Origin of the sequence: Fusibacillus kribbianus (assembly GCF_030053595.1) — a bacterium.
GTDB lineage: Bacteria > Bacillota > Clostridia > Lachnospirales > Lachnospiraceae > Lientehia > Lientehia kribbiana.
This window is the reverse complement of the sequence record NZ_JASGBQ010000001.1, coordinates 226392-341734: the sequence shown is the minus strand read 5'-3', so window position 1 is coordinate 341734 and position 115343 is coordinate 226392. Positions and strand designations below refer to the sequence as shown.

The 115343-nt window shown below is 49.8% G+C and carries 97 protein-coding genes and 1 pseudogene; 84 read left to right on the top strand and 14 right to left on the bottom strand.

Annotated elements, in window-relative coordinates:
- The first annotated feature begins 113 nt into the window (after positions 1–113).
- A complete protein-coding gene (putP, locus tag QJ036_RS01620) occupies positions 114–1679 on the top strand; it encodes a sodium/proline symporter PutP (protein ID WP_283229680.1) in 1566 nt (521 codons plus the stop codon).
- Between the two features lie 5 nt (positions 1680–1684).
- On the opposite strand, the gene QJ036_RS01615 is transcribed toward putP, so the two are convergent.
- Positions 1685–2116, bottom strand: coding sequence for a CYTH domain-containing protein (locus tag QJ036_RS01615; RefSeq protein ID WP_283229679.1), 432 nt, complete (start codon positions 2114–2116; stop codon positions 1685–1687).
- A gap of 128 nt (positions 2117–2244) precedes the next feature.
- Here QJ036_RS01615 and QJ036_RS01610 point away from each other — a divergent pair, with 128 nt between their 5' ends.
- The 11 genes from QJ036_RS01610 to QJ036_RS01560 all read left to right on the top strand — a co-directional run bounded on the left by QJ036_RS01610 (position 2245) and on the right by QJ036_RS01560 (position 15656).
- Complete coding sequence (locus QJ036_RS01610; RefSeq protein WP_283229678.1) at positions 2245–2799, top strand: DJ-1 family glyoxalase III; 555 nt, start codon at positions 2245–2247, stop codon at positions 2797–2799.
- Positions 2800–2964: 165 nt separating this feature from the next.
- Positions 2965–4251: a trigger factor gene (tig, locus tag QJ036_RS01605; protein ID WP_283229677.1), complete on the top strand. Its 1287-nt coding sequence runs from the start codon at positions 2965–2967 to the stop codon at positions 4249–4251.
- A 22-nt stretch (positions 4252–4273) separates the two neighbouring features.
- Positions 4274–4861, top strand: coding sequence for an ATP-dependent Clp endopeptidase proteolytic subunit ClpP (gene clpP / locus QJ036_RS01600; protein WP_283229676.1), 588 nt, complete (start codon positions 4274–4276; stop codon positions 4859–4861).
- A gap of 4 nt (positions 4862–4865) precedes the next feature.
- Entirely contained in the window at positions 4866–6125 is a 1260-nt protein-coding gene (clpX, locus tag QJ036_RS01595; protein ID WP_283229675.1) for an ATP-dependent Clp protease ATP-binding subunit ClpX, read from the top strand.
- A gap of 62 nt (positions 6126–6187) precedes the next feature.
- Positions 6188–8488: an endopeptidase La gene (gene lon / locus QJ036_RS01590; protein WP_283229674.1), complete on the top strand. Its 2301-nt coding sequence runs from the start codon at positions 6188–6190 to the stop codon at positions 8486–8488.
- Positions 8485–9081, top strand: coding sequence for a ribosome biogenesis GTP-binding protein YihA/YsxC (gene yihA, locus QJ036_RS01585; RefSeq protein WP_283229673.1), 597 nt, complete (start codon positions 8485–8487; stop codon positions 9079–9081). The genes lon and yihA overlap by 4 nt, the downstream gene beginning before the upstream one ends.
- Before the next feature lie 245 nt (positions 9082–9326).
- Complete coding sequence (locus tag QJ036_RS01580) at positions 9327–10556, top strand: 5-bromo-4-chloroindolyl phosphate hydrolysis family protein (RefSeq protein WP_283229672.1); 1230 nt, start codon at positions 9327–9329, stop codon at positions 10554–10556.
- Between the two features lie 31 nt (positions 10557–10587).
- Positions 10588–11730 carry a toxic anion resistance protein gene (locus tag QJ036_RS01575; protein WP_283229671.1) on the top strand — a complete coding sequence of 381 codons (1143 nt, stop codon included), beginning with the start codon at positions 10588–10590 and terminating at the stop codon, positions 11728–11730.
- 17 nt (positions 11731–11747) lie between these two features.
- Entirely contained in the window at positions 11748–12779 is a 1032-nt protein-coding gene (locus QJ036_RS01570; protein ID WP_283229670.1) for a sugar ABC transporter substrate-binding protein, read from the top strand.
- A 193-nt stretch (positions 12780–12972) separates the two neighbouring features.
- On the top strand, positions 12973–13671 hold the full coding sequence (locus QJ036_RS01565; RefSeq protein ID WP_283229669.1) for a response regulator transcription factor: 699 nt from the start codon (positions 12973–12975) through the stop codon (positions 13669–13671).
- Positions 13668–15656, top strand: coding sequence for a sensor histidine kinase (locus QJ036_RS01560; RefSeq protein WP_283229668.1), 1989 nt, complete (start codon positions 13668–13670; stop codon positions 15654–15656). The genes QJ036_RS01565 and QJ036_RS01560 overlap by 4 nt, the downstream gene beginning before the upstream one ends.
- A gap of 85 nt (positions 15657–15741) precedes the next feature.
- Here the strand turns inward: QJ036_RS01560 and QJ036_RS01555 are convergent, their stop codons facing one another.
- A complete protein-coding gene (locus QJ036_RS01555) occupies positions 15742–16260 on the bottom strand; it encodes a DUF4364 family protein (RefSeq protein ID WP_283229667.1) in 519 nt (172 codons plus the stop codon).
- A 222-nt stretch (positions 16261–16482) separates the two neighbouring features.
- Here QJ036_RS01555 and rho point away from each other — a divergent pair, with 222 nt between their 5' ends.
- From rho to QJ036_RS01505, 10 genes are all read left to right on the top strand, one after another.
- Positions 16483–18153, top strand: coding sequence for a transcription termination factor Rho (rho, locus tag QJ036_RS01550; RefSeq protein ID WP_283229666.1), 1671 nt, complete (start codon positions 16483–16485; stop codon positions 18151–18153).
- A gap of 168 nt (positions 18154–18321) precedes the next feature.
- A complete protein-coding gene (gene rpmE / locus QJ036_RS01545; protein WP_283229665.1) occupies positions 18322–18531 on the top strand; it encodes a 50S ribosomal protein L31 in 210 nt (69 codons plus the stop codon).
- 79 nt (positions 18532–18610) lie between these two features.
- Positions 18611–19594 (top strand): DUF1385 domain-containing protein, encoded by a 984-nt coding sequence (locus tag QJ036_RS01540; RefSeq protein WP_283229664.1) that lies wholly within the window; start codon positions 18611–18613, stop codon positions 19592–19594.
- Positions 19591–20490 carry a peptide chain release factor N(5)-glutamine methyltransferase gene (gene prmC, locus QJ036_RS01535; protein ID WP_283229663.1) on the top strand — a complete coding sequence of 300 codons (900 nt, stop codon included), beginning with the start codon at positions 19591–19593 and terminating at the stop codon, positions 20488–20490. The genes QJ036_RS01540 and prmC overlap by 4 nt, the downstream gene beginning before the upstream one ends.
- Positions 20483–21553, top strand: coding sequence for a peptide chain release factor 1 (gene prfA, locus QJ036_RS01530; protein WP_283229662.1), 1071 nt, complete (start codon positions 20483–20485; stop codon positions 21551–21553). Before prmC ends, prfA begins: the two co-directional genes overlap by 8 nt.
- 196 nt (positions 21554–21749) lie before the next feature.
- Complete coding sequence (locus tag QJ036_RS01525; RefSeq protein ID WP_283229661.1) at positions 21750–23153, top strand: glutamate synthase-related protein; 1404 nt, start codon at positions 21750–21752, stop codon at positions 23151–23153.
- 206 nt (positions 23154–23359) lie between these two features.
- Positions 23360–23587, top strand: coding sequence for a DNA-directed RNA polymerase subunit M (locus QJ036_RS01520; protein WP_283229660.1), 228 nt, complete (start codon positions 23360–23362; stop codon positions 23585–23587).
- A 1-nt stretch (position 23588) separates the two neighbouring features.
- Positions 23589–25073 carry a Na+/H+ antiporter NhaC family protein gene (locus tag QJ036_RS01515; protein ID WP_283229659.1) on the top strand — a complete coding sequence of 495 codons (1485 nt, stop codon included), beginning with the start codon at positions 23589–23591 and terminating at the stop codon, positions 25071–25073.
- Positions 25074–25099: 26 nt separating this feature from the next.
- Complete coding sequence (locus tag QJ036_RS01510; RefSeq protein ID WP_283229658.1) at positions 25100–25504, top strand: secondary thiamine-phosphate synthase enzyme YjbQ; 405 nt, start codon at positions 25100–25102, stop codon at positions 25502–25504.
- A gap of 3 nt (positions 25505–25507) precedes the next feature.
- Complete coding sequence (locus tag QJ036_RS01505; RefSeq protein WP_283229657.1) at positions 25508–26878, top strand: aldehyde dehydrogenase; 1371 nt, start codon at positions 25508–25510, stop codon at positions 26876–26878.
- 33 nt (positions 26879–26911) lie between these two features.
- Here the strand turns inward: QJ036_RS01505 and QJ036_RS01500 are convergent, their stop codons facing one another.
- Positions 26912–27742, bottom strand: coding sequence for an NYN domain-containing protein (locus QJ036_RS01500; RefSeq protein ID WP_283229656.1), 831 nt, complete (start codon positions 27740–27742; stop codon positions 26912–26914).
- A 221-nt stretch (positions 27743–27963) separates the two neighbouring features.
- On the opposite strand from QJ036_RS01500, the gene QJ036_RS01495 reads away from it, so the two are divergent.
- The 13 genes from QJ036_RS01495 (at position 27964) to QJ036_RS01435 (ending at position 44620) form a co-directional block, all read left to right on the top strand.
- Entirely contained in the window at positions 27964–28482 is a 519-nt protein-coding gene (locus QJ036_RS01495; protein WP_283229655.1) for a nitroreductase, read from the top strand.
- A complete protein-coding gene (locus QJ036_RS01490) occupies positions 28466–28975 on the top strand; it encodes a DNA-deoxyinosine glycosylase (RefSeq protein WP_283229654.1) in 510 nt (169 codons plus the stop codon). The genes QJ036_RS01495 and QJ036_RS01490 overlap by 17 nt, the downstream gene beginning before the upstream one ends.
- Before the next feature lie 140 nt (positions 28976–29115).
- On the top strand, positions 29116–31719 hold the full coding sequence (gene clpB / locus QJ036_RS01485; RefSeq protein ID WP_283229653.1) for an ATP-dependent chaperone ClpB: 2604 nt from the start codon (positions 29116–29118) through the stop codon (positions 31717–31719).
- 24 nt (positions 31720–31743) lie between these two features.
- On the top strand, positions 31744–31920 hold the full coding sequence (locus tag QJ036_RS01480) for a DUF4250 domain-containing protein (protein WP_283229652.1): 177 nt from the start codon (positions 31744–31746) through the stop codon (positions 31918–31920).
- A 159-nt stretch (positions 31921–32079) separates the two neighbouring features.
- The gene (locus QJ036_RS01475) at positions 32080–32814 is read left to right on the top strand and encodes a polysaccharide deacetylase family protein (RefSeq protein WP_283229651.1); all 735 of its coding nucleotides are present in this window, start codon (positions 32080–32082) and stop codon (positions 32812–32814) included.
- Positions 32815–32921: 107 nt separating this feature from the next.
- Positions 32922–33359 (top strand): hypothetical protein, encoded by a 438-nt coding sequence (locus tag QJ036_RS01470; RefSeq protein ID WP_283229650.1) that lies wholly within the window; start codon positions 32922–32924, stop codon positions 33357–33359.
- 29 nt (positions 33360–33388) lie between these two features.
- Positions 33389–34003 carry a sortase gene (locus QJ036_RS01465; protein WP_283229649.1) on the top strand — a complete coding sequence of 205 codons (615 nt, stop codon included), beginning with the start codon at positions 33389–33391 and terminating at the stop codon, positions 34001–34003.
- 95 nt (positions 34004–34098) lie between these two features.
- Positions 34099–34683, top strand: coding sequence for a signal peptidase I (gene lepB, locus QJ036_RS01460; protein ID WP_283229648.1), 585 nt, complete (start codon positions 34099–34101; stop codon positions 34681–34683).
- Between the two features lie 21 nt (positions 34684–34704).
- A complete protein-coding gene (locus QJ036_RS01455) occupies positions 34705–40020 on the top strand; it encodes a DUF7601 domain-containing protein (protein WP_283229647.1) in 5316 nt (1771 codons plus the stop codon).
- A gap of 71 nt (positions 40021–40091) precedes the next feature.
- Positions 40092–41717: an isopeptide-forming domain-containing fimbrial protein gene (locus QJ036_RS01450; RefSeq protein ID WP_283229646.1), complete on the top strand. Its 1626-nt coding sequence runs from the start codon at positions 40092–40094 to the stop codon at positions 41715–41717.
- A gap of 78 nt (positions 41718–41795) precedes the next feature.
- Positions 41796–42614, top strand: coding sequence for a class C sortase (locus tag QJ036_RS01445; RefSeq protein ID WP_283229645.1), 819 nt, complete (start codon positions 41796–41798; stop codon positions 42612–42614).
- A gap of 11 nt (positions 42615–42625) precedes the next feature.
- Complete coding sequence (locus QJ036_RS01440; RefSeq protein WP_283229644.1) at positions 42626–43306, top strand: isopeptide-forming domain-containing protein; 681 nt, start codon at positions 42626–42628, stop codon at positions 43304–43306.
- Between the two features lie 84 nt (positions 43307–43390).
- Positions 43391–44620 (top strand): DUF5050 domain-containing protein, encoded by a 1230-nt coding sequence (locus QJ036_RS01435; RefSeq protein ID WP_283229643.1) that lies wholly within the window; start codon positions 43391–43393, stop codon positions 44618–44620.
- Here QJ036_RS01435 and QJ036_RS01430 read toward each other — a convergent pair.
- Positions 44607–46064 (bottom strand): hypothetical protein, encoded by a 1458-nt coding sequence (locus QJ036_RS01430; protein ID WP_283229642.1) that lies wholly within the window; start codon positions 46062–46064, stop codon positions 44607–44609. The two genes, QJ036_RS01435 and QJ036_RS01430, sit on opposite strands and share 14 nt — an antisense overlap.
- A gap of 197 nt (positions 46065–46261) precedes the next feature.
- Here QJ036_RS01430 and QJ036_RS01425 point away from each other — a divergent pair, with 197 nt between their 5' ends.
- The 4 genes from QJ036_RS01425 to QJ036_RS01410 all read left to right on the top strand — a co-directional run bounded on the left by QJ036_RS01425 (position 46262) and on the right by QJ036_RS01410 (position 53499).
- The gene (locus QJ036_RS01425; RefSeq protein WP_283229641.1) at positions 46262–47074 is read left to right on the top strand and encodes an FHA domain-containing protein; all 813 of its coding nucleotides are present in this window, start codon (positions 46262–46264) and stop codon (positions 47072–47074) included.
- A gap of 4 nt (positions 47075–47078) precedes the next feature.
- Positions 47079–49697 (top strand): serine/threonine protein kinase, encoded by a 2619-nt coding sequence (locus tag QJ036_RS01420; RefSeq protein WP_283229640.1) that lies wholly within the window; start codon positions 47079–47081, stop codon positions 49695–49697.
- On the top strand, positions 49684–52671 hold the full coding sequence (locus QJ036_RS01415; RefSeq protein ID WP_283229639.1) for a serine/threonine protein kinase: 2988 nt from the start codon (positions 49684–49686) through the stop codon (positions 52669–52671). Before QJ036_RS01420 ends, QJ036_RS01415 begins: the two co-directional genes overlap by 14 nt.
- A gap of 120 nt (positions 52672–52791) precedes the next feature.
- The gene (locus QJ036_RS01410; RefSeq protein ID WP_283229638.1) at positions 52792–53499 is read left to right on the top strand and encodes a LytR/AlgR family response regulator transcription factor; all 708 of its coding nucleotides are present in this window, start codon (positions 52792–52794) and stop codon (positions 53497–53499) included.
- Between the two features lie 43 nt (positions 53500–53542).
- Here QJ036_RS01410 and QJ036_RS01405 read toward each other — a convergent pair whose 3' ends face one another.
- Positions 53543–54568: an FHA domain-containing protein gene (locus QJ036_RS01405; RefSeq protein WP_283229637.1), complete on the bottom strand. Its 1026-nt coding sequence runs from the start codon at positions 54566–54568 to the stop codon at positions 53543–53545.
- Positions 54569–54791: 223 nt separating this feature from the next.
- Here QJ036_RS01405 and QJ036_RS01400 point away from each other — a divergent pair, with 223 nt between their 5' ends.
- Genes QJ036_RS01400 through QJ036_RS01390 form a run of 3 tightly spaced genes read left to right on the top strand, consistent with a single transcriptional unit; the run spans position 54792 to position 56886 of the window.
- A complete protein-coding gene (locus QJ036_RS01400; RefSeq protein WP_283229636.1) occupies positions 54792–55331 on the top strand; it encodes an FHA domain-containing protein in 540 nt (179 codons plus the stop codon).
- Positions 55319–56125: a PP2C family protein-serine/threonine phosphatase gene (locus QJ036_RS01395; RefSeq protein ID WP_283229635.1), complete on the top strand. Its 807-nt coding sequence runs from the start codon at positions 55319–55321 to the stop codon at positions 56123–56125. The genes QJ036_RS01400 and QJ036_RS01395 overlap by 13 nt, the downstream gene beginning before the upstream one ends.
- 59 nt (positions 56126–56184) lie before the next feature.
- Positions 56185–56886, top strand: coding sequence for an FHA domain-containing protein (locus QJ036_RS01390; RefSeq protein ID WP_283229634.1), 702 nt, complete (start codon positions 56185–56187; stop codon positions 56884–56886).
- Between the two features lie 31 nt (positions 56887–56917).
- Here the strand turns inward: QJ036_RS01390 and QJ036_RS01385 are convergent, their stop codons facing one another.
- Positions 56918–58237: a replication-associated recombination protein A gene (locus tag QJ036_RS01385; RefSeq protein ID WP_283229633.1), complete on the bottom strand. Its 1320-nt coding sequence runs from the start codon at positions 58235–58237 to the stop codon at positions 56918–56920.
- Between the two features lie 209 nt (positions 58238–58446).
- Here QJ036_RS01385 and QJ036_RS01380 point away from each other — a divergent pair, with 209 nt between their 5' ends.
- The 3 genes from QJ036_RS01380 to QJ036_RS01370 are packed head-to-tail and all read left to right on the top strand — an operon-like array spanning position 58447 to position 61310.
- Positions 58447–59658, top strand: coding sequence for an MFS transporter (locus QJ036_RS01380; protein ID WP_283229632.1), 1212 nt, complete (start codon positions 58447–58449; stop codon positions 59656–59658).
- On the top strand, positions 59648–60430 hold the full coding sequence (locus QJ036_RS01375; RefSeq protein ID WP_283229631.1) for a tRNA threonylcarbamoyladenosine dehydratase: 783 nt from the start codon (positions 59648–59650) through the stop codon (positions 60428–60430). The genes QJ036_RS01380 and QJ036_RS01375 overlap by 11 nt, the downstream gene beginning before the upstream one ends.
- Before the next feature lie 13 nt (positions 60431–60443).
- Positions 60444–61310 (top strand): LicD family protein, encoded by an 867-nt coding sequence (locus QJ036_RS01370; RefSeq protein ID WP_283229630.1) that lies wholly within the window; start codon positions 60444–60446, stop codon positions 61308–61310.
- 3 nt (positions 61311–61313) lie between these two features.
- On the opposite strand, the gene QJ036_RS01365 is transcribed toward QJ036_RS01370, so the two are convergent.
- Positions 61314–61856: an HD domain-containing protein gene (locus QJ036_RS01365; RefSeq protein WP_283229629.1), complete on the bottom strand. Its 543-nt coding sequence runs from the start codon at positions 61854–61856 to the stop codon at positions 61314–61316.
- 185 nt (positions 61857–62041) lie between these two features.
- Here QJ036_RS01365 and QJ036_RS01360 point away from each other — a divergent pair, with 185 nt between their 5' ends.
- The 5 genes from QJ036_RS01360 to QJ036_RS01340 are packed head-to-tail and all read left to right on the top strand — an operon-like array spanning position 62042 to position 68996.
- The gene (locus QJ036_RS01360) at positions 62042–65569 is read left to right on the top strand and encodes a DUF5717 family protein (protein WP_283229628.1); all 3528 of its coding nucleotides are present in this window, start codon (positions 62042–62044) and stop codon (positions 65567–65569) included.
- A 15-nt stretch (positions 65570–65584) separates the two neighbouring features.
- Positions 65585–66847 carry a DUF5716 family protein gene (locus QJ036_RS01355; RefSeq protein ID WP_283229627.1) on the top strand — a complete coding sequence of 421 codons (1263 nt, stop codon included), beginning with the start codon at positions 65585–65587 and terminating at the stop codon, positions 66845–66847.
- Between the two features lie 11 nt (positions 66848–66858).
- The gene (locus QJ036_RS01350) at positions 66859–67680 is read left to right on the top strand and encodes a hypothetical protein (RefSeq protein WP_283229626.1); all 822 of its coding nucleotides are present in this window, start codon (positions 66859–66861) and stop codon (positions 67678–67680) included.
- Positions 67677–68198, top strand: coding sequence for a shikimate kinase (locus QJ036_RS01345; RefSeq protein WP_283229625.1), 522 nt, complete (start codon positions 67677–67679; stop codon positions 68196–68198). The genes QJ036_RS01350 and QJ036_RS01345 overlap by 4 nt, the downstream gene beginning before the upstream one ends.
- A gap of 36 nt (positions 68199–68234) precedes the next feature.
- Positions 68235–68996, top strand: coding sequence for a sugar diacid recognition domain-containing protein (locus tag QJ036_RS01340; RefSeq protein WP_283229624.1), 762 nt, complete (start codon positions 68235–68237; stop codon positions 68994–68996).
- Positions 68997–69071: 75 nt separating this feature from the next.
- Here the strand turns inward: QJ036_RS01340 and QJ036_RS01335 are convergent, their stop codons facing one another.
- Together QJ036_RS01335 and QJ036_RS01330 are read right to left on the bottom strand one after the other, a co-directional pair.
- On the bottom strand, positions 69072–70202 hold the full coding sequence (locus tag QJ036_RS01335; protein WP_283229623.1) for an aldo/keto reductase: 1131 nt from the start codon (positions 70200–70202) through the stop codon (positions 69072–69074).
- Positions 70203–70217: 15 nt separating this feature from the next.
- Positions 70218–71114, bottom strand: a complete 897-nt coding sequence (locus tag QJ036_RS01330) for a shikimate dehydrogenase family protein (protein ID WP_283229622.1) — start codon at positions 71112–71114, stop codon at positions 70218–70220.
- Between the two features lie 229 nt (positions 71115–71343).
- On the opposite strand from QJ036_RS01330, the gene QJ036_RS01325 reads away from it, so the two are divergent.
- From QJ036_RS01325 to QJ036_RS01295, 7 genes and pseudogenes are all read left to right on the top strand, one after another.
- Positions 71344–72255, top strand: coding sequence for a dihydrodipicolinate synthase family protein (locus QJ036_RS01325; protein WP_283229621.1), 912 nt, complete (start codon positions 71344–71346; stop codon positions 72253–72255).
- Between the two features lie 17 nt (positions 72256–72272).
- Positions 72273–72683 (top strand): Rossmann-fold NAD(P)-binding domain-containing protein, encoded by a 411-nt coding sequence (locus QJ036_RS01320; protein ID WP_283229620.1) that lies wholly within the window; start codon positions 72273–72275, stop codon positions 72681–72683.
- Between the two features lie 11 nt (positions 72684–72694).
- Positions 72695–73075 carry an NAD(P)-dependent oxidoreductase gene (locus QJ036_RS01315; RefSeq protein WP_283229619.1) on the top strand — a complete coding sequence of 127 codons (381 nt, stop codon included), beginning with the start codon at positions 72695–72697 and terminating at the stop codon, positions 73073–73075.
- A 145-nt stretch (positions 73076–73220) separates the two neighbouring features.
- Positions 73221–74360, top strand: a complete 1140-nt coding sequence (locus QJ036_RS01310; protein ID WP_283229618.1) for a glycerate kinase family protein — start codon at positions 73221–73223, stop codon at positions 74358–74360.
- Positions 74361–74428: 68 nt separating this feature from the next.
- Positions 74429–75223: an HpcH/HpaI aldolase family protein gene (locus QJ036_RS01305; RefSeq protein WP_283229617.1), complete on the top strand. Its 795-nt coding sequence runs from the start codon at positions 74429–74431 to the stop codon at positions 75221–75223.
- A 43-nt stretch (positions 75224–75266) separates the two neighbouring features.
- The gene (locus QJ036_RS01300; RefSeq protein WP_283229616.1) at positions 75267–76226 is read left to right on the top strand and encodes a D-2-hydroxyacid dehydrogenase; all 960 of its coding nucleotides are present in this window, start codon (positions 75267–75269) and stop codon (positions 76224–76226) included.
- Between the two features lie 66 nt (positions 76227–76292).
- Positions 76293–76409: pseudogene (locus tag QJ036_RS01295) on the top strand (PPC domain-containing DNA-binding protein); the annotation flags it as partial.
- 101 nt (positions 76410–76510) lie between these two features.
- On the opposite strand, the gene aroD reads toward QJ036_RS01295, so the two are convergent.
- Positions 76511–77284, bottom strand: coding sequence for a type I 3-dehydroquinate dehydratase (aroD, locus tag QJ036_RS01290; protein WP_283229615.1), 774 nt, complete (start codon positions 77282–77284; stop codon positions 76511–76513).
- A gap of 14 nt (positions 77285–77298) precedes the next feature.
- Positions 77299–78066: a shikimate dehydrogenase family protein gene (locus QJ036_RS01285; protein WP_283229614.1), complete on the bottom strand. Its 768-nt coding sequence runs from the start codon at positions 78064–78066 to the stop codon at positions 77299–77301.
- A 148-nt stretch (positions 78067–78214) separates the two neighbouring features.
- Here QJ036_RS01285 and QJ036_RS01280 point away from each other — a divergent pair, with 148 nt between their 5' ends.
- Positions 78215–78406, top strand: a complete 192-nt coding sequence (locus QJ036_RS01280; RefSeq protein ID WP_283229613.1) for a ubiquinone biosynthesis protein UbiE — start codon at positions 78215–78217, stop codon at positions 78404–78406.
- Positions 78407–78524: 118 nt separating this feature from the next.
- Here the strand turns inward: QJ036_RS01280 and QJ036_RS01275 are convergent, their stop codons facing one another.
- Positions 78525–79001: a hypothetical protein gene (locus QJ036_RS01275; RefSeq protein ID WP_283229612.1), complete on the bottom strand. Its 477-nt coding sequence runs from the start codon at positions 78999–79001 to the stop codon at positions 78525–78527.
- Between the two features lie 252 nt (positions 79002–79253).
- Here QJ036_RS01275 and rpoB point away from each other — a divergent pair, with 252 nt between their 5' ends.
- The 8 genes from rpoB (at position 79254) to QJ036_RS01235 (ending at position 94482) form a co-directional block, all read left to right on the top strand.
- The gene (gene rpoB / locus QJ036_RS01270) at positions 79254–83108 is read left to right on the top strand and encodes a DNA-directed RNA polymerase subunit beta (protein ID WP_283229611.1); all 3855 of its coding nucleotides are present in this window, start codon (positions 79254–79256) and stop codon (positions 83106–83108) included.
- 57 nt (positions 83109–83165) lie between these two features.
- Entirely contained in the window at positions 83166–86885 is a 3720-nt protein-coding gene (gene rpoC / locus QJ036_RS01265; protein WP_283229610.1) for a DNA-directed RNA polymerase subunit beta', read from the top strand.
- Positions 86886–87064: 179 nt separating this feature from the next.
- Positions 87065–87862, top strand: a complete 798-nt coding sequence (locus tag QJ036_RS01260) for an SDR family NAD(P)-dependent oxidoreductase (protein ID WP_283229609.1) — start codon at positions 87065–87067, stop codon at positions 87860–87862.
- Positions 87863–87865: 3 nt separating this feature from the next.
- Positions 87866–89242, top strand: a complete 1377-nt coding sequence (locus tag QJ036_RS01255; RefSeq protein WP_283229608.1) for an MATE family efflux transporter — start codon at positions 87866–87868, stop codon at positions 89240–89242.
- A gap of 290 nt (positions 89243–89532) precedes the next feature.
- Complete coding sequence (locus tag QJ036_RS01250) at positions 89533–91908, top strand: heavy metal translocating P-type ATPase (RefSeq protein ID WP_283229607.1); 2376 nt, start codon at positions 89533–89535, stop codon at positions 91906–91908.
- Between the two features lie 216 nt (positions 91909–92124).
- Positions 92125–93504 carry an MATE family efflux transporter gene (locus tag QJ036_RS01245; protein WP_283229606.1) on the top strand — a complete coding sequence of 460 codons (1380 nt, stop codon included), beginning with the start codon at positions 92125–92127 and terminating at the stop codon, positions 93502–93504.
- Positions 93505–93568: 64 nt separating this feature from the next.
- Complete coding sequence (locus QJ036_RS01240; protein WP_283229605.1) at positions 93569–94213, top strand: hypothetical protein; 645 nt, start codon at positions 93569–93571, stop codon at positions 94211–94213.
- Between the two features lie 92 nt (positions 94214–94305).
- Positions 94306–94482 carry a chorismate--pyruvate lyase gene (locus tag QJ036_RS01235; protein ID WP_283229604.1) on the top strand — a complete coding sequence of 59 codons (177 nt, stop codon included), beginning with the start codon at positions 94306–94308 and terminating at the stop codon, positions 94480–94482.
- Positions 94483–94586: 104 nt separating this feature from the next.
- Here the strand turns inward: QJ036_RS01235 and QJ036_RS01230 are convergent, their stop codons facing one another.
- A complete protein-coding gene (locus QJ036_RS01230) occupies positions 94587–95618 on the bottom strand; it encodes a uroporphyrinogen decarboxylase family protein (RefSeq protein ID WP_283229603.1) in 1032 nt (343 codons plus the stop codon).
- 285 nt (positions 95619–95903) lie between these two features.
- Between QJ036_RS01230 and QJ036_RS01225 the strand changes: the two genes are divergently transcribed.
- The 3 genes from QJ036_RS01225 to QJ036_RS01215 all read left to right on the top strand — a co-directional run bounded on the left by QJ036_RS01225 (position 95904) and on the right by QJ036_RS01215 (position 100371).
- Positions 95904–96515, top strand: coding sequence for a xanthine phosphoribosyltransferase (locus QJ036_RS01225; RefSeq protein ID WP_283229602.1), 612 nt, complete (start codon positions 95904–95906; stop codon positions 96513–96515).
- Entirely contained in the window at positions 96512–97834 is a 1323-nt protein-coding gene (locus tag QJ036_RS01220) for a uracil-xanthine permease family protein (protein WP_283229601.1), read from the top strand. The genes QJ036_RS01225 and QJ036_RS01220 overlap by 4 nt, the downstream gene beginning before the upstream one ends.
- A gap of 287 nt (positions 97835–98121) precedes the next feature.
- Complete coding sequence (locus QJ036_RS01215) at positions 98122–100371, top strand: excinuclease ABC subunit UvrA (RefSeq protein WP_283229600.1); 2250 nt, start codon at positions 98122–98124, stop codon at positions 100369–100371.
- A 29-nt stretch (positions 100372–100400) separates the two neighbouring features.
- Here QJ036_RS01215 and QJ036_RS01210 read toward each other — a convergent pair whose 3' ends face one another.
- The gene (locus QJ036_RS01210; RefSeq protein ID WP_283229599.1) at positions 100401–100877 is read right to left on the bottom strand and encodes a hypothetical protein; all 477 of its coding nucleotides are present in this window, start codon (positions 100875–100877) and stop codon (positions 100401–100403) included.
- 90 nt (positions 100878–100967) lie between these two features.
- Between QJ036_RS01210 and QJ036_RS01205 the strand changes: the two genes are divergently transcribed.
- The 15 genes from QJ036_RS01205 to QJ036_RS01135 all read left to right on the top strand — a co-directional run.
- On the top strand, positions 100968–101810 hold the full coding sequence (locus tag QJ036_RS01205) for a patatin-like phospholipase family protein (protein ID WP_331487455.1): 843 nt from the start codon (positions 100968–100970) through the stop codon (positions 101808–101810).
- An 82-nt stretch (positions 101811–101892) separates the two neighbouring features.
- On the top strand, positions 101893–103194 hold the full coding sequence (locus tag QJ036_RS01200; protein ID WP_283229597.1) for a rhamnulokinase: 1302 nt from the start codon (positions 101893–101895) through the stop codon (positions 103192–103194).
- A gap of 2 nt (positions 103195–103196) precedes the next feature.
- Entirely contained in the window at positions 103197–104024 is an 828-nt protein-coding gene (rhaD, locus tag QJ036_RS01195; RefSeq protein WP_283229596.1) for a rhamnulose-1-phosphate aldolase, read from the top strand.
- A gap of 204 nt (positions 104025–104228) precedes the next feature.
- Positions 104229–105578: an MATE family efflux transporter gene (locus QJ036_RS01190; RefSeq protein WP_283229595.1), complete on the top strand. Its 1350-nt coding sequence runs from the start codon at positions 104229–104231 to the stop codon at positions 105576–105578.
- 46 nt (positions 105579–105624) lie between these two features.
- The gene (locus QJ036_RS01185; RefSeq protein WP_283229594.1) at positions 105625–106419 is read left to right on the top strand and encodes a class I SAM-dependent DNA methyltransferase; all 795 of its coding nucleotides are present in this window, start codon (positions 105625–105627) and stop codon (positions 106417–106419) included.
- A 140-nt stretch (positions 106420–106559) separates the two neighbouring features.
- Positions 106560–107501, top strand: a complete 942-nt coding sequence (locus QJ036_RS01180; protein WP_283229593.1) for a PD-(D/E)XK nuclease family transposase — start codon at positions 106560–106562, stop codon at positions 107499–107501.
- 128 nt (positions 107502–107629) lie between these two features.
- Entirely contained in the window at positions 107630–108556 is a 927-nt protein-coding gene (hslO, locus tag QJ036_RS01175) for an Hsp33 family molecular chaperone HslO (RefSeq protein WP_283229592.1), read from the top strand.
- 147 nt (positions 108557–108703) lie between these two features.
- Entirely contained in the window at positions 108704–111340 is a 2637-nt protein-coding gene (gene ppdK / locus QJ036_RS01170) for a pyruvate, phosphate dikinase (protein ID WP_283229591.1), read from the top strand.
- A gap of 326 nt (positions 111341–111666) precedes the next feature.
- Complete coding sequence (locus tag QJ036_RS01165; RefSeq protein ID WP_283229590.1) at positions 111667–112002, top strand: helix-turn-helix transcriptional regulator; 336 nt, start codon at positions 111667–111669, stop codon at positions 112000–112002.
- Positions 112003–112134: 132 nt separating this feature from the next.
- Positions 112135–113358: a hypothetical protein gene (locus QJ036_RS01160; RefSeq protein ID WP_283229589.1), complete on the top strand. Its 1224-nt coding sequence runs from the start codon at positions 112135–112137 to the stop codon at positions 113356–113358.
- A gap of 3 nt (positions 113359–113361) precedes the next feature.
- On the top strand, positions 113362–113538 hold the full coding sequence (locus QJ036_RS01155; protein WP_283229588.1) for a hypothetical protein: 177 nt from the start codon (positions 113362–113364) through the stop codon (positions 113536–113538).
- Between the two features lie 91 nt (positions 113539–113629).
- Positions 113630–113902, top strand: a complete 273-nt coding sequence (locus QJ036_RS01150) for a helix-turn-helix domain-containing protein (protein ID WP_283229587.1) — start codon at positions 113630–113632, stop codon at positions 113900–113902.
- On the top strand, positions 113902–114210 hold the full coding sequence (locus QJ036_RS01145) for a hypothetical protein (RefSeq protein ID WP_283229586.1): 309 nt from the start codon (positions 113902–113904) through the stop codon (positions 114208–114210). Before QJ036_RS01150 ends, QJ036_RS01145 begins: the two co-directional genes overlap by 1 nt.
- Before the next feature lie 14 nt (positions 114211–114224).
- On the top strand, positions 114225–114515 hold the full coding sequence (locus QJ036_RS01140; RefSeq protein ID WP_283229585.1) for a hypothetical protein: 291 nt from the start codon (positions 114225–114227) through the stop codon (positions 114513–114515).
- Positions 114516–114564: 49 nt separating this feature from the next.
- The coding region (locus QJ036_RS01135; RefSeq protein ID WP_416388533.1) for an IS256 family transposase at positions 114565–115343 on the top strand (779 nt) is incomplete at its 3' end.

Sequence of the window (115343 nt, the reverse complement as noted above, 5' to 3'; positions counted from 1 at the left end):
ATAATATAGTACAGGATAAAGTCTATACTTAGTTCTCTATTGCGTTCTGAAAATGAACGTGTTATACTGTAGCCGTTTCCGGTTGCCGGGACAGATTCGGGAGGCTGGCGGAAATGGAAAAAGACGCAAGAGAGAGGATGGAAGGTATGGAAAAGGTATGTATTTTGATCTCAATTATCCTGTATCTGGCAGGGATGCTGTATATCGGTTTTTATTCCAACAGGAAAGGCAGCGGCAGCTCCGCCGGTGATTTTTATCTGGGCGGCCGGAAGCTGGGGCCTCTGGTGACGGCCATGAGCGCTGAGGCGTCCGACATGAGCAGCTGGCTTTTGATGGGACTGCCGGGTGTGGCGTATCTGACCGGGATCGCGGATGCCGGATGGACAGCCATAGGACTGGCCCTCGGCACTTATCTCAACTGGCTGGTCGTCTCGAAGCGGCTGCGCCGGTATTCGGTCCGGACAAATTCCATTACGATCCCGGATTTCTTTTCCCGCCGTTACAGGGATCATAAGAATGTACTGGCCTGCATTGCAGCCGTTGTGATTTTGATTTTCTTTGTTCCCTACACCGCGTCAGGCTTTAAAGCCATCGGAACGCTGTTCAACAGTCTTTTCGGAATTGATTATCACGCGGCAATGCTCATCGGTGCGGCTGTCGTGGTGGGATATACCGTGATGGGCGGCTTCATGGCGGTATCCACCACTGATCTGATCCAGAGCATTGTTATGACTGTTGCGATGCTGGTGATCGTATTCTTCGGCGTACAGTACGCCGGGGGCTGGGGAGCGGTGGCCGATAATGCCAAAAATATGGCCGGTTATCTGAGCATGACTCACCTTCACAATGCAGCGGACAATACGGCAGCTTCCTATGGGCCGCTTACCATTGCCTCCACCCTCGCCTGGGGCCTTGGATATTTTGGTATGCCTCATATCCTTCTGAGATTTATGGCGATCCGTGATGAGAAGGAATTAAAGCTCTCCCGCCGCATCGGCACGGTCTGGGTGGTGATCTCCATGTTTGTGGCCATTCTGATCGGAATCATCGGGAATGCCGTATCAGCTGCCGGGCGTGTTCCGGTTCTGGAAAGCAGCTCGGAGGCGGAGACCATTGTCATTAAGCTTTCGGATATTCTGAGTACGAACGGGGTTCTTTTTGCTTTGCTGGCCGGTATCATCATGGCCGGGATTCTGGCCTGCACCATGTCTACGGCAGACTCTCAGCTTCTGGCGGCGGCCTCCAGCGTGTCCCAGAACCTGATGCAGGATTTCCTGAAAATCAAAATAAGCGCCCGGGCCTCCATGCGGGCAGCCCGGCTGACCGTTATGGCCATTGCCCTGGTGGGGGTCGTGCTGGCCTGGAATCCTGACAGCTCTGTGTTTATGATCGTGTCCTTTGCATGGGCGGGCTTCGGAGCCGCTTTTGGCCCGGTGATGCTCTTTGCCCTGTTCTGGAAGCGGAGCAACCGGTGCGGTGCATTGGCCGGAATGGTGACCGGCGGTGTCGTGGTATTCGTGTGGAAATTCCTGGTTCGTCCTCTGGGCGGCGCCTGGAACATTTACGAGCTGCTTCCCGCGTTCCTTGCGGCGTCTTTGGCGATCGTTGTCGTTTCGCTTCTGACAAAAGCGCCGTCAGAGGAGATCACCAGAGAATTTGAAGAAGTGAAAAACATGTAAAAGAGTCAGATCATATTGCTGTTATGGTAGCGGCTGTCGTCCGTCACATCCTCACCGAACCAGTCGGGGGGAGTGAAGGCGAGGGCCGCTTCTTCTGTGGGAAACTCCACCTCTGCCATGATGAGCCCCTCCGGTGAGGAAAATACATCCAGCTCGATGGTGAGAGCGTCTTGGGGAATGCAGTACCGTTTCTTGGTGATGGTGCGTCCGTCGGCTTTTGCTTTCAGATGAAGGTAAGCCTCCCGGTTCAGGGGAAGGTTGTATTCCTCACGCACCATGAGGCCCCGGCCTTTATAGGTCATGTAGTAGTCCTCGTTCTGACGGCGGACACGGACCACCGGGTCTGTGCAGAGGTAGGCCTGTTCGATGAGGAGACAGGGATAGGTCTCCAGGTTCTCCGGCAGGGCTTTTATGAGGAATTTTCGTTCGATTTCCATAGGGCGGATCCTTTCTTTATCGTTATTTTATAGTTATTCTACCACATTTCTCTTTTATAAACAGAGAAAATTATGCTATACTTTTCATAAGTGTGTGCTGTGAGAATAAAAATGAGGAGGAGATCGTTATGAGTAAGGTATATGTCTGTATGGCACAGGGACTGGAAGAGGTGGAGTGCCTGGCGGTTGTAGATATTTTAAAGCGCGGAGGCGTGGAGGTGGAGCTGGTTTCCATGGGAGAGGAGCTTCTTGTGACAGGCTCCCACAATATCAGGATCCAGGCGGACAGCCTTTGGTCAAAGGATGCCTGTGATGCCTGTGATGCCATTTTCCTGCCCGGCGGAATGCCCGGAACAGCTCACCTTTCCGAGCATGAAGAGCTGGGAGAGATGATCTGCAAATTCCACAGGGAGGGAAAGCTTCTGGCGGCAATCTGTGCGGCACCGAGTGTCCTCGGAAAATATCATTGCCTGGAGGGGAAAAAGGCCACCTGCTATCCTGGCTGGGAGGACAAGCTTCTGGGAGCGGAGCATGTGCGTGACGGGGTCGTGCGTGACGGTATGGTGATCACCGGCCGCGGACTTGGCTTTGCCATTGACGAGGGACTGGAACTCGTTGCGGCCCTTGTTGACCGGGATACCGCAGAGCAGGTCAAGGCCGCCATTCAGCATCCGGAAGGATGAGAAAAGCAGGAGAATGACCGCTTTTGGCCGGAAATCGGCGCTTTTTCGGGCTTGTAATTAAGAAACAGATATGCTATAATTACAATTTGCCGGACTATAAGCAGGAGAATGACCGCCGGCTGGCGATACCATTATCATATAATAAGTAGGAGGAATACACGAACAATGAGTGTACAGGTAGAGAATTTAGAAAAGAACATGGCAAAGCTGACAATCGAAGTACCGGCTGAAGAGGTTACAAAAGCGATTCAGGGAGCATACCAGAAGAATAAAAACAAGTTCAACGTTCCCGGCTTCCGTAAGGGCAAGGTGCCCCAGAAGATGATCGAGAAGATGTACGGCGCAGGTATTTTTTATGAGGATGCCGTAAATGCCATGCTTCCCGGCGCATATGAGAAGGCATGCGAGGAGAGCGGACTGGAGATCGTTTCCCAGCCTGAGATCGATGTGACTCAGATCGAAGCCGGAAAGCCCATGATCTTTACTGCAACAGTAGCAGTGAAGCCTGAGGTTACCCTTGGCCAGTATAAGGGTCTGGAGGTAGCAAAGCAGGAGGTTATCGTGACAGACGATGACGTGATGGATGAGATCAAAAAAGAGCAGGAGAAGAACGCTGCCGTTGTGACCGTAGAGGGACGCCCGGTAGAGAAGGATGATACTGCAGTCATCGACTTCGAGGGCTTCTGCGACGGAGAGGCATTTGAGGGCGGCAAGGGCACCGATTTCCCTCTGGTTATCGGTTCCGGCCAGTTTATTCCCGGCTTTGAGGATCAGCTGATCGGCAAGAATGTGGGTGACGAGGTTGAGGTGAACGTAACCTTCCCTACCCCTTATCAGGCAAAGGAGCTGGAAGGCAAGGATGCCATGTTCAAGGTGACCATCAAGGAACTGAAGACAAAAGAGCTGCCTGAGATCGATGATGAGTTTGCAAGCGAGGTATCTGAGTTCGATACTCTTGAGGAGTACAAGAAGGAAGTAGCAGATAAGCTGAAGGAGCGCCTTGAGGCAGATGCCAAGAGAAAGAAAGAGGATGAGGCTGTCAATAAGGCAGTGGAGAATGCTTCCATGGAGATTCCGGAGGCTATGATTAAGACTCAGGCATCCAATATGGTCAATGAGTTTGCTCAGAGAATGCAGGGCCAGGGCCTTACCATGGAGCAGTACATGCAGTTTACCGGTACCACCAGAGAACAGATGATGGAGCAGATGATGGATCAGGCCAAGAAGAGGATCCAGGTTCGTCTGACCCTTGAGGCTGTTGCCAAGGCTGAGGATATCCAGGTGTCCGATGAGGAGCTGGATAAGGAAGTGGAAGAAATGGCAAAGGCTTACCAGATGGAGGCCGAGCAGCTGAAGAAATTCCTGGGAGATGCTGAGAAGGAGCAGATGAAGACGGATCTGGCTGTTCAGAAGGCTGTTGATCTGCTCGTTGCGGAAGCAAAAGAGGTTTAATTTTAAACAGGAGGTATCTTAAATGAGTTTAGTTCCTTATGTTATAGAGTCGACCAGCAGGGGGGAACGGTCTTACGATATCTATTCCAGACTTTTGAAGGAAAGGATCATTTTCCTTGGAGAAGAGGTCAATGAAGTGACGGCCAGCCTGGTGGTTGCCCAGCTTTTATTCCTGGAATCGGAAGATCCCAATAAAGACATTCAGATGTACATCAACAGCCCGGGCGGAGTCGTAACAGCGGGTATGGCAATTTACGATACCATGCATTATATCAAATGTGACGTGTCCACCATCTGTATCGGCATGGCAGCCAGCATGGGGGCATTCCTTCTGGCGGGCGGCACTAAGGGTAAGAGAATGGCCCTTCCCAACGCCGAGATCATGATCCATCAGCCCTCCGGCGGAGCTCAGGGCCAGGCCAGCGATATCAAGATTGTTGCCGACAAGATCCTTGCCACCAGAAAGAAGTTAAACGAGCTGCTGGCACAGAATACGGGTCAGCCCCTCGATGTCATTGAGGTGGATACTGAGCGCGACCATTATATGAGTGCGGCAGAGGCCATGGAATACGGCATCATTGACCAGGTCATTGAAAGCCGTCAGAGGTAAGGACATGGCAGGAAAATTCGACGTTCGCTGCTCTTTCTGCGGTAAGAGTCAGGAACAGGTGAAAAAGCTGATCGCGGGCGGAAAGGATATCTACATCTGTGATGAATGTGTAGAGCTTTGCGCCGAGCTGATTGCGGAGGAAACCGCAAAGGACAGAGCAGAAAAGACGACGGGGATCAATCTGTTAAAGCCCAGGGAGATCAAGACTTTTCTGGATGAATATGTCATTGGCCAGGAAAGGGCAAAAAAGGTCCTTTCCGTGGCTGTTTACAACCATTATAAGAGGATCACGGCGCCTTCCGATTCGGATGTGGAGGTGCAGAAGAGCAACATCCTGCTTCTGGGGCCCACCGGCTCTGGAAAGACCTTCCTTGCCCAGACGCTGGCGAGGATCCTCAACGTACCCTTTGCCATTGCAGATGCGACTGCCCTCACCGAGGCCGGATATGTGGGCGAGGATGTGGAGAATATTCTGTTAAAGATCATTCAGGCAGCGGATTATGACATCAGCAGGGCGGAGTACGGCATCATTTATATTGATGAGATCGACAAGATCACCAAGAAGTCGGAAAATGTCTCCATTACCAGAGACGTGTCCGGCGAGGGGGTACAGCAGGCCCTTTTGAAGATCCTGGAGGGCACTGTGGCCAGTGTTCCGCCTCAGGGCGGCAGAAAACATCCTCATCAGGAGATGTATCAGATCGATACAACCAATATCCTGTTTATCTGCGGAGGTGCTTTTGACGGGCTGGAGCAGATGATCGAGAGCAGACTGGGAGCAGGCTCCATCGGGTTTGAAAACAGCCTGAAGGATGCAAGCAAGCGGGATGTAAGCGAGCTTTTGGCTCAGGTAATGCCTCAGGATCTGATCAAGTTTGGCCTGATCCCTGAGTTCATCGGCCGTGTGCCCATGGTGGAATCTCTGGAGCTTCTGGATAAGGATGCGCTGATCCGCATTCTGACGGAGCCGAAGAATGCCATCGTAAAGCAGTATAAACGGCTTTTCGATCTGGACGGCGTGGAGCTGGAGTTTTCTCCGGAAGCGCTGGAAGCCATTGCCGGGCAGGCTGTTGAGCGCAAGATCGGCGCCAGAGGACTGCGGGCGATCATGGAAAAGATCATGACTGATATTATGTATGAGATTCCTTCCGATGAAACCATCGGCAGATGTCTCATTACAAAAGATGTAGTGGAAGGCAAGGCGGAACCGCAGCTCACTTACCGGAATACCGAGGTGAAAAAGCGGGGAGGCGAAACAGCCTGAATGTTGGGGGGCCGTAAAGAAATTTGCGGCGCCCCATATGTTGCTGTGAAGGAGGAAACGACATGACCATACCTGCAATCGCATTGCGCGGACTCTGTGTGCTGCCGAAAATGGTGGTACATTTTGATGTCAGCAGGAAAAAGTCGATAATGGCATTGGAAAAGGCGATGGTGAAGGACCAGAAGATCTTTCTTGTGGCTCAGAAATCCGTGCAGGAGGAGGATCCCGATGAGGAGGATCTTTATTCCATGGGCACCGTCGGTACGATCAAGCAGATCATGAAACTGCCCGGAGGCCTGGTAAGGGTTGTGGCTGAAGGACTTCTCCGCGCACGCCTCTGTTCCCTTGAGGATGAGGACGGGTATCTTCAGGCAGAGATCGAGCCCTGCCCTACGGAGCCTCTTGAGGGGGCGGACGATGCCACCAGAGAAGCCATGTGCCGGATCTTAAGGGAGCATGTGGAGGCGTATGCGCTGGCAAATCCCTCCCTTTCCAGGGATGTGGCCGCTGCCATTCTGGAGACGGGAACCCTGGAGGAGCTGCTGGATGAAATCTCCATCAACATTCCTTTCAGCCTGGAAAACAAGCAGCAGCTTGTGGAGACGACTTCTCTGGCGGAGCGGTATGTGCTGATCGAAAAGATACTGGGCACCGAGGTGGAAGTGTGCCGCATCAAGCAGGAATTTCAGGAAAAGGTCAAGGAGCGCATTGACCAGAACCAGAAGGAATACATTCTCCGGGAGCAGATGAAGCTCATCCGTGAGGAATTGGGAGAGGATACCATTCAGGCGGATGCGGCCCGGTTTGAAGAAGAACTTGCCGGTCTTAAGGCCGACAAAGCGGTGAAGGAAAAGATTGAAAAAGAGATCGGCCGGTACAGAACCATGCCCATGGGCAGCCAGGAGGCCTATGTGAGCCGAAATTATATTGAGCAGCTTTTGGAGCTTCCCTGGAATAAGATGTCCAGAGACAATAAGGATCTGGCAAAGGCGGAGGCTGTGCTGGAGGAGGATCATTACGGCCTTGAGAAGGTGAAGGAGCGCATTATGGAATTTCTTGCAGTGCGGGCCCTCACCGGAAAAGGGGAGAGCCCCATCGTATGTCTGGTAGGACCTCCGGGAACGGGAAAGACCTCCATTGCAAAGTCCATTGCCCGCGCCCTTAATAAGAAATATGTCCGCATCTGCCTCGGTGGTGTGCGGGATGAGGCGGAGATCCGCGGCCACCGGAGAACTTATATCGGCGCCATGCCGGGAAGAATCGCGGCGGCTTTAAAACAGGCAGGAACCTCCAATCCGCTGATGCTTCTCGATGAGGTGGACAAGCTGGGAAGCGATTATAAGGGAGATCCCTCCGCAGCCCTTCTGGAGATCCTGGACAGCGCCCAGAATGACAAATTCCGGGATCATTTCATTGAACTTCCCCTGGATCTGTCCCATGTGCTCTTCATTGCCACGGCCAATACCACCGATACGATTCCCCGTCCGCTTCTGGACAGAATGGAGATCATCGAGGTCAGCAGCTATACAGAGAATGAAAAGTATCACATTGCGGAAAAATATCTGGTGGTAAAGCAGAGAAAGAAGAATGGACTTACAGAGGAACAGTTTGCTGTTTCGGAGAAGGCTCTTCGGAAGATCATCCACAGTTACACCAGAGAGGCAGGAGTCCGGGAACTGGAGAGGAAGATCGGACAGCTTTGCAGGAAGGCTGCCAGAGAACTTTTGACCGGAAAAAAGAAACAGGTGAGGATCACCGAGGGGAATCTGGAGAAATACCTGGGACGGGAGCTTTGGCGTACAGAGAAAGCAGCTTCTGAGGACGCAGTGGGAATTGTCCGCGGACTGGCCTGGACCAGCGTCGGAGGGGATACCCTGGAGGTGGAGGTGAACCTGATGCCAGGCAGCGGAAAACTGCAGCTGACGGGGCAGATGGGTGATGTTATGAAGGAATCGGCCGAGACGGCTCTGTCCTATGTCCGGTCTGTGAGCCCGGATTTTCAGGTGGACAGTGCTGTCTATGAGAAAAACGACATCCATGTACATATTCCCGAGGGGGCTGTGCCCAAGGATGGTCCTTCCGCCGGTGTTACCATGGCGACGGCCATCATGTCCGCAGTCACAGGAAAGAAGGTAAAGGCCGATCTGGCTATGACCGGAGAAGTGACTCTGCGGGGACGGGTGCTGCCCATCGGAGGTCTCAAGGAGAAGCTTCTGGCGGCAAAGATGGCTGATATCCACACGGTCCTTGTGCCGGTGCCCAACGAGCCTAATGTCATGGAGCTTTCCAGAGAGATCGTGTCCGGTATGGACATCAAATATGTGGGAACTATGGACGAGGTGCTTAAGGAGGCCCTGATTTGATTATAAAAACTGTAAATCTGGAAACCGTCTGCGGCGTTACAAGCAGGCTGCCGGAGAATGACAAGCCGGAGATCGCCTTTGCGGGAAAATCCAACGTGGGGAAATCCTCTCTCATCAATGCACTGATGAACCGGAAAGCCTACGCCCGTACCTCGACCCAGCCGGGAAAGACGCAGACCATCAATTTCTATAATATCAACGATGCCCTCTATTATGTGGATCTGCCCGGCTACGGCTATGCAAAGGTATCCCAGACCGAAAAGGAAAAATGGGGACGGATGATCGAAAATTATCTGCGCCGTTCAAAGCAGCTTCGGTGTGTGTTTCTGCTGGTGGACATCCGCCACGAGCCTTCTGCCAATGACAGACAGATGTACGAATGGATCGTTCACAATGGCTACAAGCCGGTGATCATTGCCACAAAACTGGACAAGATCAAGCGGAGCCAGGAGGCAAAACAGCTGAAGCTGGTGCGCACAGGGCTTGAGATCGGAAACGATGTGACGGTGATCCCGTTCTCGGCGGAGACAAAGCAGGGCCGGGAGGAGATCTGGGCGCTGATCGAGCAGCTGACGGAGTGTGAGAAAGGGTAAAAGGATATGTCACAGAGAAAGGCCGGGCCATAGATCCTGAGGGATCAGGCGCGGCCTTTCTGTTCTGAGGAGTCAGTCCGGCAGGGAACGGTCTTTAAATCAGGAAGAAAAAACGCCTCTGGAAAAGGAAAAATTGTTGGAAAACAGTTGCTCCGGGTGTTTCTATGTGATACGCTGAATAAGAGGGCTTGGATTCTTTTCAGGGCTTATGCCCGTTATTATCGTTCTTAAAGGAGCGCAGGTCAATGAAAGACGAGTGGCGTGACGTGGGAAATAATATCCGCAATATTATACAGGATGCGGTCAATTCCCAGGATTATAAAAAACTGAATCAGACGATCCGGGACACCATCGACAGTGCCCTGGAAGGAGCAGCCAGAGGTATTCGGAGAGGTGCTTCCTGGGCGGGAAGCGGCTGTAACGGCCATCACGACTACGGCGCACAGGATAATTGCACAGGAAGTCCCCGCTATGGGGAAGGCTCCGGGGCTGCTTCAGAAAGGAGTATCCGGCCGGCGGACAGAAATGTATTTGCCCTTCAGCGGACCGGAAGGACAAAGGCCGGAGGCTGGGCATTATCGATCATCGGAGGAGTTCTGGGAGTTGGGACAGGAGTTGCCCTGGCGGCAGTCAGCCTGACAGCGCTGGCAGCCGGAGAGGTGCTTGGTCTTACCATTGCCAGAGGCATTCTGCTTCCCTGCTTTATCGGGGGAATCGTCATGGCACTGATCGGCTCCAGAAAGCGTTCTCTGGTGAAGCGGTTTCGCAGCTACATATCGGCTTTCGGAGGAAGAACTTATTGCGAGATCAAGGAGCTTGCAAAGAAGGTAGATAAGAGCCGGGGGTACGTGGTCAAGGATGTCAGGCGGATGATCGGACTGGGCTGGTTCGCCCAGGGGCATCTGGATGACGGGGAGACCTGCCTGATCGCCGACGATGCCACCTATGCGCAGTACCGGGCGACCATGCGGCAGGCGGAGATCCGCAAGGCGGAAGAGAATCAGCCGGCTGAAGCGGAAAACGGAAGGAAGCTGTCCCCGGAGGCAGAGGAAGTTCTCAGGACGGGAAAGGCGTATGTGGAAAAAATCCGGGCCTGCAACGATGCAATCCCCGGTGAAGAAATATCGGAGAAAATCTCCCGGATGGAGCTTGTCATCGGAAAAATTTTTGACCGGGCGGAACGCCATCCGGAGAATATTGACGATTTGAGAAAGCTGATGGAATATTATCTTCCGACAACGGTGAAGCTTCTGGAGGCCTATGAAGAGCTTTCCAGGCAGCCGGTTCAGGGAGAAAATATAAAAAGCTCCCAAAGGGAGATCGAGGATACACTGGATACACTCAACGAGGCTTTTGAGCGGCTGTTCGACAGCATGTTCCAGGATACAGCCTGGGATGTGTCCACAGATATATCCGTATTGAAAACGATGCTGGCCCAGGAGGGACTGGCGGAAGACGGCTTAAAAAGAAAATAGATAAAAGCAGAGGAAAGGATGGACGGCAGTTATGGAAAAGGATCTGGATTTGATGGAAAAGACACCCACATTGACATTGACCCCTTTTGCGGAGGAGAAAAAGGAGCCTCTGACAGTGACACAGACTCCGGAGGAGACCCAGTTGGATGATAGTATGCTCTCGGAGGAAGAAAAAAAGATGGTGGAGGCTTTTGCGGGACAGATCGATCTGTCTGATTCTGCAGCGGTCCTTCAGTACGGTGCGGGAGCACAAAAGAAAATGGCTGATTTTTCTGAAACGGCTCTCGACAATGTGAAGACAAAGGACCTGGGTGAGGTGGGAACTCTTCTTTCTGACGTGGTGACGGAGCTGAAGAGCTTTGATGCGGAGGAGGAAAAGGGCTTTCTCGGATTTTTCAAAAAATCCTCCAACAAACTGACCGCCATGAAGGCAAAATATGCCAAGGCAGAGGTCAATGTGGACCGGATCTGCCAGGTGCTGGAGGGGCATCAGGTTCAGTTATTAAAGGATGCGGCCATGCTGGACAAAATGTACGAGCTGAATCTGACTTATTTTAAAGAACTTACCATGTATATCCTGGCCGGAAAGAAAAAGCTTAAGAAGGTCCAGACGGAAGAGCTTCCTGCTCTTCTTGCCAGGGCGGAAAAAAGCAGTCTTCCGGAGGACGCCCAGGCGGCCAGGGATCTGGATGCCCGGTGCAAGCGGTTTGAGAAAAAGCTGCACGACCTGGAACTGACAAGAATGATCTCCATGCAGACAGCGCCTCAGATCCGTCTTGTACAGGATAACGATACGGTTATGGTGGAAAAGATCCAGTCAACCATTGTCAATACCGTACCCCTGTGGAAGAATCAGATGGTGCTTGCTCTGGGAGCCGCCCATTCGGCACAGGCGGCAGAAGCTCAGAAAAAGGTGTCTGATATGACAAATGAGCTTCTGATGAAGAATGCAGCAGCCCTCAAGACCGTATCTGCTGAGGTGGCAAGGGAGTCAGAACGGGGCGTTGTGGATATGGAGACGATCCGTTCCACCAATGAGACCCTGATCTCCACCCTGGACGAGGTCCTGCAGATCCAGGCGGAGGGACGGCAGAAGCGGGCAGAGGCAGAGGTCGAGATGAAGCGCCTGGAGAACGATTTAAAGACGAAGCTTCTTGAAATTGCAAGCCGATAGGAGTGCAGGAGGGCTTTATGAAGAATAGATACCGGATTCCTGTGGCATTGATGGGAATTATGATGATATTCTTATGTTCTTCCTGTGCAAATAAGCATGATATGGAAAGAGAAGCTTCTTCTGCAGCCTTGCCAAAGAAAGAAACATCGACCGAAGAGCCGGAGAATGAAGAAGGAAAGATCCGTGTCGGATTTATTTCAAAAAGCACAGCAGATCCGTTTTTTCAGGAAATGAATCAGTATGCAGAGGAGACTCTGGACGGATTGCAGGCGGATGGACGGATCACTTCCTGGACAGGTATTCTGGATGGAGAAAACAATCCGGATGTTCAGAATCGGCTGGCAGGGAAATGCATTGAGGAGAGGTGTGATTATGTCTTCATTGTTCCGAGTGAACCGGAGGCGGCAGATCCTGCAGTTACACGGATGGCAGAGGCGGGGATCAAAGTGATCGTATTAAACGCAAAAACGGCCAGCACCGATGAGGCAGCCTGGGTCTACTGCGGTTCTTCAGAGAAAGAAGCCGGTAAGCTGGTGGGGCAGTTTGTCCTGGATCATTGTCCAGGGGCCGGAAGGTATCTCCATGTGAGCAGCGTTCTTGGAAGTACAGCTCATATTGATTTTTCCCAGGGGGTTATGCAGATTCTGGAGGCGCAGACGGAGCTGGAGCCTGTTTCGGAGGAGATCACAATGATGTCTCAGACAGAGGAGGATCAGGTGGTTTCGATCGTTCAGGCGGCTCTTGAGACGTATGGAGAAGAGCTTCGCGCGGTCATCTGCGATACGGATTCTATTTCGGCAGCCGCACAGAAAGCCTGTATTGAGGCCGGATCACCGGAGGTTCTGTGTATCGGCGTCGGAGGCAGCACAGAAGCCATTGACATGGTAAGACAGGGAAACATGAAGGCAACAGCTGCACCGGATGGAGCCGGACAGGTTAAAAAGGGAATCGAAAGTATGCTGGAGGATATAGGAAACTCTGATTCCGCGACAGGGAAGAATGGTTGTCGGGAATTTGACGTGGAATATCTGCTGGTGACAGGAGATTGAGGCCCGGTCTGAGAAACAAAATGAAGAGAGTTGGCGAACGGAGAGGATGCTGCGAAAGTGGATTTCTATATCTGCTGAGCAGCATCTCTCTTTTGTTAAACAGTATGGCAGAAACTTCATCAAATCTTAATAAGATGGCAGGTTTCTTTTTAAAGAGGATCTTGTTTATAATAGATTCCAGGGAGGGTGGAAGATGTACAACATTCTGATATGTGACGATGAGAGAGATATTGTAAATGCTTTGAAAATATATCTGACGGATCCGGACTACCGGATGTTTGAGGCATATACAGGCAGGGAGGCTCTGGAGATCGTGGCGCGGGAGGATATTCATCTGATCCTGATGGACATCATGATGCCTGAGATGGACGGGATCTCCGCCATGGTAAAGATCCGGGAAAGCTGCAATGTGCCGGTCATTCTCCTGACGGCCAAAAGCGAGGATATGGATAAAATCCTGGGACTGAATGCAGGGGCAGATGATTACATTACCAAGCCCTTCAATCCCATTGAGGTGGGGGCAAGGGTACGTTCCCAGCTGCGGAGGTATTTTAAGCTGGGCGGCGGGGAACTGAAGCCGGAGGTTCTTGTGAACGGCGGGATCGAAGTGAATGACAGGTCGAAACAGGTTGCTGTGGACGGGGTGACCGTTTCTCTGACCCCAAAGGAGTATGAAATCCTGAAGCTTCTTATGGAAAACCCGGGGAAGGTCTATTCTCCCAGAGAGATCTATCAGGAAGTCTGGAAGGAAAAGCCCTTTGGAAGCGAAAATACAGTAGCAGTACATATCCGCCACCTGAGAGAGAAACTGGAGATCAATCCTGCCGAACCGCGTTATCTGAAAGTAGTATTCGGGCAGGGCTATAAAATGGAGAAAGGGAGACAGCCATGAAGAAGTTTATCCGTACTATACCCGGAAAGGCGATCCTGTTCCTTGGCGTGATCGTATCGCTCTGCATTTTGGCAGGCTGCGTGCTGGGGGCGGACGCGATCGCCGATGCCGGCTTTTATGATTATCCGGAAGAAATGGTCATAAGCAGTCGGATGGAGGAAATGGTCCGTGAGGATATCAATTCCATAGCCTGGGAGATTTATGATTCAGGGGCAAACAGCAGACAGACCTATGAAAGTCCGGCCGACAGGACAAATCTTCGATACGGGGTTTATGATGAATCAGGCCGTTTTGTGGCACGGACCCGGGGAATCGACTGTTCACCCGATGATGCAGGCTGGGAGTATTGTTATTATTATCTTTTGTCGGGATCATCCGGGGAATTTATAATGTGGGACAGAATGCCGTCTGAGGAGGAGATTAAAAGCATCGGAATGGCGGAAACTGGCCCGGTCTATCGGATATGCGCCTCTCTGGACCGTGAATTGCCGGCGAAAGACATCTATGCACAGACGGTAAAGACGATAAAGCTGGGATACCGTTTCCGGTATGCCGTATATTTCATCGGCGCGGCAGCACTGCTCTTTACAGTTCTTTTCTTTGCCGCACTCATGTGTGTGTCCGGCAGAAGGCCGGGTACAGAGGAACTGATGCCAGGCCCGCTGGGCAGAGTTCCCTTCGATCTGCTGGCTGCAGCCGTATGTTTTACAGGGGTTCTGGGAGGGTGTGTGCAGGACTATTTCGGTTACAGAGGAATCGGCGGGGTTATTTGCTGCATTATTCTGTGGATCACATTTCTTTGCATTGCGGTGGGCTTTGCCATGAGCATTGCCGCGCGGATCAAGCAGCGGACGATTTTTACCAATACGGTGATCTGGCGCCTGGTCAGATGGCTCCGGGCTCTGCCCGGACGTGCAGGGCGCAGGCTTAAACCTGTCTGGCGAAAAATGAAAATCCTTGCCCGAGGGATTCCTATGATATGGAAGACAGCGCTGGTCCTTGCCGGGCTTTCCCTGTTGGAGCTTTTGATGATTGTCGCTGCCCGGGCTGATAAGTATCTCCTTTTCTGGGTGCTGGAAAAACTCATCCTGATTCCTGCAGTCCTGTTTGCGGCACTGCAGCTTCGGAAGCTGCAGGATGGGGGGAGGGCCCTGGCTGCCGGAAATCTCAGCTATCAGGTGGATACGGAAGGGATGTTCTGGGATTTCAGAGATCACGGAGAAAATCTGAACAGCATTGCAGAGGGAATGGCGCTTGCAGTGGAAGAAAAAATGAAAAGTGAGCGGATGAAGACAGAACTGATCACCAATGTTTCCCATGACATCAAGACACCCCTGACTTCTATTATCAATTACGCGAATCTGATTGGAAAGGAACCCTGCGAAAATGCCGCGGTTACAGAATATGCAGAGGTCCTTGTGCGCCAGTCGGAGCGGCTGAAGCGCCTCATTGAGGATCTGGTGGAGGCTTCCAAGGCAGCTACCGGAAATCTGGAGGTACTTCTGGCACCCTGCGAAGCGGAGATCTTTGTCACGCAGATTTCCGGAGAATACGAACAGAAGCTGAAGGCGGAGGGATTGGAGCTTGTCACGAGGCAGCCGGAGGAGTCTGTCCGGGTGATGGCTGACGGACGGAGGATGCTGAGGGTCTTTGACAATCTGATGAACAATATATGTAAATACAGCCAGCAGGGGACAAGAGTTTACCTGTCCCTGGAAAAAAGAAATGACCAGGCAGTGATCACATTCAAAAACATCTCAAAGGCAGCTCTGAACCTGAGCGCAGAGGAATTGATGGAACGGTTTGTCCGCGGAGATTCTTCCAGAAATACGGAGGGGAACGGTTTGGGACTTTCCATTGCAAAAAGTCTGACAGAGCTGCAGAACGGTACCATGGAGCTGGCCATTGACGGGGATCTGTTTAAGGCGACGCTTCGGTTTCCCATAGTCCGGTCAGAGGAGGAAGAGATCTTTGGCTGCAGATGATATTTGAAAACAGACAAAAAGAAGCAGACAGTGCCGGATATCCCGGTGTCCTGTCTGCTTTTCTGTCATAGGGACCGAAAAACGCTTATTCCTTCATCAGACTCTGCATGATCACGGAATAGAGCTTCTGGCTTTCCTTGTTCCAGCGTCCGCACATATGCTCCGCCTGTTCCTTGTCCGGCACGGAAATGTTGATTTCCAGAAGCTGGGCCTTTCCCTCGCGGATCGCGCAGTGAACGATGTAGTCCTGGTTGGTGGATTTATAATAATCGGAAACAAGACCGACCTCATCGCGGAGGCGCACCTTGTTTTCCTTCAGATATGTGTCAATATCTTCAATGATGGCGGGAGAGATCTTTTTTCCGAAAAAGGACAGGGTCTCTTCGCCTTCCCGGGTGATCTCATAGCGGGAACTGTTTCTGGTGGACTCCAGCTTGATCAGGTGAGATTCTCCCAGTTCCGACAAGGCCTGCTGGAGTGTGAAATAGGTGGTATATTCTTTGTCGAGAAAAAATTCAGAAATCTGGGAGCCGGCCAAAGGAAATTTTACCTGCTTCAGCATATATAAAATCATCAGTTTGTATAAAGTCAGCGGCTCGGACATCGGACATTCCCCCTAAAAACATTCCGACGTATCTGTCGGAACTAATCTTTCTTCATAATACCAAGTTTGACAGGCGAAATCAAGTTGTAAATTCTTTTGATTTGTGATACAATGACAAATACATTTAAAGTAATCGAGTATCTGAAATTCTCATTTGCCGTTTCACGGCAGCAGTCTTAAAAAATCCCGTGTGTTAGAATGATGAAAGAAGAGGAATATTTTATGAGGGAAAAGCTGGAAACCCTTTCTCTGGCGCAGCTGCGTCAGATCGCAAAGGATTTGGGAATCAAGAATATTACAGCGCAGAAAAAAGCAGATCTGATCAATAGTATTCTGGCTGTCAGTGAAGCCGGTTCCGGGAAGGAAGCTTCGGCAGAAGCATCGGCCTGCAGGGAGAGTTCAGCCAGCCAGGAGGCCCCGGTGCGTCAGGAGAACCCGGCCCTTCAGGAAAATCCGATACGCCAGGATTCTACGGCCCGTCAGGAAGCCCCGGTGCGTCAGGAAGCCCCGAGGAACATGCGGCCCCAGAGTACATTGGGAGACGCACCTTCCAGAAGGTATGGCACAGGAGCTTCTGCACCGTCCGGCCAGGAGCAGATGCAGAGACGATATGCGGTGAGAAATGCAGCGCCTGCAGGACAGGAAAATGTTCAGAGAAGATATGGAGCGGGGACTTCCCCGGCAGCCGGGCAGGACATGCCCCAGGCTGCTCCGGCCAGAACTCAGTCCTTTGCGCCGAATATCAATCCGGAGGAGCTGCAGAATCTGGACAGTGGGATCCCTGCCCATGGCATTCTGGAGGTTATGCCGGACGGCTTTGGATTTATCCGCTGTGAAAATTATATGCCGGGAGACAATGATGTGTATGTGTCACCTTCTCAGATCCGCCGGTTCAATTTAAAAACCGGAGATATTGTCACCGGAAGCAAGAGAGTAAAGACGACAGCCGAGAAATTTGCTGCTCTTTTGTATGTGTCAAAAATCAATGGCCTTCCTCTCGAGATTGCGGAGAAGCGTCCCAATTTTGAGGACCTGACTCCGATCTTTCCGGAGGAACGGATTCATCTGGAGATGCCCGGGGGAAGCGTTGCCATGAGGATCGTTGATCTTTTGTCCCCCATCGGAAAGGGACAGAGAGGAATGATCGCTTCGCAGCCAAAGGCCGGCAAGACCACGCTCCTCAAAGAGGTGGCAAAGGCTGTTACCAGAAATCACAGGGATATGCACCTGATCGTCCTCCTGATCGATGAGCGTCCGGAGGAGGTTACCGATATCAAGGAGTCCATTGAAGGCCCCAATGTGGAAGTGATCTATTCCACCTTCGATGAGCTTCCCGAGCATCATAAGCGGGTATCTGAGATGGTACTGGAGCGGGCCAAGCGTCTGGTGGAGCACGGACGTGACGTGATGATCCTTCTGGACAGCATTACCAGACTGGCCAGAGCCTACAACCTGACGGTTTCTCCCAGCGGAAGAACCCTTTCCGGCGGTCTCGATCCGGCTGCTCTTTATATGCCCAAGCGGTTTTTCGGCGCAGCCCGCAATATGAGAGAGGGCGGCAGCCTGACGATCCTTGCGACGGCGCTGGTGGAGACGGGAAGCCGCATGGATGATGTGGTTTTTGAGGAGTTCAAGGGCACCGGAAATATGGAGCTGATGCTGAATCGGAAGCTGTCGGAAAAACGGATCTTCCCCGCCATTGATATTATGAAATCGGGGACCAGGCGGGATGATCTGCTCCTGACTCCCGAGGAGCAGGCGGCTGTGGAGATCGTGCGAAAAGCGATCGGAGGCTTAAAGTCGGAGGAGGCCGTGGAGCGGGTGCTGGATCTGTTCCGACACACCAAGAGCAACCGGGAGTTCATGGCAATGGCCGGCAAGCTTAGGATGTAAAGCTTACGAAAAGGAAGAAAATCCTGTAAATACGCTAAATTTCTTCAAAACAAAGAAAAATGCTTGCATTAAAAGAAACCCTATGTTATAATGAAACTCGCTGTTTTAGTGCGAGAATAGGCGCATAGGCGTCAGAGGATAGAAATCGTCGTAAGAGAGGTGAATAGCATGAGAGAAGGTATCCATCCTGAATATCATCAGGCAAAGGTTGTGTGCAACTGTGGCAACGAGTTCGTGACCGGCTCCACCAAAGGAGACATCCACGTAGAAATTTGTTCCAAGTGCCATCCGTTCTACACCGGTCAGCAGAAGGCTGCATCCGCAAGAGGACGTATTGAGAAGTTTAACCGTAAGTATGGTGTAAACGCAGCAAAATAGGCATTGCACAAAGATGAGGTTGAGATTTCGGTCATTTGGAATCTCAACCTTTTTAGCATACAGAGAGGGGAACTGCCGGATGAAATCATCAGGGATCGGCGGTCAGGCTGTCATCGAAGGGGTCATGATGCAGAATCAGGATCAGTACGCTGTGGCAGTCAGGAAGCCGGACGGAGAAATTGAGGTGGCCAAGGACACCTGGCAGAGCTTTACAAAAAAGCATAAGGCACTAAATATTCCTTTTGTCAGAGGAATTTTTAATTTTGTGGATTCCATGCGGCTGGGCATGAGGATTTTAACCTTTTCCGCCAGCTTTTATGAGGAAGAGGAGCAGGAAAAAGACGAAAAGGCAGAAAAAAAAGAAAGCGTGATCATGAGCATCACCATGGTGGTGGCCGTGATTCTGGCTCTCGGGATATTTTTTGTGCTTCCCATGTTTTTGTCGGGGCTGTTCCGGAGCTTTGTAAGCTCCAGGGCGCTGATGGGATTTATTGAGGGATTGATCCGATTGGCTATTTTCATCGGATACGTGCTTTTGATCTCACTGATGAAGGATATCCGCCGGGTATTCATGTATCACGGGGCAGAGCATAAGTGCATCAACTGTGTGGAGCACGGACTGGATCTGACAGTGGAAAATGTCAGGAAGAGCTCCAAGCAGCATAAGCGCTGCGGAACCAGCTTCCTTCTGTTTGTGGTGTTTGTGAGCATTCTGTTCTCCATGGTGATACAGATCGATACCGTATGGCTGAAGGCTCTTCTCCGGATCCTTCTGATTCCCGTCATTGCGGGTATTTCCTATGAGATCCTGAAGCTGGCCGGGCGAAGCGACAACTGGCTGATCAATCTCATCAGCAAGCCGGGACTCCTGCTTCAGCGGCTGACCACCAGAGAGCCGGAAGACGATATGATTGAGGTGGCGATCTGCTCGGTGGAGGCAGTTTTTGACTGGAGAAAGTATGAAGCAGAAGCCTTCGGCAGGAAATTTTCTGAGGAGTCTGCTGTTAATCAGACTGTTTCTGAGGGGAAAGCTGCCGCGGAGGCAGGAGAGAGCGAGTCATGAGCACTTATGCGGCCCTCTTGAAAGAGGGGGAAGGCCGGCTTCTGGCTGCAGGAATCGAAGAAGGCCGGCTTGACGCCTGGTATCTGTTTTCAGACTGCTTTTCCATGGATAAGGGGGCCTATTTTCTCAGAATGAATGAGGAGGCTTCCTGCGGCGGAGCCGTTTCAAGATTTGAAAGCCTCATTGAAGGCCGATGCAGGCGCATCCCGCTCCAGCAGCTTCTGGGAAATCAGGAATTTATGGGTCTTTCCTTTGCGGTCAATGAGCATGTACTGATTCCGAGGCAGGATACGGAGACACTGGTGGAAACGGTCCTGGAGGATTTAAAAAGGGAACAGGACGGGAAATTTGCGGATAACAAAGACCGCTTCCGGATCCTGGATCTTTGTACCGGTTCCGGCTGTATCGGTATCAGTCTTGCAAAATATCTGGACAGAATGCCGTTTCAGATCATTCTGAGCGATATTTCCAGGGAGGCTTTAAGGACAGCAGAGGAGAATATCCGCCGTCTCGGTGTAAAACAGACCTGCCGGACTGTGCAGTCGGATCTGTTTGAGGCGTTTGCCGGAGAAGCCTTTGACTGTATTGTTTCCAATCCGCCTTATATTCCAACGAAAGACATTGAGGAGCTTTCGCCGGAGGTGAGGGACCATGAGCCAAGGCTTGCCCTGGACGGAAGCGGGGACGGCCTGGCCGTTTACCGGAGGATCGCGGCATGTGCTGGAGAGCATCTTTTGCCCGGCGGCAGGATCTATCTGGAGATCGGCTGGGATCAGGGAAGCTCCGTTCCGGAGCTTTTCCGGGCGGCAGGCTTTACCGATATCGAAGTGATCCGGGATCTGACAGGAAAGGACCGGGTTGTGAAAATGAAAATAAGGAGGAACAGCCATGTTTGACAGGCTTGATGATATCCTGATCCGTTTTGAGGAGATTCTGGAGGAATTAAACAATCCCTATGTGGTCGAGGATCAGGCAAGATTCCGGAAGCTCATGAAGGAGCAGACGGATCTGACTCCCATTGTGGAGGCTTATAAGGAATATAAGGGAGCGAAACAGGACGTCGAGGACAGTCTTTCGCTTCTGGAAGGGGAAAACGACGAGGAAATGCGCGAAATGTTAAAGGAGGAGCTTTCCTCTGCCAAAGAGAAGATCGCAGAGCTGGAGAAACGGCTCAAGGTGCTTCTTTTGCCAAAGGATCCCAATGATGACAAGAATGTTATCGTGGAGATCCGTGCAGGTGCAGGCGGAGACGAGGCAGCCCTGTTTGCAGCGGAAATTTACCGGATGTATGCCCATTATGCGGAATCAAAGCGCTGGAAGATCGAGGTGATGGAATCTGATGAGATCGGCATCGGCGGTATGAAGAGCATTACCTTTATGATCAAGGGACAGGGAGCCTATTCGGTGATGAAATATGAGTCCGGCGTTCACCGGGTACAGCGGGTACCGGAGACAGAGTCCGGCGGCCGGATCCACACTTCCACCATTACGGTGGCAGTTATGCCTGAGGCAGAAGAGGTGGATGTGCAGATCGATGAGAAGGATATCCGAATCGATGTGATGCGGGCCTCCGGAAACGGCGGCCAGTGTGTAAATACGACAGACTCTGCGGTGCGTCTGACCCATTACCCCACCGGCATCGTGGTCTACAGCCAGACAGAGAAGTCACAGCTTCAGAACAAGGCCAAGGCCTTTGCGCTCCTCAGGGCAAAGCTTTACGATATTGAATGCCAGAAGGCACATGATGCGGAAGCTGAGGCAAGACGGAGCCAGATCGGAACCGGCGACCGTTCCGAAAAGATCCGCACCTACAATTTCCCTCAGGGACGTGTCACAGATCACCGCATCGGCCTGACGCTTTATAAGCTGGACAAGATCATGAACGGAGATATCCAGGAGATCATCGATGCCTGCATCGCGGCGGATCAGGCGGCAAAGCTGACAAAAATGAACGAATAGGGCGTTTCTGTTTCATAGAAAAAAATTACAGACAGGAAGGATGGTATTCCGTGAAATATGCGGAGTACCATTTTTTTGTTGAAATTGGCGGCGGAAAATAACAGGATTTTGTTGACGAACCGGAATATTTTGCTATAATAGTAATAGATACTAATATTAATATAGAAGAATATGTGTCGGAAGTGGGAGGTATTTTATGGCAATTTACAAATGTGTCATCTGCGGTGCAATTTATGATGAAGAGAAGGAGGGCCGGCCGGTTTCTGAACTGGAATGCTGTCCGGTCTGCAAGCTGCCGGTTTCCAATCTGGTCCCCGTGGAACCGGAGGGAGGAAAGACCACGGCAAAAGCATATTCGGGCAGCCTGGATTATGACAGTGCCACGAGCCGGCATGATGCTTCCTGCCGGTATATGGCGGAGATCCATGAAATGGCGGTGACAGGAAGATCCATCGGAGGTTCCATGGGAACAAGGATGCCTATGCCAAACTGGGATGATATTCTGCTTCTTGGCGCCCAGCTGAATCCGCCGCCGCTGAATGACGATGATGAGGTGGATACGGTCACCGTGATCGGCCGCCATGCAAAGAAACCCATGGTTCTGGACAGCCCCGTCTATATTTCTCATATGTCCTTCGGCGCACTGTCGAAGGAGGTGAAGGTTGCACTGGCCAAGGGCTCTGCTATGGCAAAAACGGCCATGTGCAGCGGCGAGGGAGGTATTCTGCCGGAGGAAAAGGAAGCTTCCTATAAATACATATTTGAATATATTCCCAATAAGTACAGTGTGACGGATGAAAATCTTCGCTCCTCCGATGCCATAGAAATTAAGATCGGCCAGGGCACCAAACCGGGAATGGGCGGCCATCTTCCCGGGGAAAAGGTGACGGCGGAAATCGCTGCGATCCGGGGAAAGAAAGTGGGAGAAGATATTCAGAGTCCCAGCAAATTTCCGGAGCTGAATTCCAAAGAGGATCTTCGGGAAATGGTGGATATGCTCCGCCGGCGTTCTGAGGGACGCCCCATCGGGATCAAGATCGCAGCCGGGAACATTGAACGGGATCTGGAGTACTGTGTGTTTGCAGGCCCTGATTTTATTACCATTGACGGCAGAGGAGGCGCGACAGGCTCCAGCCCGCTGCTTCTCAGGGAGGCAACCACGATTCCTACCATTTATGCGCTGTACCGCGCAAGAAAGTATCTGGATTCGGTGGGCTCCGATATTTCTCTTGTTATTACCGGAGGTCTCCGGGTATCGGCTGATTTTGCCAAGGCCCTGGCCATGGGCGCTGATGCCGTTGCCATCGCAAGTGCGGGGCTGATCGCCGCTGCCTGCCAGCAGTACCGGATCTGCGGAACCGGAAACTGCCCGGTTGGAGTTGCCACCCAGGATCCGGAGCTGCGAAAACGGCTTAAGGAGGATGCGGCTGCCCAGAGAGTGGCCAATTTCCTGAATGTATCGCTGGATGAACTTCGGACCTTTGCCAGAGTGACCGGGAACCGGTCGGTCCATGGATTGTCTGTTGACAATCTTGTCACAACGGACAGAGATATTGCCGAATACACGAACATCCGCCATATCGGTCAGCCAAACAGATAAGCGGTATTTTGCTTCTGTTAACAGAAAATTATTTACACTTGTAATCTCACAATGTTCTGGTATAATAAAGACAGCCAGGCCTTCCGGGTTTTTACCTGGAAGGCCTTTTACCTGCCGGTGATTCGGAATATGATCGGGCAGGAGCTTCAGTAAAGGTGGACCGGAGTGTATGAGACAGAAAAAACCGGTTCGGACGAGGGAGTAACGTGATTCGGATATTTATATGTCCCGGATGTGGAAGGACAAGACTGGTATCAAAATTTCTGAAGGCGGAGTGTCCCATTTGCGGGACTTCCATGGACACTCTTGCTGTCACCTATGAAGCCTGGGTGGAGCTCAGTGAGGAGGAGCGGAAACAGATATCGGAGGAGTGGCTGCAGACGGGGGAGGATAAATATAAAAAAGGCAATCTATTTGTGACAAAGGAGGAGTAATATGTCTGGAACAGCATGGGCGCTGCTGCCGCCTATCGTGGCAATCGCGCTGGCATTGATCACCAAGGAAGTTTATCTGTCACTTCTGATCGGTATCCTGGCCGGCGCACTTTTATTTACGGGCTTCAACCCGCTGACGACGGTGGATACCACGTTTACCATCATGGGAGAAAAAATCGGAGGAAACGCCGATATCCTGATCTTCCTGGTGCTGCTGGGAATTCTCGTTGCCCTCATCACCAAATCGGGAGCATCCAAAGCCTACGGAAACTGGGCATCCAGGGCTATTAAATCTAAAAAGGGCGCACAGTTATCCACGGTTCTTCTGGGTTCCCTGATTTTTGTGGATGATTATTTCAACTGCCTGACCGTTGGTACGGTGATGCGTCCTGTAACCGATAAGTACAAAGTAAGCCGCGCAAAGTTAGCTTACATTATTGATGCGACGGCTGCTCCGGTCTGCATCATTGCTCCCATTTCCAGCTGGGCGGCTGCTGTCGGTTCCTCCCTGCCGGAGGACTGCGGCATTGACGGCTTCAATCTGTTTTTGCGGACCATTCCCTTTAACCTGTACGCGATCCTGACCATCCTTTTCATGATCTACATCATTGTTCGGAACATTGATTACGGAACCATGAGAAAATATGAGGCAAAGATCGCTGTCGAGGGTGAGGAGACCACTGCAGATCAGGATATGGAAATCAGCGGAAAGGGAAAGGTCCTCGATCTGATTATTCCCATCGCGGTGCTGATCGTATTCTGTATTGCTGCCATGCTTTATACCGGCGGAATCCTGGAAGGGGCAAATATCATCGATGCTTTTGCAAACTGCAGCTCAGCGCGAAGCCTGGTGCTTGGTTCCTTCTTTACTCTGGTTGTGACCTTTATCCTGTATCTTCCCAGAAAGATCATCACCTTCCGGGAATTCTGCGCAAGCTTTGTAGAAGGCTTCAAGGCCATGACTCCCGCCATCATGATCCTCTGTCTGGCCTGGACGCTGTCCGGGATCTGCAACGCAGATTATCTGAACATCGGCGGCTTTGTAGGCTCTGTTGTGGGCGGCAGCGCACTGGTGGGCATGCTGCTTCCTGCCATCATGTATGCCGTTGCAAACGGCCTTGCTTTTGCGACCGGTACCTCCTGGGGAACCTTCGGCATCCTGATCCCCATTGCGGTTGAGGTTCTCGGAACCGGCAACATCAGCATGCTTGCACTTACTACGGCTGCGATTCTGGCCGGTGCTGTATGCGGTGACCACATTTCACCCATTTCTGATACGACGATCCTGGCTTCTGCAGGAGCCCAGTGCAATCATATCAATCACGTATCGACTCAGATTCCTTATGCCATGACCGTGTCTGCCTGCTGTTTCGTTGGTTTCCTCGCAGGCGGTATTGCAGGAAACGGCTGGATCGGAACGCTTGTTGGTCTTGCCGCACTCTTTGTGGTAGTGACGATTCTTGGTAAAAAGGCAAAGACGGCCTGATCATCTGAGGTACTGGAGGGAGAACCATGAATTTCTTCAAGCATAATATCATTATTTCTGAACGGCGGGATATGGTGAAAATCACCGAGACGGTAAAGAAGGACGTGAAGGAGAGCGGCATCCGAAACGGCATTGTCGTGATCCACTGTCCCCATACCACGGCAGGGCTGACCATCAATGAAAATGCAGATCCGGATGTGGTGCTGGATATGATGTATGCCCTGGAGCAGGCGTATCCGACAAAGGATATCCGGTACCGTCATTATGAAGGCAATTCTCATGCGCACGTGAAGGCTTCCACCATGGGAGCCTCCGTGACGCTGATCTTAGAGGAGGGCGAGATGATTCTCGGCGTGTGGCAGGATCTGTATCTTTGCGAATTTGACGGGCCGAGACAGAGGACCTTCTACGTAAAAGTAATGGAGGGCTGAAAAGTGGACATTGCGGCACTTGTTAAACAACAGCGCGATTACTTTGCCACAGGTGTAACCAAACCTGTGGCTTTTCGTTTGAGCGCTCTTGACAGGCTGGAACGGGAAATTAAAGCGCGGGAGGCGCAGATTCATGATGCGCTGAAAAAGGATCTGAATAAATCGGACATGGAGTCCTATATGACGGAAACGGGGCTGACCCTGTCTGAGCTTGGCTATATGAAGCGGCACCTGAAGAGCTATGCCCGGCCAAAAAGAAAGCGGACTCCTTTGGCACAGTTCCACGGGAAAAGCTTTGTGATGCCGGAGCCTTACGGAGTGACGCTGGTCATGTCGCCCTGGAACTACCCCTTTATGTTGTGCATGGAGCCTCTGGTGGGAGCCATTGCGGCGGGCAATTGCTGCGTTCTGAAGCCGTCCGTTTATGCACCGGCTGTTTCTGCGGTGATTAAGGAGCTGGCGGAAGCCGTCTTCCCTCCGGAGTATGTGACTGTTGTGGAGGGCGGACGTGAGGAGAACGCGGCTCTTCTGGAGCAGAGGTTCGATTATATTTTCTTTACCGGCGGAGTGAAGGTGGGAAAGCTGGTCATGGAAAAGGCTGCCCGCCATCTGACTCCGGTGACGCTGGAGCTGGGAGGAAAAAGCCCCTGCATCATTGATGAGACTGCAGACCTGAAAACAGCAGCAAAGAGGCTGGCCTTCGGCAAGCTTTTGAATGCCGGACAGACCTGCGTGGCGCCGGATTATCTTCTGATCCAGGAGTCGGTAAAGGAAGAATTTCTGGGGCTTTTTGTAAAAACTGTCGCCAAAATGTATGGGGAACGGCCTCTTGAAAATCCCGGCTATCCAAAGATCATCAATGAAAAGCATTTTGACAGGCTCTGCGGTCTGATGGAGGGAGAGCACGTGCGGATAGGCGGAGACAAAAATCCGGAGACACTTCAGATCGCTCCCACAGTCCTTGACCTGGTGACGGCGGATTCTCCTGTTATGAAGGAGGAGATCTTCGGCCCTCTGCTTCCGGTCCTTTCCTTCCGGGAGCTTTCCGAGGCGGAGCAGTTTGTGAAGGAACGGGAAAAACCGCTGGCCTGCTATATCTTCACGCGGGATAAGGAGCGGGAAAAACGGCTGCTTTCCTCCTTAAGCTTCGGCGGCGGCTGCATCAACGATACGATCATTCACCTGGCCACCTCCCGCATGCCCTTCGGCGGTGTGGGCAACAGCGGCATGGGAAATTACCATGGGCGAAAGAGCTTTGATACCTTCAGTCATGAGAAGAGTATTGTAAAGAAATACAACTGGATCGATCTGCCCATCCGTTATCAGCCGTATACGGAGAACAAAAAGAAGCTTTTGAGACTGTTTCTGAAATGAGAAAGAGGCACCGGACAAAACCGGCGCCGTCTTTTATTTTCGTTCCCATTCTTTGATTTTATAATAGACCAGCTGAATATTGTTGTTGGGACCGGCCTGATTCTTTTTGATCTCGAAAAGCCCCAGCGAATTGATGAAAGGAGTGAATTTGGAAAAACCGAAATTTCTCACGTCGAAATCGGGGAACCGTTTGGCCAGCTGATTGCCCAGCTCTGCGGAAAAGATCCATCCGTCGTCGTCGGAGCACTCCTCAGCCAGGGCAAGAATGGCTTTTTTGATCATGTTGAGATTTGTCTGAGGCTCCGGCTCTGAAGCCTTGGGCTTTGCTGACTTTTTGGGAGCGGAGCCCTTTCCTTTTTTGGCGGGAGAGGGAGACTTGTCCGGGTCGGGAGCAGCCTCTGTTTCCGGCTCCGCACCTGCGTGTCCGCTGGCAAGGAGAATATCCAGATATTTGAACTGATTGCAGGCGGAGATAAAGGGCTTGGGCGTTTTGCTCTCGCCCATACCGATGACCTGCATACCGGATTCCCGCAGACGGGCAGCCAGTCTTGTGAAATCACTGTCCGAGGAGGCCAGGCAAAAGCCGTCGACAGTGCCGGAATAGAGGATATCCATGGCGTCGATGATCATGGCGGAGTCCGTGGAGCTTTTTCCGGTGGTGTAGCCGTACTGCTGAATGGGAATGATGGAATTATCCAGAAGTACCCGCTTCCAGGAGGTCAGCTGGGGATTGGTCCAGTCGCCGTAGATTCTTTTGTAGGTGGCAATGCCGCATTTGGAAGATTCGTCCAGAATGATCTTGATGTACTTTTCGGAAATGTTGTCTGCATCAATGAGTATAGCGAGTTTCAGATCTTTGCTCACAAAAGGTATGCCTCCGTTTCATAATATAATCAAAAAGCTGTCGGGAACAGGTAAAACCTTTATCGGAATGAAATCTCAGAGCTGTTTTTATCATTATAAGCCAGCGCACCGCAAAACTCAATGAAAATGTTGGGTATCTGTGATATACTGATACAAGAAACAGCGTACCGGTTCCGAAATTGTTTGGGAGCCGGTACAAAAACTGCAGGAGGACATATGCTATGAAGGAAACCGTACAGGATTTAAAAACAAGACGAAGCGTAAAAAAATACAGACCGGATCAGATTACAAAAAATGAACTGATCCAGGTCCTGGAGGCAGGGATGAATGCGCCCACAGGGATGAACCGTCAGTCCCCGGTGATGGTGGCAGTGCAGGATCCGGAGACCGTAAAGCAGCTTTCTTCCATGAATGCGGCTGTTATGGGTGTTTCCTCCGATCCCTTTTATGGAGCGCCGACGGTGATCGTGGTATTGGCGGACAGCACCGTTCCCACCTATCTCTATGACGGCAGTCTGGTGATGGGAAATCTTCTCAATGCGGCCCATGCCCTGGGGCTGGGAGCCTGCTGGATCCATCGGGCAAAGGAGGTCTTTGCTTTGGAGGAAGGGAAAAAGCTTTTGAAAAAATGGGGACTGGATGACCGGTACGAGGGAATCGGCCATTGCATCATCGGTTACGGCGACGGGCCTCTGCCGGCAGCTAAGGTCAGAAAGGAAAACTATGTCATCTGGGACTGATGGGGTGGTGATCCATGAAATACCACCCGTCTTTGACGAAAATTCCGAGGTCCTGATTCTGGGCAGCTTTCCATCGGTAAAGTCCAGGGAAGGAAGATTTTTTTATCATCATCCCAGAAACAGGTTCTGGAAGGTGCTGACGGCCGTCTTTGGAGAGGGGGAGCCGGAACCGGAGACGATCGAGGAAAAGAAGGCGTTTCTGCTGGCCCATCGGGTGGCAGTCTGGGATGTGATCGCCAGCTGCGAGATCCAGGGCTCCAGTGACAGTACCATTAAGCATGTGGTGCCAAACGATCTGTCGCCTATTCTGCAGACTGCGGACATCCGAAAAATCCTCTGTAACGGAGGAACTGCCTATGCACTGTACGAAAAATATCTGAAAGAACAGACGGGACGGGAGGCAGTGAGGCTGCCTTCCACCAGTCCGGCCAACGCGGCCTGCTCCCTGGAACAGCTGACAGCTCAGTGGAAAGCTGCTATATTCAGTCAGTGAGACAGTGGAAATATAATAAAACAAAGAAAGTTCACAAAAAATTAGCACTCGGGGCTTGACAGTGCTAATGACTCGTGCTATAGTACCAATGTGAAAGCTTGTTATAGTACATGTATAACAATAGCGCGGGAGGTGTTCTTATGAATATCAATAAATTTACACAGAATTCTCTGCAGGCCGTTCAGAACTGCGAGAAGCTGGCTTATGAATATGGAAACCAGGAGATCGATGAGGAGCATCTGCTCTCCAGTCTGCTGACTCTTGATGACAGCCTCATCAAAAAGCTGATGGTTAAGATGGAGATCCAGCCGGAATATTTCATGAACCGGGTGGAGGAGGCTCTTCAGAAGAAGGTCAAGGTTTCCGGAGATACGAAGCTGTATGTCAGCAACGATCTCAATAAGGTGCTGGTGAATGCCGAGGATGAGGCAAAACAGATGGGGGACGAATATGTATCGGTGGAGCATTTGTTCCTGGCTCTGCTGAAATATCCCAACAGTGCTCTGAAAACCCTGTTTAAGGAATTCGGAATCACCAGAGAACGGTTTTTGCAGGCCCTTTCCACCGTCCGGGGCAATCAGCGGGTGACCAGCGACAATCCGGAGGCCACCTACGACACTCTGGCAAAGTATGGAACTGATCTGGTGGAGCGTGCCAGAAATCAGGAGCTGGATCCGGTAATCGGCCGTGATTCGGAGATCCGGAATGTGATCCGGATCCTGTCCAGAAAGACGAAAAACAATCCGGTGCTGATCGGTGAGCCCGGCGTCGGCAAAACAGCTGTCGTGGAGGGACTGGCCCAGCGGATCGTCCGCGGCGATGTGCCGGAGGGACTGAAGGATAAGATCGTATTTTCTCTGGATATGGGGGCTCTGGTGGCCGGAGCCAAGTACAGAGGCGAGTTTGAAGAACGGTTAAAGGCGGTTCTTGAGGAAGTCAAAAAGAGCGAGGGCAAGATCCTTCTTTTCGTTGATGAGCTCCATACTATTGTGGGAGCCGGCAAGACTGATGGGGCCATGGATGCAGGCAATATGCTGAAGCCCATGCTGGCAAGGGGTGAGCTCCACTGCATCGGTGCAACTACACTGGATGAGTACCGCAAATACATTGAAAAGGATGCCGCACTGGAGCGGCGGTTCCAGCCGGTCCAGGTGGATGAGCCTACGGTGGAGGATACGATTTCCATCCTTCGTGGCCTGAAGGACCGCTATGAGGTATTTCATGGGGTCAAGATCACGGATTCTGCTCTGGTGAGCGCTGCAGTTCTTTCCAACCGGTACATTTCCGATCGGTTTCTGCCGGATAAGGCCATTGACCTGGTGGATGAGGCCTGCGCACTGATCAAAACAGAGCTGGATTCCATGCCCACAGAGCTGGATGAGCTGTCCAGAAAGATCATGCAGCTGGAGATCGAGGAGGCTGCTCTGAAAAAGGAAACGGACAATTTGAGCCGTGACAGACTGGAGGCGCTCCAGAAGGAGCTGGCGGATTTCCGGGAGGAATTCGGCAAGATGAAGGCTCAGTGGGACAATGAAAAAACGTCTGTGGAGCGGCTTCAGAAGCTGCGCGAACAGATCGATGACATCAACAGCCAGATCCAGATGGCAAAACAGAATTACGATCTGGAGAAGGCGGCAGAGCTTCAGTACGGAACCCTTCCGGGACTTCAGAAGCAGCTGGCCGAGGAGGAAGAAAAGGTTAAAGGACAGGATCTGTCCCTGCTCCATGAGGCGGTTACTGATGAGGAGATCGCCCGTATCGTTTCGAGATGGACCGGGATCCCGGTGGCAAAGCTGACGGAAAGTGAGAGGAACAAGACTCTTCATCTGGATGAGCAGCTGCACAGACGGGTCGTAGGCCAGGACGAGGGTGTCACTAAGGTAGCGGAGGCGATTATCCGCTCCAAGGCGGGGATCAAGGATCCGTCCAAGCCGATCGGTTCCTTCCTGTTTTTGGGGCCTACCGGCGTGGGCAAGACGGAGCTTGCCAAGACCCTTGCCGAGAGCCTCTTTGACGATGAGCAGAATATGGTCCGTATCGACATGAGCGAATATATGGAGAAGTATTCCGTATCCCGTCTGATCGGAGCGCCTCCGGGATATGTGGGCTACGATGAGGGAGGTCAGCTGACCGAGGCAGTCCGCAGAAAGCCTTATTCGGTCGTTCTCTTTGACGAGATCGAAAAGGCCCATCCCGATGTGTTTAATGTGCTCCTGCAGGTTCTGGATGACGGACGCATCACCGATTCCCAGGGACGTACGGTGGATTTCAAGAATACGATCCTGATCATGACCTCCAATCTGGGATCCTCTTATCTGCTGGAGGGCATCGATGAGAACGGAAATATCCGTCCCGAAAACGAAGAGATGGTGATGAATGATCTGAAGAATCATTTCCGTCCGGAGTTCTTAAATCGTCTCGACGAGATCATCATGTTCAAGCCGCTGACAAAGGACAACATCGGCCACATCATCGGGCTGATGCTGGACGGCGTCAATAAGCGCCTCGCAGACCGGGAAATTTCCATCCGCCTGACGGCTGCAGCCCGGGAGTTTGTAGTGGAGAACGGTTATGATCCGGTTTACGGCGCGAGACCGTTAAAGCGGTATCTCCAGAAGCATGTGGAGACTCAGGCGGCAAAGCTGATCCTGGAAGGTCAGGTGAGAGCAGGAGACACCATTGTCATGGACGTGCAGAACGGAGTTTTGACTGCTTACGTGCAGGGAAGTGTCAGAGAAGAATAAATACCCGACAGGAGGATGTTACAGATGGATCTGCCGAAGGATGCAGTGATGCTGCTGAGTGTTGTCAACATGAAGCTGAGGGATTTTTATCCATCCCTGGAGGCCTTCTGTGAAGCGGCTGAGATCGGTGTGGAAGAGCTGAAGGAAAAAATGGCGGCCATTGATTATGAGTACGACAGGGACGCCAATCAGTTTGTATAAACAGAGGAAACGGACGGCAGAGCGTGTCGTTTCGCAGCAGACGGGAAGAGACCCGTCTGTCTGCGGAGGGCGGCTCTGCCGTTTTTGCTTTTTGCAGAGACACCACTGCGTGCTGTCCTTCATAGAATGGTAAAAAGAGACTGTCTGAGGGAATCAGGTTTGAAAAAACGCGGTGTCACAGTACTTCTGACTGTTTTACTGGCAGTGTGCCTCCTTGGAATGGAACGGATCAAAGAGGAGCGAAGGGAAGCTCTCAGGGAAGTCAATGCCGATTCCCGAACCGGAGGGGAAAGTCTGGCAGATGGCGGAGAGAGCACTTCAGACGGGACAGAGCCTGAGGAAAAGCTGGCGGCGCTGACCTTTGACGACGGCCCCCATGAGAGCTGTACGCCAAAGCTTCTGGAGGGACTTCGGGAGCGGGACGTAAAAGCGACCTTTTTCCTCATCGGAAAAAGCATTGCGGGAAAGGAAGAAATTGTAAAGAAAATGGCAGAGGACGGGCACCTCATCGGAAGCCATACCTTCAGTCATGTACAGCTGACGAAGCTTTCGGTGGAGGAAGCCTGCCGGGAGATCACCATGACCAACGAAGCGATCTATACAGTGACCGGGCAGCAGCCGGAGTACATACGGCCTCCTTACGGCTCCTGGGATTCGAAACTGGAGTGTGCGGTAAATATGAAGGAGGTTGGATGGACCGTGGATCCGAGAGACTGGGATGTGAAAAACACTGATGCGGTGGTGAAGAGGGTTCTTGAAAAGGTGGAAGACGGAAGCATTATCCTCCTCCACGACGTATATGATACGTCAGTGGAGGCGGCCTTTCGAATTATCGATGAACTGAAGGCTCAGGGCTATACCTTTGTGACCGTGGACCGGCTTTTGCTGGACTGAATTGCACATTATTGTGAATTGATTTTCTCTGGTGATTATATTATAATGTTCGTGATATTAATTATAGACATACGGAAGAAGCTTACCTGATTGAGGGGGATTATCTTATGACTGACCGTGAATTGAAAAAACTGGGCCGGGCGGAGCTTTTGGAGCTTTTACTGGAACAAAGCAAGGAAAATGAGAGACTTCGCGCACAGGTGTCACAACTGGAAGCACAGCTGGCAGACAGAGAAATCAATGTGGAAAAAGCCGGTTCCATTGCTGAGGCTTCTCTTCAGCTCAATGGTGTTTTTCAGGCGGCAGAAAATGCCTGTGCCCAGTATATTGAGAATATCAAGCGTTTGAGTGACAGGCAGGAAGAAGTCTGTGCCAGGATGGAGCGGGAGACAAGGCTGCGGTGCGCTCAGATGGTCGACGACGCGAAGCAGCAGTCGAAGCTTTACTGGGATGCAGTGTCGCGCAAGACTCAGGAACTCAGTGATTCCTACAGGGGACTTCAGAAAATTTTAGAACAGGTGCCGGAACCGATGCTGCAGAAATAAATACTTTAAAGGTTATTGATTGAAGGAACATGATGAGAAAAAAGGTTGGAATTATCTTTATGGCTTTGGGGGCAGTGCTTGTTTTGGCAGCGCTGTCTCTTTTCTGTATGAATCAGAGAGAAGAAAAGCTGGCAGGAGAAGCTGTTGACAGGCTGATGCCCCGTATTGCAGAACAGATCGAAGAAAAAACCCCGGGCATTTCCGCGTCGGAGAGTTCTGAATTGGAATATCCGGATCCATACGATACTGAAATGACAGAGGTGGAGATAGACGGTTACCGATATATCGGATATCTGTCGGTCCCTTCTCTGGGGCTTGAACTTCCGGTCATGTCCGAATGGGATTATGAACGGCTGAAGACTTCGCCATGCCGCTACGCCGGATCCACAAAAACGGACGATCTTGTCATTGCCGGCCACAGTTACGTAAGTCATTTTCGTCCCCTTCGGGGCCTTTCCGCCGGTGATATCGTATATTTTACCGATATGGATGGCATCACTTCTGTTTACGAAGTAGTCATGACGGAGGTTTTATCTCCGGATGAGGTGGAAAAGATGACCGCCGGGGAGTATGATCTGACACTGTTTACCTGCACATCAAATACCAGGAGCCGTTTCACGATACGCTGCGACAGAGAAAAGTAAAAATTTATGTAAAGTGACATGACAGCAGTTGACTTTTTTTATATTAAGGTACTATATTTATACTATGTAATAGCAGAGGATCTGAAAAAAATATTATGAAGAAAAAGAACGTTTTGGAGAAGCCTTCGACGCAGCAGCTGGAAGCTGAGCTTGGCAGAGTTAAATATAAACGCCGTTACCGTACTGTATTAAAGAGTACAGTATATACATTAATTACGGTGGCGGCTGTTGCCGTTTTAGTGGCAACTCTGTGGCTGCCGGTCCTGCAGATCTATGGAAATTCCATGACCCCTACCTTGCAGGACGGGGAGATCGTTTTTTCCATGAAAGGTTCGGATTTTAAACAAGGCGATATCATAGCATTTTATTATAACAATAAGATCCTGATTAAGCGGGTCATTGCCGGACCGGGAGAATGGGTGAATATCGACGAAGATGGCACGGTTTATGTGAATGATGTAGAATTGGAGGAGCCATATTTGATTGAAAAGGCATTAGGTGACTGCAATATTGAGCTGCCCTACCAGGTGCCTGATGGAAGAGTGTTTGTTATGGGAGATCATCGTTCCACATCAGTGGATTCCCGAAACACTGCTGTGGGCTGTGTTGCCCAGGAGCAGATTGTAGGAAAGATCATGTTCCGGGTCTGGCCAATAAAACGATTGGGAACGTTAGGATAAAAACGGAAAGGAGGGGGAAGGATGCAGCGGAAGGAAGAAGAACAGGCGGAGTATTATAAGGAGCAGGGGCGCCGTCGCCGCATCTGGAAAAAGGTTGTTGGAAGTCTGGCCTGTGTAGTGGTGTTTATTACTACATATATGTTGATCTTGCCGGCAATCACCCTGGAAAAAAAGGTGGTATGCGGACTGGAGGAGCATGTCCATACAGAAAGCTGTTATGTACAGATTACAGAAAAGGAAGAGTACAGGCTGACCTGTTCTGCAGAGAGTCTGGGAATTCATATACATACAGATGCCTGCTATGATGAGGCCGGAAATATCATATGCGGTTATGGTGATTATGTGGTTCACAGTCATGATACTTCCTGCTATGATGAAAATGGAAATCTGGTGTGCACACTACCGGAGATCAGTACCTCAGAGCTGCACACCCATTCTCAGGATTGCTATGATGAGAATGGGAATTTAGTGTGCGGAAAATCAGAAGCGAAAGAGCATACCCACACGGAAGCATGCTTTTCTTCCGTTACTGTTCCGGCAGACACAGCTGTACTGACCTGTACCATTCCTGAGGATGAAAACCACACGCATACAGCTCTCTGCTATGGCCAGTGGATGTTGGTATGCGAAAAGGAAGAACACACACATACTGAAGAATGCTATAAAAAAGAAGAAAATTCCACAGAGAAGACCTTTGAAGAGGAAACTGCTGAGAGAGAAACAGACGGGGCAGCTTCTTCGGATCATACTGAAAACAACAGGCTCTGGGAAAAAGCAGCTTCAGATGTGAGGCTGACCGGTGAATATGCGGTGGATGTACTGGCTGTCGCACAGTCCCAGCTTGGTTATGAGGAAAGTAAAACTGACCGTGTTTCTTCCGGAAATGGAGATACCAGGGGTTATACTCTTTATGGTGACTGGTACGGGGATGCCTACGGTGACTGGTGCGCCATGTTCATTTCCTTTTGCCTGGACCGGGCCGGTGTGGCAGAAATGCCTCTGGAGGCAAATTGTGTCAAATGGATCGATGTTCTTTCTGAAGAAGAATGCGGTCTGTACCATGAGGCATCTGAATATGACACAGAGAATGAGGATTCCGGATATGAGACTGCCCGATTTGAACCTTTGCCGGGTGATCTGATTTTCTTTGATTATGATGGAGACGGAAGCGCTGAGCATGTGGGAATCGTTGCAGAGCTGATTCCGGAAACGGAAGATGCTTCCGCCATGATAAAAACCATTGAAGGAAATACCGGCGACCGTGTGCAGTATATGACCTATGAAGCAGAGGATCCAGCAATCCTCGGCTACGGCCGTCTGCCGGAGCAGGAGTTTGTCTGCGGACAGAAGGGTCATGTTCATGACGAGTCCTGCACAGACAGCATGGGAAATCTGTTATGCGGTATGGAGGAGCATATCCATGAGGACACCTGCAAATCCGGAGAAGAGCAGTTTGCTGAGAAAGAATCCTCTGAAGGACAGATTTCAGAGGAAGCTCCTTCTGAGCCTGGAAATGAACAGGAGCTGTTTGCGGAACGGACTGATCTGACAGAGCTTGTCTGTGAAGGTGCAGATTATACTATAACGGTACAGTACGGACCGGAAGCGGCCCTGCCGGAGAACGTCGTACTGACCGCCGAGGAGATTCCTGTTGGTTCAGAGGAATATAAGCAGTATCTGGAGCAGGCAGCTGAGACGATGGCTTCTGAAGGAAAAACGGAAATCGTAGTCTATGCACGGTTTTTTGATATTCAGTTCCAGGCAGATGGACAAAAGCTGGAACCGGAAGCACCTGTGTCAGTGACCATTACTTATAAGGAGGCACTTGGAACAGGAGAAGGAGCCGGCTGCCAGGCAGTACATTTTACAGATGAGGAAACAGAGCTGCTGGAAGTACAGACAGAAAGGCCTGATGAGAGCAGTACCAGCTTTACCCATATGCAGGAAGGCTTTTCAGTGGTGGGAAATCTGGTGACGGAAAACTACAGCGTTTATAACAGTACGGATGTGGGACCTAATATCCTGCCGGTAGATTATTATGTTTATATCGACGGAGAATGGGTCTGCGTCGGTTCCACAAAGACAGGATGGTACGGTGATAACAAAGCGACCGGATGGCAGAATGATAATCGTGACTGCATTACTGTGGAGCAGGCAGGATCCGTTCTCGGAGCATACGGGTTTGATACCGGAGCAGGGAATGCGGCGCTGCAGATCGCCTATCAGCGGAAGGAAACAGATCGGGATGCAAAGCTTCATTCGGATACATTGTCTTATGTTGATGAGAATAAGAGCAATATTGCTTTGATCCCCCTGGCAAGAAACGCGGATCCGAAATCCGGTTATAATGTGTATTTCCTGCCGGGAAATACCAATAATAAGTTATCGGTCAATTTGGATTCCGTGGCAACAACGGGCAGCGAATTCTATACTGTCCAGGTCTATGATCCAAACCATCTGGTTTACGGGGAAGACGAGCCCTTGCCTGGAAAACAGGTTGTACGAAGCGGCGGCTCTTCTGAGGTTACGGTAAACGGACTGCCTGAGGACAGCGGTGCAGTCTGGAGGTGTGTGGACTCAAAATGGACAGTTGTGTCTGAGGGGATACAAAATGAGGACGGGACAATAACCTTCACACTTACCAATGTTACACAGCCCCTTCGCATTACACCTCTGGCTTCCAACCTGGGAACACGGGTGGAAAAACCCGTTTACTTTGTTGTATTTCTGGATGGTGAGTGGAAAGAGACAGGCACTGCAACACCGATTTATGATGATGCTTCTGTTTTAGTGACAGGGACTCAACACAGGCATTATATCACCTCAGGTCAGGCAGAGAGTATCCTTGCACCCTACGGTTTCTCCTCCGAGGCCTACAGCTATCAGGAGGGACAGGGAAATGTCCTGGCTCATCAGCTTGGAAAATGGGATTTGAATACGCCATTTTACACAGATAACGGTGCCGAAAAGCTTGCTGACGGTACCTGGGCCATAGGTCTGAGCTACTCGAATAATGATGTGGATTACAGTGTTTATTATCTGCCTGTGAATCCGGCACAGTTCCAGGGAAAACAGCCCGGAACCTATACGGCTGAAAGTGCAGAAATGGCCGGAAACCGTTTCTGGTCGGTCAGTGTCAGGGATGACAATCACAGTGTCTACAGTGACGGTGAATTAAGCAGTATGACACGGATTGCACGGGACAATGATACTGTGACGGTTACAGTCAGAAATGCGGAAGGCATCCTCTGGTCCTGTGTGGGTAAAAACGGCCAGCCTCTGGAGGTGGAAGCTTCTCAGCAGGGAGGCAATACGACCTTTATCATAACAAATGTCACCCAGCCTGTTGAGGTGGTTGCCACAAAGGCCAATCCGGGATTTACGGTACAGTATTATGCCAATATCCCCAGGTTTGCCACATCCGGCAGCAATCCGCTGAAGGTCATTGATACTTCCGGAAAAGCGCTGCCCACCAATGGCGGTACCATGGCAACAAGGAATCTGTATCTGGAGGGTACCAGGCAGTACACAGATCAGAACAAAGGGAATAAAACACAGTTATACAGGATTCAGACGACAACAGAACTGACCAGGCTGTACAGTGAGCAGGAGTACCGGTTTGAGGCCTCGCCGTCTCTGGAATATTTTAACAAACTCAAGGATAATGACAGCTATACATTAAAAGAAATATGGATTTTGAAGGCCGGAAAGGATGCTGCAAGCACGAACCGGGAGGATTGGGATATCTATTCCTACAATGGGGACACTGCTTTTACCAATGAAGCAGGCCAGGTCAATGAAGCCACCATTCTGATCACAGATGGCGCAGTGATCCGTCTGGTATCCGATACCAGCACCGGAGCTTATTATAACGGCACTACCTTCTATGATTACAATATTTCCAGCGGACAGAATTCAGACGGCCGGTGGCGCACCGGTATCACCGGGATCAACAGTGAAAGCAACTATGACACCAGTTTAAACGGACAGAGAACCTGGCGCTCCGGAGCTGATATCTTTGCTTTTGGAAATGCAAACTGTGGTACTGGTATGTCGGGATATCTTTTTGACGGCAGTACATTGAACAAGCACAGCAGCAAAAACAGCGGCTATGGCGGGGCTACCTTTGGGTTGGCAGCCGGTCTGAACGATGATGGTACCATCCGTTATAATGAATGGGTGGTGGCTCCCAAGCTGTTCAATGACGGTGATGCCACGGGAAAGCAGACGTATTCAGGAAGTTCCCTGACCTTTGACCGGGTAGGAGATACTTATACGCTCAGCGCCGCTACTTTGAATAATTCCAACGGACAGAAAAATACCCTCAGTGGTCTTCAGTACTTTTTCAATCCGTCTCCGACCTCGAGCACCACACACACCCATATTTTTACCAACAATTTCTGGCCCATGGATCCGGCTGCAGGAAGGACAGATGCCCTCTGGGGTGCTTACGGAAATCCGGGGTCGTTCCAGGGGTATACTGAAGCTAATAATTATAGCTGGGGGAACTTGGCGGCTAATTTCCCCGCCAGCGATGATGGAAATAATCATAACTGGTTCTTTGGCATGAACTTTGCCGTCAGCTTTAATCTGACAGAAGATTATGAAGGCCCTCTGGAATATTACTTCTTCGGTGATGATGATCTGTGGGTATTTCTGGATAATCAGCTTGTCTGTGATATCGGCGGTGTTCACAGCTCCATTGGTGAATATGTCAACCTGCGGGATTATCTGCCGGTTGGTTCTTCCGGACAGCATACGCTCACCTTCTTCTATACAGAGAGAGGTGCTTCCGGTTCCACCTGCTATATGAGCTTTACCCTGCCTTCCGTGTCCGGTTCCACAGTGGCCCGGGATACAGGCAGTTTACAGATTGCAAAAAATCTGAATGTTGAAAATGCTAATATATCGAATGATACAGAATTTGAATTCCAGGTGGATCTTCTGGAAGAAGAGAACGGAGATGGTCTGAGACAGACCTTCAGTTATGCAAGAAGCGATGGAACCTATGGTACGATTAAAAGCGGCGGAACATTGAAGCTGAAAGCGAGTGAGTTCGCTACGATCAGCGGGATTCCTGCCGGGACCTTCTACAGAGTAACTGAACGGACTACCGAAGGCTATAAAACGACTGTGAACGGTAAGGAAGGGTATATTGTAAAGGGAACGATTGAAAATGGCGGTACGGCGCCGGCAGAATTTGTGAATACTCCCTTCTTTGAACTTCCTGAAACCGGCGGCCCCGGTACATGGCTGTATACGTTGAGCGGCATTGTCCTGATGGCTGCTGCTCTGCTGTATAAATTCCTACGAAGAAAAAGGGGGGAAGCAGGATAAGTACAGGGATCACTTTAAAACTCCCCTCAGTAAACAGTATGAAAAAGAGCTTAAAAGAAAGGAAAAAACACATGAGACGTACAAAGAAATTTGCCAGTCTGCTGCTGGCCCTGATCATGGTATTTTCACTGGGAATCACCGCATTTGCAGAAGAAAATACTCATACCTATGAGATCTATCAGATCTTCACCGGTGACTATTCGGACGGTATTCTTTCCAACGTAAAATGGGGTAAGAACGGTACCGGAATCCCAGGAGACGCTGTTGACAGTTCGATTTTAGAAAAACTGGAAGCTGTGGCGGGATCTGCATCAGACACAGCACAGCTGGCTGTTATCAACAAATATGCAAAACTGAGTACAGCCCCCTATACAAGCGGTACTGCCACCAGCTATGAGAATCTGCCTAACGGCTACTATCTGGTAAAGGATCAAGATGGCACCCAGAACACGGAAAATGGATTCTACACACTTTATGTAGTAAAGGTAGTCAATGGAACCCTGGAGTTCGAGCCAAAGGGTGATGTGCCTGAGGCTGAGAAGAAAATCGTGGAAGGCGCTAATAAAGTTGATGTCAATGAAGCGTCCATCGGTGACACAGTAAACTACGAGATCACCGGTACTCTTCCTACAAACTTTGATGATTACAATACCTACTACTATGTGTTCACCGATACCCTGTCCAAAGGCCTGACCTATAAGAATGATGTGAAGGTGACAGTTGGCGGTGTTGATGTGACTAAATATTTCTATGTAAATGCAGCTGATTACAGTGCAACTGACGGCACAACGATCAAAGTTGGCATCCAGGATATCAAGGCTCTGAACCTGCTTGCTGGTGTGACTGTGACAAAGGATTCAAAAATTGTAGTTACATACTCTGCAACTCTTAATGAAAACGCAGTCATTGCAGGGGAAGGAAACCCCAATGATGTAAAACTGACTTACTCCAATGATCCCAACAACAGTGGAACGGGAGCTACCACATCTCCTGGGGAAAATCCTGACGAGCCCTCAACTGATCACCCCACCGGCGAAACGCCCAAAGATCAGGTCGTGACGTATACCACCGAGCTTACCATTCTGAAGAAAAATGACGAAGGCAAGGTTCTTCCCGGTGCCGAGTTTACTTTGACCGGTGATAGTGTAAACATCGTTCTGGTTACTGCAGAGAAGTTTACAGTAGATGATAAGGGTGAATACTGGAAGCTGAAAGACGGCACTTATACGACTACAGCTCCTACCATTGGTGGTGAGACGGATAACAGTGAAGACTATGCTAATACTGCAACCAAGTACAGCAAGACCGTAGAAATTACTGCCAAAGGAACGGGCAAAGATGAGACCTCGGTTGTCGGAGTTGTGGATGAAGGTGGCCATGTGACTTTCACTGGTCTTGGCGTCGGTACTTATACCATCACCGAGACTAAGACTCCCGCCGGCTACAATACGATTGCACCGATTACATTTACCCTTACCTTTGATGCTGGAACCAAAGCTTTTGCATCTAATAATACGGCTGTAGCTGTTGGCGCAGATAATAAGCTGGATACGACTATCGTCAATGAAAAGGGTGCTACTCTCCCTGAGACCGGCGGTATGGGTACTACCATCTTCTATGTGATCGGTTCGGTTCTTGTACTTGGAGCTGCCGTACTTCTCATCGTTAAGAGACGTATGAGAGCTGAGCGGCAGTAGTTTAAAGATTGATCATGCTGTATGTTATGCTGTATTCGGGAGACCTGTTCTCCCGGATGCAGCAGTAAGGAGAACTCTATGAAGAAAAGGCTTTCGACGATAATACTTGTTCTGATCTTTCTCATAGGGCTGTCTTTACTGCTGTATCCCACTGTCAGTGATTACTGGAATTCTCTGCACCAGTCCCGGGCCATTGCGGGCTATGTGGAGCAGGTGGCCAGTCTGGATAATGATTTTTATGAGCAGCTCTGGGCCGATGCGGAGGAATATAACCGGACCCTGGCTGGAAAGAGCAATCGTTATACGCTGACCGATGAGGAAAAGGCAGAATATGAGAGTCTTTTAAACGTTTCCGGCACCGGGATCATCGGCTATATTGAGATTCCGGTCATTGACTGTTCCCTGCCGGTCTATCATGGGACCGATGAGGCTGTATTGCAGATTGCCCTCGGCCATATCGAGGGAACTTCGCTTCCTGTGGGAGGAGAGGGCACCCATTGTGTCATTTCCGGCCACAGAGGACTTCCCAGAGCCAGGCTGTTTACTGATCTGGATAAACTGGTGGTGGGAGATACCTTTATGCTCCGTGTCCTGGATGAGACTCTGACCTATGAGGTGGACCAGATCCGGATCGTAGAGCCACAGGAAATCAAAGAAATCGAGATTGAAGATGGGAAGGATTACTGTACTCTTGTCACCTGTACACCCTATGGTATCAATACACACAGACTTCTTGTGAGGGGACACCGGGTGGAAAATCAGGCAGAGTCACAGAATGTCCGGGTTACTGCCGATGCCATGCAGATCGATCCGGTGATCATTGCTCCGCTGGTGGCAGTGCCGATGCTGCTTGTTCTGCTTATTATTCTGTTGGTGAAGACCCGCAGAAGAAAATAGGAGGGATTGAAATGTCCATAGGAAAACGACTGCTTACCCTGCTCTTTCTTGTGGTGCTGACTGGAGCGGTCAGTGTGAATGCATATGCCCACGATGTACCGGATATGTCGGAGAAGGGGATAATTGATATAACGATGAAATGGAAGGAACAGGCAGTTCCCGGCGGGACGCTGACCCTTTACCGGGTGGGGGATGTCTGTGAGGATGACGGGGATTACAGCTTTGAACCGACAGGGGTGTTTAAAAACCGGGGAAGTACCTTTGAAGATATCCAGTCTGCCGAATTGGCAGCAGAGCTTGCCCGGTATGCGGCGGATAATGATCTGAAAGGAACGACCCGGACGATTGGAAAAGATGGGAAAATTTCTTTTGCGGACCTGGAGCTTGGCCTGTATCTGGTGGTGCAGGAGCAGGCGGCCTCCGGCTACAGCAAAATAAATCCCTTCCTTGTGTCGGTGCCTGCAATGGAAGCCGGAGAATATATTTACAGCATCGACGCAAGTCCTAAGATAACAAATGGCCCGGAACCGGTTCCTGTGGAGCCTTCCTCGCCGGCGCCCGCAAAACCGGGAACAACACTTCCCTGGACGGGACAGCTTACATGGCCGATCCCGATCCTGGTGGTGGCAGGTCTGCTGCTGTTTTCTCTGGGCTGGGTGCTGTGCTTCGGGAAAAAGAAGCGTAGATTATAACAAAATAACCGCCATTTATGACAATTTGTCCTCTGGCCTTTTTTCTGCATTTATAATACAGAAAAAAGAACGGAGGATATTTTTATGGAAAAAAATATAAAAATTCTGCTGTCGGCAGCTGTTTCGGCGGCAGCCCTGTTTATGATCGCCGGCGGCCTGATCTGGCATGAGGCGCCCGCATCCGGGAAGCAGCAGACAGGGATAAAATACGGGACAGGAACGGTGCTGCCTGAGACATTACAGGAAGCTGAGCCGGGGGAGACCCGGACCGATATTTCTGAAAACAGGACGGAGGAGCAGGCTGATACGGACGACAGTGGGGAGGACGAGGAACGGATACAGAACGATACCTCGGCAGGACAGTGGATGATGTCCAACGCGGTAGAACAGAATGGGTACCTGTTCTATTATAACTGGTCAGAGGATTCTATCATTCGGATGGATCTGTCTTCAGGAGAACAGAAAACACTGATCGCTCCGGATGAGGAGAGGCAGCCCTGTTCCGCGATGCTGGCGACAGAGCAGTATCTGTATGTGGAGATCAATTATCCTGCCCTTATCGTGATCGAGCAGTATACCTTTGACGGGGAGCGGATCGGGCGGCTCGTGAAATCAGGTGCGTCATGGGCGATTTATGAAGAGGGGTATCTGTATTATTCTGTCGGATCTGCCAAGGATAAGAATTTATACCGGGTCAGAACAGAAGCCGGCAGTGAGCCGGAGCTTATAAACGACTATGTGGAAGACGGGATTTTCCAGATACACGGGGAAAAGATCTATTATGTGGGCGAAGGAACAAAATTTTCCAGAATGGAAAAGGACGGAAGCGGACAGGAAATCCTGGATTCAGACGGCGGTTACTATGCCAACTGGGATTTTGAATATGGAGATTTTAATGACGGCTGCCTGTATTATACAGATACTCCTGATTATCAGTATTATAAATGGGATATGAAGACAGGGATGAAAGAGCCTGTGTCCCTGCACACACCGGATCTGGGCTATACGGCTGCCGGCGGATTCTTTATCGGAGATACAATGGTTCATTATATTTATGATAATCAGAACGGGATCTGGGGATATGATCCGAAGACGGGAGAGGACAGGTGTATTGTGGCAGAGAGCGCAGAAGAAGGACGAAACGAAGAGATCAAGCTCCTGCGGATCCCCGGCGCCACAAGAATTTACTATACATGGTCTGTTTACGACAATGTAAATATAAAATGGGACGATTACCTTTGTGCAGTTGATCTGGACGGGACAGAGCCCGTTTCCTATGGAAATATTTTCATCATCGGCGTTACGAATGACTGACAGCAGAATCAGCAGAAAGCAGGCTGTCCAGGGCTTCCAGGGTTTCATCCTTGCTTAGCAGGTATTCACTTTTGGGCAGATACAGGATGAAATCCAGGAAAGCACTGCCGATCAGAGATTCGTCTATATGGATATTGTAAAAGTTTTCGGAAGCGTCATTTTCCTGAAGGGTGAAAATATCAAGACGGCGGTGCTCTGAAATACAAAAGCTTAAATTGGAGGGCAGAACGAAAAGCTGGTCATTGACAAGACGGCCCATGATCCTGTCATCAGCAATGTCATCTCTCAGCTGTTTTAAAAGAGTCTTCCGTTCCTCCATCGTGCAGGGAGAGACAAGCTGACGGGGAATATCACAGAAAATACCGTTTTCCATGAAAGCGGAGATTCCCTTTTTTGTAAAAAAAGTATAGTAGTGTTCACGGATCTCATGGAGAACAGAAAAACGCTGAATGCTTTTTTCTACAAGTTCCTGATAGAAGGGAAGCTCCTTCCGCAGCCTCCGGGCAATCAGGGAAGGTGTATAAAACCGTCCCAGACAGGGCTGGGGCATAAATGTATAATAGGAATTTTCTGAAGTGCCGGCTGAGTAGGCTTCCAGGATCTCAAAAGGTGTCTTCTGGAAACGGATCAGAGGGCGGCACTGCTCCAGAGTACGGCTGAAAAATGTCCGGTAATACTGTAATATTTCAGAATGGGTAACACACATAACTGTTTCATAATCTCTTTCAATGCACAGAAGGCAGGAAGAAGTCAGCAGGTAATAGGGAAAGGGGGTCGTGATATCGCGCGCTCCTTCATAATAGAACCAGGAAGAATACTGGGTCCCTGCTGACAGGGAAAGAGAAAGTACATCTGCCAGGATCTCAATCCCTGCAGGTGCTCCGTGCTCCCGGTCAGAAGGATAGGGCATAATATGAGTTACCTGCAGACGGGTATTGTATTGTTGGAAAATCGTATAGATATACTGGAGAAAAAATCCGTTGTCGGCAGGAATATTAGTCAGGGTCTCAGGCTTATCTGCCCCCAGCTCCTGATCAACGGCCTGGCGGATCATGGAACGGACAGCAAATTTGCCGGAATAAAGCTGCTGGTTTTTAAGGGCAGGAAAAGCTTCCAGTCTGGGAAAGTCCAAACGCTTTTCCGGTTCAATGAAAGGGGGCTGTTCAGCCAGTGTCTTTAAAAGCCGGACGATCTGTTTCCTGGTTTCAAATACAGTTTCCCCCTGAAGGGACATATTCATATATTCGAAAAATATTTCCGTTTCATGGGGAGAAAGACGAAGATATTCCACCAGCTTTTGGGCAGATTTATAGGAGAGGATCCGCTCTCCGGTCATGGCCTTATGGATGGAGGTCCGCTCCACGTGGGCGCCCCGGGCAAGTGTGGAAATGGGTTCTCCATTCCGGTTGATCAGATATTCCAGATAATCGCTGAATTTTGACATGACAGACTCCTTTTTGATTCTGTTTTGCGGTTTGGATTCCAATAATGGTGTGCGCTCTGGGTATTGGAACTATAATTTAGTATAGCATAAGAATTTTTAGGCTTTTTAAACTTTTTTTGACAAAACCCCGGCAATTTTAGACAAAATCAGATGAGGTTTTTTGTCGGTCCTATAATGTAGAAAAAAGGAGAATGGTTATGAAAAAAAATGGAAGATACATAGCGGCGGGATTTATTTTCCTGGGAATTATATTTCTGTTTTTCCCGCTGGATGGTGTAAATAAATATACGGTCATGGATCTGCTGGCTCTCTGGAAAACAGAAAAAACAATCCTGGCAGTCTGGTTGTGTGCTGCGGCCGCAGCCCTGGCGGGAGCCGTACTTTCAGAATGTTTTGGAAAAGAAAAGATCAGCCTGGCGGTTTCCCTTGTTTTCCAGGGAATCGATTTCATCAGTATTCCCATTCTGGCAGGAATATCGGCAGGGGAATTTGCGCTTCCCGGAATCGGCGGGATGGGAGCGATGGTCTGTCTGCTGGTTTCGGCAGTCCTGACGGGAACAGTCCTTTATCAATATGAGCCGGAGATGGAAGCAAACGGTCAAAAGCATTTCGACCGGAACCCTGCCGGGCAGCAGAATTTTTCCCAGAACCCGGCCGGAGCTTATGGATACCAGAGGCAGCCGCAGGCGAACCCGTGCCAGGGAGCACTGTATATTTACTGCGGACCCTTTGAAGGCTCCGTGATTCCCATCAGACATATGGAGTCAGTCAATGTGGGAAGGGATGCTTCTTCCTGCAATCTGGTGCTGGAGGGGAAGGCTGTAAGCCGGAGACATTGTACGGTTACCTATAATGCGGTAAATCATACGTATCTGCTTTTGGATACCTCCTCCAACGGCACTTATCTGGAGGGTGGACAAAGGATACCGAAGAATTATGCTGTGGAACTGAGACCGGGCACGGCTTTTTATCTGGGAATGCCGGAGAATCGGTTTAAACTGGGAGAATAATCATATGTTCGATATTGAATGCCTGTGCAAAGGCTGTATGCGGCAGATGGACAGACCTCAGCGGTTCTGTCCCAGCTGTGGCTATGACAATGAAAAAACAGAAAAAAGAAGCTCCAAATGTCTGCCGGAAAATACGATCCTCAACGGCAGATATCTGATCGGACGTGTTCTGGGTGAAGGCGGATTTGGTATCACTTATCTGGCCTTTGATCTGGCGGAGGAAACTCCGGCTGCTGTCAAGGAGTATTTTCCTGTGGGGCTGGCTGCCAGGGATATGTCGGTCTCTTCCGGTGAGGATCTGACCGTCATGGACGGAGAACAGGGAATCTACTACAGGAACGGTCTGAAAAGCTTTGCAAAGGAAGGACAGAACCTGGCCCATTTTAAGAAGCTTCCCGGAATCGTCACGGCGAGAGATTTTTTCTTTGCCAATGAGACGGCATATCTGGTGATGGATTATATCGAGGGCCAGAGTCTGAAGCAGTACATGCAGTGGTATCAGACAAATAATGAGAATGGTGCGCCCATGGATTACCAGGTGGCGCTGGCATTTCTCAAACCGGTCATATCCTCACTGGCTGAGATTCATAAGACCGGGCTTATTCACCGGGATATCAGTCCGGACAATATCCTTGTGGATAAGAACGGCAATGTGACCCTGATCGACTTTGGCGCAGCCAGGGCAGGTGTCATGGGAGAAGAGATGAAGAGCATGACCATTATGGTGAAGCATGGCTATGCGCCGGAGGAGCAGTACCGTACCCATGGCAAACAGGGTCCCTGGACGGATGTATATGCCCTGAGTGCAACCCTGTACCACATGATTTCAGGCAGACTGCCGGAGGACGGTGTGGAGCGTCTTTATCAGGATAATATGGTGCCTTTAAAACAGCTTACCTTGTCGGAGACAGTTCCTGCGGAAATTTCTGATGTGATCGAAAAGGGAATGGCGGTCCGGGCGAAAGACCGTTACCGGACCATGGAAGAGCTGTCCGCTGCCCTGGAGAATGCAGAAAAAATCCGGGATGAGAGAGAGGCCCGTCTGGAGGAGGAAAAGAAGGCTGAAGAGGCCCGCCTGAAGGAGAAAAAGAAGGCTGAAGAGACCCGCCTGAAGGAGGAAAAGAAAGCTGAAGGAGCCTGCCTGGAGGCTGAGAGGAAGAAAGAAGAACAGCGCCGGGCAGAAGAGAAAAGGCTCGAGGAACAGAGAAGGAAAAAGATCCAGGAGAAAAGGACTGAGGAACAGAGACAAAAAGCGACTCAGGAGAAAGCACGAAAGGAAAGGGAAGAAAAAAGCAGGGCAGAGGAACAGGAAAGGAAGAAGAAAATCAAGATATTCATTTTTGTATGTCTGTCCCTGGTTCTGGTTATGGTGTTCATGGGAAGGATGTTTGGTCCGCAAAGCAGAAAAACTCCTTCAGAGACAGAGACGGTATCCGGGCAGACGGAGGAGATCAGCGAAACGGAAGAGACCCGGACAGAATATGCTTCTGTTGGGGAGAGTATCCCCTTTTCTAAGAATTTCCCGCTGAGCTTTAATGATATCATGAAAATATGGCCGGGGGCAGGATTCGATTATTCTGTCTGCATGGAGATATTGAAGCATACTATTGCTGAGACTTACGGATTGGATTACGATGAGACAACAACAACGGATGATTTTGAAAAGCGGGGAATTCCGCTTACCATTTATGATCGTGAAGATGAGTGGGTCTATATATCAGATGATCAGACAGAGGAAGAGCTGTATATTCAGTGGAATGAGGCGGATGAAGCAATAGATTATATTCATTTGTCGTTCGATCCGAAGCTTCCTCTGGAGCAGGGAAGGGACCTGATGGGTTTTATTGACCAGTCTATTCGAAATACCTATACATCAGAAGAATACATAATAGCAGAAGAGATCAGTGTGGATGCTTCGTCCTGTCAGTGGCATGTAGAACGGGTGGATGGAATTGCAGCCAGCTACTATTTTCTGGAGAGAGATCAGAATCTGGAAGGAAAGGAAAGTTGGGTCCTTATGATTGTAGGTGATATGCAGACGGAATCGGACCAGCCAGAATCAGAAGATATAACCATTCCTTTTTCGGGGAATTTTCCAGTGGAGCTGACGGAGATCCTTTCCATTTATCCGGGAATGGATTATGAAACAGTACAGAATGAGTTCGATATGGCATTTCAGAATTACGATGGAGAGCTTCTTGTTTCGGCGAAGGCGGGAGATAAGCTGATCAGAGCGGAAACGCCCCAGAACGGGCTGAAAATGATGATATATAAATTTTCTGTGGGAGTGTGGGTTTCAGAAATCTATCTTTACTTTGGCCCTCAGTTCACAGAGGAAGACGGAGAAATGCTGTGTGAGCTTATTCAGGAAACACTTTACGGGTGCGGATGGGATGTTTCCCTCAGTTATGGACCGTTAAAAAGGCTGGAGGATCTGGGAGCTGTCGATGATTCAGGAGAAGGGCTTATGGGATATGAGGGATACGACGGATATCAAACCGTTTATGATCTTACATATGTAGAAGGGGAAGGACAGAGCGAATGGGTGTTGGCGGTTTACCAGTTCAGTATTACAGACCGGGAGCTGCTTTGGGCGAGGATGAAGCGAAATGGTGAATATTGATTGTTTATGTAAAGGCTGTATGCGGCTTCTGGACAGTCCGGGAGGGTGCTGCCCGGTATGTGGTTATGACAATACTCAGACGGAAATGAGGAATGCAAGATGTCTGCCGGAGCAGACGATCTTAAACGGCAGATATCTGATCGGACGGGTGCTGGGCGAGGGAGGCTTCGGCATCACCTATCTGGCCTTTGATCTGGCGGAGGAGCATCCTGTCGCCATAAAGGAGTATTTTCCCGTTGGTCTGGCGGCCAGGGATATGAGTACATCTTTGGACGAAAGGATCCTTGTCATGCCGGGAGAGCAGGGAGTCCATTACAGGAACGGCCTGAAGGGCTTTGCAAAGGAAGGACAGAACCTGGCCCATTTTGAAAAGCTTCCCGGAATCGTCACGGCGAGAGATTTTTTCTTTGCCAATGAGACTGCATATCTGGTAATGGATTATGTGGAGGGCCAGAGCCTGAAGCAGTACATGCAGTGGTATCAGAAAAATAATAAAAATGGTGCGCCCATGGATTATCCTGTGGCTTTGGAGTTTTTAAAGCCTGTCATGTCATCCCTGGCTGAGATCCATAAAGCGGGACTTATCCATCGTGATATCAGTCCCGACAATATCCTTGTGGATAAGAACGGCAATGTGACTCTGATCGATTTCGGGGCAGCCAGGGCTGACGTGGGAAATGAATTCCGCAGCATGACGGTCATGGTAAAGCATGGTTATGCGCCGGAGGAACAGTACAGAAGCCATGGAAAGCAGGGACCCTGGACGGATGTGTACGCCCTGTGCGCCACTTTGTACCATATGATTTCCGGTATCCTTCCGATGGATGCAGTGGAGCGGCTGTACCGGGATGAAATGATTCCTTTAAAAAATCTGAAGCTTCCTGTTCCGGTACCGGAGGAAATCTCTGATATCATTGAAAAAGGAATGGCTGTCCGGGCGGAGAACCGTTATCATTCCATGGAGGAATTGTGCAGCGATATCAACCGGGCGGAGGAGAGACAGCTGGAAAAAGAAGAGCGAGAGAAGCTGGAAGCGGAAAGAAAAGCAAAAGAGGAAGCCCGGCTGGAAGCAGAGCGGCAGGCGGAAGAAGCCAGAAGAGAAGCCATCCGGAAAGAGCGGGAGGAGGCAGAACGGAAGGCGGAAAAGCTTCGGAAGGAAAAGCAGGAGCAGGAAAGGAAAGAGAGAGAAGAAGAAAAGAGAAAGAGAGAGGAAGCACTCAGGGAAGAGGAAGAGAAAAGACAGCAGGAGGAAGAGAAAAGACAGCGGGAAGAAAAAAGAATTGAGGATAAGAAAAGAGAACCGGCAGAAGGAGAGAAGAAGTGTTTCCGCCGATATGGGTTTTATGGGAAAACAGCAGTATGCCTGGGTCTTATCAATATGATCTGGCTGATCCGTTCTTCTTCTTATGACTGTCAGCCCTTTGCCTGGGCGACCGGACTGCTTCCCATAGAACTGGCTGCTTTTCATGCGGCGGCAGGAGCGGCAGCTCTTCTGATCCTCATTTTTGGAAAAAAAGGAAAGGGATATGGGGGACTGGTGTTTCCTCTCCTGATCGGAATCCAGGGAGTTCTGATCGGGAACAAGGTTTTTTTAAATGTTTTTTTTGTTAAGTTTCATTCGCTCTATCGTTTATACTGGACCAGATTCTGCATGGCAGTGATCCTTTGCGGCAGTTTTTCCATCCTGGCGGCACTCAGGAAGAAACGGAAGCAGCAGAAAATGGCGGTGTGCTGTGAAGCTGCGGCGATCCTGCTTGTGATTGTCGGAATAGTTCTGAATTTCCGGTTCTTTGGTGTGTATTTGAAGTATGGGAAAGGGCTGGAAGGATATCAGTTTTACTATACCTTTTTCCTTCCGGCGGCTGTGATCCTGGAATTTGCAGGGGCCTGGTCTGCCTGTATCTCCTGTCTGAAGGAGGGAAGAGAAAAAGGCAGAAGATCAGGAGCTTTGTGGGTGTTGGTGAAGCTGGCACCGCCTCTTATCGCAGCGTTTGCAGTTTTTACTGTCAGGGCATGCGCAGCCAATGAACTGCCCGGGCAGATAGCCGGAATCGTTGAGTATACACTTGAAGAAACCTGGTCAGGAGCACGAAACCGCCTGGGAGAGACGAAGACCTTCTATCATTCCGATTCGGATATTGCTTTTGAATGGAAATATCAGGTGTCTGAATGGGAAGATAAATGGATAAGTGCTTCCGCAGACGGCGTAGAATATAAAAAATATCCTGCCAATATTTATGTGGGAAATATGACGGGGGATACCTGCTATTACCTTCCGCTGGATGCATATGGATATCAGTTCGGCGAGGAAGGCGCGGAATATGGAGACAACTGGACGGCAGACGTTTCCATGGGCAGTACGTTCCTGTTTTGGGCCGGCAGCGGCCTGAAGGATAAGATCGCAGCGGAGCTGATACAGATGCTGGAAAGAAGGCATCTTGTTTCGGAAAAAAATCTTTTACGCAATGATGAGCTCTCATTTAACACGACAGAATTGACTTTGTATGACAAAACAGAAGTCCGACTTTCTTCCCAGGATCCAATGAGGATCAGTCTTCATATAGAACATATCCCGGCTGTGGAGACGGATATTTCCAATCCGGAGCTTTCTGTCGGGGAATTGATCGGATATCTTGCTTCCTCCTGGGGCACAGAGCAGCATTTTGATACAGAAGCCTGCCAATGTCTGGAACTTCAGGGCTATGTATTCCTGACAGGTGATGGTTATTCTGCTGTCATTGATGACGGCCGCGTACCATTTTCTTCCGGGACCATTGGAAAAGAGGCGGAGATCGGCCTGGAAGCTCTTTCCTATGAAGAGTTGGAGGAAGTCCTGATGGAATATTTCGGCCCTGTCTGGGACGAGAGTGAATCCTGTAAACGTTTTTCCGCAGATGGAGAATGCTTTCTGGAACTTAGCAGGATCACAGAGAACGAGAGCGGAACCGTTTATAGAATACGTTACACGGATTAAATGTGACAAAATAGAGGAAAAAAATGTCACAAATTATGTCACACACTTTTTTGACAGATGATTTTGCTATACTGAAAGAGAGCAAGGGGAAATGAAAGTATTAAGAAAGAGTGTGAAAAGGTGTTAAGGGTAGCAATTTGTGATTCTGATATCCGGTATCAGAAACAGACAGCGAACATTCTCTTTCATACATTGTTTGATGTGGAGGATGTTCGCTTTACTTTTTATGAGTCGGGAGCCCGGCTGACCCGGGATATCATGGAAGAAAAGTTTCACCAGGATCTTCTGGTGTTCGACCTTGTTCTTCCGGGAAGTAATGGCCTGAGGATTCTGGAGCTTATCCGCAATCAGGGCCTGGCAGTGGATGTTATTGTTCAGACAGAGGCAATAGAGCTGGCTCTTTACGGTTATCGTTTTCATGTCTTTGATTTTATTGCGAAGCCGGTGTCCGTGCAGGTTGCTGAACAGGTACTTAACCGGTATATCAGAGAAAAACTCCATCCGGCTGAGGAGTTTCTGCAGTTTTCCATTCAAGGCTGCAAACAGAGACTGCGGCTTAAAAACGTACAGTTTTTTGAGAGCCGGGTGAGGAAGATCGCAGCTGTTATGGAAAACGAAACAGTGGAATTTTATCGGAAAATGGATGAGTTATGGAAAGAAGTAGAAGACAAGGGCTTCCTCAGATGCCATCAGAGCTATATTGTCAATAAAAACTATGTGATGGGACTGTCCGCCGGAGAGCTGATCCTCTTCAATAAAAAGACAGTTCCTGTCAGCAGACGGTATGCCGGTGCGGTCAGAGAAGCACTGGAGGAGAAACATATATAAAAAATTCCGTAATCCCCGGTGGGGGATACGGAATTTTTGACTTTTACAGTCCGGTTATTTCAAAAGTCTGAGGCAGATTTCCGAAAAATACGGTACAGGGAAGGGAATACTCCGCTGGAGTTCCGGCAGGAAGTCTGGTTCCATCAGATAAATAAGTGCCATTGGAAGAAAAGTCAGTAATGCGTACTTTTCCGGGCGTGTCAGTACAGAGGATGGAACAGTGCAGACGGCTGATTTCCGGGGAAGAAAAAATCAGATTTACCTGTTCCGGATCCGTTCCCAGGATCAGATGCTCCTTTTGTTTCAACTGAAATTCGGCTCCCTCGTATTCACCCCGGACACAGCGTATTTTCAGAGAAGCGGGTTTTTGCGGATAAGAAACTGCAGGTGCCGGAGCGGGACGGTTCTGCGGCTGTCTGTATGCCTGCCGGGGTGTGGTTCCTGCAGCAGGCTGTCTGTGTACAGTGGTATGCGGCGCCGGATCGAACGCGTGGTATGACATATAATACAGGAAGGCAATGGCGGCAAAGATCATGATGAACTGGAAATATACGCCAAATGCCGCGAGCATGGACGCAAAAGCATCGAGGACCGCAAAGGAAGAAAAACCCAGGAAGAAATAAGTATAGGAAACTGCAAAAGCCATGATCATTTCGCCGGTGAAAAGCCTGCGGCCTCTGAGAAAGAGGCTGGCCACGGCAGCTCCTGCCAGGGCGGCAAGAAACAGAAGGATAAGACCGCTGCCATCACCGCCGTAGCCGGCCAGAGAAAAAAGCTGATAACCGTTCAGAGTCCCGAACCCGTAAGACAGGAAAGGAAGGAACAGAAAAGCCGCCAGCATAACTGCCCAGAAACCGGCAAATACTCCGAAAGAAAAGCGGGGCTGGTAATTTTCAGGAAGCTGCCTGCCGACCAGGACTGCACCGATGATCCAGGGAATGATCAGAATAGACAGAAGACCGGTCACTGCGGTGATTCCGATCAGCCGGTTGTTTTTCAGTTTAACAGCGCCCATTACAGGGGCAAAAGAAATCAACAGGAACATAATAAATAACAGAAAGCGCAGCATAGGAAAATCCCTCCTGAATTGATGATTTGAATTCTTGTTTTCATTATAACAGAGCAGAATAAGCGATAAAGATTTTGGCAGTTTTAACTGCTCTTTTGTTGTTTTTAGGCGAAAATGTTAAAAATGACAAATTACCCTGTAAAAACAGCAAACTCGTATGGATAAGCGTTCATCTGTTAGAATAAAACAAACCAGTATTTATTTTAGAGGGATGGATATATTTATGAAAATTGCACGTTGTCATGCGGGGCATTTTTATGACAGTGAAAAATATAAAGAATGTCCATTTTGCCGGCAGGAGCCCCGGACAAAGAATCCGGCTGTGCGTACAGATATGTCTTCTTATACGAGATGGGAAGAGGCAGCCCGGGCGGCAGATGAGAACAGGACCGTCATGGATTCTGAATCGGAGGGACTGCTTACTCATATGTATGTGACGGGATGGCTTGTATGTGTGGAGGGTCCGGAGCAGGGGCGGGACTACAGGCTCCGTTATGGATTCAATCAGATCGGCCGCAGCCATCGGATGGATGTCTGTATTTTTGAAGATGATGGGATCACACGGGGCGTTCACTGCAGTGTTGTTTATGAAAAAAGGAAAAACCAGTTTCTTCTTGTACCGGGTCAGGGAACTCTGACCTGGAAGGATGGAGTGCTTGTAGATCAGCCGGCGGAATTATTGACCGGCGACCGGTTTAAGATCGGAGAAACAGTTCTGGAATTTATTGCGTTTTGCAGGGATGATGTCAAATGGGAGAAGTAATTACTGAAAATCTGTTCCGGGTACGGGAGCTTCCGCCAAATCTGAGTGCTTCTGCAGTCAGTGTGACCGGCACCAGGTCTTACCAGGAAGACTGTCTCATGTATCAGGTTCTGGATGATGGTGTGCTGGGGGTCGTCTGTGACGGGATGGGAGGCCTTGCCCATGGGGAACGATCCAGTGCCTGTGCAGTGGACGGGTTATCTCAGTATTTTCTGGAGAGACCAAGAGGCGAAATTCCCATGTCGCGTTACTGGGAAGAAGCGATACGCAGCCTGGATGAAACCGTAGCGGAGCTTAAGGATAAAAATGGACAGCCTTTAGGGGGAGGAACGACCCTGGCTGCAGTTTTTATTCAGGGAAACTGTATGACCTATGCGGCAGCCGGAGACAGTATGATCTATCTTTTACGGAACGGCAGCCTGAAACGGCTCGTCAGGATGCATAATTACAGACTTCTGCTGGAGCAGAGGCTTGCTGCCGGAGAGATTTCTTCTGACGAATATGAAAAAGGATTATCGGATGGAGAGGCGTTGATCACTTATCTTGGCATGAAGGGGATTGAAGTGTGGGACTGCCCGGATGAGCCGCTTTTGTTGGAGGACAATGACCGGATACTGCTTTGCAGCGACGGATTATATAAGGGACTTTCTGAAGTGCAGATCCGAAAGACCATGGAAATGTGTCCGGAGTTTGAGAAAACGGCTCTGGAGCTTATACGTGCAGTGTTTTGCGGGCCGCCCCAAAGGCTGGATAATATTTCCGTTTTATGTTTTCTGTACAAAGAGAGTGACTGACTAAACCGGCGGAGGTTTACACGAAATAGAATTTGGAAGAAATGGAAGGAGAATCAGATATGAAATTAGTACAATGCAGCAATGGACATTATTATGACAGCAGCAAATTTTCTGCCTGTCCGTATTGTTCAGATAAGATGAACGGTCCGGGATACACGATGCCCCTTAATCAGCAGGCCGCACAGGCTGCAGCGCCTCAGACTGCAGCACCGCAGGCATCTCCTGAGGCAGAAGCACCGGTGCCTGAAATGGATGCAGAGGCTTCTGCTTCTCCGATCTCACAGGAAAGTCCGGTTCAGCCGATCTCTGAGCAGTGGAGACCGCAGATGAATCAGGCAGGGTTCTGGCAGGTCGGTGAGGATGATAATAAAACGGTCAGCTATTATTCCAGGACGATCGGCACGGAGCCGGTGGTCGGTTATCTGATTGCCATAGAGGGCGCCTATTTCGGAGAGGGCTTTAAGCTGAAGACCGGGCGGAATTTCATCGGACGTTCTCCGGAAATGGATATCCAGCTCAGTCAGGATTTCAGCGTTTCCCGGAGAAAACATGCAGTTGTGATCTATGAACCCAAGAGCAGAATGTTCATTGCACAGCCGGGAGAATCCAGAGAGCTTTTCTATATCAACGATGAAGTGGTGTTGAATAATGTGGTTATGAAACCTTATGACATTCTGACTATAGGAGAGACAAGGCTTCTCCTCCTTCCGTTGTGCGGAGAAAAATTCAGCTGGGACGATCTGAAGAAAGAGGAAAAATAAAGAAAAAGGCCATCGGCCTTTTTTCTTTTCTTCAATCCTTTTTTAACCGGTTGAGCCAGTCTTTGATCTTTTTTTCATACCCCATTTCTGTAGGCTCATAAAAGGTGGTTCCCAGAATTTCATCAGGCAGATACTGCTGTTTCACATAGTGATCGGGATAGTCATGGGCATATTTGTAATCCAGGCCATGGCCCAGCTTTGCTGCTCCCTTGTAATGGGAATCCTTAAGGTGGGGCGGGACGGTTTTGATCTTTTCGGAACGGACCCGATCCAGGGCGGCATCAATAGCCAGATAGCTGGCATTGCTCTTGGGGGCGGAGGCCACATAGATGGCAGCCTGGGCCAGCGGGATCCTGGCCTCCGGCATGCCGACCCGTTCCACGATCTGGGCGGCAGCCGCAGCCACCTGGATGGCCTGGGGATCTGCATTTCCCACATCCTCACTGGCACAGATCATGATACGCCGGGCAATGAATTTGATGTCCTCTCCGGCATAAAGCATCCGCGCCAGATAATAGACGGCCGCATCCGGGTCGGAGCCGCGCATGCTCTTGATAAAAGCGGAGATGGTGTCGTAGTGGTTGTCTCCTGTTTTATCATACTGGATGGCCCGCTTCTGGATGCACTCCTGGGCCACGTCGAGAGTGATGTGGATCTGTCCGTCCTCACTGCGGGGAGTGGAGAGAGCACCAAGCTCCAGGGCGTTCAGTGCACTTCTGGCATCCCCTCCGCAGATGTCGGCGAGAAAGTCCAGGGCAGCCTCGTCTGCCGTTGCCGAAAGGCCGCCGAGACCGCGGCTCTTGTCGTTCATGGCACGGATCAGAAGCTCCTTCACATCCTCTTTTGTAAGACTTTCCAGCCGGAAGATAATGGACCTGGAAATGAGAGCGCTGTTCACCTCAAAATACGGATTTTCCGTGGTGGCACCGATGAGGATGACGGTGCCGTCCTCCACGAAGGGAAGGAGGTAATCCTGCTGTCCTTTATTGAAGCGGTGGATCTCATCGATAAACAGGATGGTCTTTCGGCCGAACATACCCAGGCTGTCCTTCGCTTTGGCAACGACCTCCTCCATATCCTTTTTGCCGGCGGAGGTGGCGTTGATCTGCATGAAGTCAGCCTTCGTGGTGGCGGCGATGACCTTGGCAATGGTGGTCTTACCTGTCCCGGGAGGGCCGTACAGGATGATGGAGCTCAGCTTGTCAGCAGCAATGGCCCGGTAAAGGAGCGTGCCCTTTCCGATGATGTGCTTCTGACCCACGATCTCCTCCAGGGAGGCGGGGCGCATCCTGGCAGCCAGCGGAGCTTCCTTTTCCTGATTTGTTTCCCTCATATAATCAAATAAATCCATAAAAATCTCCGTTCTGCCGACCTGGCGGCTGGAAGAATCAATATCAAACATACGTTCCTGGATTTCTATTATAACTGCTGCAGCTTCCGGTGACAAGAGGCACAGAGAAAATTTTCGGAAAAATGGCGGTGGAAAAAAGTATGTATTCGTGATAGGATGGTCGTAGATACGGCATCGCAGAACGCCGGAGAAAGCAGGAGTACGGAATCATGATGAAACGGATCAGAAACAGCTACGGTCATACCATTTATGCCAGCTATATCGGATATATCACACAGGCGGTGGTAAATAATTTTGCACCGCTTCTTTTTCTCACCTTTGCGGGGAGCTTTTCTCTGAGTCTGGAAAAGATCACGCTGATCACCACTGCCAATTTTCTGATCCAGCTATGTGTGGACTTTTTGTCGGCGAAATTCATTGACAGGATCGGATATCGGGTCTCCATTGTGGCGGCCCACCTGTTTGCGGCGGCAGGACTGGTTGGACTGGCCGTATTTCCTGCCCTTTTCGGGAACGCGTATGCGGGTCTTCTGACTGCAGTGGTCCTTTACGCCGTCGGCGGCGGTATCATTGAGGTGCTTATAAGCCCTATCGTAGAATCCTGTCCCACAGAGAAAAAAGAGGCGGCCATGAGCCTTCTCCATTCCTTTTACTGCTGGGGCCATGTGCTTCTGGTGGTGGTCTGTACCGGATTTTTCCGGATCTTCGGAATTGAAAACTGGAGGGTACTGGCCTGCCTTTGGGCCGTGATTCCGTTGGTAAATGCCTTTTATTTTCTGTTTGTCCCCATTTATCCGGTGACCGGGGAGCATGAAAAAATGTCCTTTGGCTCCCTCTTTCGGGAAAAGCTGTTCTGGCTTTTTATCGTGGTCATGGTCTGTGCCGGAGCCTCAGAGCAGGCCATGAGTCAGTGGGTTTCGGCTTTTGCAGAATCAGCCCTCCATGTGTCGAAAACGGTGGGAGATTTGGCGGGACCCTGTGCCTTTGCCGTTTTGATGGGAACAGCCCGGGCTCTTTATGGGAAATTCAGCGAAAAGATTCCCCTTCGAAGCTTCATGGCGGGGAGCGCAGTCCTCTGCATTGGCTGCTATGTGCTGGCGTCCTGCACGAAAAATCCCATGGTGGGCCTTCTGGGCTGTGCACTCTGCGGATTTTCTGTGGGAATTTTCTGGCCGGGAACCTTCAGTATGGCATCGGCAGCACTGCCGGGCGGCGGAACGGCCATGTTTGCCTTTATGGCCCTGGCCGGAGATCTGGGCTGCTCTTCCGGCCCCACTCTGGTGGGAATGGTGGCGGAGGCGGCAGGCGGAGATCTGAAGACAGGACTTCTTGCGGCCGTGGGATTTCCGATCCTGATTCTATGCGGAATTTTTCTGCTGGGAAAATACAGAAGGAGGGAGATAACGGATCATGCTGCATGAATTTTCCAGAACGGAGCTTTTGTTGGGAAAAGACGGAATGGAGCGTCTGAAAAACAGCCGTGTGACCGTTTTCGGCATCGGCGGTGTGGGGTCTCACTGCATTGAAGCCCTGGCCAGGAGCGGTGTGGGTCATCTGACTCTCGTGGACAATGATACGGTGTCTGTCACCAACATCAATCGTCAGAGCATTGCTCTCCACAGTACCGTGGGTCTCCATAAAACGAAGGTCATGAAGGAAAAGCTTCTGGACATCAATCCGGAAATCAGCATTTCTCTTCATGAGCAGTTTGTGCTTCCGGAAAATGCTGAAGTTTTTTTTGAGGAAAAACCGGATTTTATCGTGGATGCCATTGATACGGTATCGGCGAAAATAGCTCTGGCAGTTCTGGCAGAGGAATATCAGGTTCCCATCATCAGCTGCATGGGAACAGGGAATAAACTGGATCCGTCTGCCTTTGAGATCGCGGATATTTACGACACGAAGGTCTGCCCTCTCTGTCGTGTCATGCGGCGGGAGTTGAAGAAACGGGGCGTAAAGGGACTTACGGTCCTTTATTCCAGAGAAGAGCCGGTCTCCTGCGGAAAAAGGGTAGAGCTGTCCGGCAGAGGAGCCTCTGCTGAGACTGAGACGAAGGGAACCGCGGGCCGTCCGGTGCCGGGAAGCATTGCCTTTGTGCCTCCGGTGGCGGGGCTTATGATGGCAGCCTATGTGATCCGGCGGCTGGTTCGTCCGGAATCACAGAGAGGGGCAGAAAATCAGTTATACGGATAAATGGAGGAATACGATGAGCAGCAGATTTTATGAACCGGAAACGCTGAAGAGGGTGCAGCAGACGGAGCTTCAGATCCTGAAGGATTTTATGGCGGTATGCGACGAAGCCGGGCTTCGCTATTTCGGCATCGCGGGCACTGGGATCGGAGCTATCCGCCACAGGAGCTTCATTCCCTGGGACGACGATATTGACGTAGCCATGCCCCGGAAGGACTTTGACAGAGCCATGGAGCTTGTGCAGGAAAAGCTTTCGGACAAGTATTATATTCTCAATGCAGAGACGGATCCCAATTATCCGCTGATGACTACCAGACTCTGCAAAAAGGGGACTGTATTCCGGGAGGAGGCCCTGAAGGATGTGGACTGTGAGCTGGGCATTTTCCTTGACCTGTACGCCTATGATAATCTGGCGGACGGTAAATTTGCCTACAGCAGGCAGGTGTGGTCTGCCTGGTTCTGGAGTAAGCTCCTGATTCTGAGAACCATTTCTCATCCCTATATGAGTCTGACCGGCTGGAAACGGACCGCAGCTCAGGCAGTCTGCAGCTTTGTGAACGGGGCAATGAAGCTGTTTCACATTTCGCCCCGGTGGATCTACAAAAGATGCATCAGACAGTGCAGAAAATATGATGATAAAGAGACAAAAAGGATGGGCTTCCCCTGCGATACGGATCCTAACTGGAATACGGTTGAGAAGGTAAAGACTTATCCTCTCGTCAAATATCCCTTTGAGGATGTGATGTTGAATTTTCCCAATGATATTGATGGAATCCTGAGGGGGTTTTATGGGGATTACATGGAACTTCCGCCGGTGGAAAAGCGGAAGACCCACTATCCTCATGTGCTGGATTTCGGTGACGGGATCAATGTGGCGAAATAGAGGTCAGTTTTCTTCTGCGGGAATCAGACCCTCCGGTCCGAGATACAGGGTATCCAGGCATTTTTTTCCGGCTGCTGTGCGGAAGATCTTTTCGCGGACACTTTCGATGGAAGCTCTGGAATGGCCTTCTTCAAAAAGATTTACAAGAAAATCCGCTTCCACAAGGATCTGGTAATCCAGACCGTCCATGTTTTTGTAGGTGTGGTGATGACCAATCAGGTAACAGATGCGGTCTGTCTGCTCACCGGAAAAGCCGTGGGCCTCCAGAATCGGACGGGCGGCAATGGGGCCCTCCAGCTCCTGATATTTCCCGGCGGGGGATCCGTATTTTTCTTCGCTGGGCTTTATGCCGATATCGTGCATCAATGCCGTTATTTCGAGAAGAAACAGGGTATCCTCAGGGAGACCCTCGGAAAGGCCGATGTGTCTGGCAAAGGCCCACACCTTCAGAAAATGATTGATACGGAAGGTGGAACGGCTGAACCAGGAGGTCATTTCGTTCATGATGGCGGTAAACTGTTCTGTGCGGGTAATAGTCTTTGTCATGTTTGGTTCCTCCGAATGGGACCTGCAGACGAAGAGGCTGCAGATCAAAGTTTTTCTCAGCATACCACAGAAGTGGGGATACTTTAAGATGGATTTTAATTTTTTTGTCAAAAAATCGGTTTTCTAGTGCGAAGTATGTCTTTTTATGATAGAATACAGGAATAAAGGCAGGTGACACAGGGAAAATGAAGGAAAGAATCAACCGTCTCGCAAAGGGACTGATCGAATACGGCGATGTGCAGGTTTCTTTTTCTGCGGCAGAGATCGAGGGAACTGTGATTTTTGATGATAAGATGCGGGATGAGTTCCGCATTGTCTGTGAACAGGGAGGCAGTGTCAAGGGTCTGGTTTATTCCACCAACCAGAGAGTCAGCCTGTTCAGTGACAATTTTATGGGCAGAGACTGTCGGGTGATCTATGAAGTGGATGCCTCCTATGCTGAGGAGGATATCGAGGGAGAGTTTCAGATCGTATGCAGCGGCGGGGAATTCCGGATTCCCTACTGTTTCCATGTCTGCGCGGTGAATCCGGAGGGACGAAAGATAGAGTCCCTGGAGGATTTTACCGGTCTGGTAAAAGAGAATGGAGAGGAGGCTCTCAGGTTTTTTGAGTCCTCCGATTTTATAAAATGTCCGTTCATGCAGGAGGCGGGGATCCGTACGCTGTATGACGGCCTTTGGGGCAGAGGAAGCCGTCAGAATGCCCTGGAGGAATTTCTTGTGGGCACCGGAGCGAAGGAGCCTGTCCGTTTTACCGTGAGGGAGGCGGAGAAGGAGTACCAGCTTCCGGAGGAGAGCTTTTGCGATACGCTGACCGTCCAAAGGAGCGGCTGGGGATATGTTCGCCTGGAGCTTTCCTCTGACAGTGACTGGATCCAGTTTGACAGACCTGCGGTGACCGACGCCGATTTTGACGGAGATCTTTGCAGTGTACCCTATACGGTGCGTTATGACCGGCTTCATGCAGGAAAAAATTACGGAAGGATCCGTGTGAGTGGACTTTATGACGAGGCGGTGCTTCCTGTCTCGGCAGTGCTCCGCTCCAACCGTCTGTGGACCGACGGCCCTTCCTGGAAACGGGATTTCGCGAATTTTGTTTCCCTTTATTTAAAGCAGGAGGCAGGGCAGTATGAACAGAATCTGCTGCTCAACAGCATGCAGACGGCTCTTTCCAGAGCCCATGCCACAGCCAGGGTCCCTGCTGTCATCCGGCTGTATCAGGCGGATGTTTCCCTGCTTCAGGAGAAGGGGGAGCAGGCGAGGCAGTTTCTGGAGGAGGTAAAGGAGGAGGTCCTTGACAACCGGGACCGCGACCCGGCTTCCTACTGTTATTATATGTATCTCAAGGCTGAGGAGAGTAAGGATGCCGTTCAGAAGCAGACCATGGTCAAGCTTCTGAGGAGATATTATGAGGACGGAACTGCGGTGGATATGGCCTTTTATATCCTCATGAAGACCGATCCGGAGCTTATGGAGAATGACAGTCTGGCTCTTTCCAGGCTGAAGGCTCATTTCCGCAAGGGAAGCAGGAGTCCGTATCTGTACCTGGCCGTATGCCGGATCTTAAGCAGGACGCCGGAGCTTCTGCGGGTCATGGAGGATTTTGAGATCCAGAGCCTGTTTTTTGGCTGCCGGTACGGCCTTATGACGGAGGAGCTGGCAAAGGCTGCCGCTCTGCAATCTATCCAGGTGAAAAAAGGGAGGGGGCTTGCACTGCGGCTTGTCGGGAAGATCTACGAGTCGTATCCCTCCAGAGAGGCGCTGACGGCTGTCTGTGCGCTTTTGATCCGCAGCGACTGCCGGAGCAGGGAGGCCTTTTCCTGGTATGCAAAGGGCGTGGAGGAGGATGTTCATCTGACACGTCTTTATGAATATTATCTGTATGCGCTGCCGGAGGATTATGAGGGGGCTCTTCCGAGGATCATCCTTCTGTATTTCTCCTATAACCATACGCTGGATTACCGTACCCAGGCGGTGCTTTATCTGAATGTCCTTACTTATATGAAGGAGGACGAGGAGGTTTACCGGGCATATGAGGGACAGATCGAAACCTTTGCGGTGGAGCAGCTGTTCCAGAGCCATATGAACTGTGATCTGGCAAAGATCTATGACGGGATGATCTATCCGGAAATGGTGGATGAAAAGATCGCCCGCGTTCTGCCGAAGCTTCTCTATGCAAAGGAGATCCGCTGTGAAAATCCTCAGATGTGCCAGGCGGTGCTCTGCTACGAGGAGATGAAGGGAGAGACAGTGGTCACTCTGCACGGCGGCAGAGCTTACGTGCCTGTTTATCTGAAAAATGTACATGTGCTTTTCCAGGACGATTACGGAAGCCGCTACGGCAATATCGCCTATACAGCTTCGGATATGATGGAAAGTCCGGAGCTTTGCGAACGGACGGCCCAGATGTATCCTGCCCATGAGATGCTTCGGCTGTTAAAATGTCAGCAGATACTGGAAAAGAAGGAATACAGCTCAGAGGATATCGATGTCCTCAAGGATATTTCCCAGGAGGAAAATATCCACGGTCTTTACCGGAAAAAGCTGGTGTCGGAGATCGTCTCCTATTATTACCGGATGGAGGAGACCGATGCCTGCGATGAATATCTTCTGGATATTGACAAGAAGCTTTTGAACAGTGAGGACCGCCAGAAGGTTCTGGAGGCGCTGATCACGAAGGATTACTATGAGGAGGCTTACCGGATGGCTGCCCGGTACGGGTATCGGCAGCTTGGTGTCAGCCGGATCTTCAAGATGACCTCCCGAATGATTCTGAAGCGTCATTTCGAGAAGGACGTGCTTCTTCTGGAGATGGCCTGTTACTGCTTTGAAAAGGGACGCTATGACGATGTGGTCATAGAATATCTGTGCTGCCATTACAATGGCCTGAGCTCGGCCATGTACCGGGTTCTGGCGGCGGCCGCTGCCAGCCATGTGACTCTTTATGACATGCCGGAACGGCTTCTCGGGCAGATGCTGTTTGATGGTGTGCATCTGCAGCTGGACAGAGTGTTCCGTTATTATATCGAGGGAAAATCCATCGATGAGAGCCTGATCCGGGCGTACCTGGTGGTGAAGAGCAGCCGGTATTTTGAGGAAAGTGAGGCCTTTGACAGGGATGTTCTCGGATATATTGAGATTCAGGCGGAGCGCTCTGAGGTAAAAAACGGGCTGCCGGATATCTGCATGCTGGCACTTACCAAGTATTACAGCAGAGAAGACAGCCTGACCGATAAACAGATCGAACTTTGCCAGGCCATCATTGACGAGCTTTCCAGAAAACGGATCATTTTTGCCTATTATAAAAAGCTGGCGCGGTTTGTGGAGCTGCCCGGGGATCTGATGGGAAAAACCGTGATCGAATATCATGGGAAGAAAAATCAGAACCTCTGGATCCATCAGCGGATCCTTCCCGACGGCGGGGATGTGGTGGTGGAGACCATGCCCCATGTTTTCGATGGATATTTTGTAAAGTTACTCTCCCTGTTTTACGGAGAAACTCTGGAATATGAGATCTATGACGGCGGGGCGGAGCCGGTGGCCAGGGGAAGTGCAGGCTACAGCGGCGACGGAAGCCAGCCTGCCGGAAGCCGTGTGGGACGGCTGGACGGAATATTAAAGGCCCAGGCCTCAGAGGATGAGGGGCTTCAGGAAAAGATGGAGCAGTATGCCATCCGCGATGAGATGACAGAAATGCTGTTTGAATATTTGTGAGTTTGAGGTGGAAGAATGCAGGAATTACTATTGGGAATCGATATATGTGACGATTACAGCCAAATCAGTTATTTTAATCCGCAGACGCTGGATGCGGAGAATATCGGGCTGACCGATGAGGAGAGCTCCTGCATGGTTCCCACGGTCATCTGCAAGGAGAAGGGGACAGACTGCTGGTTCATCGGCGAGGAGGCTTACCGATGTGCTCTTTACGGCAAGGGGACCATGGTGGACAAGCTGGTGAAGCTGGCCGGCAAAAAGGGAACGGCGACCATTGAGGGCGTAAAATACACAGCCGATGAGCTGCTGCAGATTTTTGTGAAGCAGATCCTGTCCATTCCGTCAGCAAGACTGGGCATCGAGAAGATCGGTGCGGTCGTGTTTGCTTTTCAGAATAAGAACAGCGATCTGATGGACAGCATCATTCAGGTGACGGATGAACTGGGAATTCCCAGAGAACGGGTGCACATGGCCAATCATTCGGAAACCTACCTGTTCTACGTGATCAGCCAGAAAAAGGATCTTTGGATCAATCAGTCCTGCCTGTTTGATCTTTCGGAGACGGGGCTCCATTACTACGAGCTGAATGTGATCCGGGGCCGGAAACCGCAGGTGGTGGAGGTCAGCCATGAGGAGCTGGAGGAGGGCTTCAGCCTGGAAATTCTGGAGACAGGAGCAGGAAAGAAGCTGGGCGATACGATCCTTACCTCCTGTGCGGAGCGGCTCCTTCAGAAAAAGGTGATGACTTCGATCTTTCTCACCGGAAAGGGCTTTGAAGATAGTCAGTGGGCATCCGGCTTTTTGCGGTTTATCTGCAACAAGCGGAGAGTTTTTGCCGGAACGGGTCTTTTTGCCAGAGGAGCAGCTTATATGGCCTATGACTCCATTCAGGCGCAAAGCTCTTATCCCTATGTATGCCTCTGCGAAGGGCGGCTTGCTTCGACCATCAGTATGCAGGTGAATCATGAGGGCCGGGAAAGACAGCTGGTGTTGGCCTCGGCGGGAAGCGACTGGTATGAAGCGAAGGCTTCCGCCTCCTTCATTCTGGACAACACCAATATTCTGGAGTTTCTGGTGACACCGGTGGGAAACGGACGGCAGACGAAGCTGGCCATCCAGCTGGATGAATTTCCGGCAAGACCCAATAAGACCACGCGGGTGGAGGTCATTGCAGCTTTCCTCAGCGAGTCGAAGATCAGTATTCGGGTCATTGACCGGGGCTTTGGAGAATTCTTCCCCGGCACGGGACAGATGATAAGACAGGATTTTCAAATATAAAAGAGGGAAATATGAGCGGATTACTATTATGCAGTGACGTTAAGGTGACAAATCCATATCCCATCGCGGAGCTGGGAATTTCTCTCCATTCGGGGGAGGAGCTTTGTTATTATATCTATAATTATGTGTTTCTGCTGGAAAATGATTTTATTAATGAGCATCTTCTGTATTTTATCCGGAATGAGCTTCATATGCCGAAGCTGGAGGAGAAAATCCGCAAATGGGTGGTAGATCAGTCAGACATGGCACAGATCCTTTATATGATCCTTCAGGATATCCATTACTACAGCGAGGCGGAGCTTCAGGTGTTCAAGGCTCAACTGGAATGGATACGCCGGGCCAATCCTTCGGAGCGGGCCAAGAAAAAGGCTGATTACCTTCTGCAGAAGCGGAAGTATGCAGCAGCGGTCCAGCTTTATGACAGCATTGCCGGAGGAGAACAGGATAAGGGCATGACCAGGGAATTCATGGGGGCCCTTTATCACAATAAGGGCGTGGCCTATGCAGGTCTTTTTGAGTCGGAAAAGGCCCTGGATTGTCTGGAGAAGGCCTATGAGAATCTGGAAAAGGAAGAGATTCTGAAGGAAATCTTCATGCTTTGTCAGATGGACGGAGCGCTGGAGCTTCCGGAGGCCATGATGCTGGCTGTCCCGGCAGAGCAGCAATTCAAATGGAAGGAAGAATACGAGACTCTTTATAAGCATCTCAAATATTCGGGAAAGGGCAAAGAGGTGGCGGAGCTGTGGGAAAAGGATTCCGTCCGCCGGAAGGCGGGAGTGCAGACACTGCTTACCCGCTGGAAACAGGAATACAGGGAGATGGCAAAATCATGAATATTGCATTGATCGGATTCATGGGTGTAGGAAAAACGACGGTTTCTCATGCCCTTGGCAGGCGCCTCGGAGCAGAGGAGATCGATGTTGACAAATGGATCGTGGAACGGGAAGGACGTCCCATCTCCGAGATTTTCGAGAAGGAGGGGGAGATGGTCTTTCGGGATATGGAAAGCGCTGCCATAAAGGAGCTGTCCTGCAAAGGCGATGGAAGGCAGGGGAAGATCCTCTCCTGCGGGGGTGGCGCAGTGCTCCGCGCGTCCAATGTGGAAGCACTCAAGTCAAACGGTGTCATTGTTCTTCTGACGGCAACACCGGAGACTGTGTTTGGACGGATCGGAAGGGGCCACAGCCGGCCGGTGCTGGAGGGAAACATGAATGTTCCCTACATCGCGTCTCTGATGGAAAAAAGGAGACCGGCCTATGAGGCAGCTGCAGATTTTGCGGTGACCACCGACGGGAAGACACCGGAACAGATCGCAGAGGAGATCGAAGAGAAGATCAGATTGTTTTTTTAGCGGCAGAAGGGAAAAGATAGAATACTGGATGTTGAGTTGGCAGAACGAATTATTGACAAATTGGTAGGATGCACCGATTATAATATTAATATTATGAATGAAAAGGGAATCATCGTTGCCAGCAAGGATAAAAGCCGGATCGGAACCTTTCATGAAGTGGCATTTGAAATCGTCAGTAAGGGGCTTGACTATAAAGAGGTAGAGGCAGAAGATACCTTTTTGGGCGTCAAGCCGGGGATCAACATGGCCCTGGAATATAAAAAGAAAATCATCGGCGTTTTGGGTTTGACGGGAAACTGCGAAAGCGGAGAGATCCACGCAGTCGCTGCAGTGATCAAGAAAATGCTGGAAACAATGCTGGAATACGAGGCACAAAAAGAAGAGAAAATCAAGAGAAAAACAGACAAGGAACGATTTATCAATTGTCTTCTTTATGAGGAGACCAACCGGAGAGAGCTGGCGAGTATGGCACAGGCCCTCGGTTATTCTGAGGTGAGCCGTATTCCGATCCTGATTTCTTTTGAAAACAGCGAAGTGGATTTGAAGGAAATGACTGAAAAAATCAGAGTTGGCCACACCGGAAGAGACGATATTTTCGTTACCGGGATGGATGTGGTTCCCGGAGAAATTGTACATATGGATGAAAACGGCGCCGTGAAATTTCCTGCAGAATATCTGCCGGAGGTGGTGGAACGGTGCGAGCGGCTGCAGGCATATGAGGCTAGGAAGCAGAAGCTGCTTTCTGAACATCATGACGCAGAAACGCTGGCTAAGATCCTGAGTGACAACTACGAATAACGCTTATATAAAGCGCCTGCAGGCTGAGTAAGCCGCAGGCGCTTTGTTTTCCCGCAAAGAACACAGGGAACAACCTTATAAAACATTCTTTTTTACATAATCAGATATGGTTTTCAGGTAATCCGTGATCGGCAGATGCTGAGGACAGTGGCTTTCGCAGGAACGGCATTCGATACACTCCCAGGGCTGACCGTGTCCATGAGACACCCTGGTATAGAGCATATCAATGAAATTATTCTGATGGCCGGCAGAATTGTAAAAGGCGAAATAGCCGGGGATATTGATATTCATGGGACATCCGTCCATACAGTATTTGCAGTTGGTACACTGGATGGCCTGGGATTTCTTCAGAATCTCCACGACACTGGCCACTGCGGACTGTTCCTCTGCAGAGAGTCTTCGGAAGTCCTTCATGTATCGGGTGTTGTCCTTGACCTGCTTCAGCGCAGACATACCGCTGAGAACCATCCGGACGCCCTCGAGGGAGGCCACGTAACGGATCGCCCAGGAAGCGTTGGAGGCTTCCGGATCAAAGTCCCGGAAGGGTTTTTCTGCCTCAGCAGACAACCGGGCCAGGGCACCACCCTTCACCGGTTCCATGACGGTGACCGGTTTGCCATGCTTTCTTGCCACTTCGTAGCATTTTCTGGATTGGATGCTTTCGCTTTCCCAATCTATGTAATTCAGCTGGAGCTGGACAAAATCCATTTCCGGATGTTCTGTCAGGATCTGATCCAGAACCTCTGCGGTATCATGGAAGGAGAAACCGATCTCACGGGCTTTCCCCTCCGCTTTTACCTTTTTCATGAAATCAAAGGCACCCAAACGGGTCATGTTGGCATAGCGTTCCTTCCCCAGATTATGGAGAAGATAAAAATCGAAATACTCTACGCCGCAGCGCTTTTGCTGTTCCTGGAAAAAGGCGGGAAAATCTTCCGGTTTTGTCACAAGAAATGTGGGCATTTTATCAGCCAGCAGGAAAGACTCTCTGGGATGTCGTTTGACCAGAGCTTTCCGGATGGCAATTTCTGAAAATTCTTTGTGGTAATTATAGGCGGTATCAAAATAGCAGAAGCCCTGAGACAGGAAATAATCTACCATTTCACCTACTTTTTCATAATCGATATCTGACGGATCCTCCTCATGGATGAGGGGAAGTCTTAAAAAACCAAAGCCAAGCTTTCGGTCAGGAGATAATTCTGCCATAGATGCCTCCTTTATTTATTTTTTCAGGGAATCCAGATAAGCTACCAGTACCTTGCGGGCTTCTTCTTTTTCGGCATCGCCGGGACGGAGTCCGAAACAGAAGTCATAGATCTCTGTCATCTGGGAGAGCATCATATACATGCCGGGCACGATGGTCAGACCGCATTCCTTCGCCTTCAGAAGCAGAGTGGTGTATTCCGGATTTACGGGACAGTCCAGTACAATGCAGGACCTGGGCATTTTCTCCAGGAAGCCGAGATACTCGTGGTCCTTATGGAAGCCATACATACCGAGAGGAGAGCACTGGATAAAGACATCGGCCTGGCTGCAGCAGGCATCCAGATTTTCCGGAGTGGATTCATAGGCGTCCACATGAAGGCCCCAGTTGTCTTCCATGATCTTTGCCACTTCCTGGGCATGGGCCAGGGTCCGGTTTAAGAGCATGACCTTGCCGACCTTGTGTTGGATCAGCTCGTAGATGATCGCGCCGCTGATGCTTCCTGCACCAAGGAGAACGGCGGTACAGCCCTCCAGCTTTGCACCTGCGTTGATCAGAGCGCCGATGCAGCCCTTGCCGTCCATGCCGGCGCCAACGGTTTTCCCGTCAACGGTTTTGACAATATTCACAGATTTAAATACTCTGGAGCAGGGATCCACTTCGTCCAGATACGGGATGATCTCAGATTTGAGAGGCATGGTCAGTGTATAGGCGTCAATGTGGAGCGTTTTTGCAGCAGCTACAAAATCTCCAAGATTTTCCGGCTTGATTTCGATGGGGAACATGATCTTGTTGATGTTGTAAATCTCGAACAGCTTGTTGTATACCTGAGCGGCATTGCTGTGATCCATGGGATAGCCGATAATGGGCATTAAACGTGTTTTATAGTTGCAGATCAGATTTGAGTATGCCATAGAATCCTCCTTTTTCATCGATAACATGATCGTTATCTGTTCCTATATTTATGTTTAGCATACCATAGGTGGAAAAGTCAAGGATTGTACTTTTAACTGAAAAAAGGACGACATTTTTGGTTGCCGGTACAATGTAATTATTTTAAGGACTGTTATGATTAAACCATAATGCTGGAATGGGTTTTTACGGAACTTATGAAAGCCATGAGATGAAGGAGGATCAAAAATCATGTTGGAAAATAAGCTGTATGGATGTGTCGTTCCTATTGTGACTCCCCTGGATGAAAATCAGAAGGTGGATGTGGAGTCTCTGGAAAGGCTGACAGAATACTTGATTGACAAAGGAATTCCCTGTCTGTATCCCAACGGTACGACGGGAGAGATGCTGATGTTTTCTGTAGCTGACAGAAAACTGATCGCAGAAACTGTTGTAAAAAAATCGGCAGGAAGAGCCCGCGTATATGTTCAGACCGGCGCCATGAGTCTGGAAGATACTGTTGAACTTTCCAGACATGCCGCCCAGATCGGCGCAGACGGAATCGGCGTTGTGACCCCTTCCTATTTTAAAATGTCTGACGATGCGCTGGTTGCCTTCTATCAGAAGGTTTCCAAAAGCGTACCTGCAGATTTCCCCATTTATATGTATGGAATCCCCCAGTGCTCCGTAAATGACATTAATCTGTATGTGGCTGAAAAGGTTGCCGAAACATGTCCTAATGTGGTTGGAATCAAATACAGCTATCCGAATATGTCCAGAATGATCGAAATGACCAATATCAGAAACAACACGTTTTCTGTTCTCTGCGGCCCCGATGAGCTTTATCACGCATTGATGTGCTGCGGCGGAGAAGGAACCGTGTCCGGCAACGCCCAGATCATTCCGGAGCATTATGTGGCAATCGGAAAAGCAATTGAAGAAGGTGACATGGAGAAGGCAAGGATGATCCAGAAGAAGACTACCATGCTGAATAACATTCTCTGTGCGCAAAACAATATTTCCTGTTACAAGGTCATGTTAAAGCATATGGGCATTATTTCCTGTGCTGCCATGAAGGAGCCTCTGGTGGGGATCAGCGAAGAATATGCAGCAAAGCTGATTGAGACCATGGAGAAGAACAACTATAAAGAGGTTATTTTATAATTATCGGGAGGAAGAAAATGAAGAGCAAGGTTTTGATCTCTGTCCCTCATTACGATGAGAGATGCAAGGAAGGACTTAAGATTCTGGAAGAGAATAACTGTGAACCGATCATTACCCAGAATGGCCGGCCTTACACCTTTGAGGAACTGAAAGAAATCATCGGTGATATCGATGCGGTGATCGCCGGAGTCGACACCTGGGACGCTTCTGTGTTTGAATATGCCAAAAAGTTGAAGGGCGTGGCCCGGTTTGGAATCGGCGTGGACAATTTTAATCTGGATGATTTCAAAAAATATGGAATTCATGCTTCCAATACCCCCGGCATCAACCGGAATTCTGTTGCGGAGCATGCCGTGGCACTGATGCTCTGCACGGTACGCAATATCCCTCAGCTCAACAGGACCACCAGAGAGGGCGCCTGGGCGTGACCCTGTGTTCCATGGATGAGGTTATCTCCCAGAGTGATATTATTTCTATCCATGTACCCTGTACACCGGAAACAAGGGGACTGATCAATAAGGATACCATTTCAAAGATGAAGGATGGTGTTTATCTGATCAATACAGCATGTGGGCCCATTGTGAAAGAGGATGATCTTTACGAGGCATTAAAATCCGGAAAGATCACAGCCCATGGCACGGATGTGTTTGAGAAGGAACCGGTGGATCTGAATCATCCGCTGTTCAGCCTTGACAATTACATCTGTACGCCTCACACCGCAGCAGAATCCTATGAAAATTATGCATTGACAGGAGCGGCTACGGCAAGACAGGTAGTCGCTATGCTGAAAGGCGAAGCTCCGGAGCACCAGCTGGTATAAGTGAGTAAAAGGCAGGTTTTGTGTTCGGAACACAAAACCTGCTCTTTAATTTGGATATTGTCTATTGAATCTTGCTCTGTTGGCCTGTATCATTATTTGCAGAGAGTATATTGAGATCAAATTAAGTAAGGGGCGTTGGTAATGTATGAAAATAGTAGTGGCACCAGATTCATTTAAGGGCTCTTTGACCTCAGAACAGGTGATTGAAGGCATTGAAGCGGCAGCAAACCGGAATTTTCCCGGCTGTCGGATCGAAAAATTCCCCATTGCCGATGGCGGCGAGGGAACCGTTGACGCCCTGGTAGGGGTGACCGGCGGAACGTTCCGTTATATGGATGTAAAGGATCCGATGGGGCATCCGGTACATGCGAAATATGGTGTGATCCGCGGCGATACTGCTGTGGTGGAGATGGCTGTGGCAAACGGCCTTCCCCTTGTGCCTCCGGAAGAGAGAGATCTGTTTCGGGCAAGCTCTTACGGCACCGGACAGCTGATCCGGGATGCTTTGGAAAATGGATACAGAAAGGTTATAATCGCAGTTGGGGGGAGTGCAACCAATGATGGAGGCCTTGGAGCCATGGCGGCTTTGGGCGTGGAATTTTTGGATAAAGATGGAAAGGTCCTTGAACCTGTGGGCGAAAGCCTTGGGGCTGTAGCCGATTATCGGCTTGATAAGCTTTGCATCGGTCTTGGCGAGGCGGAGCTTACAGTCATGTGCGATGTGGATAATCCGCTTATCGGACCTCAGGGCGCCACCTATGTGTATGGTCCTCAAAAGGGAGGAACGAAGGAGAGCCTGGAGATCCTCGAGTCCGGAATGAGGAATTATGCGGATGTGATCTTAAAAAAGAGCGGGATCGCACTCCACGATATGCCAGGGGCAGGTGCGGCAGGCGGAATCAGTGCAGCGCTGGTGGCTTTTGCCGGGGCAAAGCTTCATTCCGGAATTTCCGTAGTGCTGGAAGCCTGCGAATTTGAGAAGAGCCTGAAGGATGCTGATCTGGTGGTGACTGGAGAAGGCCGTCTGGATGGTCAGTCTGCCAGAGGCAAGGTGATCCACGGGATCGGAACAGTCTGTAAACGGTACGGTGTTCCCGTGGTGGCGGTAGTGGGCGGCATGCTGCCGGGGGCAGAGGCTATTTATGAATACGGCATCGATTCTGTCATGGTCACCGTCAACGGCGTGATGTGTCTGGAGCAGGCGATGGAGGAGGCCAGAGTACTTCTGGAGGACGCGGCGGACAGAATGTTCCGTCTGATCAGGATTGGAAAAGCTCTGAAATGAAAAAGCACAAGAGCTTTTACATATAGAAAATGCAAAACTATTTAAGGAAAACAGGAGGATTTCAAACAATGAAAGAGAACAGACTTCGCTATTTACTGGACAATAATTTGCCTTCAGTGGCAACCAGGATCGAGAGCACATGGCCTACCATGGTCGAGATCGTGGGCAGCACCGGAAAATATGATTATATTGAATTTGTAGCAGAGTATGCCCCCTATAGTCTGGTTGATTTTGAGAATATCTGCCGTGCAACGGAGCTTTACAATATGGCGTCCATGATCAAGGTTGATTTCCAGAACCGTGCCTATGTGGCTCAGAAGGCCATGGCTTCCGGTTTCCAGGCGGTGCTTCTTGTAGATCATAAAACTCCCGATGAGGTGAGAGAATCCCTGCATGTGCTGAAGCCTGACAGACCTCAGGATATGGGCCGCTTCGGCTATCCCAACAGCCGCTGGATCGGATATCAGCCGCACAATCCCCAGATGGACTATGCAGATATGGTGAAGAATACGGTTGTGGCTCTGATGATCGAAAAGAAGGAAGCTATGGATAATATTGAAGAGATCTGCTCGATCCCCGGAGTAGACATGGTACAGTTCGGACCTTCCGATTATTCCATGAGCTGCGGCTTCAACATGAAGGATCATCTGGAGGAGTGCAAGGCTGCAGAGAGAAAGATGATCGAGGTTGCCCTGAAGCATGGCGTACAGCCCAGATGTGAAATTTATACTGCCGAGGATGCAAAGTATTATATGGATCTGGGTGTTAAGCACTTCTGTATCGGTGATGAGTTAAAGATCGTGACGACTTACTGGTCTCAGACCGGCGCAGATATGAGGGCTCTGGCCGACACCCTGAAATAAGCAGCAGCTGCAATCGGAATAAACGCTTAAAAGGAGATCGACTATGAAAATTGTTGTATTGGATGGATATACAGAGAATCCCGGTGATTTAAGCTGGGAAGGCATGGAGGCATTAGGCGAGCTGAAGGTTTATGACAGGACTCCGGCAGACAAGATCGTGGAGAGGATCGGTGATGCTGAAATTGTCATTACCAATAAGACACCAATCTCTGCAGCTACCATGGAAGCCTGTCCTGCGATCCGGTATATCGGCGTTCTGGCTACCGGCTACAATGTGATCGACGTGGATACCGCCAAGGCAAGGAACATCAGTGTAACCAATATCCCTACCTACGGAACAGACGCAGTGGGACAGTTCGCCATTGCCCTGCTTCTGGAAATCTGCCATCACATCGGACATCACAATGAGGCTGTCCATAAAGGCCGCTGGGAGAATAATCAGGACTGGTGCTTCTGGGATTATCCGCTGATCGAGTTGGCCGGCAAGACCATGGGTATCATTGGATTCGGCCGAATCGGACAGACCACCGGAAGAATCGCCCAGGCCCTCGGCATGAAGGTGCTGGCTTACGATTCCTACAAAAATCCGGCTCTGGAAAATGAAAACTGTCATTATGCAGAACTGGATGATGTGCTTGCCCAGTCTGATGTGATCGCGCTCCATTGTCCGCTGTTCCCGTCGACGGAAGGCATTATCAATAAGGATACCATTGCAAAAATGAAAGATGGTGTCATCATCCTCAATAATTCCAGAGGCCCGCTGATCGTGGAGCAGGATCTGGCAGATGCGCTGATCAGCAGAAAGGTTTATGCGGCAGGTCTGGATGTTGTTTCCACAGAGCCTATCCGCGGCAACAATCCGCTTCTGAACGCACCCAACTGTATCATTACTCCTCATATTTCCTGGGCTCCCAAGGAATCCAGACAGAGACTGATGGATATTGCGGTCAATAATCTGAAGGCATTTCTGGATGGCAGCCCTGTAAATGTGGTCAATCAATAATTTCATGCAAAAGAGGTTTTGGCTATGGCAGATAAAGCATTGATTCAAAAAACACTGGAAGAGGATTTGAATAAGGCAGTGATCAGCGCCACCTGCGAGATGGTGATCCATGTCATTGACGGAAGGGTGGATCGAAGCTTCAGTGACGAGATAGGGCTGAATCTGTTTGATTTTGATAAATAAATAAAGTGCTAGCCTTCACCTTCCATAATGAAGCCGCGGCAGAGGGATCGGGACAACCGGTTCCGCTGCCGCGGTATTATTTGTTAATCAGAAAATATTCCTTACAGTGTTTCAAGGATCTTTTTCAGCTTTTTTGCCGGAAGCTGACCGGGAGCGGAGGCTTCTCCTGCTGTGCCAAAGGTCAGGCAGGAGCCGGTGAGCCGTCCGCTTATTCGGCTTATGACACCGAGTCTGCCCATGGACATGGTGATGACCGGGCAGCTTAAAAGATCGGCAGCACGGCGGGTGGCGGAAAGAAGATGAAGGACATCTGTTTCCGAACGAGGCATGACGGCAAGCTTGGCGATATCGGCACCGGCGGCATCCATACAGGAAAGACGCCTGAAGAGCTCCTCCTCCGGAGGAGTTTTATGAAAATCGTGGCTGGACAGAATGACACAGCAGCCGTTTGCATGAGCCAGGGAAAGAACAGGATTCAGGACCGAAGGACAGGCTTCGGCATTTTCCCCGGAGGCGCCGGTGAAAAATTCCAGATCCAGAAGATCGGGAAGACCGCTGGTGACGGCATTTTTGCATATCTCCAGATAGGCTTCTGTTGAAAGCTCTTTTACGCCCCCTTCCCTGTGTGTGCGGAAGGTAAAAAGCAAAAGGGAATCAGGAAGAAGCTCCTTTAGAGCTCCGAGAACGTGAAGAACCCGGCTCTGATCGGTCACCTGATCAAAATAATCTGCCCGCCATTCCACGATATCGTGGGGAAGAGTTTTTAATTCTCCGGCGGCGCGCAGGATGGAAGCTTCGTCACGGCCGGTGACGGGAATACAGATTTTTGGGATCCCGTCGCCCAAAACAGTGTTCTTTATAGTCAATGGCTTCATAAAATGCTCCTTATTTAACGGTACATGGAGGAGGCAATCTCCTCTGTAATTTTATCGATGACAGCGTCATCAATGGTAGTTTCCAGGAAAAATTCACAGGCATATTTTGCCTGAGCTACCAGCATGGAAAGGCCTGTAATGCCCTTCATACCGAGGGCTTTGGCCTGAGCAGTGAGTTTTGTTTCGCCGGGGTTATAAATGACATCCAGTACGGACCGGCAGGAGGTGAAGGGGGTCAGATCAAGAGGAGAGGCATCCACTGCCGGATACATGCCGACCGGGGTGGTGTTGACAATGACCTCTGCGTCGGTATGGCAGGCAATGCACTCCTCATACGTAACGGCTCCGCCCTTGCCGGTACGACTGACGGAAACGATGGAGGAAGCCCCCAGTTTGTTCAGTACGGCCAGAATGGCTGCGGAGGCTCCGCCGGTTCCAAGTACCAGAGCTTTTTTTTCACTGATTTCAATATGATTGGAACGAACCATGTATTCAAAGCCGGAAAAATCGGTATTATGCCCGATAAGACGGCCGTTTTTATTGACAATAGTATTGACTGCACCGATGGAGGCTGCGTTTTCATCCATTTCATCCAGATAGGGAATGACCTCTTTTTTATAGGGGATCGTCACATTGATAGCCTTAAAGGATTTGTTTTTCATAAAAACCGGAAATTCTTCCCGGGAAATAGGGCAGAGGTCGTAAACATAATCTGCCAGTTTTTCGTGTATGAGTTTGGAGTAGCTGTGCCCCAGCTTTTCTCCGATCAGGCCGTATTCCATAGAAGCTGTCCTTTCTGTTTGTATTCTGTTTTTTATGCTATCAGCATTGGAGAAAAAAGTCAACTTCGGGAAGTTGGAAAAGGGGGGTGGAAGACAGACGGAAAATGTGATACGATGTATCCAGCAATTACAGGAAAGGAGCCTTGCCATGCAGGACGATTATAAAGAGGAAGCGTACAGCGGTTTTTGCAAGACACTCAATGAAACGCGCACTGTATTCTGCGAGTTTGAAAGAAAGGACGGAAAGCTCTGCCTTACCCAGGCAGACTGTGCCTACGGGACATGTCCTCACACGAAGACCTGTCTTTTGATGAATCAGGCGCTTAAGGAAGAAGAATAAAAGAGATTGGAAAAGAGACTGCTACGACGGAAACAGACGGCTTCGGCAGTCTCTTTTCTGTAAAAAAAGACCGTATCGCTCTTTACAAAAACAATACGGTCCTGCAGACAAATCGAACTTATTTTTTGCTGCTCTTTGCAGCCTTATCCTTGTTATCCTTTTTGGAACGGCCAAACAGTTTTTTCTTCTTGGCCGGCGGAGCCACAATGGAGCCGCGGACGCTTTTCACTGCCGTGATGTAAATACCGCTGACAACTACCTTGGCCTCCTGCTTGACGGGAAGGACGGCAAAGACTTTTTCATCACACATGAGGGTCATGATCTTGGGGCCGACCTTTGCTTTGACGACGGGAACCTTGGCCCTTCGCAGATATTTGGGGGTCTGGTCATATACCATCTTCGGGAATCCGGCATCCTTTAACTTCAGACGCTTCTTGTCGATGACGAGCATGGACACGGTCTGGGCCATGGCTTCCATCATGGACTGCTGCTGCGCCTGCTTCTTCTGCATTTTCGTTCCCAGGATGTAAAGAGCGACCAGAGCGGCAACAAGAATCACCAGAACGATGATTACAATTTTTAACCACAAAGCCATAGAGGGTACCTCCTGAAATTTTTTCGCGCACCTTGCATTATACCATCATTCAGGACAAGTTGCAAGCAGATTAGGCGGGGAAAACGAATAAAACATGTAAAAAATGGCAATTATAAGAAAAAAATGAATTGACAGCTTGACTTTGAGATGATAAGATGGAATGTGCACTATTGTGGTCTCATGTGCCCTGAGACCTGTTTGACAATAGGATTACCAGTAGTTGATTATAAAGAAAACAGGGGTGAAACGTCAATGGAAAATTGCAGAATACGCCCGGTGCAAGCCGGTAAAGGCATAAGGATGAGCTACTCAAGGCAGAAGGAAGTTCTTGAGATGCCGAATCTGATTGAGATTCAGAAGGATTCCTATCAGTGGTTTCTCAATGAAGGCCTGAAGGAAGTTTTTGAGGATATCTCTCCCATCGCGGACTTCGGCGGACACTTGAGCCTGGAGTTTGTCGATTTTACCTTATGTAAGGACGACATCAAATATACCATTGAAGAATGTAAGGAACGTGACGCGACCTATGCGGCTCCGTTGAAGGTTCGTGTACGTCTGATGAATAAGGAAACAGATGAGATCAGCGAGCATGAGATTTTCATGGGCGATCTGCCGCTTATGACTGATACGGGCTCCTTCGTGATAAACGGTGCAGAGCGTGTTATCGTAAGCCAGCTGGTACGTTCCCCTGGTATTTATTACGGGATTGCTCATGATAAGGTGGGTAAGACCCTTTATTCCTGTACGGTCATCCCCAACCGAGGCGCATGGCTGGAGTATGAGACAGACTCCAACGATGTATTTTTTGCCCGCGTGGACAGGACGAGAAAGGTACCTGTCACCGTATTGATCCGTGCCCTGGGTATCGGTACCAATGCGGAGATCCGCGAGCTTTTCGGTGATGAGCCCAAGATCGAGGCAAGTATTCTGAAGGATACCTCTGATAATTATGAGGACGGCCTTCTGGAGCTTTATAAGAAGATCCGTCCCGGCGAGCCGCTTTCCGTGGACAGCGCAGAAAGCCTGCTGAATAGCATGTTCTTTGACCCCAGAAGATATGATCTGGCGAAAGTGGGCCGTTATAAATTCAACAAAAAGCTTCATTTTAAAAACAGGATCGCAGGCCATATCCTGGCGGAGGATGTGGTGAACCAGGAGACCGGTGAGATTCTGGCGGAAGCAGGCACCAAGGTTTCCAAGGCGCTGGCCGTGGAGATCCAGGATGCCGCAGTTCCCTATGTGTTCCTGGAGGGCGATACCAGAAAGGTGAAGGTCCTTTCCAACCTGATGGTGGATCTTGCCAGATATGTGAATTTTGATCCTGCGGAAGCAGGGATTACAGAAGCAGTATTCTACCCGGTGCTCAAGCCTATTCTGGAAGAATATGCCGATGCTTCCGAGGAGGATCTGAAGGAGGCCATTCACAAGCATGTGCATGACCTGGTTCCCAAGCACATTACAAAGGAAGATATCATTGCTTCCATCAATTATAATATGCATCTGGAGGAAGGCGTCGGTAATGATGACGATATCGACCATCTGGGCAATCGCCGTATCCGTGCCGTAGGTGAGCTCCTTCAGAATCAGTATCGCATTGGCCTTTCCAGAATGGAGAGAGTGGTGCGTGAACGCATGACAACTCAGGACATTGAGGGTATCACTCCTCAGTCCCTGATCAACATCAAGCCGGTGACGGCTGCAGTGAAGGAGTTCTTCGGAAGTTCCCAGCTTTCTCAGTTCATGGATCAGAACAATCCACTGGCTGAGCTGACCCACAAGCGCCGTCTTTCCGCACTGGGCCCCGGCGGTCTGTCCAGAGAGAGAGCAGGCTTTGAGGTTCGAGACGTACATTATTCCCATTACGGAAGAATGTGCCCCATTGAGACACCGGAAGGTCCCAACATCGGTCTGATCAACTCCCTGGCCACCTATGCAAGAGTGAATCAGTACGGCTTTGTGGAGGCTCCTTACCGGGTTGTGGATAAAACCACGGATCCCAAGAATCCTGTGGTTACCGATGAGGTGGTTTACCTGACTGCCGATGAAGAGGACAATTACATCGTTGCCCAGGCAAACGAAGCCCTCGACGCAGAAGGCCATTTTGTGAGAAATAATGTTTCCGGACGTTTCCGCGAAGAGACTTCCGAGTTTGAAAAGAGAAAAGTAGATCTGATGGATGTCTCCCCCAAGATGGTGTTCTCTGTGGCTACCGCCATGATCCCCTTCCTGGAGAATGACGATGCAAACCGTGCTCTGATGGGCTCCAACATGCAGAGACAGGCAGTTCCTCTTATTTCCACCGAGGCTCCTGTGGTGGGAACCGGCATGGAAGGAAAGGCTGCCGTAGATTCCGGTGTGTGTGTTCTCGCAAAGAATGCCGGTGTGGTTGAGCGCTCCGCTTCCAATGAGATCGTGGTCCGCAATGAAGCAGGAGGCCGGGATGTTTATCATCTGACCAAGTTTGCCAGAAGCAACCAGAGCAACTGCTATAACCAGAAGCCCATCGTATTTAAGGGTGACCATGTGGAGGCCGGCGAGGTGATCGCTGACGGTCCTTCCACCAAAAACGGTGAGATCGCACTGGGTAAAAACCCTTTGATCGGTTTTATGACCTGGGAGGGCTACAACTACGAGGATGCCGTTCTTCTGAGCGAGCGTCTTGTACAGGATGATGTTTACACTTCCGTTCATATCGAAGAATATGAGGCGGAGGCCAGAGATACGAAGCTGGGACCGGAGGAGATCACAAGGGATGTGCCCGGTGTCGGTGAGGATGCACTGAAGGATCTGGATGAGCGCGGAATTATCCGCATCGGTGCCGAGGTTCGTGCCGGGGATATCCTGGTCGGCAAGGTGACCCCCAAGGGTGAGACCGAGCTGACAGCTGAGGAGCGGCTGCTTCGCGCCATCTTCGGTGAGAAGGCAAGAGAGGTTCGTGACACCTCCCTCAAGGTGCCCCACGGCGCTTACGGCATTGTGGTGGATGCAAAGGTCTTCACCAGGGAGAACGGCGATGAGCTGTCTCCGGGTGTAAACCAGACGGTCCGCATTTACATTGCACAGAAGAGAAAGATTTCTGTAGGTGATAAGATGGCAGGCCGCCACGGAAACAAGGGTGTTGTTTCACGCGTACTCCCTGTGGAAGATATGCCCTTCCTGCCCAACGGACGTCCCTTGGATATCGTGCTTAACCCTCTGGGCGTGCCTTCCCGTATGAATATCGGTCAGGTGCTGGAGATTCATCTCTCCCTGGCTGCAAAGGCACTTGGTTTTAACGTTTCCACACCGGTATTTGACGGGGCCGATGAGGATGATATCATGGATACCCTGGATCTGGCCAACGACTATGTCAACATGGAGTGGGACGAATTCAAGGAGAAATATAAAGATGCCCTGAAACCGGGTGTGATGGAATTCCTGGAGGAGAACAAGGACCACAGAGAACTGTGGAAGGGCGTTCCCATCCGGAGAGACGGCAAGGTAAGGCTCCGTGACGGACGGACCGGTGAATATTTTGACAGTCCCGTTACCATCGGACACATGCATTACCTGAAGCTGCATCATCTGGTAGACGATAAGATCCATGCGCGCTCTACCGGTCCTTACTCCCTGGTTACCCAGCAGCCTCTCGGCGGCAAAGCCCAGTTCGGCGGCCAGCGTTTCGGTGAGATGGAGGTTTGGGCCCTGGAGGCATATGGCGCGGCTTACACGCTGCAGGAGATCCTGACAGTGAAGTCTGATGATGTGGTTGGCCGTGTGAAGACTTATGAGGCCATTATCAAGGGTGAGAATATCCCTGAGCCCAGTGTTCCGGAATCCTTTAAGGTGCTTCTGAAGGAACTCCAGTCCCTTGGTCTTGACGTGCGGCTTCTCCGTGACAACGGCGAAGAGGTGGAAATCACCGAGAGCACCGATTACGGCAATACGGATATCAATGCGCTGCTCAACAGCGACAGGGTATTCAACGATTATGAAGAATCCTACGGCTCCATGGGCTATCAGAAGCAGGAGTTTGAGGACGGCGAGCTGGTAAGCGTGGAAGAGCCTGAGGACGACGACTACGCAGAGGAGCCCGACGGAGATTTCATGGACGACATGGACGAATAAGACCGGAAATTTGAAGATATATCGAGACATGGATATAGATAGAAGGGAGAACCACTCATGCCTGAAACAACGAATGAAACTTATCAGCCGCTTTCGTTTGACGCAATCAAAATCGGCCTGGCATCCCCGGAGAAGATTCTGGAGTGGTCAAGAGGCGAGGTAAAAAAGCCTGAGACCATCAACTACCGGACCTTAAAGCCTGAGAAGGACGGCCTGTTCTGCGAGCGTATTTTCGGGCCCAGCAAGGACTGGGAGTGTCACTGCGGTAAATACAAGAAAATCAGATACAAGGGTGTCATCTGCGACCGATGCGGCGTAGAGGTCACCAAATCCAGTGTGCGGAGAGAGCGTATGGGACATATTGCTCTGGCAGCTCCCGTATCCCACATCTGGTATTTTAAGGGAATTCCCAGCCGTATGGGACTGATTCTGGATCTGTCCCCGAGAACCCTGGAGAAGGTGCTGTATTTTGCATCCTACATCGTTCTTGACAAGGGCGAGACCGACCTTCAGTATAAGCAGGTCCTTTCCGAGAAGGAATACAGGGAAGCATACGACAAATGGGGCAATACATTCCGCGTAGGTATGGGAGCGGAGGCCATTCAGGAGCTTTTAAAGGCCATCGATCTGGAGAAGGATTCTGAGGAACTGAGAAAGGGACTCAAGGATGCCAGCGGCCAGAAGCGTGCCAGAATCATCAAAAGACTGGAGGTCGTGGAGGCATTCCGCGCTTCCGGCAATAAGCCGGAATGGATGGTCATGGACGTGATCCCGGTCATTCCTCCGGATCTTCGACCCATGGTTCAGCTGGACGGCGGCCGTTTTGCCACCTCCGACCTGAATGACCTGTACAGAAGAATCATCAACAGAAACAACCGTCTGGCAAGACTTCTGGAGCTGGGAGCACCGGACATTATCGTCCGCAATGAGAAACGTATGCTTCAGGAGGCGGTAGACGCCCTCATTGACAACGGAAGACGCGGCCGTCCTGTGACCGGCCCCGGAAACCGTCCCCTCAAGTCTCTGTCCGATATGCTGAAGGGCAAGCAGGGACGTTTCCGCCAGAACCTGCTTGGAAAGCGTGTTGACTATTCCGGCCGTTCCGTTATCGTGGTAGGACCCGAGCTTAAGATTTATCAGTGCGGTCTTCCCAAGGAGATGGCCATTGAGCTGTTTAAGCCCTTTGTTATGAAGGAGCTGGTTGCCAACGGCACCACTCACAATATCAAGAGCGCAAAGAAAATGGTAGAGCGGCTTCAGCCTGAGGTTTGGGACGTTCTGGAGGATGTGATCAAAGAGCATCCTGTTATGCTGAACCGTGCCCCTACTCTGCACAGACTTGGTATTCAGGCCTTTGAGCCGATTCTGGTAGAGGGTAAGGCTATTAAGCTGCATCCCCTTGTATGTACGGCCTTCAACGCCGACTTTGACGGCGACCAGATGGCTGTTCATCTGCCCCTTTCCGTGGAGGCTCAGGCAGAGTGCCGTTTCATGCTGCTCTCTCCCAACAACCTGTTAAAGCCCTCCGACGGCGGTCCTGTGGCAGTTCCGTCCCAGGATATGGTTCTTGGTATTTATTACCTGACTCAGGAGCGTCCCGGCTCCAAGGGTGAGGGAATGATCTTCAAGAGTGTTGACGAAGCGATCCTCGCTTATGAAAATAAAGCAGTTACCCTTCATTCCCGCGTAAAAGTCCGCATGAAGAAGGTCATGGAGGATGGAACGGTGAAGACCGGCATTGTGGAATCCACCGTGGGCCGCTTCCTGTTCAATGAGATCATTCCTCAGGATCTGGGCTTTGTGGACAGGACGATTCCCGAGAATGAATTAAAGCTGGAGATCGACTTCCATGTGGGCAAGAAGGGTCTGAAGCAGATCCTTGAGAAGGTCATCAACAACCATGGCCCCATTAAGACTGCCGAGACTCTGGATGCCATCAAGGCTATGGGTTATAAGTATTCTACCAGAGCGGCCATGACCGTATCGATTTCCGATATGACGGTGCCTGCCACCAAGAAGCAGCTCATTGCCGATGCACAGGCGACTGTTGATCGGATCGCCAAGAACTTCCGCCGCGGTCTCATCACCGAGGAGGAGCGTTACAAGGAAGTAATCGAGACCTGGAAGAATACCGATGAGATCCTGACTCATGACCTGCTCTCCGGTCTGGATAAATATAACAATATTTATATGATGGCAGATTCCGGTGCCCGTGGTTCCGACAAGCAGATCAAACAGCTGGCCGGTATGCGTGGTCTGATGGCTGATACAACAGGACGTACCATCGAACTGCCCATCAAATCCAATTTCCGTGAGGGTCTGGACGTACTGGAGTACTTCATTTCCGCTCATGGTGCCAGAAAGGGTCTGTCCGATACTGCTCTGCGTACAGCTGACTCCGGATACCTGACGAGACGTCTGGTTGACGTATCTCAGGATCTTATCATCCGTGATGTGGACTGCTGCGAAGGCAAGGCGATCCCTTACATGGAGATCCGTGCATTTACCGATGGCCGTGAGGTCATTGAAAGCCTGGAGGAGCGTCTGACAGGCAGATATATCGCTGAGACCATCACCGATCCGGATACGGGTGAGGTGGTCGTAAAGGAAAATCATATGTGTACACCCAAGCGTGCTGCTGCCGTGGTGAAGGTGCTTGAGAAGCTGGGACGCAATTCTGTGAAGATCCGGACCATTCTCACCTGCAAGTCCCATCTGGGAGTCTGCGCGAAGTGCTACGGTGCCAACATGGCTACCGGACAGCCGGTACAGGTGGGTGAGGCTGTCGGTATCATTGCAGCTCAGTCCATCGGTGAGCCCGGTACACAGCTGACCATGAGAACCTTCCATACGGGCGGCGTGGCCGGAAACGATATCACACAGGGTCTTCCCCGTGTGGAGGAGCTTTTTGAGGCGAGAAAGCCCAAGGGCCTTGCCATCATTGCGGAGTTTGGTGGCGTAGTCACCATTAAGGATACAAAGAAGAAGCGTGAAGTGGTTGTCACCGACAACGAGACCGGCAATTCCAAGACCTATCTGATCCCTTACGGTTCCAGAATCAAGGTTCTGGAGGGACAGGTTCTGGAGGCTGGTGATGAACTGACAGAAGGAAGCATCAATCCTCATGATATCCTGAAGATCAAGGGCGTTCGTGCTGTACAGGATTATATGATCCAGGAGGTTCAGAGAGTTTACCGTCTGCAGGGTGTTGAGATCAACGACAAGCACGTAGAGGTGATCGTCCGTCAGATGCTCAAGAAGATCCGTGTGGAGAACAGCGGAGACAGCGATGTTCTGCCCGGTACTTCCATGGAGGTTCTGGACTTCGATGACATGAATGAAAAGCTGATCGCCGAAGACAAGAAGCCGGCTGAGGGCAAGCAGATCCTTCTCGGTATCACCAAGGCTTCCCTGGCGACCAATTCCTTCCTGTCTGCAGCTTCCTTCCAGGAGACCACCAAGGTTCTGACGGAGGCGGCCATCAACGGTAAGGTCGATCCGCTGATCGGTCTTAAGGAGAATGTGCTGATTGGCCAGCTGATTCCCGCAGGAACAGGTATGAAGCGTTATCGCTCCGTTCGTCTCAGTACGGAGATGAAGGCTGACGATGAGATCGTCCTTTCTGAAGATTTTGGCGAGGGACTGGACGAGGAGCTGAGCTTTGAGGAGATGCCTGTGGACGAGGCGGCCGCAGAGTCTGAAGAGGTTTCCGCAGAGGAAACGGATGCAGCGGATGAGGCAGAGCTGGCAGGTGTTTCTGAAGGAAGCGACGAATAATTGAAGAGTTTTAAGAGGCAGATCTTTCCGGGTCTGCCTCTTTTTTGAGGGGGTCTTCTGGGGAATCCTCAGGTAAGAAAGGCTTATCTGGGAAGCTAGAGAGCAGTATATTAGATTGTCTTTTTCTCCTGTGCGTGATATGATTAGTATAAGATTATATTTGGAGGGAGGATTTTACCATGGATTTAGGATTAAGAGGAAAGACCGCTGTGGTGCTCGGGGGCAGCAAGGGTATCGGTTATGCCATCGCAAAGGCTTTTCTGGAAGAGGGCGCAAGGGTTGCCATCTGTGCCAGAAAGGAAGCGGAGCTGGTGCAGGTCAGTGAAGAGCTGGGTGCTCTCGGCGAGATCTACTGGGAGGTCGTGGATGTGAGCAAGGAGCAGCAGGTCTATGATTTCGCGGACCATGTGGCTGCAAAGTTCGGAACCATTGACGCCTGGGTCAACAATGTGGGAATCACTGTATTTAAGGACGGAGATGAATTTAAGGATGCCGATATCGATCTGATTACTGCAGTTACCTTTAAATCTGCCGTTTTCGGTGCACAGGCTGCATTCCGTTATATGAAGAGGAATGGCGGCGGAGCCATTGTCAATATCAGCTCTCTGGCAGCCCGCTGTCCTACAGCAGGAAGAAGTACGCTGTATGGTCCCATGAAGGCGGCTATCGTCAACCTGACCCAGACTCTGGCGGGAGAATATGCAGCATACGGTGTCCGTGTCTGCTGCGTAATGCCCGGATTTACCGTGACCCCTGCAGTGAGGGCCACCATTTCTCAGGAAGAGCTGGATTACAATGCAAGGGGAACCCTGCTCAACCGTCTGGCAGAGCCGAAAGAGATTGCGGCTCCTGTTGTATTCCTCTGCGGCCAGGGCGCTTCCTATATGACCGGAACCACAATCGAGGCTTCCGGCGGAAGAAGCGTGACTCTGAATCCCACCTATTCCTGGGATGAGAAGGCGAAGAAGGAGCAGTAAGTCATGAAGGGAGCGAGTATGGAGGAGCAGCTGGCCAAGGGGAAGATTCTGCCGCTGCTTCTGAAGCTGGCGGTGCCGGCCACTGTGGCACAGATCGTGAATGCGCTTTACAGCATGGTAGACCGCATTTACATCGGCCACATGGAGGGAGTCGGCACCATCGCCCTGACGGGGCTTGGATTGACGCTGCCGATTATTCTGATTATTACGGCTTTCAGCTATCTGATCGGCCGGGGCGGCGGTCCGCTGCTTTCGATCAAGCTGGGAGAACAGGATTACGAGGCGGCTTCCTATCTGCAGGGCAATTCCCTGAGCCTTCTGCTGGCTCTGGGTGTTTTTCTGACGGTGGTATTTTATGTGTTCTGTGATCCGATCCTGCTGCTTTTTGGAACAAGCGAGGCGGCACTTCCCTATGCGTCCTCCTATCTGAGGATCTATGTGCTGGGAACGGTTCCGGTGATGATCAGCCTGGGAATGAACTCCTTTCTCAATGCCCAGGGCTTTGTCACCTACGGCACAGTTACCGTGGTGATCGGAGCAGTCCTGAACCTGATTCTGGATCCGATCTTTATCTATGCACTGCATATGGGAATTGCCGGTGCAGCTGTGGCAACGGTGATTTCTCAGTCAGTGTCGGCTTTGTGGGTGCTCTATCTTCTTCTGTTTTCCAAAAAGATGATCATCCGGACACGGCTTAAATATATGAAGGTCTCCTGGGAAAACACAAAGAAGATCTGTGCCCTGGGAGTTTCCACCTTCATTTTCCTGTTCAATGACAGTGTTGTACAGATTCTGATCAATCTGCTGCTGCGCTATTGGAGCCCGGACATTGCTACCGGAGACATGTACATTGGGTGCATGACCATTGTCTACAGCATGTATCAGATCTTCTTCATGCCACTGCAGGGTGTCACCCAGGGTGCGCAGCCTATTGTGGGGTATTGCTTCGGCGCGAAGGATTATAAGCGGATGAGAAAAGCCATCAATTACGGACGGGTCTGCTCGCTGACCTGCGCGGTGCTCATGTGGGCAGCGTTTATGCTGTTCCCCAGCCAGGTGGCCGGACTTTTCACCACCGATGCAGAGCTTCTGGCAACCTGCTCCAGCTCGATCCGGATCGCTTTCTGTCTGAATTTTGTACTGGGCATGCAGATGATGAATCAGCATATGTTTATTGCCATGGGAAATGCAAAGCTTTCTCTGATTTTTGGATTGATGAGAAAGATCTTTGTGCTGATTCCGCTTGTGCTGGTTTTTCCGGTGTTTATGGGTGCCATCGGTGTTTTCCTGGCAGAGCCGGTATCCAACATTATCACAGTGATCGTGACCTTTATCTGCTTCAGCCGGTATATAAACAGTCTGGATAAGGCGGAAGCGTGATGATTTGGGGAGTTATCTAATAAAGAAGGAGCCATTGTTCAAGCAGATTATTTTCTGAAAGCAGATGATTTGCCGGAGCGATGGTTTCTTTTTTGTGTTTACGGGAAAAATGGAATAGCAGCGGTAGTCTTGGCCTTTTGCTCCATAGTAAGCTGCTATCAGGCGAATAATATTTAAGATTTTCTTGTTTAATAGCTGACTCTTGACAATTTCTATAAAATGTGCTTAAATTAACATATGAACAGATATTCATGTGTTAGTTTCAATATTAATTGACGAGGAGACCGTTTATGAAACAGGATAGAGAGTATTTGGAGCAGCATAAGTGCTGCTGCGGACATGACCATTCTCACGAACACGATCATGACCACGAAGGGGAATGCGGCTGCGGCCACGACCATTCTCACGAACACGATCACGAGGAATGTGGCTGTGGCCACGACCATCCTCACGAACATGATCATCATGAACATGGGAACGGGACGGAGACGGCCGGACCGGGTGAAAAGAAGGTTTATATACTGGAAAATTTAGGCTGTGCCCATTGTGCCGCAAAAATGGAAGAGAAGATCCGAAATCTTCCGGGAGTGTCGTCGGCCACCATTACCTATGCGACAAAGCAGCTGCGGATCCAGGGGGAGGACGTGGACAGACTGATCCCTGAGATAGAGAGGATCTGTACATCTATAGAGCCTGATGTAAAGGTGGTTCATAAGGATGCGGAAAAGACCGCATTCCATCAGGGCGAAGCTGCAAATGGAAAGAAAAACGGAAGAAGGGAACAGGAGGAGGTTTCCGGGGAGCGGAAGGATCTGGCTTGTATTCTTGCCGGGGCAGTGTTGTTTGCGGCAGGAGAGATATTGGAACACATGGGTTTTGATACAAGAGTAACTTTTTTCATTTATCTTTTGGCTTATGTGATCCTCGGAATTGAAATTTTATGGACAGCTTTTCGGAATCTGACAAAGGGGCATGTCTTTGATGAGAACTTTCTCATGAGTATTGCCACACTGGGAGCATTTGCTATTGGCGATTATCCGGAAGCGGTCGGCGTTATGCTTTTTTACCGGATCGGAGAATTTTTCCAGGAGAAGGCTGTGGCAAAAAGCCGCAGGCAGATCATGGAGGCCGTGGATATGCGGCCGGAGGTTGTCAGTCGGGTAGTCGGTGATGAGATCCGGGTCATTGGGGCCGGAGAGGCACGGGTGGGAGATATCCTCCTTGTGCGGCCGGGCGACAGGATCCCGCTGGACAGTGTGATCATCGAGGGAGAAAGCAGGATCGATACATCTCCGATCACAGGAGAGCCGGTGCCGGTTCATGTGGGGCGCGGGGCTCAGGTGATTTCCGGCTGTGTGAACACCTCCGGACAGCTTAAGGTTCGGGTAGAAAAAGTGCTGGAGGAATCCATGGTCACAAGGATTCTGGATTCTGTGGAAAATGCGGCGGCCAGCAAGCCGAAGATGGATCGATTCATTACCCGGTTTGCAAAGATATACACGCCTGTAGTGGTGGCTGCTGCGGCTGCGACAGCTGTGATCCCTTCTCTGGTGACAGGAGACTGGAATTACTGGATCTATACGGCGCTCTCCTTCCTGGTCATGAGCTGTCCCTGCGCACTGGTGCTCAGCGTGCCGCTGGCATTTTTTGCCGGGATCGGAGCAGGTTCCAGGAAGGGAATTCTGTTTAAAGGCGGTCTTTCCATCGAAGCCATGAGTACGGTAAAGGCTGTAGTCATGGATAAGACTGGAACCATTACCGAAGGGAATTTTGTCGTACAGGAAATTGTTCCGGCCACCGGAGGAATGGAACTTGACAGACGGACAGAAAATGCCTCGGATCAGCTTCTGGCTCTCTGCGCGGCATGTGAAAAACACTCGACACATCCCATCGCTGCCAGTATTACAGCCAGGGCAGAAAAAGAAGGACTTGTACTTGCAGAACCGGAAAGCCTGGAGGAAATTGCCGGCCATGGAATCCATGCGGTGGTGGACGGCAGGGAAGTCCTCTGCGGAAACAAAAAGCTGATGGATCAATACGGCATATTTTTGGAGGATGAGGAAACAAACTGTTTCGGTTCTGTGGTATATGTGGCTGTTGACGGTTTTTATACCGGCAGGATCACAGTCTCTGACACCATCAAACAGGGTGCGAAGGCGGCTGTCAGAAGCTTAAAGCAGAAGAATGTGGCGACAGCCATGCTGACCGGAGACCGCCAGGAAAGCGCCGGGGCTGTGGCGGAAGAAATCGGGCTGGATGAAGTGCGGGCGAAGCTTTTGCCGGAGGATAAGCTGTCTGAGCTTAAAAAGCTTCGGGAAAAGTATGGCTCTGTGATGTTTGTAGGGGACGGTATCAACGATGCTCCTGTTTTGGCGGGAGCAGATGTGGGAGCAGCCATGGGAAGCGGCGCCGATGCGGCCATTGAGGCGGCTGATGTGGTGTTTATGACCTCCAGCATGGAAGCGATTCCCCAGTCCATCGAGATCGCGAGAAGTACCAGACGGATCTCCTGGCAGAATGTGGTGTTTGCCCTGATCGTCAAGGTGGCGGTGATGATTCTCGGTCTCTGCGGCTTTGCCTCCATGTGGGCGGCTGTCTTTGCAGACACCGGGGTGGCAATGCTCTGTGTGCTGAACTCCATTCGGATCTTATATAAAAAGCAGTGAACAATTCTGCCTCTGATTTTGAGAATGTGACGCAGTAGCAGGGGCGAAAGACACCGGCAGCTCTGAAAAAATCTGAATTTGTGAAAAAAGCCCTTTGCAAATTTCCAAAAAAGTATGATATAATCCTTTTACAACGAGTAGCACTTGTGCGTAATTCCGGTTGCGCCTGTGCTGCTCGTTTTATTTTTTTGCTTAAAGAAAGGAAGGGTGAATCCAATGGAACATTCTAATCAATTTCTGGGAACGGAGCGTATCGGAACGCTGATGAAACGATATGCCGTTCCCTGTATCATTTCTCTTCTGGTCGGTGCACTTTACAATATTGTTGACCAGATTTTTATTGCCAATGCCAGTTACCTTGGCTCCTACGGCAATGCGGCAAACACCGTCGTATTTCCTCTGACCGTCGTTGCTCTGGCCATAGCGGTTATGATCGGTGACGGATGCTGCGCCTTTGTCAGTATCAGCCTCGGAAAAAAAGAACAGAAGATGGCAAAAAAGAGCGTTGGGAATTCGGTGGTTATGATTCTCGCAGGCAGCATCGTGCTGACTGCGGTTTATCTCATTTTCTCGGAACAGATCATTGCCATGTTTGGTGGAACTGTAAACTCGGAGACCTTCCGTCATTCCAAAGAGTATTTCTTCTACATCTCTCTGGGAATCCCTTTCTATATGTTCGGTCAGGCCATGAACCCCATTATCCGTGCAGATGGAAATCCCAAATTTGCCATGATCTCCACCCTGGCCGGAGCAGTGCTCAATATCATCCTTGATCCGGTGTTTATTTTTGTGTTTCGATGGGGAATGATGGGAGCAGCGGTGGCCACAGTGCTTGGTCAGGTCGTCACAGCCGCCCTTGCAGTCTGGTACCTGTTACGGATGAAGATCATAAAGCCTGCCAGAGAAGATTACCGGTTGTCCCGCTTTGTGTGCGGCAGGACTCTGCTCATGGGAATTACCAGTTTTCTCTCCCAGATCAGCCTGGTTGCAGCCATGGCAGCGATCAACAACATGCTTCGGAAATACGGAGCCATGGATGCGGTTTTCGGTCAGGAGGAATTTGCGCAGATTCCGATGGCAGTGGTAGGAATTGTCATGAAATTTTTCCAGATCGTCATTTCGATCGTGGTTGGAATGGCAGCAGGCTGTATTCCCATCGTTGGTTTTAATATGGGCGCAGGCAAAAAAGACAGAGTCCGGGAACTGTTTACAAAGCTTCTGATCGCCGAAGTGACAGTTGGTGTCATCGCTTTTATTCTGGCGGAATGCTTCCCCCGCCAGCTGATCGCCATCTTTGGCGCCGCCAACGAAAGCGTGTATTATACAGAGTTTGCCGTAAAAGCATTTCGTACCTATTTATGCATGGTGATCCTTGCCTGTGTGAACAAGGCATGCTTTATTTTTCTGCAGGCCATGGGAAAGGCGGCGGAGTCCACAGCTCTTTCCATGATCCGTGAGGTGGTATTCGGTGTGGGTTTTGCCCTTCTGCTGCCTGTGTTTTTTGGATTGAACGGCGTTCTTTATTCCATGCCGGTTTCTGATATCCTGACCTTTGTGATTGCGGTATTTTTGATCCACGGTGTTTATCGAAGCTGAAAATCCTGTTTTTTCTTGGCTATTGGTCCGGAGAAGAGTATAATGGACAAAAAGGAGCGTGGTCATGGGAGAGCAGGAATACTTTAAAAATGCGTTGTCCAATTTTATGTTTGAAGCGGCCAGCGGCGGAGCTATCCGTCATCTAGCGGATCTGGGCTATACGGTAAAGCAGATTTCAAAGAAGCTGGAATTTCCCACCCCCTATGAGAGGATCCGAAAAACGGTCTGGGAGCATCTGGTTGAAACCGGCGTTTTGCTTCTGGAAGAGCCCGGTAATGGAGGGCAGAAGGAAAAGGCGGATTTTGTAAAGGAAATTGATGCATATGGCAGAAGCAGCTTTCGCCGGGTCGTTCTTGAGAGCGGAGAAAGGGAAACAGTCCGCTGGAGAGTGAGGCAGTTCCGGGAACCGGATGCAAGGGGTCTGGCCACTGTGCTGGCTGAACGATGTGCCGGTCATGGGGATGAACGGGCATATGTTTCCTGCGATTTCGGGCTGCGAAGCAGAAGGGAGCCGGAGCGTCTGGAAGAGAGTCTTCAGGTCCTGGACGAGGACAAGCGGGATTATATCCAGGGACTCCCCTGGGAGCGGAGGCTGGTCTACCACAGACTGGACAGGCGTATGCGGGAGATCGTGATACGGTTATATGAGAATGGGGAATTTCATGGGAGCCTGTATTTTACGGACTGCGGGGAAAAACTTATATTGTAAGCGGTGAGAGGATATTGTAAGGCGCGGAAACAGGCGGTCGGAGGCCATCTGTCTTTGGCCGGAAGTTTAATTGCGTGACGGGAGGAAGAAGAATGTTCGAAACATGGTTTTATGTGGTGGAGAGTATTGACGGAGACTATGCAAATCTGAAAAGGACAGACATGGAGGTCGATGATCTGAAGCTGGTGGCAAGAGCACTGCTGCCGGAAGGAATTGCTGTGGGCAGCCGGCTGAAGTATGAGATGCTCCAGTATGAGCTGATGGAGTGAATGCAATGGTTTCATGAAAACAGAAGAAGGAGATGGGAAGCGATTCCCATCTCCGATGCATTAAAAAAGGCCCTCCTCGGAGAGCCTTTTCGTTTGTAAATCAATTAGTTGTTCTTTAACAGTCTTTCGGAGATCTCAGCAGCCTTCTCATATACCCAGTGGATATGCTCGTCCGGAGTATCCAGATGAGTTGTGCAGTCAGCGCCGATGATGATACCGGTTGTTCCGGCTTCATCTACGATCTTCTCTACGTAATCCTGGATCTCTTTCTTGGTTCCGGTGCAGATCAGGTCGGTGTTGTTGTTGCCGAAGCCGCCGATTACGCACTTGTCGTGGAACAGCTTCTTGCCCTCTGCAACGGGAACTTCCTCAGCATGAACTGCCCAGTTGATTACGCTGCAGTCATAATCTGTGTAGATGGACAGATTGTTCAGGTTGCCTCTCCATCCGCAGATATGAAGCAGGTTATCCTTTGCATAGGAGTTTGCTTTTGCAATGATTCTTCTCTCGCCGGGCGCTACATACTTGTTGTATACTTCGGGAGTGATTCCACGGTTGAAGCAGGATACGCTGAAGTAGATGCCGTCCATGATGCCTGCGCCGACGATCAGATCGATCAGTTTCTCAGTATAATCAGCTACCAGGTCAAGGGCGATCTGAGTTGCCTCGGGATCTTCCTTGATCAGCTTTACGATGGGAGCATCCAGGGTGCCCATGGTAAGCTCAGGATGGGTCTGATTCATTCTGTGGTTGATCTGGAAGGTGGGAGAGAATACGTTGTAGAACATTAAAATGTCATTTCCGTAGATCTCTCTGGTTGCCTTTGCGAATTCTACGGCCTTCTCCATGTACAGATCCATCTCGTCTGTAGCCTTCAGATTTCTGAGGTCGGAAGCGCAGTTCATATCTTCGTAGTTGAAAGGCATGAAGAATAATCCGTCGGTCATTACCTTTACAAAGTCAGGATCAAATTCTTCTTTGAATTTCTTTGCGCCCTCAAGGTTCTGAGCGATATATTCCGGATTATGTAAACCGTCTACCAGCTCATCGTCGAGGAAATGATGCCAGAAGCCTACCAGAAGCTTGTCTGTTGGCTCATTGTGAAATGTTTTTAAAACCAGTTCTTTTCTGTCCATAAGTGCCACCCCTTATTTTAGTATTTTTTATTATTATAAACGGTTTTTCCTTTCAAATCAAGTACTAATATCAGGCACTAATGTGATTAGTAATAATGGTATTTTGCAATAAACATGATGGATACCTGAACCGGAAAAATACTGAAACTGTGGGACAGAACGCTGATTCTGGAAATGACGGGAAATTAGTCATACAGCGATTGCCAAAGGCAGGGTAATATGATAAGCTTCTGGTGATTGATGTTTTAAATGAGCGATAAAAAAGAACACCGGGAGGGAGAAACGATGAATTTTTTGGAAAAACGGATCAGGGAGGATGGAATCGTTAAGGAAGGAAATGTGCTGAAGGTGGACAGCTTCCTGAATCACCAGATGGATATCCGGCTTTTTAAACAGATGGGGCAGGAGTGGAAAAGGCGGTTCGCAGACGCTCCGATCAATAAAATCCTGACGATCGAGGCCTCCGGCATCGGGATCGCCGCTGTGGCCTCGGAATACTTTGATGTGCCGGTGGTTTTTGCAAAAAAATCCAAGAGCATCAATATCGAGGGAGAAATGTATACGGCTGAAGTGGAATCCTTCACCCATAAATGCAGGAACCAGGTCATTGTCTCAAAGAAATTTCTGGGACCGGAGGACCATGTGCTGATTATTGATGATTTCCTGGCCAACGGCTGTGCGCTCCAGGGACTGATCTCCATTGTGCAGCAGGCGGGCGCTTCTCTGGAGGGAATCGGCATTGCCGTAGAAAAGGGCTTCCAGCAGGGAGGACGGGTGATCCGTAATCTCGGCTATCGCCTGGAATCTCTCGCTATTGTGGAAAGTATGGATGCACAGACCGGCGAGATCGTCTTCCGGGAGCAGGATGAAAACCAGGCAGGAGAAAAGATCTTATGAAAAAGCAGGAAGCTATTGAAAATATTTACCGGCTGGAGGGGCGGGTGCCTGTGGGAAAGGCAGTTCCCTTCGGCCTCCAGCATATTCTCGCAATGTTTGTAGCCAACATCGCTCCGATCATTATTATCGCAGGCGCCAGCGGACTGGATCCGGGACAGACCGCCAGGCTGATCCAGAGCGCCATGATCATAGCGGGAATCGGCACGCTGATCCAGCTTTTTCCGCTGTGGAAAATCGGATCCGGCCTTCCCATTGTCATGGGGATCAGCTTTACCTTTGTTTCCGTGTTCTGTTATATCGGGCCTGTTTATGGCTATAATGCCATTGTGGGCGCAGTTCTGGTGGGTGGTATCATCGAAGGCCTTCTCGGTCTGTTCGCCAGATACTGGATCCGGCTGATTACCCCCATTGTATCGGCCAGCGTTGTGACGGCCATCGGGTTTTCGCTGCTTTCGGTGGGGGCGTCTTCCTTCGGCGGCGGGAGCGGAAGCGCCGATTTCGGCTCTGCTTCCAACTGGATACTGGGAACGATCACGCTGCTTTGCTGTATTGTTTTCAACATTCTGGCCAAATCCTACTGGAAACAGCTCTCAGTTCTGTTTGGACTGATCGTCGGTTATCTCGTGGCAGTCTGTATGGGAATGGTGGACTTTTCCAGTCTGGAGGGAACCTCGATCGTGGCGTTTCCTTCTCTCATGCCCTTTAGGCCGGAATTCAATGCCAATGCGATCCTGTCGGTGGTGCTGATCTTTCTGGTATCGGCAACAGAAACCATCGGTGATACGTGTGCGCTGGCCACTTCCGGCCTGAACCGGGATGCGACAGAGCGGGAAATTTCCGGCTCGCTGGCATGCGACGGCTTTATCAGCGCCCTGTCCTCGGTGTTCGGCTGCCTGCCCATTACCTCCTTCAGCCAGAATGTGGGGCTTGTGGCAATGACTAAGGTGGTGAACCGCTTTACCATCGCGACCGGAGCAGTCATTATGATTCTGGCCGGGATCTTCCCCGTCTTCGGAGCTCTTCTGGCGACCCTTCCGGATGCGGTTTTGGGAGGCTGTACCATAATGATGTTCGGAACCATTGTGGTAAGCGGTCTGCAGATGATAAGCAAATGCGGCTATTCCCAGCGGAATATTACCATAGCAGCCCTCTCTCTCAGCACCGGGATCGGATTTACCCAGGTTCCGGAGATCTTCGATATTTTCCCCCAGCTGATCCGGAATATTTTCGCGGAGAATTGTGTGGCGGTCGTGTTTCTGGTGGCGGTTCTTTTGAATCTTGTGCTGCCGAAAAATATGGAGACGGCAGGCACGAAGTGACAGGTCTTCGGCAGTTTATAAAAATATTGGGAGTGTTGCACAATGACGTGAAATCAGAATGATTTTGAGTCAGGAGCAGCACTCCTTGACATTTCGGGACTGACTGTGTACTGCGGCGGCAGCCTATAAAACTGACACATATCTATGAATTTTCTGTCTATCTGCCGGCGGTCCTTTTGGGTATAATGATGCGGCAAGGGCTTTTCTGCCTGAATGGGGCAGAAAAAGTCGGGAAAAATTCTGCAGAGAATGTATCATAGAAGAAAACGAACAAGAAAGGAGTTTCTATGCCTGCAAAAGATGTTATGATTCTTCGGGGTCTGAACCAGAACAATCTGAAAAACGTTTCTCTGGATATTCCAAAAGGAAAAATCGTGGTTTTTACCGGTGTTTCCGGCTCCGGAAAATCCAGCATTGTCTTCGATACCATCGCGGCGGAAAGCCAGAGGCAGATGAATGAGACCTACACGGCCTTTATACGGGGACGGCTGCCCAAATATCAGAAGCCGAAGGCAGAGCGGATCGACAATCTGTCTGCATCGGTCATTGTGGATCAGTCGCGGCTGGGCGGAAATGCCCGTTCTACAGTGGGGACCATCAGCGACATGTATGCAGCTCTGCGGCTCCTTTATTCCAGGATCGGGACGCCTTATGTCGGAACAGCCTCATACTTTTCCTTTAATGATCCCAACGGTATGTGCCCGGAATGCTCCGGGATCGGGAAGGTAATGACCGTGGATATTGAGGGGCGTATCGATCCGGAAAAGACCTGGAACGAGGGAATGGCGGACCTGCCGGCCTTTCATGTGGGCAACTGGTACTGGAAACAGTATGCAGAATCGGGCCTTTTTCCACTGGACAAAAAATGGAAGGATTTTACGGAAAAGGAGCGTAACCGCCTGCTCTATGGCGCCGATACGCCGAATGGTAAACGCCTGTCAAAAAAGATGGACGGAGTTTCCCATTATCTTCACCGGATGCTGATCAACCGGGATACGTCAACGCTTAAGGAGGCGTCTGTGAAGCGGCTGATGTACCTGGTGGAGGAGAAGCCCTGTCCTGTCTGCAGAGGCAGAAGGCTCAATGAAGCTGCTCTTTCCTGCCGGGTAGCCGGGTACAGCATCGATGAGATGTGCGCCATGGAATTTACTGAGCTTTTGAAGGTGCTGAATACCATTGACGATCCCAGGGCGAAAACGATCGTAGAGACGCTGACTGCCTCCCTTACCCGCATGATCGAAATCGGTCTTCCTTATCTTTCCATGAATCGGGAATCATCTACTCTTTCCGGCGGGGAGGCTCAGCGTTTGAAGCTGGTGCGTTACATGGGGAGTGCGCTCACCGGACTTACTTACATTTTTGATGAGCCCAGTACAGGAATGCATCCGCGGGATGTGCATCGCATGACGCGGCTTCTTCAGAGTCTGAGGGACAGAGGTAACACAGTGCTGGTGGTGGAACATGACAGGGATGTGATCTCCATTGCAGACGAGGTCATTGATGTGGGGCCTTTGGCGGGTAAAAACGGCGGTGAGATCCTGTTTCAGGGAACCTATGAGGAGTTACTCCTTTCCGGAACCCGCACGGGAAACGCCATGCAGGAGCAGGTACCTCTTAAGGCTGTTCCCAGAAAGCCGAAGCAGCTTCTGGCTGTAGAAAATGCGGATGTCCATAACCTGAAGCATATATCGGTGGATATTCCGCTGGGGATCCTCACGGTAGTCACCGGTGTGGCAGGCTCCGGAAAAAGCTCTCTCATCCGGGATGTATTTGCAAAGCAGTATGCCGACCGGGTGGTATTGGTGGATCAGTCTCCGGTGACAGCAACCGGGCGTTCCACACCGGCCACCTTCCTCGGCTTTTTTGACGAGATCCGGAAAGTGATGGCTGCGGAGAATCATGTTCCGGCCTCTCTTTTTTCCTTCAACAGCAAGGGTGCCTGTCCGGTCTGCGGCGGCAGAGGCCAGATCGTCACGGAGCTGGTATTTATGGATCCGGTGACGACGGTCTGCGAAGCCTGTGAGGGCAGGCGGTACAGCAGTGAAGCCCTCTCCTATGAGCTGCGCGGCAGGAATATCGTTGATATTCTGGCGATGTCCGCCGAGGAGGCCTGTGAATTTTTCAAGGATAATAAAAAGATCCGGAAAGCTCTGGAAGCCATGATCGAAGTGGGACTGTCCTATCTCTCCCTTGGACAGCCGCTGTCCACTCTTTCCGGCGGAGAGCGTCAGAGAGTCAAGCTGGCCAAATATCTGGACAAGAAGGGGAATATTTACGTGCTGGATGAGCCAACCACCGGCCTTCATGCTTCTGATGTAAAGAAGATCATGGAGCTTTTGGACAGTTTGGTGGAACGGGGAAACACAGTGATCGTGATCGAGCATAATCTGGATGTGATGAAACAGGCAGATTATATCATTGACATCGGTCCCGACGGCGGCACGGCGGGCGGCGAAGTGGTCTTTACAGGAACACCGGAAGAGATGATCCAGCGGGCGGATACCATTACGGCGGAATATCTCAGAGGTTCTCTCTGACGGGAAATAACGCGAATGATACGGTTTGATTACGCAAACGGCTGCCTGAAAACCGCAGGAATATATTGAGCAGATGAGGGCGAGCTCTGCATCCTGCGGCATTTGCGGATTACCTTGAATTGAAAATGAGGAGTGCGGCAATTAAAACAATAAAAACAAGCAGCACAATTCCGGTAATCGGCATCATTTTTTTCATGGTTTCCAATTTGGAAAATCTTTTTTCTTTGATATCTCTGCTTAACAAAAATATAATAAAAATATTGGAAATACATTTGTATCGGCGATATAATTGTATCGGCAGTAATGGGAGGAAAAGTCAGAAATTCAATGATATATCCATCAGCCAGGTCTGCGGGGAGGCAGGCGTTGGCAGAGCGCTTTTCTATCGGAATTTTGACAGTAAGGGAGCTGTAATCAGCAGACACTTGAAAAGGACGCTGGATAATTGATGGATTGAAGCAATCCAGAAACCGGATTTCAACTTGATTGAAGCTGTTCTTTCCCATTATTGGAAACACCGAAAGAAATGGCTGAACTGTGGGAAAAAGCACAAAAGGAAACATCAAAAGAAAGAAGTGAATAAGGTGAAAAAAGGCTTGATATTAGAAGGCGGAGCGATGCGGGGAATGTTTACCGCCGGCATCATAGATGTGATGATGGAAAACGGAATCGATTACGATGGCGCAATCGGCGTTTCTGCCGGTGCTGCTTTCGGCTGCAACTACAAATCAAAACAGATCGGAAGAGTGATCCGGTACAATATGAAGTATTGCAATGACAGGAGATATTCAGGAATCGGAAGCCTGATAAAGACCGGAAACATCTACAATACGGATTTTGCTTATGGTGAAGTTCCTTTGAAATATGATGTGTTCGATTTTGATACCTATCAGAGCAATCCGATGGATTTTTATGTTGTGTGCACGGACATTGAAACGGGGAAAGCCGTATATCACAATTATGGAGGAAAAGACGATCATTGTTTTGACTGGATCCGGGCGTCTGCTTCCATGCCGATCGTATCCCAAATCGTGGAAATAGACGGTCAGAAGCTGCTTGACGGCGGAATTGCCGATTCCATACCGGTGAAATACTTTGAAAAAATCGGATATGATAAAAATGTTGTCGTTTTGACTCAGCCTGAACACTATCAGAAAAAGAAGAATAGTCTTATGCCCCTTTTACGGGTAAAATACAGGAAGTATCCAAAGCTTGTAGAAGCAATGGAGAAACGCCATCTTGTCTATAACCAGACGCTTGCTTACATTGAAGAACAGGAAAAGCAGGGGAAGCTGTTCGTAATTCGTCCCAAAGAGAAATTACAGATAGGAAAAGTCGAAAAGAACCCGGATAAGCTGAAGGAAATCTACGACATCGGAAGAGAAACGGCTGCTTCGCAGATTTCTGAAATTAAAGAATTTCTCAATACATATATTTAAAAGAATATTGAAAACTTTTTACCAGCTCTATACGGGAGTCTTTGAGCTGGAATGCATATTTTCCGAAACAGGAGGCATTGGAATGAACCGATATCTTGCCATTGACATCGGAGCTTCCTCCGGCCGGCATATTGTGGGCTGGAGAGAGGACGGAGGGCTCCGGACAAAAGAGGTTTACCGTTTTCCCAACGGGGCGCGGGAGGAAGGCGGACATCTGGTGTGGGATGTGGAGGCGTTGCTCCGGGAAGTAAAAAACGGGATCGGAGCTGCAAAGAGAACATTTTCCGACATTCGAAGTCTGTCCATCGATACCTGGGGCGTGGACTATGTACTGTTTCAGGGAGACAGGGAGCTGCTTCCGGTGTATGCTTACCGGGACAGCCGGACAGAGGACGTGATTGCACAGGTTCACGAGAAGCTGCCTTTCTCAGAGCTGTACCGCCGGACCGGCTGCCAGTTTCAGCCCTTCAATACGATCTACCAGCTCTATGCCGATAAAGTGTCGGGCAGACTGGACAAAGCGACGGACCTTCTGATGATGCCGGAATATCTGTTGTACAGGCTGTGCGGCGTCAGAGCCAGAGAGTATACAAATGCCACGACCACCGGCATGGTCAGCGCCCAAACCGGGGAATTCGATGAGGAAATTCTGAAGGCCCTTGGCTATCCGAAAAGCCTGTTCCCGAAGCTTTCCCGGCCGGGTACGGTGCTCGGGGAGTACGAGGGGATCCAATGCGTTCTCTGTGCCACCCATGACACGGCTTCGGCGGTGGAGGGCATTCCCATGGAAGGAAATGAGCCCTATATCTCCTCCGGAACCTGGTCTTTGCTGGGAGTAAAAACTCCGAAGCCCATGACGGATCCGGCCAGCGAAAAGGCCAACTATTCCAATGAGGGTGGAGTCGGCTACAATCGTTATCAGAAGAACATTATGGGAATGTGGCTGGTCAATGAGCTGCAGAAAGAGCTTTGTCCGGACCGTCCCTTCGGGGAGATCGTGAAAGCGGCGGAGGCCAGCGCCTGTCAGATCCTGGTGGATGCCAATGCTCCGGAGTTCTTTGCGCCGGCAAGTATGAAATCGGCTTTTGACCGGGCGGCGGGGCACAGGCTGAAGACAGAGGGCGATTACTTCCGCTGCGCCTACCGAAGCCTGGCCGACAGCTACCGGGCTGCCCTGGAGGAGCTGGAGCGGAATACCGGAACGACATACGGGAGGCTTTATATTGTCGGCGGCGGAGCCAAAAACACATTTTTGAACCGTTTGACAGAAGAAGCGACGGGAAAACAGGTGATTGCCCTTCCCATCGAGGCAACTGCCCTGGGCAATCTGAAGCTGCAGATGGAGAATATTTATAAAACGGCTTTACCGGCCGGAAGAGGTTGATTATGAAGAGTATTTTAGATGTCGATGTGATGCAGCGATATATCCGTATGTGTGATGACGGCTGGCTTCAGGGCTGGCATGAGCGAAACGGCGGCAATCTGAGCTATCGGATGAAGCCGGAAGAAGCAGAGCAGTGCAGGCCTTTTTTCTGCACTCCCGGAGAATGGGTTCCGATGGGGGTCACCGGACAAAATCTGGCAGGAGAGTATTTCATAACCACCGGAAGCGGAAAGTATTTCCGCAATGTGATCCTCGATCCTGTTCATTCCATCGGTATTGTGGAGATCAATGAGGAGGGGAACGCATGGAGGATCGTCTGGGGGCTCGAGGATGGAGGAAAGCCCACCAGTGAATTTCCCACTCATTTCATGAATCATTCCATCCGGTCGGCGGCCACCGGCGGAGCCTGCCGGGTGATCTATCACGCCCATATTCCCAATCTGATCGCCATGACCTACACCCTTCCGCTGACGGACAAGGCCTTCAGCCGTGCCCTGTGGAAATCGGCAACCGAGTGTCCGGTGGTCTTTCCGGACGGTGTGGGGGTGGTGCCCTGGATGGTTCCCGGCGGGACCCAGATTGCCCTTGCCACCAGCAAACTGATGGAGAAGTACGATGCTGCCGTCTGGGCCCATCACGGAGCCTTCTGCTCCGGCCCCGACTTTGACACGACCTTCGGACTGATGCACACCATCGAGAAGGCGGCGGAAATCTATAATCTGGTGATGTCATCCGGGCAGGGCCAGGTCCGCCAGACCATCACCGATGACAACCTGCGCGCCATCGCGAAGGAATTCGGTGTGGTGCTGAATGAGGAGTTTCTGGAGTAAGATTACAAAAACCCCGCAAGTACGCGCCTTTGCGCACCTGCGGGGTCTCAAAAGGGGAGGATAAGTATTTCTTTTTTCTTTGGTACTGTTTTAAGTATGCCCGGAAAAAGGAAGTTTATTCTCCTTTTTTAAAATTTTTTGAGCAGGATAAAAGATTGAGAATCCTTTTTCAATCCCTTATAATAAATCCGGGAGGAATGAAAAATGGCAAGACTTTCGGATATGACGGAAGGCAGCCCGGCAGGGCTGCTGCTTCGTTTTGCGATCCCGGCGGTGATCGGGAATATGGTAGAGCAGTTGTATATGGTGGCAGACAGGATCATCGTGGGAAGATATGTGGGAGCCCAGGCCTTTTCGGCCATTGGGTCCACCAGCGCCCTGATCTATGTGTTTATGGCGGTCTGTGTCGGACTGGAAAACGGGACCGGAGTCGTCGTGGCTCAGCATTACGGGGCTGGGAACGGTGAGCATGTGGCGTCGGCCATAAGAAACGGGTTGTTAACGGCGTTAGGTTCTGCTGTGTTCATGTCCTTTTTGTCACTGATCCTTGCAGCGCCGATTCTCAGGCTCCTTGGAACGCCGGAGGATCTGCTTTCCGATGCGGCATCCTATATGATGATTTATCTGGCAGGCCTTCCGGCCATTGCTGTTTGTTTTACTTCATTTCATATACTGCGCGCTCTTGGAAATTCCAGAATTCCCATGGTATTCCTTGTGGTGTCCAGTGTAATGAATGTGTTTTTGGACATGCTGTTTATTATCTGGTTCAGAATGGGGGTCGCAGGAGCAGCCCTGGCCACTGTGCTTTCCCAGACAACGGCAGCGGTGCTCTGCGTGATCTATGCGTATCGAAAGATTCCTTATTTTAAGGACGCTGTGAAAAAGGCGGGCTTTGACAGCAGTATTCTGGGACAGATCATCCGGCTGGCCCTTCCGTCGGGCGGCCAGTATGCCCTCACCTATGTTTCCGGCAGCGTTCTGCAGAGTGTCGTCAACGGCTTTGGACTGGCGGCCATTGGCGCCTTTACGGCTACCAATCAGGTGGATTCTCTGATTCGCCATATTTATCTGGGAATCGGTTCGGCAGTTTCGGCTTATACGGGACAGAATATAGGAGCCGGAAAGCAGGACCGGGTCCGGCTCGGCATGAATGCTTCCATGAAGATTCTGGCGGTGATCTCTGTGATCCTGTTCGGCGTGTTCTGGCTGGTCGGCCGTCCCATCATGAGTCTTTTTGTTACCGATGAAAGCATTGTGGAGATGGCGTCGGCGGGAATCCGGATCACCAGCCTGTTTTATATGGGCCTGGGAGTCAAGGAAGTGCTTCATTACCTGCTTTCCGGCGCGGGAGATGCGGTTTATCCCATGATCGGCGGAGTGGTGGAGGTGGTCTGCCGGGTCGGCCTGGCATTTCTTCTTACAGGAACGAAAGCAATCGGTGTATGGGGAATCTGGATGACAACGGGGCTGGTGTGGCTCATAGCGGCGCTTCTGGCTCTGTGGCGTTACCGAAGCGGGGCGTGGAAGGACAAGGCTCTTGTGCAGGGGCACTGATTTATGCTATACTTGGTAACAATGCTGTGGAAACAGGGGGATGAAGATGGGAGAAGAATGTCTGGCATACACAGGCTTTGCCGAGGTATATGACAAATTTATGGACAACGTTCCTTACGGGGAATGGTGCAGCTATCTTGTTGGTCTTTTGAAAAGGTATGGCTGCAGCGGCGGGCTTGTGGCGGAGCTGGGCTGCGGCACGGGAAGTCTGACCGAGCTCCTTGCAGAGTCCGGATATGACATGATCGGCATTGACAATTCGGAAGCCATGCTTGAGATCGCCATGGAAAAGCGGGCAGAGTCGGGCCGTGATATTCTTTATCTCCTTCAGGATATGCGTGAATTTGAGCTGTATGGCACCGTAGGAGCCGTCGTCAGTCTCTGCGACTCCATGAATTATATCACGGAGTATGAAGAACTGGTTCAGGTGTTCCGTCTGGTGAATAATTATCTGGACCCGGGCGGTGTGTTTATATTTGATCTCAATACGGAATATAAATACCGGGAACTTCTGGGTGACAGGACTATTGCCGAAAACAGGGAAAACGAAAGCTTTATCTGGGATAATTATTACGATGAGGAAAGCAGGATCAACGAATATGAGCTGACTATCTTTGTTCGTGAGGCAGGGTGCGGGCAGGAGGAGCTTTACCGGAAATTTGAGGAAGTCCATTTTCAGCGGGCCTATTCCATGGAGGAGATCCGGGCAGCCCTTTCCGAGGCTGGCCTTAAGTTTCTTGCAGTTTATGATGCCTTTACAGAGAATCCTCCGGAAGAAAACAGCGAGCGGATCTATGTGATCGCCGGGGAGCAGGGGAAAATTACGGGTGTACAGTTCTGAAGGTGCTCTTCTGATCCGATATGAAGTTCGCAGATCGTCTTTTTGCTTAAAAACGTTAAAATCTTTACTTTCGTTTTAATAAATAAAGTGTTAGAATAAAAGCAGATCATTTCCTGTAAATTTAAGAAAGAGGAATATACTTGGTCAAAATCCATGCAGATGCGATCAGTGGGATGAAAGCGCAGTATGATGAGGCGGCGAAAAGGCTGCTGGCTCAGAAATCTATTTTGGCACTGATCTTAAAGCATACGGCAGAGGAATTTATGGAAATGACAGAAGACGAAATTGAGGCATGTATTGAGGGGAAACCTGAAATCGCTTCGATGAGTGTGGAGCCTGGAGAAATTTTGAAAACTGAAATTACAGGTATTTCCACAGAAAGTACGGTTCCCGGGGAAGGGAAAATTACATATGATATCCGGTTTGTCGTATATAAACCGGGAGAACAACAAAAGATAAAATTGATTATAAATATTGAGGCACAGAAAAAATGGGATCCCGGATATGCAATTGTGACAAGGGGAATTTTTTACTGTGCCCGTATGATTTCAGAACAAAAGCATAGAGAATTTGAAAAATCAGATTACGACCGAATAAAAAAAGTCTATTCTATCTGGATCTGTATGAATGGCCCAGCGGGAGAGGAGTGTGGAATCGCCTCTTACCGGTTTACAAAAAAGGATTATCTCGGGCAGCTTCCGGATGAAAAGCAGACATACGATAAGATGGAGGTGGTCGTAATAACGCTGAATCCGGAGAAACAATCGGAAAACCAGATGGTGAAAGTTCTGAATGTGCTCTTTTCTGATATTATGAATGTGGAGGAAAAGAGAGAGCAGCTGCGGGAGTATGGTGTGACTTTGGATTCAAAAAGGACTGAGGAGGTGGATGTAATGTGCAACTTATCAGATCTGATTGAAGAACGTGGGATTGAAAAAGGAATTGCGCAAGGAATTGAAAAAGGAATTGCGCAAGGAAAACGGCAGATGATTATGGAATTGATTCAGGCTGGGGTACTGACCTCTCAGGAGGGAGCCAAATGGCTTGATAAAAGAATGGACGAAGCGGAAACGGATAATTGAAACAGCAATAGGAAATGATCAAATAAAATCAGAGCAGGCGGCCGGAACCTGCTCTGGTTTTTTCTTTCAATTTGTGATATACTCATCCGGAATAAAAGGATGATAAAAAAATTTGGAAAGGAATCGATATGGATAAAAAACGGAATCAGGAATTGTCCGGCAATGACTATATTATCCGGGCCACGGCGGCCGACGGGCGGATCAGGGCCTTTGCGGCTACCACAAAAAACCTGGTGGAGGAAGCCAGAAGACGCCATAACACCAGTCCGGTGGCAACGGCGGCTCTCGGGCGTCTTCTGACAGCGGGAGCCATGATGGGAAGTATGATGAAGGGGGAGAAGGATGTGCTGACCCTTCGGATCCAGGGAGACGGCCCCATCGGCGGGATTACCGTTACGGCAGGGGCAAACGCGGATGTGAAAGGATGCGTGGTGAATCCGGAGGTCCTCATCCATGCCAACGCCAGGGGAAAGCTGGATGTGGCCGGTGCCGTGGGCAGAGGAACCCTGACTGTGATCCGGGATATCGGATTAAAGGAGCCTTATTCCGGACAAATTGATCTGGTCAGCGGGGAGATCGCCGAGGATCTCACCTATTATTATGCGGTATCGGAGCAGACTCCTTCCTCGGTGGCCCTGGGAGTTTTGATGAACCGGGAAAATACGGTCCGTCAGGCGGGCGGTTTTATCCTGCAGCTGATGCCCGACGCTGATGACAGCCTGATCGATGCGCTGGAGGCGCATCTGGCCGGAATCACCTCCATTACCTCCTTCCTGGATGCCGGGAAGACCCCGGAAAATATTCTGGAGGACATTCTGGGAGAGTTCGGGCTGGAGCTCCTTGACCGGATTCCGACCAGATTTTTCTGCGACTGTTCGGAAGAGAAGGTGGAGAAGGCTCTTGTGAGCGTGGGGAAAGAGGAGCTTACGGATATGATCGCTGCCGGAAAGCCGGTGGAAGTGACCTGCCACTTCTGCAATGAACATTACCAGTTCGGGCCGGAAAAACTGCAGCAGATCCTGGACCGGCTGGAACGTCAGGCGGCTGATAAATAATTACTAAATATTGTACCGAAAAATATACAAAAACTATAAAAAATGGCAAAAAAATGGTTTGCGGACAAGCTATTCTATGTTATACTAATATCAGCAGGCGGGCCAACCTGCTGTTTAATGTCTAAAAATACAGGAGGGATTTTGAACATGGCAAAATGGGTATATTTGTTTTCTGAAGGCAATGCCAGCATGCGTGAGCTGCTTGGCGGCAAGGGTGCCAACCTTGCTGAAATGACCAAGATCGGTCTGCCTGTACCTCAGGGCTTCACTATCACTACTGAAGCCTGCACACAGTATTATGAAGACGGTAGAAAGATCAACGACGAGATCATGGCTCAGGTTATGGAAGGCGTTGCAAAGATGGAAGAGATCAATGGAAAGAAATTCGGCGATCATAAGAATCCTCTGCTCGTTTCCGTTCGTTCCGGCGCTCGTGCATCTATGCCTGGTATGATGGATACAATTCTTAACCTTGGTCTGAACGATGACGTAGTTGCAGCTATGATCGCTGGCAACCCTGATCCTACCTTCGAGCGTTTCGTTTATGACTCTTACAGACGTTTCATTCAGATGTTCTCTGACGTTGTAATGGAAGTCGGTAAGAAATACTTTGAGAAGCTCATCGATGAAATGAAAGAAGCTAAGGGCGTTAAGACCGATATCGAGCTTACCGCTGCTGACCTTAAGACTCTGGCTGAGCAGTTCAAGGCTGAGTACAAGAATCAGCTGGGAAGCGACTTCCCTGCAGATCCTGTAGAACAGTTAAAGCTTGCTATCGAAGCTGTATTCCGTTCCTGGGACAACCCTCGTGCAAATGTTTACCGGCGCGACAATGATATCCCTTATTCCTGGGGTACTGCAGTTAATGTAATGCCCATGGTATTCGGTAACTTAAATGATCAGTCCGGTACCGGTGTAGCATTTACCCGTGATCCTGCAACCGGCGAGAACAAGCTGATGGGTGAGTTCCTCATCAATGCACAGGGCGAGGACGTAGTAGCAGGTGTTCGTACTCCTATGCCCATTGCTCAGATGGAAGAAGAATTCCCCGAAGCATACGCTGAGTTCATCAAGGTTTGCGAACTCCTTGAGAACCATTATCATGATATGCAGGATATGGAGTTTACTGTTGAGAACAAGAAACTCTATATGCTTCAGTGCCGTAACGGTAAGAGAACCGCTCCTGCAGCTCTGCAGATCGCTTGTGACCTGGTAGATGAAGGCCATAAGACTGAAGAAGAAGCAGTGCTGATGATTGATCCTCGTAACCTTGACACTCTGCTTCATCCCCAGTTCGATGCAAAGACTCTGAAGGCTGCAACTCCTATCGGCAAGGGTCTTGGTGCATCTCCCGGCGCTGCTTGTGGTAAGGTTGTATTTACCGCTGATGATGCAGTGGCCTGGGCTGAGAAGGGTGAAAAGGTCGTTCTTGTTCGTCTTGAGACCTCTCCCGAAGATATCACCGGTATGAAGGCAGCTCAGGGTATCCTGACTGTTCGTGGTGGTATGACCTCCCATGCAGCAGTAGTTGCACGTGGTATGGGTACCTGCTGTGTATCCGGCTGCGGCGACATCCTTATGGATGAGGAAAACAAGAAATTTACATTAGCAGGACAGGTATTTACCGAAGGTTCCGAGATCTCCATTGACGGTACCACCGGTAACATCTACGCTGGTATCATTCCTACCGTTGATGCTTCCATCGATGGCAACTTTGGCCGCGTAATGGGCTGGGCTGACAAATTCAGAAAGCTGAAGGTTCGTACCAATGCTGATACTCCTGCAGATGCGAAGAAGGCTCGTGAGCTTGGTGCTGAAGGCATCGGTCTCTGCCGTACTGAGCATATGTTCTTTGAAGAAGAAAGAATCGCAGCATTCCGTGAGATGATCTGTGCGGATACTGTTGAAGAAAGAGAAACAGCTCTTGATAAGATCCTTCCTTATCAGCAGTCCGATTTTGAGAAGCTCTATGAGGCTCTCGAAGGAAATCCTGTGTGCATCCGTTTCCTGGATCCGCCTCTGCATGAGTTCGTACCTACTGAAGATGCTGATATCCAGAAGCTGGCAGATGCTCAGGGCAAGACTGTTGAGCAGATCAGGGCTATCATCGACAGCCTTCATGAATTTAACCCTATGATGGGTCATCGTGGATGCCGTCTTGCAGTTACCTATCCCGAGATCGCAAAGATGCAGACCAAGGCTGTTATCCGTGCAGCAATCAACGTATCTAAGGCTCATCCTGAATGGACTATTAAGCCTGAGATCATGATCCCTCTGGTAGGCGAAGTAAAAGAGCTTAAGTACGTTAAGAACTTCGTAGTAGAGACCGCTGATGCTGAGATCGCAGCAGCAGGCGTAAATCTTGAATATGAAGTTGGTACCATGATCGAGATCCCCCGTGCAGCTCTTACCGCTGATGAGATCGCAACTGAGGCTGACTTCTTCTGCTTCGGTACCAACGATCTTACTCAGATGGCATTCGGTTTCTCCCGTGATGACGCTGGTAAGTTCCTTGGTGCATACTATGACGCTAAGATTTACGAGAACGATCCTTTCGCTAAACTGGATCAGACCGGTGTTGGCAAGTTAATGGATATGGCTATCAAGCTTGGCCGTCCTGTTAACCCTGCACTTCACGTTGGTATCTGCGGCGAACATGGCGGAGATCCTTCTTCTGTAGAGTTCTGCCATAAGCTTGGTCTTGACTATGTATCCTGCTCACCTTACCGTGTGCCGATCGCAAGACTTGCTGCAGCACAGGCAGCTATCAGCGAGGCACGTTAATTGAGCCAACATGTTTTTTAGGAACTTTTGAGATCCCAAAGGATTTCATGAGGAAGAGCGGAAAGCTATATTATGGCGAACACCGTGCATTCCGGTTCCCGGAAAAGCTTGAATTTAAGCTATTTCTAGTATAGGGAGTCTGTTACAGACTCCCTATATTTTTTTATCTAAAAATATAAGGTGCTATAAACGGATTAGTATATCTGAATCTGTTGTTTGCATTTTTTTGAAACGTTCGAGGTATTTTAACAAGAAAATTTCCCGAGCGCTTTTTTGCGTTTGGGACAAAAGCGGAAACATGTTTCCGGTTGAAGGAGGTTTAAAAAATGTCGAGTTTTACAGCAAAAATGATAAAAGAGGCAAGGATTAATGCTAATCTGTCACAAGAAGAAGCAGCAAAAGCGTTAGGTATTACAGACCGAACTCTAAGGTCATTTGAAAACAATCAACATCCAGTTTCGGTTGATGATTTATTGAATATGGCTAAGCTTTATAAAACGGACGTAAGGGAGTTCATCCTAGAAAACTATGTTGAGGAAAAAGAAGAGCAGATTCTATGTAATCGGTATGGTTCTTTCCTAAAATTATTTGATCAGCTATCGGATAGAGACAAGGAAGATGTAGTTTGGGTAATCAAGCAAAGAATCAATGGCACAATATAAATATATGCTAATAGCATATACCAAAATGTGATAGAATAAGCATATGCATTACGCATATGCTTATTTGTTATATACGAGATTATATGCTGAGTGTATGCTTATATCAAACAAGTGATATGGAGGTGTCTTTCGATGTATAGAACAGAGGAAAGCAGCAAAATAGGTGAATATATTGGAAAGCTGATTGCTAGAAAGTATGGTGCGGATCGTCAGTTTGCAATTGAGTATATAAAGTTAAGAGATGGGATTGATGAAGAGCCGGCCTCAGACGAAATTCAACGTGTAGCAAACAAAATATGTCAGATGAAAAAGATCGGAAAGGGAATACAGATTAATGATTTGCCAATTCTCTCAGAGTTATTGGAAGTTTCTGTTGATAGTATTCTCAGTGCTGGAAAGGTAGCCAAGCCAGCTCCTACCAGGACGACAAATTATTCTGTTGCCTTTTCTAAAGACAAAAAGGTTTGGCAGGAATATATCGACAGACCGGATAGGCTTATACTTAATGAAGACGAATATGGAAAAAATGTAATCGACTATGCTATAGGGTTTGGCAATTATGGTCTCATAAAATATTTGATAGATAACGATTATATTTATTTGATTGATGAGGATCAGCAAAAATATTGGGGAACATTTGGATCAGGTACAACTATAGAGAGAAGACCGCCTTTTGAGTATGATTTGCTTGAATATAAGATGAAGCAGAATGATAGCCTGAGAACAAGTATTATAGCTTTGGCCTTAGAGAATAAAGATTATGAGATTCTTGATGAAGCAAAGGCGAGAGAAATACCTTCCCTATATGAAGCATCTTATTTCTATGGCACAGCTCTGGATGTTAAGAAGTATTACAATCAGCAGTTTATGGATCAGGTTGCCAGGGCATCGGATGAGGTGTTGGTGTACTTCTCATCAGAATTTGAGATAGAGACTAATAGGAAAGCTTTATGTAGATTGACTTTCCCTTATTTAGGAAAGCTGATTGATATGGCAATTAAGGCCGATAGAAAAGCTACAGCAACTATGTTAAAGAATGCTTTGAAGCATAACCAAGATGTGTTAAAGGAACTAAAAAAGATTGGCAAAGCTGCTGAAGATTCATTTTCTAGTATTCGACAGTATATGGATGAAAAATCTCTTATGGAAGGAATAATGCAGGATTATCATTTTTATGAAGAGAATGATACAGTGTGCTTTCATTCGGGGATAAATTCAGCCGGGAACTTCCAGGGATTATTCTCGACTGTTGTACGAGTAAGTGCTTCATCTAAGGATGAATATATTAAATCTTTGCTTGATGATGTTAATCGTTCATACAACCAGGTTAAGAATTTTGTTTACAAGGAGGTTTGATTTATGTGTAAGAGCTTTATGGATATGGAAGACGGAGATTTTTGTTTTACTACATCTGACAATATGGCAATGGACTCTGAGGGGCATATGATGATGCGTATGGGTGATAACATGGCTATGGATATGGACTCGGGTGAATTACATATGGTTTCTTCATGGGATGACGATGATGATGAATAGGTGATTTCTTTTGCATTTTCGTTGACGTATACGGAATCCGTGTATATAATAAAGGCAGGTATATACGAAATCCGTATACAGGAGGTGCAAGATGAAAGACTTAGAGTATATCGTAAACGGAATCATTGTTGAAGATGAGAATAAGGCAGAGCAAGATGAAGCCAGAAAGAAAAGAATGCTTGCATCTGCTTTTGTAATGGTAAGAAACAAGACCGGTATGAATCGCAAAGAGTTCGCTGCATGGCTCGGAATACCTTATCGAACGATGCAGGATTGGGAACTCGGTAATTCTCAGGTTCCTGAATATGTTCTTAGACTCGTTGCCTATAAGGTAATGATTGAAAAGGAAAGGGGGAACATATAATGAGAACACTTAAAGCGATTTTGATGGCACCGGTAAGAGTAATCGTATTTTTTACACAGATTGTATTAACGTTGGGTGTAGTTATATTTGGCGCAGCCGGTGGTATTGTTACAAAGGCTGGAGAAATAGTAGGAGGGCTTTTGATTTTAGGAAGCCTTCTTTGTGTTGCAACCGGACAGGTTTCCGGAGATATCTTTTTAAAGATGTTCCTTGGTGGAGTTGCTTTTGCTGCAGTTCCGGCTGTAATAACTAAGCTTGGTGAGGAAGGAATCCTTTGGGCGAAGGATGCCCTTTATAAACTGGTATAAAGGAAGTGCTTGTGATGAATTTATTAGATATTTGTAGAGAGTTTAGAACTGCAATTGAGGTTGTATGTGACGAAAGAGGTTTTTCGATAAAAGATAGGATGCATAGATTCCCTGGCGGATGCTGTGATGATACTTGTGATCTTTTTGCATACTATTTGAATGAAGAATATGGAATTCATACAAGGCAGTTAGTAAAGATATATGAACCGGATGAACCTGAAATAAGATGTAATCATGTAGTTCTATTGTTAGATGATGATAATATAATTGTGTTAGCATCGGGGAGTTTCCCAAAGTTTGTGTAAACCTCTGAATTGATGTAAGATAATCTTATTCAGTTCGGAGGTTTTATTTATGGCACGTAGAAAAACGGATTCACCTCAGAAAGCAGCTCTTCGAGAAATGATGACAAGCTTTCTCAAAGAAAACGACATCAAGGTCAAAGATGGTACGGATGTTAATTCCATTATGCGCGACATGATGTCTATTATCCTGGAAGGTACTTTGGATGCCGAGATGGATGAAGAACTCGGATATTCCAAGTACGACTATAAGAATAAGGATACTGACAACAGTCGAAACGGCTATTCATCCAAAACAATGCATACCAGTTACGGAGATATGGAAATTGATATTCCCCGGGATCGCAAAGGCGAATTCGAACCTCAGGTGATAAAAAAATATCAGAACACCGTAACGCAGGACATGGAGGAAAAGATCATTTCCATGTATGCGAAAGGCATGTCTACATCTGACATCGAGAGTCATATGCGAGAACTCTACGATATCGAGATTTCTGACAGCACAATCAGCCGCATCACGGACAAGATCCTTCCTCTTGTCAAGGAATGGCAGGAACGTCCGCTTGAGGAAGTCTATGCTGTTGTCTTCATGGATGCCATCCATTATCACGTCCGTAGTGAAGGACGTATCGTTAAAAGAGCTGTCTATATCGCTATCGGTATCGATATGTCCGGAAAAAAAGATGTCCTGGGCATGTATGTCGGAGAAAATGAGAGTGCCGCCAAAAAGTCCGACAAGTACTATCTATTGGTCTTGAAACGTGAGAGTAAAAGAGGCTGTATGTACGGGTCCTGTAGAAAAAAAGGCCTGTATAGCTATGGCTATCGCTA

Excerpts from the sequence above, each read along its gene's own strand:
- putP (WP_283229680.1), top strand. The coding sequence starts at position 114 with ATGGAAAAAGACGCAAGAGAGAGGATGGAAGGTATGGAAAAGGTATGT.
- QJ036_RS01615 (WP_283229679.1), bottom strand. The coding sequence starts at position 2,116 with ATGGAAATCGAACGAAAATTCCTCATAAAAGCCCTGCCGGAGAACCTG.
- QJ036_RS01610 (WP_283229678.1), top strand. The coding sequence starts at position 2,245 with ATGAGTAAGGTATATGTCTGTATGGCACAGGGACTGGAAGAGGTGGAG.
- tig (WP_283229677.1), top strand. The coding sequence starts at position 2,965 with ATGAGTGTACAGGTAGAGAATTTAGAAAAGAACATGGCAAAGCTGACA.
- clpP (WP_283229676.1), top strand. The coding sequence starts at position 4,274 with ATGAGTTTAGTTCCTTATGTTATAGAGTCGACCAGCAGGGGGGAACGG.
- clpX (WP_283229675.1), top strand. The coding sequence starts at position 4,866 with ATGGCAGGAAAATTCGACGTTCGCTGCTCTTTCTGCGGTAAGAGTCAG.
- lon (WP_283229674.1), top strand. The coding sequence starts at position 6,188 with ATGACCATACCTGCAATCGCATTGCGCGGACTCTGTGTGCTGCCGAAA.
- QJ036_RS01580 (WP_283229672.1), top strand. The coding sequence starts at position 9,327 with ATGAAAGACGAGTGGCGTGACGTGGGAAATAATATCCGCAATATTATA.
- QJ036_RS01575 (WP_283229671.1), top strand. The coding sequence starts at position 10,588 with ATGGAAAAGGATCTGGATTTGATGGAAAAGACACCCACATTGACATTG.
- QJ036_RS01570 (WP_283229670.1), top strand. The coding sequence starts at position 11,748 with ATGAAGAATAGATACCGGATTCCTGTGGCATTGATGGGAATTATGATG.
- QJ036_RS01565 (WP_283229669.1), top strand. The coding sequence starts at position 12,973 with ATGTACAACATTCTGATATGTGACGATGAGAGAGATATTGTAAATGCT.
- QJ036_RS01560 (WP_283229668.1), top strand. The coding sequence starts at position 13,668 with ATGAAGAAGTTTATCCGTACTATACCCGGAAAGGCGATCCTGTTCCTT.
- QJ036_RS01555 (WP_283229667.1), bottom strand. The coding sequence starts at position 16,260 with ATGTCCGAGCCGCTGACTTTATACAAACTGATGATTTTATATATGCTG.
- rho (WP_283229666.1), top strand. The coding sequence starts at position 16,483 with ATGAGGGAAAAGCTGGAAACCCTTTCTCTGGCGCAGCTGCGTCAGATC.
- rpmE (WP_283229665.1), top strand. The coding sequence starts at position 18,322 with ATGAGAGAAGGTATCCATCCTGAATATCATCAGGCAAAGGTTGTGTGC.
- QJ036_RS01540 (WP_283229664.1), top strand. The coding sequence starts at position 18,611 with ATGAAATCATCAGGGATCGGCGGTCAGGCTGTCATCGAAGGGGTCATG.
- prmC (WP_283229663.1), top strand. The coding sequence starts at position 19,591 with ATGAGCACTTATGCGGCCCTCTTGAAAGAGGGGGAAGGCCGGCTTCTG.
- prfA (WP_283229662.1), top strand. The coding sequence starts at position 20,483 with ATGTTTGACAGGCTTGATGATATCCTGATCCGTTTTGAGGAGATTCTG.
- QJ036_RS01525 (WP_283229661.1), top strand. The coding sequence starts at position 21,750 with ATGGCAATTTACAAATGTGTCATCTGCGGTGCAATTTATGATGAAGAG.
- QJ036_RS01515 (WP_283229659.1), top strand. The coding sequence starts at position 23,589 with ATGTCTGGAACAGCATGGGCGCTGCTGCCGCCTATCGTGGCAATCGCG.
- QJ036_RS01510 (WP_283229658.1), top strand. The coding sequence starts at position 25,100 with ATGAATTTCTTCAAGCATAATATCATTATTTCTGAACGGCGGGATATG.
- QJ036_RS01495 (WP_283229655.1), top strand. The coding sequence starts at position 27,964 with ATGAAGGAAACCGTACAGGATTTAAAAACAAGACGAAGCGTAAAAAAA.
- QJ036_RS01490 (WP_283229654.1), top strand. The coding sequence starts at position 28,466 with ATGTCATCTGGGACTGATGGGGTGGTGATCCATGAAATACCACCCGTC.
- clpB (WP_283229653.1), top strand. The coding sequence starts at position 29,116 with ATGAATATCAATAAATTTACACAGAATTCTCTGCAGGCCGTTCAGAAC.
- QJ036_RS01480 (WP_283229652.1), top strand. The coding sequence starts at position 31,744 with ATGGATCTGCCGAAGGATGCAGTGATGCTGCTGAGTGTTGTCAACATG.
- QJ036_RS01470 (WP_283229650.1), top strand. The coding sequence starts at position 32,922 with ATGACTGACCGTGAATTGAAAAAACTGGGCCGGGCGGAGCTTTTGGAG.
- QJ036_RS01465 (WP_283229649.1), top strand. The coding sequence starts at position 33,389 with ATGATGAGAAAAAAGGTTGGAATTATCTTTATGGCTTTGGGGGCAGTG.
- lepB (WP_283229648.1), top strand. The coding sequence starts at position 34,099 with ATGAAGAAAAAGAACGTTTTGGAGAAGCCTTCGACGCAGCAGCTGGAA.
- QJ036_RS01455 (WP_283229647.1), top strand. The coding sequence starts at position 34,705 with ATGCAGCGGAAGGAAGAAGAACAGGCGGAGTATTATAAGGAGCAGGGG.
- QJ036_RS01450 (WP_283229646.1), top strand. The coding sequence starts at position 40,092 with ATGAGACGTACAAAGAAATTTGCCAGTCTGCTGCTGGCCCTGATCATG.
- QJ036_RS01445 (WP_283229645.1), top strand. The coding sequence starts at position 41,796 with ATGAAGAAAAGGCTTTCGACGATAATACTTGTTCTGATCTTTCTCATA.
- QJ036_RS01440 (WP_283229644.1), top strand. The coding sequence starts at position 42,626 with ATGTCCATAGGAAAACGACTGCTTACCCTGCTCTTTCTTGTGGTGCTG.
- QJ036_RS01435 (WP_283229643.1), top strand. The coding sequence starts at position 43,391 with ATGGAAAAAAATATAAAAATTCTGCTGTCGGCAGCTGTTTCGGCGGCA.
- QJ036_RS01430 (WP_283229642.1), bottom strand. The coding sequence starts at position 46,064 with ATGTCAAAATTCAGCGATTATCTGGAATATCTGATCAACCGGAATGGA.
- QJ036_RS01425 (WP_283229641.1), top strand. The coding sequence starts at position 46,262 with ATGAAAAAAAATGGAAGATACATAGCGGCGGGATTTATTTTCCTGGGA.
- QJ036_RS01420 (WP_283229640.1), top strand. The coding sequence starts at position 47,079 with ATGTTCGATATTGAATGCCTGTGCAAAGGCTGTATGCGGCAGATGGAC.
- QJ036_RS01415 (WP_283229639.1), top strand. The coding sequence starts at position 49,684 with ATGGTGAATATTGATTGTTTATGTAAAGGCTGTATGCGGCTTCTGGAC.
- QJ036_RS01405 (WP_283229637.1), bottom strand. The coding sequence starts at position 54,568 with ATGCTGCGCTTTCTGTTATTTATTATGTTCCTGTTGATTTCTTTTGCC.
- QJ036_RS01400 (WP_283229636.1), top strand. The coding sequence starts at position 54,792 with ATGAAAATTGCACGTTGTCATGCGGGGCATTTTTATGACAGTGAAAAA.
- QJ036_RS01395 (WP_283229635.1), top strand. The coding sequence starts at position 55,319 with ATGGGAGAAGTAATTACTGAAAATCTGTTCCGGGTACGGGAGCTTCCG.
- QJ036_RS01390 (WP_283229634.1), top strand. The coding sequence starts at position 56,185 with ATGAAATTAGTACAATGCAGCAATGGACATTATTATGACAGCAGCAAA.
- QJ036_RS01385 (WP_283229633.1), bottom strand. The coding sequence starts at position 58,237 with ATGGATTTATTTGATTATATGAGGGAAACAAATCAGGAAAAGGAAGCT.
- QJ036_RS01380 (WP_283229632.1), top strand. The coding sequence starts at position 58,447 with ATGATGAAACGGATCAGAAACAGCTACGGTCATACCATTTATGCCAGC.
- QJ036_RS01375 (WP_283229631.1), top strand. The coding sequence starts at position 59,648 with ATGCTGCATGAATTTTCCAGAACGGAGCTTTTGTTGGGAAAAGACGGA.
- QJ036_RS01370 (WP_283229630.1), top strand. The coding sequence starts at position 60,444 with ATGAGCAGCAGATTTTATGAACCGGAAACGCTGAAGAGGGTGCAGCAG.
- QJ036_RS01365 (WP_283229629.1), bottom strand. The coding sequence starts at position 61,856 with ATGACAAAGACTATTACCCGCACAGAACAGTTTACCGCCATCATGAAC.
- QJ036_RS01360 (WP_283229628.1), top strand. The coding sequence starts at position 62,042 with ATGAAGGAAAGAATCAACCGTCTCGCAAAGGGACTGATCGAATACGGC.
- QJ036_RS01355 (WP_283229627.1), top strand. The coding sequence starts at position 65,585 with ATGCAGGAATTACTATTGGGAATCGATATATGTGACGATTACAGCCAA.
- QJ036_RS01350 (WP_283229626.1), top strand. The coding sequence starts at position 66,859 with ATGAGCGGATTACTATTATGCAGTGACGTTAAGGTGACAAATCCATAT.
- QJ036_RS01345 (WP_283229625.1), top strand. The coding sequence starts at position 67,677 with ATGAATATTGCATTGATCGGATTCATGGGTGTAGGAAAAACGACGGTT.
- QJ036_RS01335 (WP_283229623.1), bottom strand. The coding sequence starts at position 70,202 with ATGGCAGAATTATCTCCTGACCGAAAGCTTGGCTTTGGTTTTTTAAGA.
- QJ036_RS01330 (WP_283229622.1), bottom strand. The coding sequence starts at position 71,114 with ATGGCATACTCAAATCTGATCTGCAACTATAAAACACGTTTAATGCCC.
- QJ036_RS01325 (WP_283229621.1), top strand. The coding sequence starts at position 71,344 with ATGTTGGAAAATAAGCTGTATGGATGTGTCGTTCCTATTGTGACTCCC.
- QJ036_RS01320 (WP_283229620.1), top strand. The coding sequence starts at position 72,273 with ATGAAGAGCAAGGTTTTGATCTCTGTCCCTCATTACGATGAGAGATGC.
- QJ036_RS01315 (WP_283229619.1), top strand. The coding sequence starts at position 72,695 with ATGGATGAGGTTATCTCCCAGAGTGATATTATTTCTATCCATGTACCC.
- QJ036_RS01310 (WP_283229618.1), top strand. The coding sequence starts at position 73,221 with ATGAAAATAGTAGTGGCACCAGATTCATTTAAGGGCTCTTTGACCTCA.
- QJ036_RS01305 (WP_283229617.1), top strand. The coding sequence starts at position 74,429 with ATGAAAGAGAACAGACTTCGCTATTTACTGGACAATAATTTGCCTTCA.
- QJ036_RS01300 (WP_283229616.1), top strand. The coding sequence starts at position 75,267 with ATGAAAATTGTTGTATTGGATGGATATACAGAGAATCCCGGTGATTTA.
- aroD (WP_283229615.1), bottom strand. The coding sequence starts at position 77,284 with ATGAAGCCATTGACTATAAAGAACACTGTTTTGGGCGACGGGATCCCA.
- QJ036_RS01285 (WP_283229614.1), bottom strand. The coding sequence starts at position 78,066 with ATGGAATACGGCCTGATCGGAGAAAAGCTGGGGCACAGCTACTCCAAA.
- QJ036_RS01280 (WP_283229613.1), top strand. The coding sequence starts at position 78,215 with ATGCAGGACGATTATAAAGAGGAAGCGTACAGCGGTTTTTGCAAGACA.
- QJ036_RS01275 (WP_283229612.1), bottom strand. The coding sequence starts at position 79,001 with ATGGCTTTGTGGTTAAAAATTGTAATCATCGTTCTGGTGATTCTTGTT.
- rpoB (WP_283229611.1), top strand. The coding sequence starts at position 79,254 with ATGGAAAATTGCAGAATACGCCCGGTGCAAGCCGGTAAAGGCATAAGG.
- rpoC (WP_283229610.1), top strand. The coding sequence starts at position 83,166 with ATGCCTGAAACAACGAATGAAACTTATCAGCCGCTTTCGTTTGACGCA.
- QJ036_RS01260 (WP_283229609.1), top strand. The coding sequence starts at position 87,065 with ATGGATTTAGGATTAAGAGGAAAGACCGCTGTGGTGCTCGGGGGCAGC.
- QJ036_RS01255 (WP_283229608.1), top strand. The coding sequence starts at position 87,866 with ATGAAGGGAGCGAGTATGGAGGAGCAGCTGGCCAAGGGGAAGATTCTG.
- QJ036_RS01250 (WP_283229607.1), top strand. The coding sequence starts at position 89,533 with ATGAAACAGGATAGAGAGTATTTGGAGCAGCATAAGTGCTGCTGCGGA.
- QJ036_RS01245 (WP_283229606.1), top strand. The coding sequence starts at position 92,125 with ATGGAACATTCTAATCAATTTCTGGGAACGGAGCGTATCGGAACGCTG.
- QJ036_RS01240 (WP_283229605.1), top strand. The coding sequence starts at position 93,569 with ATGGGAGAGCAGGAATACTTTAAAAATGCGTTGTCCAATTTTATGTTT.
- QJ036_RS01235 (WP_283229604.1), top strand. The coding sequence starts at position 94,306 with ATGTTCGAAACATGGTTTTATGTGGTGGAGAGTATTGACGGAGACTAT.
- QJ036_RS01230 (WP_283229603.1), bottom strand. The coding sequence starts at position 95,618 with ATGGACAGAAAAGAACTGGTTTTAAAAACATTTCACAATGAGCCAACA.
- QJ036_RS01225 (WP_283229602.1), top strand. The coding sequence starts at position 95,904 with ATGAATTTTTTGGAAAAACGGATCAGGGAGGATGGAATCGTTAAGGAA.
- QJ036_RS01220 (WP_283229601.1), top strand. The coding sequence starts at position 96,512 with ATGAAAAAGCAGGAAGCTATTGAAAATATTTACCGGCTGGAGGGGCGG.
- QJ036_RS01215 (WP_283229600.1), top strand. The coding sequence starts at position 98,122 with ATGCCTGCAAAAGATGTTATGATTCTTCGGGGTCTGAACCAGAACAAT.
- QJ036_RS01210 (WP_283229599.1), bottom strand. The coding sequence starts at position 100,877 with ATGGGAAAGAACAGCTTCAATCAAGTTGAAATCCGGTTTCTGGATTGC.
- QJ036_RS01200 (WP_283229597.1), top strand. The coding sequence starts at position 101,893 with ATGAACCGATATCTTGCCATTGACATCGGAGCTTCCTCCGGCCGGCAT.
- rhaD (WP_283229596.1), top strand. The coding sequence starts at position 103,197 with ATGAAGAGTATTTTAGATGTCGATGTGATGCAGCGATATATCCGTATG.
- QJ036_RS01190 (WP_283229595.1), top strand. The coding sequence starts at position 104,229 with ATGGCAAGACTTTCGGATATGACGGAAGGCAGCCCGGCAGGGCTGCTG.
- QJ036_RS01185 (WP_283229594.1), top strand. The coding sequence starts at position 105,625 with ATGGGAGAAGAATGTCTGGCATACACAGGCTTTGCCGAGGTATATGAC.
- hslO (WP_283229592.1), top strand. The coding sequence starts at position 107,630 with ATGGATAAAAAACGGAATCAGGAATTGTCCGGCAATGACTATATTATC.
- ppdK (WP_283229591.1), top strand. The coding sequence starts at position 108,704 with ATGGCAAAATGGGTATATTTGTTTTCTGAAGGCAATGCCAGCATGCGT.
- QJ036_RS01165 (WP_283229590.1), top strand. The coding sequence starts at position 111,667 with ATGTCGAGTTTTACAGCAAAAATGATAAAAGAGGCAAGGATTAATGCT.
- QJ036_RS01160 (WP_283229589.1), top strand. The coding sequence starts at position 112,135 with ATGTATAGAACAGAGGAAAGCAGCAAAATAGGTGAATATATTGGAAAG.
- QJ036_RS01155 (WP_283229588.1), top strand. The coding sequence starts at position 113,362 with ATGTGTAAGAGCTTTATGGATATGGAAGACGGAGATTTTTGTTTTACT.
- QJ036_RS01150 (WP_283229587.1), top strand. The coding sequence starts at position 113,630 with ATGAAAGACTTAGAGTATATCGTAAACGGAATCATTGTTGAAGATGAG.
- QJ036_RS01145 (WP_283229586.1), top strand. The coding sequence starts at position 113,902 with ATGAGAACACTTAAAGCGATTTTGATGGCACCGGTAAGAGTAATCGTA.
- QJ036_RS01140 (WP_283229585.1), top strand. The coding sequence starts at position 114,225 with ATGAATTTATTAGATATTTGTAGAGAGTTTAGAACTGCAATTGAGGTT.